This window comes from Pantoea sp. Ap-967 (genome assembly GCF_011752565.1).
GTDB lineage: Bacteria > Pseudomonadota > Gammaproteobacteria > Pseudomonadales > Pseudomonadaceae > Aquipseudomonas.
Genome location: NZ_VWXK01000020.1, coordinates 1 through 113,660, shown reverse-complemented (window position 1 = coordinate 113,660; position 113,660 = coordinate 1). Strand labels below are relative to the sequence as shown.

The 113,660-nt window shown below is 63.6% G+C and carries 99 protein-coding genes, 1 other RNA gene and 3 pseudogenes; 24 read left to right on the top strand and 79 right to left on the bottom strand.

The genetic code is table 11. From position 1 onward, the window contains the following. Positions 1-139: 139 nt before the first annotated feature. Genes F3J45_RS20325 through F3J45_RS20315 form a run of 3 tightly spaced genes read right to left on the bottom strand, consistent with a single transcriptional unit; the run spans position 140 to position 2,768 of the window. Positions 140-1,111 (bottom strand): thymidylate synthase, encoded by a 972-nt coding sequence (locus tag F3J45_RS20325; protein WP_167066896.1) that lies wholly within the window; start codon positions 1,109-1,111, stop codon positions 140-142. Positions 1,112-1,162: 51 nt separating this feature from the next. Next, a complete protein-coding gene (lgt, locus tag F3J45_RS20320) occupies positions 1,163-1,969 on the bottom strand; it encodes a prolipoprotein diacylglyceryl transferase (protein WP_167066893.1) in 807 nt (268 codons plus the stop codon). A 16-nt stretch (positions 1,970-1,985) separates the two neighbouring features. Next, entirely contained in the window at positions 1,986-2,768 is a 783-nt protein-coding gene (locus tag F3J45_RS20315; RefSeq protein ID WP_167066890.1) for a sulfite exporter TauE/SafE family protein, read from the bottom strand. Between the two features lie 129 nt (positions 2,769-2,897). On the opposite strand from F3J45_RS20315, the gene F3J45_RS20310 reads away from it, so the two are divergent. Then, a complete protein-coding gene (locus F3J45_RS20310; RefSeq protein WP_167066886.1) occupies positions 2,898-3,644 on the top strand; it encodes an NRDE family protein in 747 nt (248 codons plus the stop codon). 79 nt (positions 3,645-3,723) lie between these two features. Here the strand turns inward: F3J45_RS20310 and ptsP are convergent, their stop codons facing one another. Both ptsP and F3J45_RS20300 read right to left on the bottom strand, forming a co-directional pair. Beyond that, complete coding sequence (gene ptsP, locus F3J45_RS20305; protein ID WP_167066883.1) at positions 3,724-6,003, bottom strand: phosphoenolpyruvate--protein phosphotransferase; 2,280 nt, start codon at positions 6,001-6,003, stop codon at positions 3,724-3,726. Positions 6,004-6,025: 22 nt separating this feature from the next. Continuing rightward, complete coding sequence (locus F3J45_RS20300; RefSeq protein ID WP_003249017.1) at positions 6,026-6,505, bottom strand: RNA pyrophosphohydrolase; 480 nt, start codon at positions 6,503-6,505, stop codon at positions 6,026-6,028. 140 nt (positions 6,506-6,645) lie between these two features. On the opposite strand from F3J45_RS20300, the gene F3J45_RS20295 reads away from it, so the two are divergent. After that, positions 6,646-7,302: an HAD family phosphatase gene (locus tag F3J45_RS20295; RefSeq protein ID WP_167066880.1), complete on the top strand. Its 657-nt coding sequence runs from the start codon at positions 6,646-6,648 to the stop codon at positions 7,300-7,302. Between the two features lie 52 nt (positions 7,303-7,354). On the opposite strand, the gene F3J45_RS20290 is transcribed toward F3J45_RS20295, so the two are convergent. Together F3J45_RS20290 and ilvA are read right to left on the bottom strand one after the other, a co-directional pair. Next, positions 7,355-7,780 (bottom strand): DUF2269 domain-containing protein, encoded by a 426-nt coding sequence (locus F3J45_RS20290; protein ID WP_167066877.1) that lies wholly within the window; start codon positions 7,778-7,780, stop codon positions 7,355-7,357. A gap of 106 nt (positions 7,781-7,886) precedes the next feature. Next, positions 7,887-9,401, bottom strand: a complete 1,515-nt coding sequence (ilvA, locus tag F3J45_RS20285) for a threonine ammonia-lyase, biosynthetic (RefSeq protein ID WP_167066874.1) — start codon at positions 9,399-9,401, stop codon at positions 7,887-7,889. 133 nt (positions 9,402-9,534) lie between these two features. On the opposite strand from ilvA, the gene rpiA reads away from it, so the two are divergent. After that, positions 9,535-10,209 (top strand): ribose-5-phosphate isomerase RpiA, encoded by a 675-nt coding sequence (rpiA, locus tag F3J45_RS20280; RefSeq protein ID WP_167066871.1) that lies wholly within the window; start codon positions 9,535-9,537, stop codon positions 10,207-10,209. Between the two features lie 87 nt (positions 10,210-10,296). On the opposite strand, the gene F3J45_RS20275 is transcribed toward rpiA, so the two are convergent. From F3J45_RS20275 to F3J45_RS20260, 4 genes are all read right to left on the bottom strand, one after another. Beyond that, entirely contained in the window at positions 10,297-11,193 is an 897-nt protein-coding gene (locus F3J45_RS20275; RefSeq protein WP_167066868.1) for an SdiA-regulated domain-containing protein, read from the bottom strand. Positions 11,194-11,273: 80 nt separating this feature from the next. After that, positions 11,274-12,188 (bottom strand): SdiA-regulated domain-containing protein, encoded by a 915-nt coding sequence (locus F3J45_RS20270; protein ID WP_167066865.1) that lies wholly within the window; start codon positions 12,186-12,188, stop codon positions 11,274-11,276. Positions 12,189-12,309: 121 nt separating this feature from the next. Next, positions 12,310-12,975: a fumarylacetoacetate hydrolase family protein gene (locus tag F3J45_RS20265; RefSeq protein WP_167066862.1), complete on the bottom strand. Its 666-nt coding sequence runs from the start codon at positions 12,973-12,975 to the stop codon at positions 12,310-12,312. 25 nt (positions 12,976-13,000) lie between these two features. Continuing rightward, complete coding sequence (locus F3J45_RS20260) at positions 13,001-14,398, bottom strand: FAD-binding oxidoreductase (protein WP_167066859.1); 1,398 nt, start codon at positions 14,396-14,398, stop codon at positions 13,001-13,003. Positions 14,399-14,570: 172 nt separating this feature from the next. Here F3J45_RS20260 and serA point away from each other — a divergent pair, with 172 nt between their 5' ends. Then, complete coding sequence (gene serA / locus F3J45_RS20255) at positions 14,571-15,800, top strand: phosphoglycerate dehydrogenase (RefSeq protein ID WP_167066856.1); 1,230 nt, start codon at positions 14,571-14,573, stop codon at positions 15,798-15,800. Between the two features lie 133 nt (positions 15,801-15,933). On the opposite strand, the gene F3J45_RS20250 is transcribed toward serA, so the two are convergent. Continuing rightward, positions 15,934-16,410, bottom strand: coding sequence for a DUF4399 domain-containing protein (locus F3J45_RS20250; protein ID WP_167066853.1), 477 nt, complete (start codon positions 16,408-16,410; stop codon positions 15,934-15,936). 226 nt (positions 16,411-16,636) lie between these two features. Between F3J45_RS20250 and F3J45_RS20245 the strand changes: the two genes are divergently transcribed. Next, positions 16,637-17,125, top strand: coding sequence for a transporter substrate-binding domain-containing protein (locus F3J45_RS20245; RefSeq protein ID WP_167066850.1), 489 nt, complete (start codon positions 16,637-16,639; stop codon positions 17,123-17,125). Positions 17,126-17,239: 114 nt separating this feature from the next. On the opposite strand, the gene F3J45_RS20240 is transcribed toward F3J45_RS20245, so the two are convergent. Both F3J45_RS20240 and F3J45_RS20235 read right to left on the bottom strand, forming a co-directional pair. Continuing rightward, the gene (locus tag F3J45_RS20240; protein WP_167066847.1) at positions 17,240-17,743 is read right to left on the bottom strand and encodes a DUF523 domain-containing protein; all 504 of its coding nucleotides are present in this window, start codon (positions 17,741-17,743) and stop codon (positions 17,240-17,242) included. Continuing rightward, on the bottom strand, positions 17,730-18,371 hold the full coding sequence (locus F3J45_RS20235; protein ID WP_205300615.1) for a 2OG-Fe(II) oxygenase: 642 nt from the start codon (positions 18,369-18,371) through the stop codon (positions 17,730-17,732). The genes F3J45_RS20240 and F3J45_RS20235 overlap by 14 nt, the downstream gene beginning before the upstream one ends. A 104-nt stretch (positions 18,372-18,475) precedes the next feature. Here F3J45_RS20235 and F3J45_RS20230 point away from each other — a divergent pair, with 104 nt between their 5' ends. After that, on the top strand, positions 18,476-19,228 hold the full coding sequence (locus F3J45_RS20230) for a DUF2059 domain-containing protein (RefSeq protein WP_167066844.1): 753 nt from the start codon (positions 18,476-18,478) through the stop codon (positions 19,226-19,228). Here the strand turns inward: F3J45_RS20230 and F3J45_RS20225 are convergent, their stop codons facing one another. Continuing rightward, positions 19,229-20,155: an alpha/beta hydrolase gene (locus F3J45_RS20225; protein ID WP_167066841.1), complete on the bottom strand. Its 927-nt coding sequence runs from the start codon at positions 20,153-20,155 to the stop codon at positions 19,229-19,231. Between the two features lie 104 nt (positions 20,156-20,259). Between F3J45_RS20225 and F3J45_RS20220 the strand changes: the two genes are divergently transcribed. The 3 genes from F3J45_RS20220 to F3J45_RS20210 all read left to right on the top strand — a co-directional run bounded on the left by F3J45_RS20220 (position 20,260) and on the right by F3J45_RS20210 (position 24,226). Then, on the top strand, positions 20,260-20,838 hold the full coding sequence (locus F3J45_RS20220; protein ID WP_167066838.1) for a DUF6436 domain-containing protein: 579 nt from the start codon (positions 20,260-20,262) through the stop codon (positions 20,836-20,838). Positions 20,839-20,953: 115 nt separating this feature from the next. Next, complete coding sequence (locus F3J45_RS20215; protein ID WP_167066835.1) at positions 20,954-23,317, top strand: penicillin acylase family protein; 2,364 nt, start codon at positions 20,954-20,956, stop codon at positions 23,315-23,317. A gap of 90 nt (positions 23,318-23,407) precedes the next feature. Next, on the top strand, positions 23,408-24,226 hold the full coding sequence (locus F3J45_RS20210) for an alpha/beta fold hydrolase (protein ID WP_167066832.1): 819 nt from the start codon (positions 23,408-23,410) through the stop codon (positions 24,224-24,226). 107 nt (positions 24,227-24,333) lie between these two features. Here the strand turns inward: F3J45_RS20210 and F3J45_RS20205 are convergent, their stop codons facing one another. The 26 genes and pseudogenes from F3J45_RS20205 to F3J45_RS20085 form a co-directional block, all read right to left on the bottom strand. Next, positions 24,334-25,206, bottom strand: coding sequence for a transporter substrate-binding domain-containing protein (locus tag F3J45_RS20205; protein ID WP_167066829.1), 873 nt, complete (start codon positions 25,204-25,206; stop codon positions 24,334-24,336). Continuing rightward, positions 25,203-25,976, bottom strand: coding sequence for an amino acid ABC transporter ATP-binding protein (locus F3J45_RS20200; protein WP_167066826.1), 774 nt, complete (start codon positions 25,974-25,976; stop codon positions 25,203-25,205). The genes F3J45_RS20205 and F3J45_RS20200 overlap by 4 nt, the downstream gene beginning before the upstream one ends. After that, entirely contained in the window at positions 25,973-26,632 is a 660-nt protein-coding gene (locus F3J45_RS20195; protein ID WP_167066823.1) for an amino acid ABC transporter permease, read from the bottom strand. Before F3J45_RS20195 ends, F3J45_RS20200 begins: the two co-directional genes overlap by 4 nt. Further along, positions 26,613-27,278, bottom strand: coding sequence for an amino acid ABC transporter permease (locus F3J45_RS20190; RefSeq protein ID WP_167066820.1), 666 nt, complete (start codon positions 27,276-27,278; stop codon positions 26,613-26,615). The genes F3J45_RS20195 and F3J45_RS20190 overlap by 20 nt, the downstream gene beginning before the upstream one ends. A 227-nt stretch (positions 27,279-27,505) precedes the next feature. Then, positions 27,506-28,291, bottom strand: coding sequence for a MetQ/NlpA family ABC transporter substrate-binding protein (locus F3J45_RS20185; protein WP_167066817.1), 786 nt, complete (start codon positions 28,289-28,291; stop codon positions 27,506-27,508). A gap of 176 nt (positions 28,292-28,467) precedes the next feature. Continuing rightward, on the bottom strand, positions 28,468-29,298 hold the full coding sequence (locus F3J45_RS20180) for a sigma 54-interacting transcriptional regulator (RefSeq protein WP_167066815.1): 831 nt from the start codon (positions 29,296-29,298) through the stop codon (positions 28,468-28,470). Between the two features lie 64 nt (positions 29,299-29,362). Then, entirely contained in the window at positions 29,363-29,944 is a 582-nt protein-coding gene (locus F3J45_RS20175) for an alpha/beta hydrolase (RefSeq protein ID WP_167066812.1), read from the bottom strand. 239 nt (positions 29,945-30,183) lie between these two features. Further along, positions 30,184-30,585 carry a biopolymer transporter ExbD gene (locus F3J45_RS20170; protein WP_167066809.1) on the bottom strand — a complete coding sequence of 134 codons (402 nt, stop codon included), beginning with the start codon at positions 30,583-30,585 and terminating at the stop codon, positions 30,184-30,186. 1 nt (position 30,586) lies between these two features. Next, on the bottom strand, positions 30,587-31,306 hold the full coding sequence (locus tag F3J45_RS20165) for a MotA/TolQ/ExbB proton channel family protein (protein ID WP_167066806.1): 720 nt from the start codon (positions 31,304-31,306) through the stop codon (positions 30,587-30,589). A 30-nt stretch (positions 31,307-31,336) separates the two neighbouring features. After that, positions 31,337-32,131 carry an energy transducer TonB gene (locus F3J45_RS20160; protein WP_167066801.1) on the bottom strand — a complete coding sequence of 265 codons (795 nt, stop codon included), beginning with the start codon at positions 32,129-32,131 and terminating at the stop codon, positions 31,337-31,339. Positions 32,132-32,466: 335 nt separating this feature from the next. Beyond that, positions 32,467-32,685: a TOBE-like domain-containing protein gene (locus F3J45_RS30555; RefSeq protein WP_370526434.1), complete on the bottom strand. Its 219-nt coding sequence runs from the start codon at positions 32,683-32,685 to the stop codon at positions 32,467-32,469. 39 nt (positions 32,686-32,724) lie between these two features. Then, positions 32,725-33,456 (bottom strand): annotated as a pseudogene (locus F3J45_RS20155) (sulfate/molybdate ABC transporter ATP-binding protein); the annotation flags it as partial. Positions 33,457-33,459: 3 nt separating this feature from the next. Then, the gene (gene cysW, locus F3J45_RS20150) at positions 33,460-34,332 is read right to left on the bottom strand and encodes a sulfate ABC transporter permease subunit CysW (RefSeq protein WP_167066795.1); all 873 of its coding nucleotides are present in this window, start codon (positions 34,330-34,332) and stop codon (positions 33,460-33,462) included. A 10-nt stretch (positions 34,333-34,342) separates the two neighbouring features. Next, complete coding sequence (gene cysT / locus F3J45_RS20145) at positions 34,343-35,161, bottom strand: sulfate ABC transporter permease subunit CysT (RefSeq protein WP_167066792.1); 819 nt, start codon at positions 35,159-35,161, stop codon at positions 34,343-34,345. 199 nt (positions 35,162-35,360) lie between these two features. After that, on the bottom strand, positions 35,361-36,362 hold the full coding sequence (locus F3J45_RS20140) for a sulfate ABC transporter substrate-binding protein (RefSeq protein WP_370526433.1): 1,002 nt from the start codon (positions 36,360-36,362) through the stop codon (positions 35,361-35,363). A 56-nt stretch (positions 36,363-36,418) separates the two neighbouring features. After that, positions 36,419-36,601, bottom strand: a complete 183-nt coding sequence (gene oscA / locus F3J45_RS20135; protein ID WP_012274726.1) for a sulfur starvation response protein OscA — start codon at positions 36,599-36,601, stop codon at positions 36,419-36,421. A 259-nt stretch (positions 36,602-36,860) separates the two neighbouring features. Continuing rightward, positions 36,861-39,908 (bottom strand): efflux RND transporter permease subunit, encoded by a 3,048-nt coding sequence (locus F3J45_RS20130; protein WP_167066786.1) that lies wholly within the window; start codon positions 39,906-39,908, stop codon positions 36,861-36,863. Beyond that, a complete protein-coding gene (locus F3J45_RS20125) occupies positions 39,905-40,972 on the bottom strand; it encodes an efflux RND transporter periplasmic adaptor subunit (RefSeq protein ID WP_167066783.1) in 1,068 nt (355 codons plus the stop codon). Before F3J45_RS20125 ends, F3J45_RS20130 begins: the two co-directional genes overlap by 4 nt. Next, entirely contained in the window at positions 40,969-42,057 is a 1,089-nt protein-coding gene (locus tag F3J45_RS20120) for an efflux RND transporter periplasmic adaptor subunit (protein ID WP_167066780.1), read from the bottom strand. The genes F3J45_RS20125 and F3J45_RS20120 overlap by 4 nt, the downstream gene beginning before the upstream one ends. A 365-nt stretch (positions 42,058-42,422) precedes the next feature. After that, positions 42,423-43,167, bottom strand: a pseudogene (locus tag F3J45_RS20115) (ABC transporter permease subunit); the annotation flags it as partial. Continuing rightward, positions 43,164-44,084 (bottom strand): ABC transporter permease subunit, encoded by a 921-nt coding sequence (locus F3J45_RS20110; RefSeq protein WP_167066774.1) that lies wholly within the window; start codon positions 44,082-44,084, stop codon positions 43,164-43,166. The gene F3J45_RS20110 and the pseudogene F3J45_RS20115, both read right to left, overlap by 4 nt. Then, on the bottom strand, positions 44,081-45,223 hold the full coding sequence (gene potA / locus F3J45_RS20105; RefSeq protein ID WP_167066771.1) for a polyamine ABC transporter ATP-binding protein: 1,143 nt from the start codon (positions 45,221-45,223) through the stop codon (positions 44,081-44,083). The genes F3J45_RS20110 and potA overlap by 4 nt, the downstream gene beginning before the upstream one ends. 71 nt (positions 45,224-45,294) lie before the next feature. Then, positions 45,295-46,362 (bottom strand): polyamine ABC transporter substrate-binding protein, encoded by a 1,068-nt coding sequence (locus tag F3J45_RS20100; RefSeq protein ID WP_205300616.1) that lies wholly within the window; start codon positions 46,360-46,362, stop codon positions 45,295-45,297. Between the two features lie 200 nt (positions 46,363-46,562). Beyond that, a complete protein-coding gene (locus tag F3J45_RS20095; RefSeq protein WP_167066765.1) occupies positions 46,563-47,660 on the bottom strand; it encodes a polyamine ABC transporter substrate-binding protein in 1,098 nt (365 codons plus the stop codon). Positions 47,661-47,829: 169 nt separating this feature from the next. Beyond that, entirely contained in the window at positions 47,830-49,191 is a 1,362-nt protein-coding gene (locus F3J45_RS20090) for an aspartate aminotransferase family protein (RefSeq protein WP_167066762.1), read from the bottom strand. 46 nt (positions 49,192-49,237) lie between these two features. After that, a complete protein-coding gene (locus F3J45_RS20085) occupies positions 49,238-50,596 on the bottom strand; it encodes a glutamine synthetase family protein (RefSeq protein WP_167066759.1) in 1,359 nt (452 codons plus the stop codon). A gap of 682 nt (positions 50,597-51,278) precedes the next feature. On the opposite strand from F3J45_RS20085, the gene F3J45_RS20080 reads away from it, so the two are divergent. Continuing rightward, positions 51,279-52,547, top strand: a complete 1,269-nt coding sequence (locus F3J45_RS20080; protein WP_370526431.1) for a glutamine synthetase family protein — start codon at positions 51,279-51,281, stop codon at positions 52,545-52,547. A gap of 186 nt (positions 52,548-52,733) precedes the next feature. Here F3J45_RS20080 and argA read toward each other — a convergent pair whose 3' ends face one another. Together argA and argE are read right to left on the bottom strand one after the other, a co-directional pair. After that, positions 52,734-54,032 carry an amino-acid N-acetyltransferase gene (argA, locus tag F3J45_RS20075; protein WP_167066753.1) on the bottom strand — a complete coding sequence of 433 codons (1,299 nt, stop codon included), beginning with the start codon at positions 54,030-54,032 and terminating at the stop codon, positions 52,734-52,736. 124 nt (positions 54,033-54,156) lie between these two features. Continuing rightward, positions 54,157-55,299 carry an acetylornithine deacetylase gene (argE, locus tag F3J45_RS20070; protein WP_167066749.1) on the bottom strand — a complete coding sequence of 381 codons (1,143 nt, stop codon included), beginning with the start codon at positions 55,297-55,299 and terminating at the stop codon, positions 54,157-54,159. A gap of 113 nt (positions 55,300-55,412) precedes the next feature. Here argE and F3J45_RS20065 point away from each other — a divergent pair, with 113 nt between their 5' ends. Beyond that, the gene (locus tag F3J45_RS20065) at positions 55,413-56,780 is read left to right on the top strand and encodes a CYTH domain-containing protein (RefSeq protein ID WP_167066746.1); all 1,368 of its coding nucleotides are present in this window, start codon (positions 55,413-55,415) and stop codon (positions 56,778-56,780) included. An 83-nt stretch (positions 56,781-56,863) separates the two neighbouring features. On the opposite strand, the gene F3J45_RS20060 is transcribed toward F3J45_RS20065, so the two are convergent. Continuing rightward, positions 56,864-57,334 carry an Lrp/AsnC family transcriptional regulator gene (locus F3J45_RS20060; RefSeq protein ID WP_167066743.1) on the bottom strand — a complete coding sequence of 157 codons (471 nt, stop codon included), beginning with the start codon at positions 57,332-57,334 and terminating at the stop codon, positions 56,864-56,866. Between the two features lie 198 nt (positions 57,335-57,532). Between F3J45_RS20060 and F3J45_RS20055 the strand changes: the two genes are divergently transcribed. The 3 genes from F3J45_RS20055 (at position 57,533) to F3J45_RS20045 (ending at position 60,056) form a co-directional block, all read left to right on the top strand. Beyond that, the gene (locus F3J45_RS20055; protein WP_167066740.1) at positions 57,533-59,215 is read left to right on the top strand and encodes a GspE/PulE family protein; all 1,683 of its coding nucleotides are present in this window, start codon (positions 57,533-57,535) and stop codon (positions 59,213-59,215) included. A gap of 88 nt (positions 59,216-59,303) precedes the next feature. Continuing rightward, complete coding sequence (locus F3J45_RS20050) at positions 59,304-59,618, top strand: DUF2388 domain-containing protein (protein ID WP_167066737.1); 315 nt, start codon at positions 59,304-59,306, stop codon at positions 59,616-59,618. A gap of 123 nt (positions 59,619-59,741) precedes the next feature. Continuing rightward, complete coding sequence (locus F3J45_RS20045) at positions 59,742-60,056, top strand: DUF2388 domain-containing protein (protein ID WP_167066734.1); 315 nt, start codon at positions 59,742-59,744, stop codon at positions 60,054-60,056. Positions 60,057-60,115: 59 nt separating this feature from the next. Here the strand turns inward: F3J45_RS20045 and gcvP are convergent, their stop codons facing one another. The 10 genes from gcvP to F3J45_RS19995 all read right to left on the bottom strand — a co-directional run bounded on the left by gcvP (position 60,116) and on the right by F3J45_RS19995 (position 72,703). Continuing rightward, positions 60,116-62,989 (bottom strand): aminomethyl-transferring glycine dehydrogenase, encoded by a 2,874-nt coding sequence (gcvP, locus tag F3J45_RS20040; RefSeq protein WP_167066731.1) that lies wholly within the window; start codon positions 62,987-62,989, stop codon positions 60,116-60,118. A gap of 306 nt (positions 62,990-63,295) precedes the next feature. Further along, positions 63,296-63,679 carry a glycine cleavage system protein GcvH gene (gene gcvH / locus F3J45_RS20035; protein WP_167066728.1) on the bottom strand — a complete coding sequence of 128 codons (384 nt, stop codon included), beginning with the start codon at positions 63,677-63,679 and terminating at the stop codon, positions 63,296-63,298. A 48-nt stretch (positions 63,680-63,727) separates the two neighbouring features. Continuing rightward, positions 63,728-64,810, bottom strand: a complete 1,083-nt coding sequence (gene gcvT, locus F3J45_RS20030; RefSeq protein WP_167066725.1) for a glycine cleavage system aminomethyltransferase GcvT — start codon at positions 64,808-64,810, stop codon at positions 63,728-63,730. A 123-nt stretch (positions 64,811-64,933) separates the two neighbouring features. Further along, positions 64,934-66,556 (bottom strand): iron ABC transporter permease, encoded by a 1,623-nt coding sequence (locus F3J45_RS20025; protein WP_167066722.1) that lies wholly within the window; start codon positions 66,554-66,556, stop codon positions 64,934-64,936. Positions 66,557-66,671: 115 nt separating this feature from the next. Next, complete coding sequence (locus tag F3J45_RS20020) at positions 66,672-67,673, bottom strand: extracellular solute-binding protein (protein WP_167066719.1); 1,002 nt, start codon at positions 67,671-67,673, stop codon at positions 66,672-66,674. Positions 67,674-67,889: 216 nt separating this feature from the next. Next, positions 67,890-69,107, bottom strand: coding sequence for a 2-octaprenyl-3-methyl-6-methoxy-1,4-benzoquinol hydroxylase (locus tag F3J45_RS20015; protein WP_205300614.1), 1,218 nt, complete (start codon positions 69,105-69,107; stop codon positions 67,890-67,892). A 9-nt stretch (positions 69,108-69,116) separates the two neighbouring features. Next, positions 69,117-69,599, bottom strand: a complete 483-nt coding sequence (locus F3J45_RS20010) for a DUF4442 domain-containing protein (protein WP_167066713.1) — start codon at positions 69,597-69,599, stop codon at positions 69,117-69,119. Further along, positions 69,596-70,795, bottom strand: coding sequence for a 2-octaprenyl-6-methoxyphenyl hydroxylase (ubiH, locus tag F3J45_RS20005; RefSeq protein ID WP_167066709.1), 1,200 nt, complete (start codon positions 70,793-70,795; stop codon positions 69,596-69,598). Before ubiH ends, F3J45_RS20010 begins: the two co-directional genes overlap by 4 nt. Continuing rightward, positions 70,792-72,126 carry a Xaa-Pro aminopeptidase gene (gene pepP, locus F3J45_RS20000; protein ID WP_167066707.1) on the bottom strand — a complete coding sequence of 445 codons (1,335 nt, stop codon included), beginning with the start codon at positions 72,124-72,126 and terminating at the stop codon, positions 70,792-70,794. Before pepP ends, ubiH begins: the two co-directional genes overlap by 4 nt. Before the next feature lie 22 nt (positions 72,127-72,148). Continuing rightward, on the bottom strand, positions 72,149-72,703 hold the full coding sequence (locus F3J45_RS19995) for a YecA family protein (RefSeq protein WP_167066704.1): 555 nt from the start codon (positions 72,701-72,703) through the stop codon (positions 72,149-72,151). A 182-nt stretch (positions 72,704-72,885) separates the two neighbouring features. Between F3J45_RS19995 and F3J45_RS19990 the strand changes: the two genes are divergently transcribed. The 4 genes from F3J45_RS19990 (at position 72,886) to F3J45_RS19975 (ending at position 74,249) form a co-directional block, all read left to right on the top strand. Beyond that, positions 72,886-73,068: a TIGR02449 family protein gene (locus F3J45_RS19990; RefSeq protein WP_031322377.1), complete on the top strand. Its 183-nt coding sequence runs from the start codon at positions 72,886-72,888 to the stop codon at positions 73,066-73,068. Beyond that, the gene (locus F3J45_RS19985; protein WP_079230148.1) at positions 73,065-73,385 is read left to right on the top strand and encodes a cell division protein ZapA; all 321 of its coding nucleotides are present in this window, start codon (positions 73,065-73,067) and stop codon (positions 73,383-73,385) included. The genes F3J45_RS19990 and F3J45_RS19985 overlap by 4 nt, the downstream gene beginning before the upstream one ends. A 17-nt stretch (positions 73,386-73,402) precedes the next feature. Then, a non-coding RNA gene (gene ssrS, locus F3J45_RS19980) (6S RNA) lies at positions 73,403-73,582 on the top strand. A gap of 58 nt (positions 73,583-73,640) precedes the next feature. Next, a complete protein-coding gene (locus F3J45_RS19975) occupies positions 73,641-74,249 on the top strand; it encodes a 5-formyltetrahydrofolate cyclo-ligase (RefSeq protein WP_167066702.1) in 609 nt (202 codons plus the stop codon). 20 nt (positions 74,250-74,269) lie between these two features. Here F3J45_RS19975 and F3J45_RS19970 read toward each other — a convergent pair whose 3' ends face one another. Continuing rightward, positions 74,270-74,419 carry a hypothetical protein gene (locus F3J45_RS19970; protein WP_167066699.1) on the bottom strand — a complete coding sequence of 50 codons (150 nt, stop codon included), beginning with the start codon at positions 74,417-74,419 and terminating at the stop codon, positions 74,270-74,272. A 178-nt stretch (positions 74,420-74,597) separates the two neighbouring features. Here F3J45_RS19970 and F3J45_RS19965 point away from each other — a divergent pair, with 178 nt between their 5' ends. After that, entirely contained in the window at positions 74,598-75,050 is a 453-nt protein-coding gene (locus F3J45_RS19965; RefSeq protein WP_167066696.1) for an EVE domain-containing protein, read from the top strand. 148 nt (positions 75,051-75,198) lie between these two features. Here the strand turns inward: F3J45_RS19965 and F3J45_RS30550 are convergent, their stop codons facing one another. Together F3J45_RS30550 and F3J45_RS19955 are read right to left on the bottom strand one after the other, a co-directional pair. Then, on the bottom strand, positions 75,199-75,600 hold the full coding sequence (locus F3J45_RS30550) for a type II toxin-antitoxin system PemK/MazF family toxin (RefSeq protein WP_370526432.1): 402 nt from the start codon (positions 75,598-75,600) through the stop codon (positions 75,199-75,201). Between the two features lie 170 nt (positions 75,601-75,770). After that, the gene (locus F3J45_RS19955) at positions 75,771-76,178 is read right to left on the bottom strand and encodes a flagellar basal body-associated protein FliL (protein WP_167066693.1); all 408 of its coding nucleotides are present in this window, start codon (positions 76,176-76,178) and stop codon (positions 75,771-75,773) included. Between the two features lie 169 nt (positions 76,179-76,347). Between F3J45_RS19955 and F3J45_RS19950 the strand changes: the two genes are divergently transcribed. Next, entirely contained in the window at positions 76,348-77,325 is a 978-nt protein-coding gene (locus tag F3J45_RS19950; protein ID WP_167066690.1) for an NADPH:quinone oxidoreductase family protein, read from the top strand. Between the two features lie 163 nt (positions 77,326-77,488). Here the strand turns inward: F3J45_RS19950 and F3J45_RS19945 are convergent, their stop codons facing one another. From F3J45_RS19945 to trxA, 5 genes are all read right to left on the bottom strand, one after another. Beyond that, entirely contained in the window at positions 77,489-78,127 is a 639-nt protein-coding gene (locus tag F3J45_RS19945; protein ID WP_167066687.1) for a gamma-glutamylcyclotransferase, read from the bottom strand. Positions 78,128-78,373: 246 nt separating this feature from the next. Further along, a complete protein-coding gene (locus F3J45_RS19940; RefSeq protein ID WP_167066684.1) occupies positions 78,374-79,342 on the bottom strand; it encodes a CDP-6-deoxy-delta-3,4-glucoseen reductase in 969 nt (322 codons plus the stop codon). Beyond that, the gene (ubiD, locus tag F3J45_RS19935; protein ID WP_085676409.1) at positions 79,342-80,808 is read right to left on the bottom strand and encodes a 4-hydroxy-3-polyprenylbenzoate decarboxylase; all 1,467 of its coding nucleotides are present in this window, start codon (positions 80,806-80,808) and stop codon (positions 79,342-79,344) included. Before ubiD ends, F3J45_RS19940 begins: the two co-directional genes overlap by 1 nt. A gap of 203 nt (positions 80,809-81,011) precedes the next feature. Beyond that, positions 81,012-82,271 (bottom strand): transcription termination factor Rho, encoded by a 1,260-nt coding sequence (gene rho / locus F3J45_RS19930; protein ID WP_003253661.1) that lies wholly within the window; start codon positions 82,269-82,271, stop codon positions 81,012-81,014. 254 nt (positions 82,272-82,525) lie between these two features. After that, entirely contained in the window at positions 82,526-82,855 is a 330-nt protein-coding gene (gene trxA, locus F3J45_RS19925; protein WP_167066681.1) for a thioredoxin TrxA, read from the bottom strand. 242 nt (positions 82,856-83,097) lie between these two features. Between trxA and ppx the strand changes: the two genes are divergently transcribed. Further along, positions 83,098-84,600, top strand: coding sequence for an exopolyphosphatase (gene ppx, locus F3J45_RS19920; protein WP_167066678.1), 1,503 nt, complete (start codon positions 83,098-83,100; stop codon positions 84,598-84,600). On the opposite strand, the gene ppk1 is transcribed toward ppx, so the two are convergent. Next, entirely contained in the window at positions 84,587-86,818 is a 2,232-nt protein-coding gene (gene ppk1, locus F3J45_RS19915; RefSeq protein ID WP_167066675.1) for a polyphosphate kinase 1, read from the bottom strand. The two genes, ppx and ppk1, sit on opposite strands and share 14 nt — an antisense overlap. 213 nt (positions 86,819-87,031) lie before the next feature. On the opposite strand from ppk1, the gene F3J45_RS19910 reads away from it, so the two are divergent. Further along, positions 87,032-87,676, top strand: a complete 645-nt coding sequence (locus F3J45_RS19910) for a DedA family protein (protein ID WP_205300613.1) — start codon at positions 87,032-87,034, stop codon at positions 87,674-87,676. A 501-nt stretch (positions 87,677-88,177) separates the two neighbouring features. Here the strand turns inward: F3J45_RS19910 and F3J45_RS30125 are convergent. After that, positions 88,178-88,804: pseudogene (locus F3J45_RS30125) on the bottom strand (sterol desaturase family protein); the annotation flags it as partial. A gap of 113 nt (positions 88,805-88,917) precedes the next feature. Between F3J45_RS30125 and elbB the strand changes: the two are divergent. Continuing rightward, the gene (elbB, locus tag F3J45_RS19900; protein WP_167066669.1) at positions 88,918-89,583 is read left to right on the top strand and encodes an isoprenoid biosynthesis glyoxalase ElbB; all 666 of its coding nucleotides are present in this window, start codon (positions 88,918-88,920) and stop codon (positions 89,581-89,583) included. Here the strand turns inward: elbB and F3J45_RS19895 are convergent, their stop codons facing one another. From F3J45_RS19895 to F3J45_RS19855, 9 genes are all read right to left on the bottom strand, one after another. Next, positions 89,584-90,036, bottom strand: coding sequence for a YaiI/YqxD family protein (locus F3J45_RS19895; protein WP_103446197.1), 453 nt, complete (start codon positions 90,034-90,036; stop codon positions 89,584-89,586). Between the two features lie 120 nt (positions 90,037-90,156). Continuing rightward, positions 90,157-92,064, bottom strand: a complete 1,908-nt coding sequence (locus tag F3J45_RS19890) for an FTR1 family protein (RefSeq protein WP_205300612.1) — start codon at positions 92,062-92,064, stop codon at positions 90,157-90,159. 128 nt (positions 92,065-92,192) lie between these two features. After that, complete coding sequence (locus F3J45_RS19885; RefSeq protein WP_167066663.1) at positions 92,193-93,050, bottom strand: RHS repeat-associated core domain-containing protein; 858 nt, start codon at positions 93,048-93,050, stop codon at positions 92,193-92,195. Positions 93,051-93,158: 108 nt separating this feature from the next. Beyond that, entirely contained in the window at positions 93,159-94,577 is a 1,419-nt protein-coding gene (locus F3J45_RS19880; protein ID WP_167066660.1) for an efflux transporter outer membrane subunit, read from the bottom strand. Continuing rightward, positions 94,574-95,449, bottom strand: coding sequence for an HlyD family secretion protein (locus F3J45_RS19875; protein ID WP_167066657.1), 876 nt, complete (start codon positions 95,447-95,449; stop codon positions 94,574-94,576). The genes F3J45_RS19880 and F3J45_RS19875 overlap by 4 nt, the downstream gene beginning before the upstream one ends. Beyond that, positions 95,446-95,658 carry a DUF1656 domain-containing protein gene (locus F3J45_RS19870; RefSeq protein ID WP_016392395.1) on the bottom strand — a complete coding sequence of 71 codons (213 nt, stop codon included), beginning with the start codon at positions 95,656-95,658 and terminating at the stop codon, positions 95,446-95,448. The genes F3J45_RS19875 and F3J45_RS19870 overlap by 4 nt, the downstream gene beginning before the upstream one ends. Beyond that, entirely contained in the window at positions 95,655-97,742 is a 2,088-nt protein-coding gene (locus F3J45_RS19865; RefSeq protein WP_167066654.1) for an FUSC family protein, read from the bottom strand. The genes F3J45_RS19870 and F3J45_RS19865 overlap by 4 nt, the downstream gene beginning before the upstream one ends. Next, positions 97,739-98,191: a MarR family winged helix-turn-helix transcriptional regulator gene (locus tag F3J45_RS19860; RefSeq protein ID WP_167066651.1), complete on the bottom strand. Its 453-nt coding sequence runs from the start codon at positions 98,189-98,191 to the stop codon at positions 97,739-97,741. The genes F3J45_RS19865 and F3J45_RS19860 overlap by 4 nt, the downstream gene beginning before the upstream one ends. A gap of 167 nt (positions 98,192-98,358) precedes the next feature. Next, the gene (locus F3J45_RS19855) at positions 98,359-99,153 is read right to left on the bottom strand and encodes a tetratricopeptide repeat protein (RefSeq protein WP_167066648.1); all 795 of its coding nucleotides are present in this window, start codon (positions 99,151-99,153) and stop codon (positions 98,359-98,361) included. Between the two features lie 206 nt (positions 99,154-99,359). Here F3J45_RS19855 and F3J45_RS19850 point away from each other — a divergent pair, with 206 nt between their 5' ends. Continuing rightward, positions 99,360-99,917: a WYL domain-containing protein gene (locus tag F3J45_RS19850; RefSeq protein WP_167066645.1), complete on the top strand. Its 558-nt coding sequence runs from the start codon at positions 99,360-99,362 to the stop codon at positions 99,915-99,917. A gap of 154 nt (positions 99,918-100,071) precedes the next feature. Here F3J45_RS19850 and F3J45_RS19845 read toward each other — a convergent pair whose 3' ends face one another. The 6 genes from F3J45_RS19845 to F3J45_RS19820 form a co-directional block, all read right to left on the bottom strand. Next, a complete protein-coding gene (locus tag F3J45_RS19845) occupies positions 100,072-100,935 on the bottom strand; it encodes an ABC transporter permease (protein WP_167066642.1) in 864 nt (287 codons plus the stop codon). A gap of 14 nt (positions 100,936-100,949) precedes the next feature. Next, a complete protein-coding gene (locus F3J45_RS19840) occupies positions 100,950-101,813 on the bottom strand; it encodes an ABC transporter ATP-binding protein (protein ID WP_167066639.1) in 864 nt (287 codons plus the stop codon). A 6-nt stretch (positions 101,814-101,819) separates the two neighbouring features. Further along, complete coding sequence (locus tag F3J45_RS19835) at positions 101,820-102,839, bottom strand: ABC transporter substrate-binding protein (RefSeq protein WP_167066636.1); 1,020 nt, start codon at positions 102,837-102,839, stop codon at positions 101,820-101,822. 17 nt (positions 102,840-102,856) lie between these two features. After that, positions 102,857-103,756, bottom strand: a complete 900-nt coding sequence (locus F3J45_RS19830) for a TauD/TfdA family dioxygenase (protein ID WP_167066633.1) — start codon at positions 103,754-103,756, stop codon at positions 102,857-102,859. A gap of 187 nt (positions 103,757-103,943) precedes the next feature. Next, complete coding sequence (locus tag F3J45_RS19825) at positions 103,944-104,285, bottom strand: tryptophan synthase subunit beta (RefSeq protein WP_167066899.1); 342 nt, start codon at positions 104,283-104,285, stop codon at positions 103,944-103,946. A gap of 154 nt (positions 104,286-104,439) precedes the next feature. After that, on the bottom strand, positions 104,440-113,660 hold a 9,221-nt coding region (locus F3J45_RS19820), incomplete at its 5' end, for an immunoglobulin-like domain-containing protein (RefSeq protein WP_167066630.1).

Sequence of the window (113,660 nt, the reverse complement as noted above, 5' to 3'; positions counted from 1 at the left end):
TGGCCCTAACGGGCCAGACGCCTTTTCTTTTGCAAAATGTCAGCGCCAACGCAGATATGAAGTCGTGCACCATCATGTTTGCTGCGCGACAGCGCAGCCCCAAGAGGGCTGGGTGATCTCCTACAGGACAACATTCAACCTACACCGCCATCGGCGCGGTCATTGGCGCATGGTGCTCATACCCTTCCAGGCTGAAATCGCTCGGCTCGATCTGCTCCAGCCACTGCGGCTCATACTTGCCGGTTTTGGCGAACTCCGGCACGCGGTCGCTGATTACCAGCTTCGGTGCTTCCAGTGGCTCGCGCTTGAGCTGCTCGTTGAGCATGTCCAGGTGGTTTTCATACACATGGGCATCGCCAATGAAGTAGGTGAACCAGCGCGGGGTGTAGCCGGTCAGGCGGCCGAACAGCGACAGCAGCGCCGCGCCTTCGGTGAGGTTGAACGGCGTGCCCAGGCCCAGGTCGTTGGAGCGAATGTACAGGGTCAGGGAAATCTCCCGCGTCTCGACATTCGGGTGGAACTGGTACAGCAAGTGGCAAGGCGGCAGGGCCATTTCATCAAGCTGGGCGCAGTTCCAGCCGTGGAACAGGATGCGCCGGCTGCCCGGGTCGTTGGCGATGGTGTCCAGGCACTGGCGCACCTGGTCGATGGCCTTGTACAGCACGACGAACGCCACGCCGTCCTCTTCGTCCTGGGCAATACGGCGGAAGCCGGCCTTTTCGGCCATTTCGATGGCGGCCGGGTTGCTCAGGGGAATGCGCTTGTAGCCCGGCCACTGGCGCCATTGCACGCCATAGATTTCGCCAAGGTCGTCATGCCCCTGGCGGAACGGGTTGGCCAGCCATTGGGCGTTCTCGTTGGCGTTCTGGTCCCAGACCTTGCAGCCCAGTTCGCGGAATTCACCGGCGTTCTTCACGCCACGCAGGAAACCGACCATCTCGCCGATGGCCGACTTGAACGCCAGCTTGCGCGTGGTGATGGCCGGAAAGCCCTTCTGCAGGTCGAAACGCAGCATGGCGCCCGGCAGGCTGATGGTGCGGATGCCGGTGCGGTTTTCCTGCAGCGTGCCGTTCTCGATGACGTCGCGGACCAGGTCCAGATACTGTTTCATGGCTTACCTGTAACAAAAACGGCAGGGGGATCACCCCTGCCGTGGGAATAATCAGGCGGGTTTCGCCGTGGGTTTGCGATTATAAGCCCACCAGATCAGGCCAAGGCCAGCCAGGATCATCGGTACGCAGAGAATCTGACCCATGGTCAGCCAGCCCCAGGCAATGTAGCCCAGCTGGGCATCCGGCACGCGCACGAATTCGACGATGAAGCGGAAGATGCCGTAGAACAGGGTAAACATGCCAGACACCGCCATGGTTGGCCGTGGCTTGCGCGAGAACAGCCAGAGGATGACGAACAGCGCCACGCCCTCCAGGGCGAACTGGTACAGCTGCGACGGGTGGCGCGGCAGCTGGGCCGGGTCGCTGAAGGGCGGGAAGATCATCGCCCACGGCACGTCGGTGGGCTTGCCCCACAGTTCGGCGTTGATGAAGTTGCCGATACGCCCGGCGCCCAGGCCAATCGGCACCAGGGGCGCAACGAAGTCCATCAGCTCGAAGAAGGTCTTGTTGTTGCGCTTGCCGAACCACAGCGCCGCCAGCATCACACCAATGAAGCCGCCATGGAACGACATGCCGCCCTTCCACACCTCGAAGATCAGCGTGGGGTTGGCCAGGTAGGCGTGCAGGTCGTAGAACAGCACGTAGCCCAGGCGCCCGCCCACGATAACCCCCATCGACAACCAGAACACCAGGTCGGAGAGCTTTTCGCGCGACCAGGTGGGGTCGAAACGGTTGAGACGACGCGAGGCCAGCAGCCAGGCGCCACCGATGCCGACCAGGTACATCAGGCCGTACCAGTGGATTTTCAGTGGCCCGATGGCCACGGCCACGGGGTCTATCTGCGGGTAAGGCAGCATGGGGTTTCCTCTCGGTTCAAATCAGGAAGCTGAGGCCAACGCAGAACAGCAGCGCTGCGAACAGGCGTTTCAACAGGCGAGGCGACAGCGTGTGCGCCAGGCGCGCGCCGAAGCGGGCGAAGAACATGCTGGTCACGGCAATACCGACCAGCGCCGGCAGGTACACGAAGCCCAGGCTGTGCGGCGGCAGGTGTTCATCGTGCCAGCCCAGCAGCATGAAGCTCAGGGCGCTGGCCAGGGCGATCGGCAGGCCGCAGGCCGACGAGGTGGCCACCGCCTTCTGCATCGGCAGGCTGCGCCAGGTCAGGAACGGCACGGTCAGCGAGCCGCCACCGATGCCAAAGATGGCCGAGGCCCAGCCGATCACCCCGCCCGCGCCAATCAGCGCGGGCTTGCCGGGAATGCCACGGCTGGCCTTGGGCTTGAGGTCCAGGGCCATTTGCACGGCGATCACCAAGGCGAACACGCCGATGATCTTCTGCAACTGCGGGCCTTGGATCAAAGAGGCGGTCTTGGCGCCGATACCGGCGCCCAACAGGATGCCCAGGGTCATCCAGGCGAAGATCGGCCATTGCACGGCACCCTTGCGGTGGTGTTCGAGCACGGCGTTGATCGAGGTGAAGACGATGGTGGCCAACGAGGTGCCGACCGCCAGGTGGGTCAGCACCGAGGCGTCGAAGCCCTGCAGGGTGAAGCTGAACACCAGCACCGGCACGATGATGATGCCGCCGCCCACGCCGAACAGCCCGGCCAGCACACCGGCACAGGCGCCCAACAGCAGATAGAGCACGAATTCCATTCGGCTTCCCCGTGAAAACAATCCGGCATGGTAACGGAAGCCGGGCTCGGGGCTCTAGTGAACTTCGTGACAGGATGGATCGGCCCAGCCGCTGTGGGTACAGTGGCAAAAAACACAGGGGCCAGACCTATGTGCCTGATCGTTTTCGCCTGGCGGCCGGGGCATGCCCTGCCGCTGATCGTCGCGGCCAACCGCGACGAGTTCCATGCCCGCCCAACCCAGGCCCTGGCGGCCTGGGACGATGCACCCGGGGTACATGCCGGGCGCGACCTGGAGGCTGGCGGCACCTGGCTGGGCGTAGGCCCCCAGGGGCGGTTTGCCGCGCTGACCAATATCCGCGACCCCAAGCAAGTGCTGGGGCCGCGTTCGCGGGGTGAGTTGGTGGCGGGCTTTCTGCAAGGTGAGCTGGGGGTTGAAGCCTACCTCGACGAAGTAGCGGGCCGCAGCGGGCAGTATTCGGGGTTCAACCTGCTGGTGGGTGACGGGCGCCAACTGGGCTACCTGAATGCCCGCGACGCGGCGCCGCGCTTGTTGGAAGCGGGGGTGTATGGGCTATCCAATGCCGGGCTGGATACGCCGTGGCCGAAGCTGGTGAAGGCGCGTGCAGGGCTGCAAGCGCTGCTTGAGACACCGGACCCACAGCGCTTGCTGGCGTTGCTGGCCGATGGCGAGCAGGCGGCGGACGGTGAGCTACCCGAGACGGGGGTGGGGTTGGCGACCGAGAAGTTGCTGTCTAGCGTGTTTATTGCCAGCCAGAATTATGGGACGCGGGCGAGTACGGTGCTGATTGTGGATGATCGGGGGAGAAGGCGGCTGATCGAGCGCAGTTTCGGGCCTTTTGGCGGGCATTTGGGGGAGGTTAGCCTGGAGGTGTGAGGTTGGCTTTTCCGGCCTCTTCGCGGGGCAAGCCCGCTCCTACAGGAGCGGGCTTGCCCCGCGAAAGGGCCGGCACAGGCTATAGGGTCTTGTTGGCCCCAGGCCCGATCATCCGCGCCAGCCCAAGGTTCTTCAGGGCCAACTGCAGCGAGCTGTGGATAACCTGCGGGTTGTCATGGCTCAGTGCCTCGGCCAGCAACTCCTGGGCCTTGCTCATGTTCACCTGGCGCAGCATCCACTTCACCTTCGGCAGGTTGGTGGCGTTCATCGACAGGCTGTCGAAGCCCATGGCCATCAACAGGATCGCCGCCGCCGGATCACCGGCCATCTCACCGCAAATGCTCACCGGCTTGCCTTCGCCGTGGGCATCGCGCACCACGGTGTGCAGGGCCTGCAGCACCGCCGGGTGCAAGTAGTCGTAGAGGTCGGCGACCCGTGGGTTGTTGCGGTCCACCGCCAGCAGGTACTGGGTCAGGTCGTTGGAACCCACCGACAGGAAGTCCACCTGGCGCGCCAGTTCCTTGGTCTGGTACACCGCCGCGGGAATTTCCACCATCACCCCTACCGGCGGCATCGGCACGTCGGTGCCTTCATCGCGCACCTCGCCCCAGGCGCGGTGAATCAGGTGCAGCGCTTCTTCCAGTTCGTGGATGCTGGAAATCATCGGCAGCAGGATGCGCAGGTTGTTCAGGCCCTCGCTGGCCTTGAGCATGGCGCGGGTCTGCACCAGGAAGATTTCCGGGTGGTCGAGGGTAACGCGAATGCCGCGCCAGCCCAGGAACGGGTTTTCTTCCTTGATCGGGAAGTACGACAGGGCCTTGTCACCGCCAATGTCGAGGGTACGCATGGTCACCGGCAGCGGGTGGAACGCCGCCAACTGCTCGCGGTAGATGGCCAGCTGCTCTTTTTCGCTGGGGAAGCGCTGGTTGATCATGAAGGGCACTTCGGTGCGGTACAGGCCCACCCCTTCGGCGCCGCGCTGCTGGGCGCGGGCCACATCGGCCAGCAGGCCAGTGTTGACCCACAGCGGCATGCGATGGCCGTCAGGGGTGACGCATGGCAGTTCGCGCAAGGCGTCCAGGCCCTGGGCCAGCTGGCGCTCCTCCTCCACCACGTCGCTGTATTGCTTGCGCAACACCTCGCTGGGGTTGGTGAACACCTCGCCCTTGTAGCCGTCGACGATCATTTCGATGCCGTCGACCTTGGAGTATGGCAAGTCGACCAGGCCCATCACCGTCGGGATGCCCATGGCGCGGGCCAGGATGGCCACGTGGGAGTTGCCCGAGCCCAGTACCGACACCAGGCCAACCAGCTTGCCCTCGGGCACCTCGCCGAGCATGGCGGGGGTCAGCTCCTCGCTGACCAGGATGGTGTTGTCGGCATACACCAGCGACTGCGAACGGGCCTCCTGCAGGTAGGCCAGCAGGCGCCGGCCAAGGTCCTTCACGTCCGAGGCGCGTTCACGCAGGTAGTCGTCGTCCATCAGCTCGAAGCGGTTGACGTGCTCGCCAACCACCTGGCGCAGGGCGCCCTGGGCCCACTGGCCGGTCTTGATGACCTCGATCACCTCACCGCCCAGTGCCGCGTCTTCGAGCATCATCAGGTACACGTCGAACAGCGCACGCTCTTCCGGGCGCAGCTGGGTGGCCAGTTTGGCCGACAGCTTGCGCATGTCTTCGCGCACGCCTTCGAGGGCGTTGTTGAACAGCTTCAGCTCGGCGTCGATGTCATCGACGGCCTTGTCTGGCACCACTTCGAGGTCGGCTGGCGGCAGCATCACCACCGCACGCCCCACCGCAGCCCCCGGCGAGCCCGGCACGCCAACGAAGCGCGCCTCCTGAATGCCCTTGCCCTGACGGCCCAGGCCGCGGATGGAACCGGTGGCCTCGGCGTGGGCGATAACCCCGGCGAGCTGGGCGCTCATGGTGACCAGGAAGGCTTCCTCGCCCTCGTCGAACTGGCGCCGCTCCTTCTGCTGGATCACCAGCACCCCCACCACGCGGCGGTGGTGGATGATCGGCGCGCCGAGGAAGGAGGCAAATTTTTCTTCGCCGGTTTCGGCGAAGTAGCGGTAACGCGGGTGATCGGCGGCGTTTTCCAGGTTCAGCGGCTCTTCCCGGGTGCCCACCAGGCCAACCAGGCCCTCGTTCGGGGCCATGCTGACCTTGCCGATGGAGCGCTTGTTCAGGCCCTCGGTGGCCATCAGCACGAAGCGGTTGGTTTCCGGGTCGAGCAGGTACACCGAGCAGACCTGGCTGCCCATGGCCTCCTTGACGCGCAAGACAATGATCCCCAACGCCGTTTTGAGATCTTTGGCGGAGTTCACTTCCTGGACGATCTTGCGCAGCGTATTGAGCATGGCTCGGGGTCGAACTCCGTGGTCAGTCGCGCGTCAGCAGACGCGGTGCAAGCTCTTTCAGGGCGCGGCGGTACACTTCACGCTTGAAGGTCACCACCTGGCCCAGCGGATACCAATAGCTGACCCAGCGCCAGCCGTCGAACTCGGGCTTGCCGGTCAGGTCCATACGCACCCGCTGCTCATTGCTCACCAGGCGCAGGAGAAACCATTTTTGCTTCTGGCCGATGCACAGCGGTTGGCTGTGGGTGCGGACCAGCCGCTGGGGTAAACGATAACGCAACCAGCCGCGGGTGCAGGCAAGAATTTCCACATCGTCGCGTTCAAGGCCAACTTCTTCGTTCAGCTCGCGGTACAGGGCGTCTTCCGGCGTCTCGTCAGGGTTGATGCCACCCTGCGGAAATTGCCAGGCATCCTGGTTGATCCGTCGAGCCCATAGCACCTGCCCGGCATCATTCGTCAGAATGATGCCGACATTGGGGCGAAAACCATCCGGGTCGATCACGGCAGCAACCTCGCAAACGCATGTCACCGCATTGTTCCACAAAGCTTGCGAGCGCAGCAACGCGCCCGCCAAGCTTATGTGCAGCGAGGTGAAAACTCCGTATTCTGCGGGCCTCCCTGTGGCTGATGCGAGTGACCGCAATGCGCCTGGCTTTATTCGACCTGGACAATACCCTCCTCGGTGGCGACAGCGACCACGCCTGGGGTGACTACTTGTGCGAGCGGGGCATCCTTGACCCGGTTGCGTACAAGCGCCGCAACGATGCCTTCTACCAGGATTACCTCAATGGCACCCTGGACCTGCAGGCCTACCTGGCCTTTTCCATGGAGATCCTGGCGGCCACCGAGCCGGCCCAGCTCGACGAATGGCACCGCGACTTCATGCGCGACTGCATCGAGCCGATCATCCTGCCCAAGGCCCTGGCCCTGCTGCAGCAACACCGTGATGCCGGCGACCAGCTGGTGATCATCACCGCCACCAACCGCTTCGTCACCGCGCCCATCGCCCGGCGCCTCGGCGTGCGGGTGCTGCTGGCCACCGAATGCGAGATGCACGAAGGGCGCTATACCGGGCGCAGTACCGATATACCCTGTTTCCGTGAAGGCAAGGTGACGCGGCTGGCGCGCTGGATGCTGGAGAACGGGTTCAACCTGGAAGACAGCTATTTCTACAGCGATTCGATGAATGACTTGCCGTTGCTGGAGCGGGTGAGCCACGCAGTGGCGGTAGACCCCGATGCCACGTTGCGCGCCGAGGCCGAGCGGCGTGGCTGGCCGGTGGTTTCGTTGCGCGAGTGAGGGATTCCTGGGCCGGCCCCGCGAAAGGGCCGGCCTGGGCACAACCGAACCTTCAGACCGGCTTGGCCCCCATCAGCCCGGCAATGGACACAAAACACACCCCACTGAACAGCGCCAGCGCCAGGGTAAACCGCAACCCCACAAGTTCGGCCTTGCGCAGCCGGTTCAGCCGCACCAGCAGCCACCACACGGCAAACGCGCCAAACGTATAAATGACGCTTGAGGCCAGCACCCAGGTCTGCCCCAGCGGCCAGCCCACCAGGTGCACCAGCCACCAGCCGGTGAACGGCATGCTCACCAGGCACACCCCCATCACCAGCCAGACGAACACCAGCGGCTTGCGCAGCAGCTTGGCGTAGGCCTCGGCATCACCCCGGCGGCGGGCCCGAACCGTCCAGCTCGCCAGGCCCAGGGCGCCCAGCAGGAGCAGCGCCGTGGCCAGGATGTGCAGGGTTTTGAGGGTGGTCAGGTGTTCCATGATCCCGTCCTTCAGCAGGCCATTGGGCGTTGGCTTCTTCGCGGGGCGAGCCCGCTCCTACAGGGAGTTGCATTTCCTGCAGGGCCATCAGCCCAAGCTTAGCTTCTCAGCCCAGGAACAGCTTGTACGCCGGGTTTTCGGTTTCGTCCCAGTACGGGTAGCCGATCTTCGCCAGCGCCGCCGGCACCAGGTGGCGTTCGTCTTCGGGCACCTGCAGCCCGGCCACCACGCGCCCGTCGGCCGCGCCGTGGTTACGGTAGTGGAACATCGAGATGTTCCAGCGCCCGCCCAGCTTGTTGAGGAAGTTGAACAGCGCACCCGGCCGCTCGGGGAATTCGAAGCGCAGCACCATCTCGTCGCTGGCCCCCGCCGAGTGGCCGCCGACCATGTGGCGGATGTGCAGCTTGGCCAGTTCGTTGTCGGTCAGGTCGGTCACCGGGAAGCCCTGCTCGCTCAACTGCTGTACCAGCGCTGCCCGAGGGTCGTTTTCCGGGTGGGTCTGCACGCCAACGAAGATGTGCGCCTCGTCCGAGGTGTGCTTGCGGTAGTTGAACTCGGTGATCTGGCGCTTGCCGATGGCTTCGCAGAAGGCCTTGAAGCTGCCTGGGCGCTCGGGGATGGTCACCGCGATGATCGCCTCGCGCTTTTCGCCAAGCTCGGCGCGCTCGGCCACATGGCGCAGGCGGTCGAAGTTGACGTTGGCGCCAGAGTCGATGGCCACCAGGGTTTGCCCGGTCACGCCCTTGAGCTCGACGTACTTCTTGATGCCAGCAACACCCAAGGCACCGGCAGGTTCAGTGATCGAGCGGGTATCGTCGTAGATATCCTTGATCGCCGCACAGATTTCATCGGTGCTGACGGTAATCACTTCATCCACGTGGTGGCGGCAGATGTCGAAGGTATGCTGGCCGATCTGCGCCACCGCCACACCATCGGCGAACAGCCCCACCTGCGGCAGCACCAAGCGCTCGCCGGCGGCCATGGCTGCCTGCAGGCAGTTGGAATCATCCGGCTCGACGCCGATCACCTTGATTTCCGGGCGCAGGTACTTCACGTAGGCGGCAATCCCGGCAATCAGGCCGCCGCCGCCCACCGGAACGAAGATCGCATCCAGCTGGCCTGGGTGCTGACGGAGAATTTCCATGGCCACGGTGCCCTGGCCGGCAATGGTGTGCGGGTCGTCATAGGGGTGGATATAGACGAAGCCCTTTTCATCGACCAGTTTCAGCGAATAGGCCAGCGCCTCGGGGAACGAGTCGCCATGCAGCACCACCTTGCCGCCGCGCGAACGCACGCCCTCGATCTTGATCTCCGGGGTGGTCTTGGGCATTACGATGGTGGCCTTGATGCCCATTTCACGCGCGGCCAGGGCCAGGCCCTGGGCGTGGTTGCCGGCCGAGGCGGTGACCACGCCACGGGCCAGTTCTTCCGGGGTGAGCTGCGCCAGCTTGTTGTACGCCCCGCGGATCTTGAACGAGAACACTGGCTGCAGATCCTCGCGCTTGAGCAGAACCTGGTTGCCCAGGCGCTTGCTCAGCTGCCCGGCGCTGTGCAGCGGGGTTTCGACCGCAACGTCGTAGACGCGCGAGGTGAGGATCTTCTTGACGTACTGTTCGAGCATCGGGAAAGCATCACTGGCCGCGGGACAAGGGCTGGGAGTCTACCCCAGCGCTACGTCGGGCGACCACAGCAAAGCCGTGCGAGCCGTTATACTAGGCGACTTTGAAACCGCCCTGCCCCTTTTCGGAGCCCGCATGACCCAGGACCAACTCAAACAGGCCGTCGCCCAGGCCGCTGTCGACTTCATTCTGCCCAAGCTGGATGAAAAGAGCGTCGTCGGCGTCGGCACCGGTTCGACCGCCAACTTCTTCATTGACGCCCTGGCCCAGCACAAAACCGCCTTCGACGGCGCGGTCGCCAGCTCCGAGGCCACTGCCCAGCGTCTGAAGGGCCATGGCATCCCGGTCTACGAGCTGAACAGCGTCAGCGAGCTGGAGTTCTATGTGGACGGCGCCGACGAGAGCGACGCGCACCTGAACCTGATCAAGGGCGGCGGCGCGGCCCTGACCCGCGAAAAGATCGTCGCGGCCGTGGCCAAGACCTTCATCTGCATCGCCGACGGCAGCAAGCTGGTGCCGGTGCTGGGCGCCTTCCCGCTGCCGGTCGAAGTCATCCCCATGGCCCGCAGCCACGTGGCGCGCCAGTTGGTCAAGCTGGGCGGCGATCCGGTGTACCGCGAGGGCGTGGTCACCGACAACGGCAACGTGATCCTTGACGTGCACAACCTGCAGATCACCAACCCGGTGGAGCTGGAAGCGCAGATCAACGCCATCGTTGGCGTGGTGACCAACGGCCTGTTCGCGGCGCGGCCGGCGGACCTGCTGTTGCTGGGCACTTCCGAAGGCGTGAAAACGCTTAAAGCGCAGTAACCTGCTGCGCGGGGCAAGCCCGCTCCTACAAGGTAGACACCGGTCGCCTGTAGGAGCGGGCTTGCCCCGCGAATGGGCCTGCAGCACTCAATCCAAAGCCCGCTTGAACACATAGAACAGATTCGGCTCACTGACCAGATAAAGCGTCCCTGCTTCATCCATCGCAATCCCCTCCGCCTGCGGCACCGTTGCCTTCAACCCCTGATACCCCTTGCGCAGCGACAAGGTGCTCAGCGGCTTGCCCTCCACATCCAGCTCCACCACCAGCCGCGACTCATCCGACAACGCCAGCAAGTGCCCGGTACGCTCATCGAACTGCAGGCTCGACAGGTCGCGCACGAACAGCCGAGCATCGCGCTTGCGGTCCTGCAGCACGTGCACGGCATAGGGTTGCCCAGGGTTGTCGTGGGGGAAGCCGCGCACCTCGTAGATCAGCATCGGGTCGCGCTCCTTGGCCACGAACAGGCGTTTGCCCGCCGAATCGTAGGCCAGGCCCTCGAAGCCCTTGTTGCCATTGCGGCCGATGCCCAGGGTCAGTTGCTCGGCATCGCCGGCATCGAGAAACGCCGTGTCGTCTTCCAGGCGCACACGAATCAGCCGCTGCTCGCGCTCGTCGGTAATCACGTAACTGTTGGGGCCCACGTACTCCACCGCTTCCGGGTCGCCAAAGCCGGTCAGCGGCACCCGGCGCAGGATGCGCCCGTCCAGTGACAGCTCGATCAGCTCAGCGCGGGCGTTGGTCACGGTGAACAGGGTCTTGCGGTCGGGGTCGTAGGTCAGCGCCGACAGGTCGTCGTCCAGCCCCTGCACCGGCAGTGCCTCCACCGTCACCCGGTAGCGGTCCAGGCCGATGCCCTGCTCGGCCGGCTGCCACCAGGCCTTGAGGTTGAACCAACCGCGCTCGAACAGGCGGAACTCTTGCCCACCAAGAACACCCAGCACGATCAGGGCAGGCAATACCAGAAACAGCAGGAAACGGCGCATGGCAGCAAACTCGACACAAGGGTGGCGAAGCTAACCATGCCTGGCTGAAGCCTGGCTTAATGCCGGAAAAGCCTTCATCTTCAGGGTTTTTTCTTGAAGCGATAGAACAGGTTAGGCTCGCTGACCATGTACAGGTTGCCGTGCTCGTCCATGCTCACCCCTTCGGCCCGTGGGATGGTGTGCTTGAGGCCATTGAAACCGCCCAGCAAGGTCATGAAGCTGGCCTGCTGGCCTTGCTCGTCGAGCTCCAGCAGCATGTTGGAATCGGCCGACAGCGCCAGCAAGTGGCCGGTGCGCGGGTCCACGCTCAGGGCGGACAGGTTGCGCAGGTCCAGCTCGTCGTTTTCCAGCAATTGCTTGCTGCCGTTGAGCGGGCTACGCCCGTCGGTGCGCCAGGTATAGAGTTTTGGCGGGCGCTCCTCGCCGATTACCAGGCGCTGGCGCATTGGGTCCCAGGCTACGCCTTCGAAGCCTTTGTTGCTTTTCACCGACTCGCCCAGGTCGTAGCTCAGGAAATCGGCGTGGTTCAGCGAAGTGGTCCGGGCATCGACCTTGACCAGGGTCAGGTCGTGCAGGCGCTCGTCGGTGATCGCCAGGTAACCGTCTTCCAGCACGGCAACGCCTTCGGGGTTGCTCCAGCCCACCAGCGGAATCTTGCGCAGCACGTCACCGTCGAGGCTCAGTTCCACCAGGAACGGATGCTTGCCCATCACCGCGAACAGCGTGCGGGTGCTTGGGCTGTAGGCGATGTCGGAGGCTTCGTCCTCCTCCATGCCCGGCAGCACCTTGGCGTCGATATCGGCCTGGTAGTCCGGTAGCCATACGCTTTCGCTGCGTTCGGCGCTGCTTTCGAAGCGCTCCTTGACCCACAGCAGGCCGCGGTCATCCCAGTGCATGGCGGCGGCCACGCCATAGCCGATGATGGCGACAACGGCCAGCACGAAAGGCCTGCGCAGATAGAAGCGGCGCTTGTTGGAGACGGCGGTCGATGGCATCGAAGGGTCCTGGGGGAGCGGGGCAAAGATCCGCGCATTATCCGGATGGGGTGTGAAAAAACGGTAAACCGCGGCGCCTGCTTCGCGGGCAAGCCCGCGAAACAGGCGACGCGGTTTCTGCTCAGAGCACCCGGCTCTCGAACCTGCACACGCCCGGCAATTCCAGCACCAGCTCATCACCCACATTGAACGGCCCAACCCCGGCCGGGGTGCCGGTGAGGATCACATCACCGGCCTGCAGCGAGAACTGCGCCGCCATGTGCTGGATGATCGGCACGATCGGGTTGAGCATCATCTTGCTGTTGCCATCCTGGCGCACTTCACCATTGATGGTCAGGCGCACCGGAATGTCGGTCACGTCCTCGAAGGAAGCTGCAGACACGAACGGCGGTAGCACGCAGGCACCGTCGAAGCTCTTGCACAGCTCCCACGGCAGGCCTTTTTCCTTGAGTTTGGCCTGCACGTCACGCAGGGTCAGGTCCAGCGCCGGGGCGTAGCCGGAGATGGCATCGAGCACTTCTTCCTCGGACGCATTGGCCGACAGCGGCTTGCCCAGCAGCACGGCGATCTCGGCCTCGTAATGCACCGAACCACGGTCGGTCGGGATCTTGAAGCCACCTTCCAGCGGCACCACGCAACTGCCCGGCTTGATGAACAGCAGCGGCTCGCTGGGAATGGGGTTGTCCAGTTCCTTGGCATGCTCGGCATAGTTGCGGCCGATGCATACCACCTTGCCCAGCGGGAAGTGGATGCGGGTGCCGTCTACGTACTGGTGCTGGTAACTCATGGCCGACTCCTCTGGATACTGCTTTTTATTCAGGAGCGAAGATCTTACCCGGATTCATGATGCCGTTAGGGTCGAATACGGCCTTGATCGCCTTCATGCAGGCAATTTCATCCGGCGAGCGGCTGTAGCCCAGGTAGTCACGCTTGGTCATGCCCACGCCGTGCTCGGCGGAGATCGAGCCGTTGTAGCGCTCGACGATCTCGAACACCCATTTATTGACCTTGGCGCACGAGGCGAAGAACGCATCCTTGCTCATGTGTTCGGGCTTGAGGATGTTCAGGTGCAGGTTGCCGTCACCGATATGGCCGTACCAGACCACCTCGTAGTCAGGGTAGTGCTCGCTGACGATGGCATCGATGTCGCGCAGGAACGCCGGCACCTTGGCAACCGTGACGGAAATGTCGTTCTTGTACGGGGTCCAGTGGGAAATGGTTTCAGACAAATATTCGCGCAGCTTCCACAGGTTCTTCAGCTGGGTTTCGCTCTGGCTCATCACCCCGTCCAGCACCCAGCCCTGTTCCACGCACTGCTCGAAGGTAGCCAGGGCCTGCTCGGCCACCGCCTCGGTGCTGGCTTCGAACTCCAGCAGGGCATAGAACGGGCAAGCGGTATCGAACGGCGCCGGGACATCGCCACGGGCCATGATCTTGGCCAGGCCCTTGTCGGAAAAGAATTCGAATGCCGTGAGGTCGAGCTTGCCCTGGAAGGCGTGCAGCACCGGCATGATCGAGTCGAAGTCCGGCGTGCCCAGCACCATGGCGGTGAGGTTGCGCGGGGCGCGGTCCAGGCGCATGGTGGCCTCGACCACGAAGCCCAGGGTGCCCTCGGCGCCGATGAACAACTGGCGCAGGTCATAGCCGGTGGCGTTCTTGATCAGGCCCTTGTTCAGCTCCAGCAACTCGCCCTTGCCGGTGACCACCTTCAGGCCGGCCACCCAGTTGCGGGTCATGCCGTAGCGAATCACCTTGATGCCGCCGGCATTGGTGCCGATGTTGCCGCCAATCTGGCTGGAGCCGCTGGAGGCGAAATCCACCGGGTAATACAGGCCCTGCTCTTCGGCAAAGGCCTGCAACTGGCGGGTGATGACCCCTGGCTGGCAAACCACGGTGCGGTCGAACCCATTGAAGTCGAGAATCCGGTTCATGTGGTCGAAGGCCACCACCACCTCGCCGTTGGCTGCCACGGCGCCCGCAGAGAGCCCAGTGCGGCCACCCGACGGCACCAGCGCCACCTTGTGCCGGTTGGCCCAGTGGACGATGGCCTGCACCTGTTCGATGGTCTTGGGCAGCACGATAGCCGTGGGCGCGGGTGGATAATGCTTGGTCCAGTCCTTGCCATAGGCCTCCAGCGAAGCCGGGTCGGTCAGGACCTTGCCAGGGTCGACAAGGGTCATCAGCTCATCAATTACCGCGGGGTGGGTCATCGCTGGAACTCTCGACTTATTCATAGTCACCCTGAGCACTCTTCACCTGTCGGGATAAGCTCAGATTGTGTCGCGTATGCTAGCATAGCCCTCCCGCTGTTCATGCTAAGGCTGCCCTGGCGCCTGGCATCACTCCTCGCCATTTTTTTCTCCGGGATACAGGTTTACGCAGATGAGCAAGACTTCTCTCGACAAGAGCAAGATCCGGTTCCTTCTTCTTGAAGGTGTGCACCAGAACGCAGTCGATACCCTCAAGGCTGCCGGCTACACCAACATCGAATACCTCACGGGTTCCTTGCCTGAAGCCGAGCTGAAGGAAAAGATCGCCGATGCCCACTTCATCGGTATTCGCTCGCGCACCCAACTGACCGAAGAAATCTTCGACTGCGCCAAGAAACTGGTCGCCGTCGGCTGCTTCTGCATCGGCACCAACCAGGTCGACCTGGCTGCGGCCCGCGAGCGTGGCATCGCCGTATTCAACGCCCCGTACTCCAACACCCGTTCGGTGGCCGAGCTGGTGCTGGCCGAGGCCATCCTGCTGCTGCGCGGCATCCCTGAGAAAAACGCCTCCTGCCACCGTGGTGGTTGGATCAAGAGCGCGGCCAACTCGTTCGAGATCCGTGGCAAGAAGCTGGGCATCGTCGGCTACGGCTCGATCGGTACCCAACTGTCGGTCCTGGCGGAAAACCTGGGCATGCAGGTGTACTTCTTCGACCCACTGACCAAGCTGCCACTGGGCAACGCCGTGCAGGTCACCAGCCTGAACGAACTGCTGGGCCTGGCCGACATCGTTTCGCTGCACGTGCCTGAGCTGCCGTCCACCCAGTGGATGATCGGCGAGAAGGAAATCCGTGCCATGAAGAAGGGCTCGATCCTGATCAACGCCGCCCGTGGCACCGTGGTCGAGCTGGACCACCTGGCCGCCGCGATCAAGGACAAGCACCTGATCGGCGCCGCCATCGACGTGTTCCCGGTAGAGCCGCGCTCCAACGACGAAGAGTTCGAAAGCCCGCTGCGTGGCCTGGACAACGTGATCCTGACCCCGCACATCGGTGGTTCCACCGCCGAAGCCCAGGCCAACATCGGCCTGGAAGTGGCCGAGAAACTGGTCAAGTACAGCGACAACGGTACTTCCGTATCGTCGGTCAACTTCCCGGAAGTGGCCCTGCCGGCTCACCCGGGCAAGCACCGCCTGCTGCACATCCACGAAAACATCCCGGGCGTGCTCAGCGAGATCAACAAGGTCTTCGCCGAAAACGGCATCAACATCTCCGGTCAGTTCCTGCAGACCAACGAGAAAGTCGGTTACGTGGTGATCGACGTCGACGCCGAGTACTCGGACCTGGCGCAAGAGAAGCTGCAACAGGTCAAGGGCACCATCCGCTCGCGCGTACTGTTCTGAGCGTGATGGCTGCATGAGAAAGGGAGGCCCAGGTGGCCTCCCTTTTTTTTGCCGGGTAGATTGCGCGCCGCTTGCGGCGCATCGCGAGCTTTGCTCGCTCCTACCGGGGTGTGGCGTAGGGGCTCGGGTTGCGTTACTTGACGGTAACGGTGATCTTCTTCGACTCGACGGACGGCTTGAACGGCACGTGGTACTGGTCACCCAGCACCAACTGCAGGGTGTGCTTGCCCGGGGTCAGGGTGATGCTGGTTTCGGTTTGCGCCTTGCCAAAGTGCAGCACTTGCGGCCCGGCAGGCAACGCGGTGCCGGCTTCGGGCATCAGGCTGGTAGGCAGTGGCATGTCGGCCACCGGTGCTTTGTCCACATCCACCAGCAGGTGGTGGTGGCCCGTGTGCGGGGTTTGGTCACCCGCTGGCTTGAGCGCCATGCCCTCGATGCCGAACTTGACGGTGAAGGTCTTGTCGACCGTGGCGCCGTCGGCGGGGGAAACGATGAAGACCTTGGCATCCTTGGGCGGCTCCTGGCTCTTCAGCGCATCCGCAGCGCTGGCGAACACCGAGGCCCCCATCAGCAGACCGGCAACGGCAGCACGCGAAAATAGGCTGTTCATTCACTTCTCCTGTCATTCATTGAAAACGCAGCCGTGAAACGAACGGCGGCGCTGCTTCACCATAGTTGAAAACCACGCCAGAAGTAATTGTGGCCCCCCGACATAAATAATTCAGTTAGGGTTAAACCTAGCCGGGCCTTCAAGGTCATAGGCTGCGCTCGACCGCGACGAGGAAGAAAGTTGCGGCGAAAGTGACTCATCTGCTGAAGTAAAAAAAGGGGCATTCATGCGTTCGACCATAGGCGTACTGCTGACAGTACTGATCACGCCATTGGCTCAGGCCGAGCTGATAGACGAAATCGCCGACCGGGGCGAACTGCGCATCGCTGTGCAGGCCGACAATTCACCCTATGCGTTCAAGGAAAACGACCACCTGACGGGTTTCGAGATCGACTTTGGCCAGGAACTGGCGCGGGAGCTGGACCTGCGCGCCGAATTCGTCGAAACCACCGCGGCCGAGGTGCTGCCTGGCGTGGAAAGCGGCAAGTACGACATTACCCTCACCCCAGCGAACACGGCGCCCAAGGGTGACGGGCCGTTCGACGTGAGCCAGGCCTTTGGCGAGAAGAAGCTGGTGATTCCGTTCCAGAAGGATAACCCGGCGTTCGAGAGCGCCGTGAACAATGCCCTGCAGCGCTTGAAAGACAGCGGGCGAACGGCTGAGCTTGAGCAGAAGTGGTTCACCGGCGTGCAGGAAACTGCGGCTGGGCAGTAGGCATTTTGTAGCCTGTGCCGGCCTCTTCGCGGGGCAAGCCCGCTCCTACAGGGCCCGTATGGCCCTGGGGCCTTTGTAGGAGCGGGCTTGCCCCGCGAAGAGGCCGGCACAGGCCTACCCCAAAAGCCCAGCCAACGCCACCCGGGCCTCTTCAAGCTCCAGCTCGCTGAACACCAGCACCCCTTCGCGCCGCAACAAGGCCGTGGTCACGCCCTCCCCCGGCACCTTCACCCCGCTGAACGTGCCATCGTAGGTCAACCGGTTGCCACACGACGGGCTGCCGGCTTTCAACACCGCCACCCGTATACCGTGCCGGCGCACCAGCGCCAAGGCCTGCCGGGCACCGGCCAGAAAGGCCGCGCTCACGTCCTCGCCAGCCATCGTCAGCACCTGGGCTTCCCCCTGCAGCACCTGCCCCCCTTGCCCACCGGGAATCTCCGCCGGCGGCCGCGGCGTTGGCAAGCCACCTGCCACCTCGGGGCACAAGGGCACCACGCGCCCCTCGGCCTGCCACTGCTGCAGCAGGTCAGGATGCCCGCTGGCCCGGCCGTCATAGCGCACCGGCTGGCCCAGCAGGCAGGCGCTCACCAGCACCTTGGGCAAATCAGAACGGGTCATTGCCACGGCGCCGGAACCAGCCAGTCAACGACAGGCGTTCACGCATGGCTGGCAAGACCTCGTGCGGCACCTCGCCAGAGAGGAACACCGCCAGGCAACCGGCCACCGGCTGCACGTCGTGCGCCACGTCATCGGCCAGGAACATGCGCAACTGGCCGCCGTCCTGCGGCTGCCAGCCTTCATTGAGGTAGAACACCGCCGACACCATGCGCCGGTCGTCATCGCGGAAGCGGTCCAGGTGACGGCGGTAGAATGCCCCCGGCGGGTACAGGGCGAAATGGCATTCGAAGTCTTCAAGGCCCAGGAACAGGCCCTGGTTGATGGCCTGGCGCAGTTGGTCCATGGCCGCCAGGTACTGGTCGCAGGCCTCGGCCTGGCCAGGGTCGATCCACTGGATCTGGTCGCCGCGAATGGTTTCGCGCACCTCCTGGGAATCCCCCCGCCCTACGCCGGCCGGGTTGAGTTCGCCTTCGGCATGCCGGCGCCGGCATTCGGCAGCCAACGCGCGCACCAGGTCGGCAGGCAGAAAGAGTGCCTGCTGTGACCAGCCATGGGTGGCCAAATCGTCAACGACGGCCGCAAGCATCGGGTTTTCAGGGGAGATGTGCATGGCGCGCATCATATCCATTAGCCATGCCCTCGCACAGCGCCACTTGGCTGAGAAGCCCGCGGATTGCTCGACAAAATGGCGCCAAGCCAAGGACAATAGCCACCTGCCGACAGGAGTCCTGAATGCGCCGTCTGTTTTCCCTGCTTCTGCTGATGATCTGCACCATGCCTGTCTGGGCAGACACCCTCGATCAGCTGTACAAGGCCGCCGGCTGGCCCGACCAGCGCGCCCATTTCAACGATGCCGTGAGCGCCGCCCAACAGCGCTACCGTAACAGCCTGCCGCCTGCGGTTTACCAGGCGCTGGTCAACAACAGCAACCAGCGCTTCCAGGCCCAGGCCATGGACAACCGCGCCGTCGCCAAGCTGCGCAGCGCGTTGCCCAACCCGGCACCAGCGCTGGCCTTCTTCCAGTCGCCCCTGGGGCGCAAGATCGTCGCTGCCGAGCTGCTGGCCACGCGCAAGGACCAGCTGGCGAAGAACGCCAAGGGCCTGCCGAAGATCCAGGCCAGCGACAACCGCCTGCTGGTCATCGGCCATTTGGCCCAGGCCCTGCCGGCCCGTGAAGCGGGCGCCGAAGTCAGCCTGGCGATTGCCGGGGTGGCAGCCGACAGCCTGAGTTCGATGATCCCCGGCCTGTTCGGCGCAAGCCAGGCCCAGGGCCTGCTCGACGGCCAGCGCCAACGGCTGATGGGGCAAATTGGCGAAGACCTGAACAACACCCTGTTGTACGTGTACCGCGACTTGTCCGATGACGAGCTGGAAGAATTCGCCACCTTCGCCGAGTCGCCAGACGGCAAGGCCTACTACCAGGCCGCCGTGGCCGCCGTGCGCGCAGGCCTTGCGGTCGGCCAGAACAGCGCCGAACTCAAGTGATCAACCCAGGCGCTGCTCGATGAAATCGAAGTAGCGCCGGCGGATGTCCGGCAGCTCGTTGGCCAGGTGATGACGGGCCTCGGGCAGCATCAGTATCTGCGGCTCGCTGAACTTGGCCTTGAGCACTTCGAGGTTGTATGGCCAATCCACCGTGCCGTCCGCCTCCCCCTGCACGATCAACGGCCGCCGCGCACAGTGCGGCGCAGCCTCGATCCGCCTGACCCAGGCGATCAGCGCGCCGACCCAGGCAGTGGGCAGGCGCCGCGGCTGCAGCGGGTCGGCTTCCAGGAAGGGCAGGAACGTCGGGTCGTTGGTGTTCTCGCTGAAGCGCCGCTCGATGCCGTTGACGAAATGGCGCAGCACCCGATAGCTGAGCTTCGACCAGCGCCAGGACTGCGGCCGCACCAGCGGCGCCAGCAGAATGACCTCGCCGTCGATGGGGCTTTGCGCACCGTGGTGCAGCAGGTGGTCCACAGCGATGGCGCCGCCGGTACTCTGCCCGCACAGGTGCCACGGGCGCGGCAGTTCCAGCTGGCGCGCCTGCTCGAACAATGCCTGCAGCACCTGCTGGTACACCGCGAAATCACTGATGCTGGCGCGCTCGCCACTGGACAGGCCGTGGCCTGGCAGGTCGCAGCTGATAACCGCAAAACCCTGCTTCAGCGCCCAGGCGATCACGTGCCGATAGAGGCCCATGTGGTCGTAGTAGCCGTGCAGCAGAAACAGCGTCGCCACTGGCTGCTCCGGCAACCACAGCTGCCCGACCAGCTCGAACCCCGCCGCCTGGAAGCCGCCCAGCCAGCTGTTCACGGGCAGGTTCAGGCCATAGAAGCGTTGGTAGGCGTGTGCTTGCGCGGGCAACGGCTGGCACTGGGCCAATGGCGCAAGGCTGGCGCGCAGCAGATCGGGGTCAAAGGCGGCGGGCATCGGGTACATCCACAGCGAAGCGAGTATTGACCTGGGATATTCAGCTGTTCGTGCCATCGTGGCAAGCTGCCCACCACACAGATCCCTGGGTACGCGCAACAGCCATGAAGATTCGCCTCATCAAATACCTGTGCGCAGGCCTGGCCCTGGTGCTCTGCACCGCCGTGCTCTGGCAGGCCTACAGCACCTTCCAGTCCCGCTACCTGCGCCCCTTCGACAACCAGACCACGCTGTTCGACGGCAGCCAACTGCGCCTGCCCGCCGAACTCGCAGGCCCCGGCCCGATCCGCGTGGTGCACTTCTGGGACCCGGCCTGCCCCTGCAACGTTGGCAACCAGCAACACCTGGGTGACCTCATTACCCAGTTCGCAGGCCAGGGCGTCACGTTCCATGCCGTGCAAAAGCCTGGCAGCCACGGCCAGTTGCCTGCCAACCTGGGCAACCTGCAGCCCATCGCCAACCTGCCGGGTAGCGAACAGCTGCCCGCCTCCCCTGCCGTGGCCATCTGGGACCGCCAGGGCCACCTCGCCTACTTCGGCCCCTACAGCGAAGGCGCGGTGTGCAATGCCAGCAACAGTTTCATCGAGCCGATCATCAAGGCCCTGCTTGCAGGGCGTGCGGTGACCGCTTCCAACACCCTGGCGGTGGGCTGCTACTGCCCTTGGGCAGAGACGGGCCTGTGAGCTTTTTCCGTTTTTCACCGGCGAACAGGGCATTGCCGCCCCAGGGACTATGCTCTGTTCGCGAATCCGTCGATGATCGGGCCACCGTGTCCGTTCGAATGCACAAGGAGTCCCGATGAAGCGCAGCCTGACCCTGTTGGCGGTGGTGATTGCCGCAGCCGCCGGCGCCGGTTACTGGTACGTGCACGGCAAGCTGCCGCAGCGCGAGGGCGAGCTGGCCGTGGCCGGGCTCAAGGCGCCGGTCAGCGTGCGCTACGACGCCCGTGGCGTGCCGCACCTGCAGGCGCAGAACGAAGCGGACCTGTACCGCGCCCTGGGCTACGTGCACGCCCAGGACCGCCTGTTCCAGATGGAAATCATGCGCCGCCTGGCCCGTGGCGAGCTGGCCGAGGTGCTGGGCGACAAGTTGCTGCCCACCGACACCTTGTTCCGCAGCCTGCGCATTCGCGAACAGGCCGCGCTGATGGCTCAGCGCCAGGACCACCAGGCGCCCGCCTGGCAAGCCCTGCAGGCTTACCTGGAGGGCGTCAATGCCTGGCAGGCCAGCCATCCCAAGCCCATGGAGTTCGACCTGATCGGCATTACCCCACGGCCGTTCACCGCCGAAGACACCCTGAGCATCGCCGGTTACCTGGCCTACAGCTTCGCCGCCGCCTTCCGCACCGAACCTGCGCTCACCTACATCCGCGACCAACTCGGCCCGCAGTACCTGAACATCTTCGACCTCGACTGGCAGCCTGCCGGGGCACTGGCCACGCCACTGGCCGCCGCCGACTGGCAAAGCCTCGAAGCCTTGGCCCACGCCAGCCAGGCGGGGCTTGCCGAGGCCGGGATTCCCCAGTTCGAGGGCAGCAACGCCTGGGCCATTGCCGGCAGCCGTACCCGCAGCGGCAAACCGTTGCTGGCGGGCGACCCGCACATCAGCTTCTCCGTGCCGGCGGTGTGGTATGAAGCCGAGCTGTCGGCACCGGGCTTCAACCTGTATGGCTACTTCCAGGCGCTGAACCCGTTCGCGATGCTCGGGCACAACCGCGATTTCGGCTGGAGCCTGACCATGTTCCAGAACGATGACGTCGACCTGATCGCGGAACAGACCAACCCGGCCAACGCCGACCAAGTCATGGTCCATGGCCAGTGGCACGCGCTGGAAAAGACGCAAGAAACGATTGCCGTCAAAGGCCAGCAGCCGGTCACCGTCGAACTGCGCCGCTCGCCCCACGGGCCAATCGTCAACGACGTGCTGGGTGCCACGGCCGGCGCCACGCCGATTGCCATGTGGTGGGCATTCCTGGAAACCGAAAACCCGATCCTCGACGGCTTCTACCAGCTCAACCGGGCCGATACCCTGGGCAAGATGCGCGAGGCCGCAGCCAAGGTGCAGGCGCCGGGGCTGAATTTCGTCTGGGCCAACGCCCGTGGCGATATCGGCTGGTGGGCGGCGGCGAAGCTGCCGATACGCCCCGACGGGGTCAACCCGTCGTTCATCCTCGACGGCGCCAGCGGCCAGGCCGACAAACCCGGCTTCTACCCGTTCAGCGCCAACCCACAGCAGGAGAACCCGGCCAGCGGCTACATCGTCTCGGCCAACTACCAGCCACCGGCGGTGATGCCCATTCCCGGTTACTACAACCTGCCCGACCGCGGGCGCCAGCTCGACCGCCAATTGGCCGACCCGCAGGTGAAGTGGGACACCCAGAACAGCCAGGCCTTGCAGCTGGACACAGCCAGCGACCACGGCCCGCGCACCCTGGCGCCGCTGCTGGCAACCCTGCGCGGCATCGCCGAGGGTGACGAGCAGAAGGAGCTGGTCGAGCAGTTGGCCGCCTGGCGTGGCGACTACCCGTTGGATTCCACCAGTGCCACGCTGTTCAACCAGTTTCTCTATGAGCTGGCCTACGCCGCGCTGCATGACGAGCTGGGCGATACCTGGTTCCCGGTGTTGATCAGTACCCGCGCCATCGACGCCGCGATGCCGCGCCTGGCCGCCGACGCCCAGTCCCCCTGGTGGGACACCCGCGGTGGCAACCAGCGCACCGACCGCACGGCCATCGTGCGCATCGCCTGGCAGAAAACCCTCGCGCACCTGCGCGAAACCCTCGGCCAGGACCCGGCCAGCTGGCAATGGGGCAAGGCCCACACCCTGACCCACAACCACCCGCTGGGGGCGAAGAAGCCGCTGAACCTGCTGTTCAATGTCGGGCCATTCCCCGCCCCCGGCACCCATGAAGTGCCCAACAACCTGTCGGCGAAGATCGGGCCGGCGCCCTGGCCCGTCACCTATGGCCCCTCGACCCGGCGGCTGATCGACTTCGCCGATGCCGGCCAGGCGCTGAGCAGCAACCCGGTCGGGCAAAGCGGTGTGCTGTTCGACCGGCATTATGCGGACCAGGCCGAAGGCTACGTGCAAGGCAAGTATCAGCGGGCGCAGATGGGGGTGATTCCGGCGCAGAGCACCCTCAGGCTGGTGCCATCACCTTAATGGGTAGGCGCTGGCTTGCCTGCGATGGACCGCACAGCGGTCCCCTGCACTTTCGAATACCCTACAGCACCTCCTGCCGAGACCTACTCCATGCAAAAACACTTCATCGAAATCGACGGCGCACGCATGAGCTATGTCGACCAGGGCCAGGGCTTCCCGGTGCTGCTCGGCCACAGCTACCTGTGGTCGGCGGAAATGTGGGCGCCGCAGATCGAGGCGCTGTCCCGGCATTTCCGTGTCATCGTTCCCGAACTGTGGGGCCACGGCGGCTCCGACGCGCCGCCTGCCAGCACCACCGACATGAGTGCCCTGGCCCGCCAGCACCTGGCGCTGCTGGACGCCCTGGACATTGCCCAATGCCACCTGGTGGGCCTGTCGGTCGGCGGCATGTGGGGTGCGCAACTGGCCATCGAACACCCCGGGCGGGTCGACCGCCTGGTACTGATGGACACCTACCTCGGTGCCGAGCCTGAGGTGACCCGGCTGAAATACTTCGGCTTGCTGGATGCTGCAAGCGCAGCCGGGGTGTTCCCGGAGCCGTTGCTGGATATCGTGGTGCCGATCTTCTTCCATGCCGGTGGGCAGACCGTGCCTGAGGTGCGGGAAGGTTTCCGAGCCTCGCTCAAGGCCAGCAGCGCCGAGCTGATCCGCCAGAGCCTGGACCCGATGGGCCGGGTGATTTTCGGGCGGCCCGACCTGCTGGGGCGGCTGGGTGAATTGAAGGGTGAAAAGACCATTGTCATCTGTGGCGACCAGGACATTCCGCGGCCGCCTGAAGAATCCAACGAGATGGCACGGATCATTGGCTGCCTGGCGGCGCAAATTCCATTCGCTGGGCATATTTCCAGCCTGGAGAACCCGCATGTGGTGAATGCGTTTTTGCTGAACTGGTTGCCGCGTAACGCTTGAGTGGGTCTTGGGCTGCATCGCGAGCTTTGCTCGCTCCTACAGGGGGCTCACACCCGTGGTAGGAGCGAGCGCAGCTCGCGATATGCCGCCTATGCGGCGCCCGGTTATCAGCCCTGCCACTTGCCCCCTTCGACGATCACGCTCTCCGGCTTGGTGTCGTCGCTCAGCTCCTTGCGCACATACTGGTCATACAGCTTGAGCAGGAATTTCTCCTCGCCCAGCTTGGCCAGCTCCGCATTCACCCAGTCACGCAGCTCGGTATTGCCCTTCTTCACCGCCGGCGCAATCGGTGCCTCGTCGCCCAGCAACTGCGGCAGCACGCGGTAGCCCGGGTTCTGCTTGGCCCAGCTGAACAGAATCAGGTTGTCCTGGGCATAGGCATCGCCCCGCCCGTTGGCCAGGGCCTGCAGCGATTCGCTGTTCTTCTCGAACTTGAGCAGTTTCCAGTCTGGGTGGTGCTTGGTCAGCCAGATGTCCGCCGTGGTACCCGTGGTCACGATGGTGGTCTTGCCCGCCAGGTCGTCGAGTGTTTTTACCGGGCTGCCATCGGCGACAATCGCCTGCACCGCCACACGCAGGTTGGGGTTGGTGAAGTCCACCGCTTCCTTGCGCTCAGGCGTCACGGTCATGTTGGCAAGAATCAGGTCAACCTTGTCGCTCTGCAGGAACGGGATGCGGCTGGCCGGCTCCACGGCAACGAACTCCACCTTGTTTTCATCCCCCAGCAGGTCCTTGGCCAGGCGCCGGGCAATGTCGGTGTCGAAGCCCACATAGCGGCCACTGGCATCGACGAAGCCGAACGGCGGTTTGTCGGTGAACACGCCGACAATCAGCTTGTCGCGGGCCTTGATGGTTTCCAGGTAGCTGGTGGCCGGCGAGGCAGCCGCAGGCTTGGGCGGCTCCTCGGCCTTGTTGCAGCCGGCCAGCAGGGCCAGGCCGAACAGCGGCGCCAGCAATTTGGTAAGCGGGGCAGTTTTCATGACAGTTCCTTTTGTTGGGTCTTCGGCAGGCTTTCGACAAAGGAGAATTTGTCCAGGAACTGCTGCGCGCGTGCGGTCCGCGGTTGGCTGAAGAAGCTCTCGGGGTCGCTCTGTTCAAGGATCCTGCCGGCTTCCATGAACACGATGCGGTCGGCCACCGCGCGAGCGAAGGCCATTTCGTGGGTAACGATGAGCAAGGTCATGCCGTCCCGGGCAAGGCCCTGGATCACCTGCAGCACTTCCTTGACCATTTCCGGGTCCAGCGCAGCGGTAACTTCGTCGAACAGCATCACCTGTGGGTTCATGCACAGTGCCCGGACGATGGCGATACGCTGCTGCTGGCCGCCGGACAGCTGGCGTGGGTAGGCATCGCGCTTGTCCAGCAAGCCAACCCGCGCCAGCAGCGCCTCGGCCTGCGCCTGGGCTTCGGCGCGTTCGCGTTTTTGCACCTTGAGTGGGCCAAGCAGCAGGTTGTCGAGCACGCTCATGTGGCCGAACAGGTGGTAGCTCTGGAACACCATGCCCACCCGCTGGCGCACCTGGCGCCAGTCGGTGCCAGCGCCCAGCAGGTCGTTGCCCTCCAGGCGCAGCTGGCCGCTGTGGGCGGCTTCCAGGCCATTCAGGCAGCGCAGCAAGGTGCTCTTGCCACAGCCACTGGGGCCAAGGATCACCACCACTTCGCCGGCCTGGACCTTGAGGTCGACATCGGCCAGCACCCGGTGGGTGCCGTAGAACTTGTTGAAACCCTGGAATTCGATCAATGCGGTCATGAGTGGGCCCAGCGCCTTTCCAGCACGCGCGAGGCGGCCGACAGCGGATAGCAGACAAGGAAGAAGAACAGGAACAATACGGCGTAGATCAACACCGACTCGTAGGTGCGCTCGATGATCTGCTGGCCTACCTTGATCACATCGACCACGCCAATCAGCACCGCCAGCGAGCTGGTCTTGATGATCCGCGTGTAGAGGTTGATGGTGGGCGGCGTCATGCGCTTGAGCGCCTGGGGCAGCAGCACATGCCCGTAGAGCTGGGTGCCGGACAAGCCGATCGACAGGCCCGCTTCGCGCTGCCCGCGTGGCAACGACTGCAATGCGCCGCGCACCACTTCACCGACTTCGCTGGCGCCCCACAGCCCCAGCACCAGCACCGCGCACCAGAAGCTGGGAATGTTCACGGCGAAGAAGATCGGCAAGCCGAAGAACACCAGGTACAGCCACACCAGCACCGGAATGGCGCGAAACAGCTCCAGGTAAACCTGCAAGGCAATATTCAACAGCCGCTTGCCCAGTGTTGCCAGCACGCCGTACAGCACCCCGCCCAAGGTGGCGAAGAGAATGCCCAGCGCCGATATCGCCAGGGTCTGGGCTGCGCCCTTGGCCAGCAGCGGCAGCGATACCCAAAGCAGCTCAGTTGCCGAACTGGCCATGTTGCAGCCTCCTTTCCAGGTAGCGCAGCAGCAGCGACAACGGCAGGAACAACAGCACGCACAGCAGGGTCAGTACGGCGAGCATTTCGTAGGTCTTGTAGTACAAGGCGATGTAGTTCTTGGTGGTGTAGAGAATTTCCGGCACCGCCACCGCCGACACCACGGTGGTTTCCTTGAGCAGGAAGATGAAGTTGGCGAACAGCGCCGGCAGGCTGAGGATGCCGGCCTGGGGCAGGATCACGTGGCGCAGCAGCTGGCCCTCGGACAGGCCAATGGCCCGCCCCGATTCGAGCTGCGCACGCGGCACTGCCTCGACCCCGGCGCGCAGCACCTCGGTGAGGTAGGCGCCGCCCATGAAGGTCAGGGTGATGATTGCCGCGGCGAAGCCGGAAATCTTCACGCCCAGGCTGGGCAAGGCGAAATAGACGAAGAACAGCTGGATCAACAGCGGTGTGTTGCGTGCCAGCTCTACGTAGCCCTTCACCAGCCGCCACAGGTAAGGCGTGCGAAACACCAGCACCGTGGCATTGACCAGCGCCACCAGCAGCGAGGTGGCAATGGCGATCAGGCCAACCTGCAGGGTGACCCCAACGGCCTTTAGGAAGGCCGGCAAGGTACTGAGCATGAAGGCGGTGTCGAAGGTCATGGAAGGCAGTTCTGATGGGCGCACGGGGCGCGATCAGTAGACTGTAAAGGTATAAAAAACTTTTTATAAATACCTTTATTGAATATACATATGCGACAGCCTGTTGCGGCCTCTTCGCGGGGCAAGCCCGCTCCTACACAGAGAGTGGAGAGGCCAGCCCGCGCCCGCTTGCACAAACAGAAACGCCGGCGCATAGGCGCCGGCGTTTTCACGACACAGTCAAACCATCAGAACGCAGGCAGCACCGCACCCTGGTATTTCTTGGCGATGAATGCCTTCACCTCCGGGCTGGTCAGCGCCTTGGCCAGCTTCTGGATGGCCTCGCTGTTCTTGTTGTCCGGGCGTGCCACCAGGAAGTTCACGTAGGGCGAGTCGGCACCCTCGATCACCAGGGCATCCTTGGCTGGGTTCAGGCCAGCTTCCAGGGCGTAGTTGGTGTTGATCATGTCCAGGTCGACCTGGTCCAGCACGCGCGGCAGCATGGCCGATTCCAGCTCGCGGAACTTGAGCTTCTTCGGGTTCTCGGCGATGTCTTTCGGCGTGGCCAGGGCGTTTTTCGGGTCTTTCAGGGTAATCAGGCCGGCTTTCTGCAGCAGGATCAGCGCACGGCCACTGTTGCTGCCTTCGTTCGGGATGGCGACGGTGGCGCCGTCCTTCAGTTCGCTCAGGCTCTTGACCTTCTTCGAGTAGCCACCGAACGGTTCGACGTGCACGCCGATCACCGTTTCCAGGTGGGTGCCCTTGCCTTCGTTGAAGCTTTGCAGGTACGGCAGGGTCTGGAAGTAGTTGGCATCCAGGCGCTTCTGGTCAACCTGCACGTTGGGCTGCACGTAGTCGGTGAACACCTTGATCTGCAGGTCCACGCCTTCTTTGGCCAAGGTCGGCTTGATCAGTTCGAGGATTTCGGCGTGTGGCACCGGGGTGGCGGCTACCACCAGTTTCTCGGCGGCGGACGCCAGGCCAGCGAACGACAGGGCAGCGGCCAGGGCAGTGGTCAGCAGGGTCTTTTTCATGGTGTTCCTTGTTCTGTTTCTGGGCCATCGCAGATGGCGAAGTCGGGTGCCCAACCGTTTCATCGGCGGGCATGGAGCGGACGATACCGGTATTTTTTATTCCGTAACAATATCTTTTAATTAGCTGCTTATTCCAAAAACAAACTGCCACCACCTACTTTGCTTATTAGGCCCCTCTAGCGCGAGGGGTTGGGCAAATCGAGGTCTTGCGGCTGCAACTCCTGGTCATCGTTCACCAACAAGGCGAAGTGGATGACGTTCTCCAGCTCCCGGGTGTTACCCGGCCAGGCATGCGCTTCCAGCGCCTGCTGCGCGGCCTCGCTCACCAGCGGCACCGGGCGCTGCAGGCGCACGCTGTAGATGCCGACGAAGTACTCGGCCAGCGGCAGGATATCGCCAGGCCGCTCGCGCAATGGCGGCAGCTCCAGCGCGCCCTCGCGCAGGTACTGGTAAAGGCGTTCGTTGAAGCGCCCAGCCTTCACCACCCGCGCCAGGTCGATGCTGGTGGCGGCGACCAGGCGCACATCCACAGGCTGCGGCTGCTGCGCGCCAACCCGGGTCACCTCGCGGTTTTCCAGGGCCGCCAGCAGCTTGCCCTGGATGGCCAGCGGCAGGTCGGCGATCTCGTCTAGGTACAAGGTGCCGCCATTGGCCGAGCCGAACCAGCCCGCCCGGCTGCTGGCCGTGCCACCCTGGCTGCCGGCGCTGTAGCCGAACAGCTCGGCATCGGCATAGGTCGGGCTGATGGCCGCACAGTTCACCGAAACGAACAGGCCAGGGCGGTCGCTGGCACGGTGGATCTGCCGCGCCAGCAACTCCTTGCCGGTGCCGGTCTCGCCACGGATCAACACCGGCAGCGGTTGCGGTGCGAGGCGCTCCAGGGCCTGGCGCAGCTGCTGCGAACGCGGGTCGATGAACACCAGCGCCTTGGCGCGGATGCTCAGGGGGCTCTTGTCCAGCTCAGGGAAGGTCAGCAGCGGCTGGCCAAATGGGTTTTGAAAAGTCATGACTCACTCCCGCCCCAGGCCATCAGGGCCGGGCGTCAGGCAAACGGTAAACGGTCGGGGCCGATCAGGCGCGGCGCAAGGCGCGCTGCTCAACCCGGCTTTGCAGGCGGTACAGGTAGGCGAAGCCTTGTTCCCAACGCTCGTGCCCGGACTTGACGTTGATGTGCCCGGCATTGCTCAGCAGCCCTGGCTCCGCCCCCCAGGCCTGGGCCAGGTACAGCGCCCGCGGCACGCTCACCGCCGGGTCATTGTCAGAGCTGACCACCTGGCTTGGGAACGGCAGGGGCTGTGCCGGGATCGGTGCGAAATTGCGCAGCGCCGGTGCGCAGGTGGGGCGTTCGACGTCGGCCGGGGCTACCAGCAAGGCGCCGCGCACGCGGCGCAACAATGCTGGGCTGGCCTGTGCTGCCCAGTGGGCGACCGTGATGCAACCCAGGCTGTGGGCAATCAAGATCACCGGTGTGCGCTCGGCGGCAATGGCCTGCTCCAGCGCCTGCACCCAGTCACGGCGCTGCGGGGTCAGCCAGTCGTGCTGCTCGACCCGGGCGCTGTTGGGCAAGGTGCGCTGCCAGTGGCTCTGCCAATGGTTGTCTGGCGATCCTTGCCAGCCCGGCACAATCAGGTAACGAATCGACTCATTGCGCATGGGAACGCCTCCGGTAGTTTGCGTGCTTGGAGACCAGTATAAGGAGAGGGTTATATTCGTAAAGGAATAAGAAGCTATTTATTAATAACCAAAAAGGTTTTACTGTATGTCCACCACTGCCGCCGCCCTGGTAGGAGCGAGCGCAGCTCGCGATGCGCCGCAGGCGCCCGGTCGCAAAAAAAAAAGGCCAACCCCTGTCAAGAGATATGGCCCTAACGCACTTGCGAGAGTCTTGCCAATCAGCGCGCGGTAATCACCGCCAGCTTGCTGATTCCGGCACGTTCGATCGCGGCCATGGCCCGCGCCACTTCGCCGTAATTCACACCGTCGTCGGCCTGCAACTGCACCCGTACCTCGGCATCCTTGTCCTTGGCCGCCTTGAGGTTGGTTTCCAGCAGGTCGGGTTGAATCTCGTCCTTGTTGATGAACAGCTTGCCCTGGCCGTCGATGCTCACCACCAGTGGGTCTTTCTGCTCCACCGGGGCCACGGCCTCGGTCTTGGGCAGGTTGATCGGGATGGCGTTGGTCAGCAGCGGCGCGGTGACGATGAACACCACCAGCAGCACCAGCATGACGTCCACCAGCGGGGTGACGTTGATTTCACTGAGGACTTCGTCGCTGTCCTGGGTCGAAAAGGCCATGTCAGGACGCCTCCTTCACCGGCTGGGTGAAACCGGCCTGGGCCTTCTGCACGGCAGGGTGCACCAGCACGCGGAAGGCACTCTTCTGCGCCAGGCTGTAGAAGTCGTGGGCGAAGTCGTCGAGGTCGGCCGCTGTCAGCTTGAGGCGGCGCAGGAAGTAGTTGTAGACCAGCACCGCCGGCACCGCGACGGCGATACCCACGCCAGTGGCCACCAGCGCCGCACCAATTGGGCCCGCCACGGTTTCCAGGCTGGCGGAACCGGCCGCGCTGATCCCCTTGAGCGCTTCCATGATGCCCCACACGGTGCCGAACAGGCCGATGAAGGGCGAGGTGCTGCCGATACTGGCGACCACCGCCAGGCCCGTTTCCAGCGAGCGGCGTTCACGCACGATCTGCTGGCGCAGGGCACGTTCCAGGCGGTCCTGATGGTTGATGGCGTGGCTCAGGTCGTTGGCCTGGGTGTCGCCCACGGCGATGGCGGCATAACCGGACTGCGCAACGCGGGCGGCCGGGCCAGGCAGTGCATGGCTGAGCTCGGCGGCCGAGTCCAGGCTCGATGCGGCCCAGAACTGCTGGTGGAAGCGTTTGTCCTGGTTCTTCAGCCGCACGAACTGGGCAACCTTGACCAGGGCCAAGCCCCAGGTGGCAACGGAAAAACCGACCAGCAGCCAGATGACTGCGCTTTCAACGGATTCGAGGGGGGATGCCAGCAGGCTCATGAGAGTGTCTTCCTGTGTTCTGCGAAAAAGTTAGCGAAGCTTGAAATCGATCGGCACGCTGACCCAGCCGGCCAGGGCCACGTCGCCCTGCTTGGCGGGGACGAAGCTCCAGCGCTTGACCGCGGCCAGCGCGGCGGCGTCGAGGGCATCACGGCCACTGCTTTTCTGGATCTGGATCTGCCCGGGCTTGCCGCTGGGCAGCACTTCCACACGCAACAGCACGGTGCCTTCCCAGCCGCGGCGCTGGGCCAGCTGCGGGTACTCCGGCGCCGGGTTCTTCAGGTACGCGGCGTTGGCCGAAGCCGGGGTTATCGGGGCTGGCGCAGGTGGCGCAGGTGGGGCCGGGGCAGCGACTGGCGCAGGCGCAGGCGGTGGCGCTTCAATGGGTTTGGGCTGCGGCTTGGGCGGCTGCTTGACCACAGGCTTTGGCACTGGCTTGGGCTTGGGTTTTGGCTTGGCCGCCAGCTCATCGACCACCGGCGGCGGTGGCTCGACCACGGGTGGTGCCGGGGCTGGCGGTGGCGGCTCGACCACCGGCGGCGCAGGCGCGGCGAACTCGATGGTCATGGGCGGAATCTGTGGCGGTACCACGGGCAGCTCGGGCGTTGGCGCCTGGCTGATCCAGTACGCAGCGGCGCCATGCAGCGCCAGCACCAGCAGGCCCAGGGCCAGCTTGTCGCGGCGCTTGAGGCCGCTGACCGGGGTGCGTTGCAGGCGCAGCTGGCCCAGTGGCAGGCGAAGCGTCCGGCCAAGCTCGACCAAGTCACCCGGGGCCGGGCGCCATGGCTGGTCGTAGGCCCTGACGGCCGACTGGACATTTCCCATTGATCAAACTCCTGGGGTTCTTGATTCAGGTGTGTGGCTGAATCATCGCGGCCAGGGGCTTATCTCTAGAAGTAATGTTTAAAATTAAAGTTAGCGTTTTTTGGAATATGCGTTTTACGGGAGATGCTCTAGGCCGCGGGATTCGCGGGGTTCAGGGAGGGGGCTTGAGTGTGATGCCTTGGCGGCATATTAAATATTCGTGCAAGGCATGGGATTGTCACGAGGGCTGCGCCCTCGATCGCGAGCTGTGCTCGCTCCTACCGGGGTATGCGCACTAGGGGATGGGGCAAAAAAAACCCGGGACCAGGCCCGGGCTTTTCATGCTTGGCGGCGAATTAGATATCCGCCACCTTCTGCCACACCTTCGGCCGGAAGAACAACGTCTCGCCCCGGGCCAACCCGGTCAGGCTGTCGTGGTCCTTGACCACCTCGGCCTCGATCAGCTCGCTCTGGCCTTCCACTTTCAAGGTCACCCGCGTGGTCGCGCCCAGGGGGCGGATATCGCGCACTTCGGCAGCATGGTGGCCTTCGGTTTCATGCCGCGACAGCGACACCTCGTGCGGGCGGAACAGCACATGGTGCCCTTCGCTCACGGCCAGGCGGTTGGAGTCGCCGAGGAAGTGGTAGACGAAATCGTTGGCCGGCTGCTCGTACACCTCACCCGGCGAGCCGATCTGCTCGATCACGCCCTTGTTCATCACCACGATGCGGTCGGCCACTTCCATGGCTTCTTCCTGGTCGTGGGTGACGAACACCGAGGTCAGGTTGATGTCCTCGTGCAGCCGCGCCAGCCAACGGCGCAGCTCCTTGCGCACCTTGGCATCCAGCGCGCCGAACGGCTCGTCGAGCAGCAGCACCTTGGGCTCCACCGCCAGGGCGCGGGCCAGGGCGATACGCTGGCGCTGGCCACCGGAAAGCTGTTCGGGGTAGCGGTCGGACAACCAGTCGAGCTGCACCATGTTCAGCAGCTCATGCACCTTCTCGGCGATCTTGCTCTCGCTTGGGCGCTCGCCCTTGGGCTTCATGCGCAGGCCGAAGGCGACGTTGTCGAACACGCTCATGTGGCGGAACAGGGCATAGTGCTGGAACACGAAGCCGACGTTGCGATCACGCACGTCATGGCCCGACACATCCTCGCCGTGGAACACGATATTGCCTTGGTCCGGGGTTTCCAGGCCGGCGATGATGCGCAGCAGGGTAGTCTTGCCACAGCCGGACGGGCCGAGCAGGGCCACCAGCTCGCCGCTGTTGATGTCCAGGTTGATGGTGTTCAAGGCCTGGAAGCTGTTGAAGCGCTTGCTGACGTTACGAACTTCGATCGACATGAATCATTCCTCCGCGGCGCTGTGGCGCAGGCGGTTAATACGGTTCTCGCTCCACTGCTTGAGCAGCAGGATGAAGAGCGCCAGGATCAGCAACAGGCTGGCCACGCTGAAGGCCGCGACGTGGTTGTACTCGTTGTAGAGGATCTCCACGTGCAGCGGCAAGGTGTTGGTGACGCCGCGAATATGGCCAGACACCACCGACACCGCGCCGAATTCGCCCATGGCCCGCGCGGTACACAGCACCACGCCGTAGATCAGGCCCCACTTGATGTTCGGCAAGGTCACGTGCCAGAACATCTGCCAGCCATTGGCGCCGAGCAGGCGTGCGGCCTCCTCTTCCTGCGTGCCCTGCTCCTGCATCAGCGGGATCAGCTCACGGGCAACGAATGGCACGGTGACGAAGATGGTCGCCAGGACGATGCCCGGCAGTGCGAACACGATCTGGATGTCGTGGTCCTGCAGCCACGGGCCGAAAAAGCCTTGCGCGCCGAACATCAGCACGTAGACCAGGCCGGCGATGACCGGCGACACCGAGAACGGCAGGTCGATCAGGGTCACCAGGATGCTCTTGCCGCGGAAGCTGTACTTGCTCACGCACCAGGCGGCGCTGACGCCGAACACCAGGTTCAGTGGCACCGAAATGACCACGGCGAGCAGGGTCAGCTTCAATGCCGACAGGGCGTCGGGTTCGAAAATCGCCTCGAAGAAGGTGCCAAAGCCGTTCTTCAGTGCCTGGGACACCACGATCACCAGCGGCAGCAGCAGGAACAGCGCGAACACCAGCCAACCAAGGCCGATCAGGATGCGCCGCGAAGTGGCGCTGCCACGCCTGGCGGCGTTGGCGGTGGCGCTTGCACTCAGGTTAGAACTGGACATGCGGCCTCCTTCAAGGGGTTTCGATGCGGCGCTGCAGCAGGTTTATCAGCAGCAGCAGGATGAAGGAAACCACCAGCATCAGCACGCCGATGGCGGTCGCGCCGGTGTAGTCGTACTGGTCGAGCTTGACCATGATCAGCAGCGGCAGGATCTCGGTTTTCATCGGCATGTTGCCGGCGATGAAGATCACCGAACCGTACTCACCCACGCCCCTGGCGAAGGCCAGGGCGAAGCCGGTGAGCCAGGCAGGCAGCAGGGCCGGCGCCAGGATGTGGCGGAACACCTGCAACGGCTTGGCCCCCAGGCAGGCGGCAGCCTCTTCCACTTCACGCGGGATGTCGGCAAGTACCGGCTGCACCGTGCGCACCACGAACGGCAGGGTGACGAAGGTCAGTGCCAGGGTGATGCCCAGCGGGGTGTAGGCGATCTTGAAACCCAGGTCGGTGGCGAACTGGCCAACCCAGCCCGAGGGCGCGTAGAGGGCAGTCAGGGCGATACCGGCAACGGCAGTGGGCAGGGCGAACGGCAGGTCGATCATCGCATCGATGATCTTGCGCCCAGGGAAGGTGTAGCGCACCAGCACCCAGGCCAGCAGGGTGCCGATTACACCGTTGATGATGGCGGCGAACAAGGCGGTGCCGAAACTCAGCTTGAGCGCGGCGATCACCCGTGGCGCACTGATGATGTTCCAGAACTGCTCGAAGGTCAGCTGCGAGGCATGGACGAACATGGCCGCCAGCGGTATCAGCACGATCAGGCTGAGGTACACCAAGGTGTAGCCCAGCGTCAGCCCGAAGCCGGGTATGACGGGGGAAATGCGACGTGACATAAATATCCCTGGTTGAATGCACCTGGCCTGGTAATGATCCGGGGGGCGGTGCAGGCTTTTGAATCCTGGGGGGCTGCTCTGCAGCCCATCGCAGGCAAGCCAGCTCCTACAGAAATCGCGCCGCCCGTGGGCCTGTGATCATCCTGTAGGAGCTGGCTTGCCTGCGATGGGCCGCGTTGCGGCCCCGCTTTCCCTGGCCTTACTGCGCCTGGTAAATCTGGTCGAACACACCGCCATCATTGAAGAACTTCGGTTGTGCAGTTTTCCAGCCACCGAAGTCCTTGTCGATGGTCACCAGGTCCAATTTCGGGAACTGCTTGCCGAATTCGGCCGCCACTTTCTCGTCACGCGGGCGGTAGAAGTTCTCGGCGGCAATCTTCTGGCCGGCCGGGCTGTACAGGTGCTTGAGGTACTCGGTGGCGATTTCGGTGTTGCCCTTCTTCTCGGCATTCTTGTCGACCACGGCCACTGGCGGCTCGGCGAGGATCGACAGCGATGGGACGACGATGTCGAACTTGTCGGCGCCGCCGTCTTCCTTCAGCGCCAGGAAGGCTTCGTTTTCCCAGGCCAGCAGCACGTCGCCCTGGCCGTTGTTGACGAAGGTGATGGTCGAGCCGCGGGCACCGGTGTCCAGCACGGGTACATGCTTGAACAGCTCCTGCACGTATTCCTTGGCCTTGGCTTCGCTGCCGCCGGTCTTCAGGCCATAGGCCCATGCCGCGAGGAAGTTCCAGCGGGCGCCACCGGAGGTTTTCGGGTTGGGGGTGATGACCGAGACGTCTTTCTTGACCAGGTCGCCCCAGTCCTTGATGCCTTTCGGGTTGCCCTTGCGCACCAGGAACACGATGGTCGAGGTGTACGGGGTGCTGGCGTCGGGCAGGCGGGTCTGCCAGTTTTCTGGCAAGGTCTTGCCGAGCTTGGCGATTTCGTCGATGTCGCCGGCCAGGGCAAGGGTCACCACGTCGGCGCGCAGGCCGTCGATCACCGCACGGCCCTGCTTGCCCGAGCCACCGTGGGATTGCTGGATCTTCACCTTGTCGCCCGGGTGGGCCTGTTGCCAGTGCTTGATGAATTCGGCGTTGTACTGCTGGTACAGCTCACGGGTCGGGTCGTAGGACACGTTCAGCAGTTCGTAGTCCTTGGCGATGGCGGAACCGGCAAAAACAGCACTGGCCAGGGCGGCGAGCGCATAACGGCGGATGGACATGGTGAAGCTCCCGATTGGCATTTTTCTAGTTTTGAAGGGTGAGGCGCGAATCAGCTGGGCTTGTTGCCGGGCTGCTGCAGGCGGAACTTCTCCTTGCGCTCGATCTGTACGACCTGGGCGTTGTGCACGGTGATTTCCACCGCACCGAAACGCAGGTCGCGCAGGGCGCTCTGGATTTCACGCAAAATGGTGGCTTCGTCCTGACCGTCGATGCTACGCAGCGATGCACTCATGCTCGTTCTCCTTGGAGTGAGGGTGCCGGGCTGAGGTTTGAAGGGGGTTTGCGCCTGGCTTGAGGGCAATAGTAGTGAGGCGGAGATATTCTTAAAAATACTGTTTAAGAATGTTTATATAACCATTTTTCAGAAATGACCCACGGCCTTTGTAGGAGCGGGCTTGCCCCGCGAACACCGGCAAAGCCGGTGCCAAGTTCTGCATTGCCTGGCACCGGCTGTGCCGGTGTTCGCGGGGCAAGCCCGCTCCTACAAGGGTTCAGTGTTGGGGCTCGCGAATCTTGTACCAGGCCACATACAGCGCCGGCAGGAACAGCAATGTCAGCAGGGTCGCCACGATGATCCCGCCGATCATCGCGTAGGCCATGGGCCCCCAGAACACCTCGCGGGCAATCGGGATCATGCCCAGGCTCGCCGCCGCCGCGGTCAACAGAATCGGCCGGCGCCGGTGGTTGGTGGCCTCCACCACCGCGTCCCATGGCGACAGGCCCTGGGCCTCGAATTCGTCGATCTGGGTCACCAGGATCACCGAGTTGCGAATGATGATGCCCGCCAGCGCCAGAATGCCCAGAATCGCCACAAAGCCCATCGGCGTGCCCGTGGGCACCAGCGCCAGCACCACGCCAATCAGCCCCAGCGGCGCCACGCTGACCACCAGGAACAGCTTCTGCACGCTGTGCAGCTGGATCATCAGGAAGGTCGCCATCAGGAACAGCATCAGCGGAATCACCGCAGCAATCGGGCCCTGGGCCTTGCCGCTCTCCTCCACCGTGCCCCCGGTGGCCACTTCATAGCCCAGCGGCAGCTTGCTGGCGAATTCGTCGATTTTCGGTTTCAGCTGCGCCACCAGGTCGGTGGGCTGTATTTCGCCATTGACCGAGGCCTTGATGGTGATGGTCGGTTTGCGGTCACGGCGCCACACCAGCGGCTGCTCCAGCTCGTAGCGCACGGTGGCGAACGACAGCAGCGGAATCGAGGTGCCGTTGGGCGTGAGAATCTGCAAGTTTTGCAGGGTATCGGGCGAGCCACGCTCGCTGTCCTCGGCGCGGGCCACCACGTCGACCAGGTAGATGCTGTCGTTGACCTGGGTGATCGGCACGCCGGTGACGATGCTGTTCATCACGTTGGCCACGTCCTCGGACGACAGGCCCAGCTGGCGCGCCTTGTCCTGGGCGATCTCGATGCGCAGCACCTTTCCTGGCTCGTTCCAGTCGTAGATCATCTCGCCGATGTGCCGGTTCTGGTCGAGCAAGGTGGCCAGTTCGATGGCGTGCTTGCGCACCTGGTCGATGTCCTTGCCACTGACCCGGTACTGGATCGGCCGGCCCACTGGCGGGCCCATTTCCAGTGACTGAACGTTGCTGCCGATGCCGACGAAGTCCTCATGCAGGCGCTTCTGCAGCCGCGCGATCAAGCCGCCACGCTCCTCCAGGCCTTTGCTGACGATGACGAACTGAGCGTAATAGGGGTTCTGCAGTTGCTGGTCCAGGGGCAGGTAGAAGCGGATCGCGCCCTGGCCGATGTAGGTACTCCAGCTGACGATGTCAGGGTCGCCCTTGAAGGTGGCCTCGAAGCGGTCCACCACCTTGCGCGTTTCTTCGATGGAAGCGTTCTGCGGCAGGTTCAGGTCCACCAGGATTTCCGGGCGGTCCGATGACGGGAAGAACTGGTTCTGCACAAAGCGCATGCAGAACACCGACAAGGCGAACAGCACCACGGTGCCCACCACCGTCAGCCAGCGGTGGCGCATGCACCACAGCAGGCCATGCTCGAAGCCACGGCCAATGCGCCCAGGCTCGGCGTCATGGGCCTTCATCTTCTTGCTGTCGAGGATATGCACGCCCAGCACCGGGGCGAAGAACACCGCCACCACCCACGACACCATCAACGCCACGGCAATCACCGCGAACAGGGTAAAGGTGTATTCGCCCGCCGAGCTGGCATTGAGGCCGATCGGCACGAAGCCCGCCACCGTGACCAGGGTGCCGGTGAGCATCGGGAAGGCCGTGGAGGTGTAGGCAAAGGTAGCCGCCTGCTCCTTGCTCTCGCCCATTTCCAGGCGTGTGACCATCACCTCCACGGTGATCATTGCATCATCCACCAACAGGCCAAGGGCGATGATCAGCGCGCCCAGGGAAATCCGCTGCATGGTGATGCCGCTGTATTCCATGAACACGAAGACCATGGCCAGCACCAGCGGGATCGAACACGCCACCACCAGCCCGGCGCGCACGCCGAGGCTGACGAAACTCACCGCCAGCACGATCACCACGGCCTCGAACAAGGCGCTGGTGAAGCCGCCCACGGCCTTCTCCACCACCACCGCCTGGTCAGACACGGTGTGCACGCCCACGCCCACGGGCAAGTCGTTGGTCACGCGCTTCATCTTTTCCTTGAGCGCTTCGCCGAACACCTGGATGTTGCCCCCGGCCTTCATGCCGATCGCAAGGCCGATGGCGGCCTGGCCGTTGTAGCGGAACATCGGCGAGGGTGGGTCGGTGTAGCCGCGTTCGATCGCGGCGATATCGGCCAGGCGGAAGAAGCGGTCGTTGATGCGCAGGTTGACGCCCTGCAGGTCCTTTTCCGAGGCGAACTGGCCGGTGGTGCGCACCGAGATGCGCTCGGGGCCGGCCTCGATTACCCCTGCCGGGGTCACCGCATTCTGCGACTGCAGCGCCTGCATGACCTGGCGCTGGTCGATGCCTAGGGCCGCCAGCTTGCGGGTGGAGAAGTTCAGGTAAAGCACCTCGTCCTGGGTGCCGATCATCTCGATCTTGCCGATATTGGGCACTTCCCGCACTTCGGCGCGGGCTTGCTCCACATAGTCGCGCAACTGCCGCAGGGTGAGGCCGTCGGCGGTGAAGGCATAGATCGAGCCGTAGACATCGCCGAACTCGTCGTTGAAGCCCGGGCCCTGGATGCCGTCGGGGAACTGGCCGCGGATGTCCTGGATCTTCTTGCGCACCTGGTACCAGATTTGCGGGATGTCCTTGGCCTTGGTGGTGTCGCGCAGGTACACGTAGACCGTGGACTCGCCGGGGCGGGTGTAGCTTTTCACGTAGTCGAGCGAGTCCAGCTCCTCCAGCTTTTTCTCGATGCGGTCGGTGACCTGGTACAGGGTTTCGTCCTGGGTCGCGCCGGGCCAGCGGGTCTGGATCACCATGGTCTTGATGGTGAACGACGGGTCTTCCTCACGGCCCAGGTTGAAGTACGAGAAAATCCCCATCAGCAGGCCAACGAACATCAGGTACCAGACGAAGGACTGGTGCTTTAGCGCCCATTCGGAGAGGTTGAAGCTTCCTTTCATTGCGCATCCTCGTCGAAGGCGACCTTCTGGCCAGGCTTGAGGCTGTTGACCCCCGCCGTCACTACCCGCTCGCCGGGCTGCACGCCCGAGGCCAGGACGATGCTGTGGTCGGTGCGGCTGATCAGGGCCACGTCACGGGTGGCCACGGTTTTCTGTTGCGGGTCGATCACCCACACCTGGGTTTTGCCGTCACGTTCGAGCAGGGCACTCAGCGGCAGTTCGCTGCGCGGGGTCACAGCCGAGCTCAGGGTCACGCTGATGGCCGTGCCCAGGTGGAAGCCCACAGGGGTGCTGGCCAGGGTCAGGCGGGCACGGCGGGTGCGCGTGGTGGCGTCGGCTTGCGGCTCCAGCTCGCGCAGGCTGGCCGTGGTGTTGATGGCCGGGTCGAGCTGGGAAGCGACGGTGAAGGTGAGGTTCTGGTTCAACTGCTCGGCCAGGTTGATCGGCAAGTCGATTACCGCCTCTTTTACGTCTGGCCGGGCCAGGGTCACCACCGCTTGGCCGGCAGTCACGGTTTGCCCGGCCTCGGCTTGCCAGGCCGTGATCACGGCGGCGTGGTCGGCGCGCAGGGTGCTGTAGTCGAGTTGGTCACGGGCCTGGCTGAGCGATGAACGCGCCTGCTCCAGCGACGCACCGGTGGTTTTCAGGTTGGTCTGGGCGATATCCAGGCTGGCCTTGGCGCCCACCCCACGGTCATACAGCTGCTGCTGGCGCCGGGCATCGGCCTGGGCGTTGATCCACTGCGCCTGCACCCGCGCCAGGTCGCCTTCGGCGGCGCGCAGTTGGTTCTGTTGGTCGGTGGGGTCCAGCGTGGCCAAGGTGTCGCCCGGCTTGACCATGGCGCCAACGTCCAGCCAGCGCCGCGCAATGCGCCCACCCACGCGAAAGCCCAGGGTGCTCTCGTAGCGGGCCTGGATGCTGCCAGCGAAGCGGCCCAGCTGCGCCTGCACCAGGGGCTCAACCTTCACCCACAGCACGGGGCGCACCGCCTCTTCGGCCTGCTCATGATTGCCGCAGGCGGCCAGCAGCAGGCTTATCGGGAGCATCAGCAGCATGCGTTTCATGGCTCGGCTCCCTGCGCCTTGACCTCGACCTTTTCCACCTGCATGCCGGGGTGAAGCAACTGCCCCCCGGTGACCACCACGGTTTCGTCGCCCTTGAGCCCTTGGGCGATCACCACTTTGCCGGTGAGGTAGCGGCCCACCTCGACCTTGCGCAGCTCCACCTTGTCGCCCTCGCCCACCACCCACACGGCGGGCTCCTTCAAAGCCTTGGTCAACGCCGACCAAGGCAACTCGACGCTCGGCCGGCCCTGGGTATTGCCGGTCGCGGTCACCGGCGCGCCCAGGCGCATGGCGGCTGGCACGTTCTTCAAGGCAACCTTGACCTGCACCGTACCGCTCTGGGCCGACACGGTAGGGGTAACTTCGCGCACCACGCCCTGGGCCTTGACCTTGGGGTCATCGAGCAGGCTCACGGTGAGGCCTGCGTCGCTGGGCGGGGCCACCAGCAAGGCCTCGTAGACGTTGAACACCGCGTCACGCTCGCCGTCGCGGGCCAGGGTGAAGATCGGCATGGTCGCCTGCACCACCTGGCCCACTTCGGCCTGGCGCTGGGTAATCACCCCGTCGGCCTCGGACACCAGCGCGGTGTAGCTCAGTTGTTCGTTGGCGTTGGCCAACTGCGCCTGGGCGGCCTTGAGCGCGCTCTGGTTGCTGCGCAGGGCGGCTTCGGCGGAATCGTACTCGCTTTGGCTGGTGTAGCCCTTGGGCAATAGCTTCTGCTGGCGGACGAAGGCGGCGCTGGCCTGGGTGACGCGCGCCTGGGCGGCGAACACTTCGGCCTTGGCCGAGTCGACGTTGTTCTGCAGGTCCTTGGGGTCGAGCCGGGCCAGTACCTGGTTGGCCTTGACGTGGTCGCCCACGTCGACACTGCGCGAGATGATCTTGCCGCCCACGCGAAACGACAGGTCGGTTTGCACCCGCGCCTGCACGTCGCCGGTGAGGGTGACCCTGGCGGCGAAGTCCGTGGATTCGACCCGCGCCACCCCAACCCGCGGCAGCAACTGGGGCGCTTCTTCCTTGCTACAGCCCGCGAGCGTGACAGCCAGCCCCAGACCAACGAACAACAGCGGACGCGAGAGCGACATGCAGGCTCCTGGCTTGCGCGCAAATGATTCGTGGAATGCGACTGTTAGCGTAGATCAGGGTTCGATAAACATCACTGACGGGGGGCAGGAGGGGAGGTTTCAGTCATTGAGGATCGAGCGCCGCCTGGCGGCGCATCGCGAGCTTTGCTCGCTCCTACCAGGCCTGCACAAAACCTGTAGGAGCGAGCGGAGCTCGCGATGCGCCGCGCTGGCGAATCAGGCGGACGCTGGCACTTGGGCCGGGCGCTTGACCTGGGGTTGCGAGGCGTTGGCGGCCGCGCCTTCCTCGATTGCCTGCTGGATCGCCTTACGGCGGCGTTCTTCGGCCTGGCGGCTGAAGTACCACACGCAGAAGGTGACCAACGACACCGACAGCAGGATCAGGCTGGCCACGGCGTTGATTTCGGGCTTCACGCCCAGGCGCACCGCCGAGAACACTTCCATCGGCAAGGTGGTCGAACCCGGGCCCGACACGAAGCTGGCCAGTACCAGGTCATCCAGCGACAGGGCGAACGACATCATGCCACCCGCCGCCAGCGATGGCGCGATCATCGGGATGGTGATCAGGAAGAACACCTTCCACGGCTTGGCACCCAGGTCCATCGCCGCTTCCTCGATCGACAGGTCCAGCTCGCGCAGGCGCGCCGACACCACCACCGCCACATACGCCGCACAGAACGTGGTGTGGGCGATCCAGATGGTGACGATGCCGCGCTCCTGCGGCCAGCCGATCATCTGCGCCATGGCCACGAACAGCAGCAGCAGCGACAGGCCGGTAATCACCTCAGGCATCACCAGTGGCGCGGTGACCAGGCCGCCGAACAGCGTACGGCCCTTGAAACGGGTGACCCGAGTCAGCACGAAGGCCGCCAGGGTGCCCAGCGCCACCGCCGCCACCGCCGTGTAGCAAGCGATTTCCAGCGAGCGCATCACCGAACCCATCAGCTGGGTGTTGTCCAGCAGGCCGACGTACCACTTCACCGACCAACCACCCCACACCGTCACCAGCTTCGAGGCGTTGAACGAGTAGATCACCAGGATCAGCATCGGCAGGTAGATGAACAGCAGGCCAAGCACCAGCATCAGCCTGGAAAAACCAAAGCGCTTCATGCCCTGCCCTCCATTTCTTTGGCCTGGCTGCGGTTGAACAGCAGGATCGGCACGATCAGGATCGCCAGCATCACCACCGCCAGCGCCGATGCCACCGGCCAGTCACGGTTGTTGAAGAACTCCTGCCACAGCACTTTACCGATCATCAGGGTTTCCGGGCCGCCGAGCAGTTCAGGAATCACGAACTCGCCCACTACCGGGATGAACACCAGCATGCAGCCGGCGATGATGCCGTTCTTCGACAGCGGCACAGTGATCTTCCAGAAGCTGTTGAAGGTGCTCGAACCCAGGTCCGATGCGGCCTCAAGCAGGCTTGGGTCGTGCTTCACCAGGTTGGCGAACAGCGGCAGGATCATGAACGGCAGGTACGAATAGACCACGCCGATGTACACCGCCAGGTTGGTGTTGAGGATCTGCAGCGGCTGGTCGATCAGCCCGGTCCACATCAGGAAGCCGTTGAGCAGCCCGTTGTTGCTGAGGATGCCCATCCAGGCATAGACGCGGATCAGGATCGCGGTCCAGGTCGGCATCATGATCAGCAACAGCAGAACCGTCTGCGTTTCCTTCTTGGCGTTGGCGATGGCGTAGGCCATCGGGTAGCCGATCAGCAGGCACAGCAGGGTGCTGAAGAAGGCCATCTTCAGCGAGCCCAGGTAGGCCGAGATGTACAGTTCATCTTCGGTCAGCAAGCCGTAGTTGGCCAGGTTGAGCACCAACTGGATCTTGTCTTCGACGTAGGTGTAGATCTCGGTATACGGCGGGATCGCCACGTCGGCTTCGGCGAAGCTGATCTTCAGCACGATGAAGAACGGCAGCATGAAGAACAGGAACAGCCAGATGAACGGAATCCCGATCACCACATGCCGCCCCTCCGGAATCAAACGCTGGATGGCTCGCTTGAGCTTGCGAGGTTTCATGACCGCAGTACCACGCCGCTGTCATCTTCCCACCACACGTACACTTCGTCGCCCCAGGTCGGGCGTGCGCCCTGGCGTTCGGCGTTGGCGACGAACGACTGGACGATCTTGCCGCTCGGCAGCTCCACGTAGAACACCGAGTGGCCGCCCAGGTAGGCGATGTCGTGCACCTTGCCGCGCGACCAGTTGTGCTCGAAGTCCGGCTGGCTGGTGGTGACCAGCAGCTTTTCCGGGCGCAGGGCGTAGGTGATGTGCTTGTCTTCCACCGAGGTGGTGATGCCGTGGCCGACGTAGATCTTGCGCTCCAGCTCCGGGCTGGCAATGATCGCGTGGCCTTCGGCGTCGTCGACCACGTCACCTTCGAACAGGTTGACGTTACCGATGAATTCGCACACCAGGCGGCTGGTGGGGGTCTCGTAGATGTCCACCGGCGAGCCGATCTGGGCGATCCAGCCCAGGTGCATGATGGCGATACGCTGGGCCATGGTCATGGCCTCTTCCTGGTCGTGGGTCACCATCACGCAGGTCACGCCAACGCGCTCGATGATTTCCACCAGCTCCAGTTGCATCTGCGAGCGCAGTTTCTTGTCCAGTGCCCCCATCGGCTCGTCGAGCAGCAGCAGCTTGGGGCGCTTGGCCAGGGAACGGGCCAGGGCCACCCGCTGGCGCTGGCCACCGGACAACTGGTGCGGCTTGCGCTTGGCGTACTGGGTCATGTGCACCAGCTTGAGCATCTCGGCCACGCGGGCGTCGATCTCGGCCTTGGGCATCTTGTCCTGCTGCAGGCCGAAAGCGATGTTCTGCGCCACGGTCATGTGCGGGAACAGCGCATAGGACTGGAACATCATGTTGATCGGCCGCTCGTAGGGCGGCATGTCGGTGATGTCGACGCCATCGAGGAAAATCCGCCCCTCGGTGGGGCGCTCGAAACCGGCGAGCATCCGCAGCAAGGTCGATTTGCCGGAACCGGAGCCACCCAGCAGGGCGAAGATCTCACCCTTGCGGATTTCCAGGGACACATCGTCCACGGCTACCGTTTCGTCGAATTTTTTCGTGACCCGGTCGATCTTGACCAGCACCTGCTTGGGTTGCTGGCCACCCTCGAGGGCTTTTTTATAGGCACCGGAGGCAACTGCCATGAGTGAAACTCCCAACAAGATTTTTGTGCCCGCCCGGCCTGTTCTGCAGGTGCCGCGGCGGGTCTGGATAATTACTTGCCCGACTTGACCTTGGTCCAGCTACGGGTCATCAGCCGCTGCACCTTGGGGGGCAGCTCTGAGTTCACGAACATCTTGTCCAGCACTTCCTGCGGTGGGTAAACCGCGGCGTCAGTCCTCACGGCCTGGTCCATCAGGTCGCCAGCCTTGGGGTTCGGGTTGGCATAACCGACGTAATCACTGACCTGGGCGATAACCTCAGGTTTCAGCAAATAGTTGATGAAGGCATGGGCCTCCTTGACGTTCTTGGCGTCCTTGGGAATCGCCAGCACGTCGAACCAGAGGTTGCCGCCTTCCTTGGGAATGGCGTAGGCCAGGTTCACGCCTTTCTTCGCCTCTTCGGCGCGGGCCTTGGCCTGGAACACATCACCCGAGAAACCGGCCGCGACGCAGATGTCGCCATTGGCCAGGTCGGTGATGTACTTGGAAGAGTGGAAGTAGGTCACGTAGGGGCGCACTGCCAGCAGCTTCTGCTCGGCCTTGGCGTAGTCCTTGGGGTCGGTACTGTTGGGGTTCAGGCCCATGTAGTTGAGCACCGCCGGGAGCATTTCGTCCGCCGAGTCGAGGAAGGCCACGCCACACTTGGCGAGCTTCTTCATGTTCTCGGGTTCGAACAGCACTGCCCAGGAATCGATCTTGTCCACGCCCAGGGTCGCCTTGACCTTGTCGACGTTGTAGCCGATGCCATTGGTGCCCCACAGGTAGGGCACGGCGTACTGGTTGCCCGGGTCGTTCTTTTCCAGGCGCTTCATCAGTGCCGGGTCAAGGTTGGAATAATTGGGCAGCAGGTTCTTGTCGAGCTTCTGGAACGCGCCCGCCTTGATCTGCTTGCCGAGGAAATGGTTGGACGGCACCACCACGTCATAGCCGGTGTTGCCGGCCAGCAGTTTGCCTTCCAGGGTTTCGTTGGAGTCGAACACGTCCTGCACGGGCTTGATGCCCGTTTCCTTCTCGAACTCCGCGAGCGTGTTCGGGCCGATATAGTCCGACCAGTTATAGAAATGCACCGTAGGCGCCGCTTGGACGCTGCATGCCAGCGTCAGGCCCGCTCCAGCCAACATGGCCTTGCGTAGTACAGAAATAGACAAGTGGGTGGTCCTCACAATCAGTGCCTCGGTGACGGCATGCTTTGGGGGTACAGTGCTGCCGCGCACACAAAACCGGCGCGCAACTTACCTGCGCAGCTTCGATGCCGCAATCATCAATTGCCTTTCACTGGCCCTGGGCCGGAAAACCCCGGCCCAGAGGTCACGCATCGGGCTTACTTGCCCGACTTGATCTTGGTCCAGCTGCGGGTGATTACACGCTGAGCGGCCGCGTCTGGGGCAGCGATCGCGTACAGGTGTTTTTTCACGTCAGCCGGTGGGTAGATGCTCGGGTCGCTGGTGATGGCCTTGTCGACCAACGGGGTAGCGGCCTCGTTGCCGTTCGGGAAGCGCACGGCATTGGTGATTTCAGCCATGATTTCCGGCTGCAGCAGGAAGTTCATGAACTGGTAGGCGGCGTCCTTGTGCTCGGCATCCTTGGGGATGGCGACCATGTCGTAGAAGGTGCCGGCACCTTCTTTCGGAATGATGTAGTCCACCTTGACCTTGTCGCCAGCTTCGTGGGCGCGGGCCTTGGACTGCTCCAGGTCACCCGAGTAACCGACGGCTACGCAGATGTTGCCGTTGGCCATGTCGCCGATGTACTTGGACGAGTGGAAGTAGGTGATCGAAGGACGGATCTTGAGGAACAGGTCCTCGGCGGCCTTCAGGTCTTCCTTGGTGGTGCTGTTGGTCGGCTTGCCCAGGTAGTGCAGCGCGGCCGGGAGCATTTCGGTCGGAGCATCCAGGAAGCTCACGCCGCAGCTCTTGAGCTTGGCGATGTTCTCAGGCTTGAACACCACGTCCCACGAGTCGATCTTGTCCACGCCCAGCGCGGCCTTGACTTTCTCCGGGTTGTAGCCGATGCCGATCGAGCCCCACATGTACGGGAAGGCGTGCTGGTTGTCCTTGTCGCTGGCATCGCCAACGGCCTTGAGCAGGTCCTTGTCGAGGTTCTTCCAGTTCGGCAGCTTGGAGCGGTCCAGCTCCTCGTAGACGCCGGCCTTGATCTGCTTGGCCAGGAAGTTGTTCGACGGCACGACGATGTCGTAGCCCGACTTGCCGGCCAGCAGCTTGGCCTCCAGGGTTTCGTTGCTGTCGAAGACGTCGTACTTGACCTTGATGCCGGTCTGTTTTTCAAACTTGGCGATGGTGTCCGGAGCGATGTAGTCCGACCAGTTGTAGACGTTCAGTACCTTGTCTTCAGCCTGTACAGCGGTGGCCATGGCACCCATCAGGGCGGCGGCCAGCAACGTCTTGCCCATTTTATTCATGCGTCATGCTCCAGAATTTTTATTTAGCCATCTGTTCAGCAGCCAGGACCCACGGCGCAGGGCGCGCGGCGACTGAAACAGCCGCTAGTCTGGCAAGTTACAAGGCTCTGTTTCAAGGAAAGCAGGGCCTTGTAACGACTTAATGTCACATCGCTAGCCTAGCAAACTGTCAACGGATCGCTTCGAGCGTCAAATCGAGGCATTTGCGCGCTTTTTCCACCAGTTCATCCACCTCGGCATGGCTGATGACCAACGGCGGGGCGATGATCATGGTGTCGCCTACCGCGCGCATGATCAGGCCGTTGTCGAAGCAGAAGTTGCGGCACACCATGCCCACGCCCTTGCCTTCGTAACGGCTGCGGGTTGCCTTGTCCTTGACCAGCTCGATCGCGCCGAGCAGGCCCAGGCCGCGTACCTCGCCCACCAGTGGGTGGTCCTGCAGCTCACGCAGACGTTTTTGCAAGTACGGTGCCACTTCCGTGCGCGCCTTCTCGACGATGTGCTCGTCACGCAGGATGCGCAGGTTTTCCAGGCCCACCGCGGCCGCCACCGGGTGGCCGGAATAGGTGAAACCGTGGTTGAAGTCGCCGCCTTCGCTGAGTACCTGGGCCACGCTGTCACGCACGATCACACCACCCATGGGGATGTAACCGGAGGTCAGGCCCTTGGCGATGGTCATCAGGTCGGGCTTGAGGCCGTAGTAGTCGGAGCCGAACCACTCGCCGGTACGGCCGAAGCCGCAGATCACTTCGTCGGCAACGAACAGAATGTCGTACTTGGCGAGGATTTCCTTGACCTTCGGCCAGTAGGTTTGCGGTGGAATGATCACGCCGCCGGCGCCCTGGATGGGCTCGGCGATGAAGGCGGCGACGTTGTCTTCGCCGACTTCGAGAATTTTCTGCTCCAGCTGCTCGGCCGCCCACACGCCGAAGGCATCCGGGGTCATGTCGCCGCCTTCACCGAACCAGTACGGCTGCGGGATATGCACGATGCCCGGGATCGGTAGGCCGCCCTGTTCGTGCATGCCGCTCATGCCACCCAGGCTTGCACCGGCAACGGTGGAGCCGTGGTAGCCGTTGATGCGGCCGATGATGGTCTGCTTGTGCGGCTTGCCCTTCAGTGCCCAGTAGTGGCGAACCATGCGCAGCACGGTGTCGTTGCCTTCGGAGCCGGAGCCGGTGAAGAACACATGGGTCATGCCTTCGGGCGCCACCTCGGTGATCGCCTTGGCCAGTTCCAGCGCCGGCGGGTGGGCGGTCTGGAAGAACAGGTTGTAGTACGGCAGCTCGCGCATCTGCTTCTCGGCCGCCTGCACCAGTTCTTCCCGGCCATAGCCGACCGCCACGCACCACAGGCCAGCCATGCCGTCGAGGATCTTGTGCCCCTCGCTGTCCCACAAATGCACACCCTGCGCCTTGGTGATGATGCGCGGCCCCTTCTCCTTCAACTGCTTGTAGTCAGAGAAGGGTGCAAGGTGGTGCTCGCCGCTCAGGTTTTGCCATTCACGGGTTTGCGGGTTGTTGACGCTCATGTGCCTCTCCATTTTCCGGCGGCCGCACAGGCGGCCTCAGGGTTGATCAGACAGCGAACAGCAGGAACTCACGTTCCCAGGAGCTGATGACGCGCTTGAAGTTCTCATGCTCGGCGCGTTTGGTGGCGACGTAGCCGGTGATGAACTTCTTGCCCAGGTACTGCACCAGCGCGCGGCTGTTTTCCATGCGTTCCAGGGCATCTTCGATGGTCAGCGGCAGGCGCAGGTTACGCCGCTCGTAGCCACGGCCCTGAACCGGCGCGCTGGCCTCGATGCCTTCGACCATGCCGATGTAGCCGCACAGCAGGCTGGCGGCGATGGCCAGGTAGGGGTTGGCGTCGGCGCCCGGCAGGCGGTTTTCGACGCGGCGGTTCTGTGGGCCGGCATCCGGCACGCGCAGGCCGACGGTGCGGTTCTCCTCGCCCCACTCGACGTTGACCGGCGCCGAGGTGTCGGGCAGGAAGCGGCGGAACGAGTTGACGTTGGGGGCGAACAGCGGCAGCGCTTCGGGGATGAACTTCTGCAGGCCACCGATGTGGTGCAGGAACAGCTGGCTCATGCTGCCGTCTGGGTTGCTGAAGATGTTCTTGCCGGTGGCCACGTCGACCACGCTCTGGTGCAGGTGCATGGCGCTGCCCGGCTCGCCGGTCATCGGCTTGGCCATGAAGGTGGCCGCCACGTTGTGCTTGAGCGCGGCCTCGCGCATGGTGCGCTTGAACACCAGGATCTGGTCGGCCAGGTGCAGCGCGTCGCCGTGACGGAAGTTGATTTCCATCTGCGCCGTGCCGTCTTCGTGAATCAGCGTGTCGAGGTCCAGGCGCTGCAGTTCGCACCAGTCATAGACGTCCTCGAACAGCGGGTCGAATTCGTTGGCGGCCTCGATGGAGAACGACTGGCGGCCGGTTTCCGGGCGGCCGGAGCGGCCGACCGGCGGTTGCAGCGGGAAGTCCGGGTCTTCGCTGCGCTTGGTCAGGTAGAACTCCATCTCTGGCGCGACAATCGGCTGCCAGCCCTTGTCGGCGTAGAGCTTGAGCACTTTCTTGAGGACGTTGCGCGGCGACAGTTCGACCGGGTTGCCCTTCTTGTCGTAGGTGTCGTGGATCACCTGGGCCGTTGGTTCGATGGCCCAGGGCACGAGGAACACGGCGTCCTGGTCGGGGCGGCAGATCATGTCGATGTCGGCCGGGTCGAGCAGGTCGTAATAGATGTCGTCGTCAACGTAGTCGCCGGTGACGGTCTGCAGCAGCACGCTCTCGGGCAGGCGCATGCCTTTTTCGGCAATGAACTTGTTGGTTGGCGAGATCTTGCCGCGGGTGATGCCGGTCAGGTCGCTGATCAGGCATTCGACTTCGGTGATCTTGTGCTCTTTCAACCAATCGGTGAGCTGGTCGAGGTTGTTACTCATAAATACCTCAGGAGGTAAGGTGGTCCGCGCCCTGATTCTGTATGGAGTAGATTGCTAAAGCAAAAACCCACGCGCAGGCGCGCTGTGGATACACTGGAAATGAGCGTGTCCGCAGCGATTTCAAAGGGCAGGTAGACAAGAAGAGTAACGATAAAGTGTGACGAGGTGAGGTCCGGGCGCACCAAGCGTCAATTATTGCGGCCATGCAGGCCAGCAGCTGACGGATGCGTGCAGGAACGGCAGGGATACCCGACGGCACTGCGCAGGCAGTGCGTTCAGGTCGCGACAAGCGGACCATGTGACCCTCGTATTATTGTGTTCTGGGTTGAGTCCGAGCTTAGCCTTGTTCATTTTTTTACACAACCTCTCCGTAAAAAATAAAACACGGCACCTCGGAGATAGCCCTTGGCGAAGGAAATAGCGGATAATGGCTCGCCCCGATATGCAGCAAATCTGCCGTCGATGTGCCATTTCAGGGCATCATGGGGTTGGCTTGACATCAGTTTGTCTTTTCGATTGACTGGTCCTGCAAGCCCCCCTTGATTGATATTTTTAACAACAAAGGTGTTGCATCATGTCGGTACCCCCGCGTGCCGTTCAGCTTAACGAAGCGAACGCGTTCCTTAAGGAACATCCTGAGGTTCTCTACGTTGACCTTCTGATTGCAGATATGAATGGTGTGGTGCGTGGTAAACGCATAGAGCGCACCAGCCTCCACAAGGTTTACGAGAAAGGCATCAACCTGCCGGCCTCCCTCTTCGCCCTGGACATCAACGGTTCCACCGTGGAAAGCACAGGGTTGGGCCTGGACATCGGCGATGCTGACCGCATCTGCTACCCGATCCCCGGCACCCTCTCCAACGAACCCTGGCAGAAGCGCCCCACCGCGCAACTGCTGATGACCATGCACGAGATCGAAGGCGAGCCGTTCTTCGCCGACCCGCGCGAAGTGCTGCGCCAAGTGGTGAGCAAGTTCACCGACATGGGCCTGACCATCTGCGCCGCGTTCGAGCTGGAGTTCTACCTGATCGACCAGGAAAACGTGAACGGCCGCCCGCAGCCGCCACGCTCGCCGATCTCGGGCAAGCGCCCGCAGTCGACCCAGGTATACCTGATCGACGACCTCGACGAATACGCCGACTGCCTCCAGGACATCCTCGAAGGTGCCAAGGAGCAAGGCATTCCGGCCGATGCCATCGTCAAGGAAAGCGCCCCGGCGCAGTTCGAAGTCAACCTGCACCACGTTGCCGACCCGCTCAAGGCCTGCGACTACGCGGTGCTGCTCAAGCGGTTGATCAAGAACATCGCCTACGACCATGAAATGGACACCACGTTCATGGCCAAGCCCTACCCGGGCCAGGCAGGCAACGGCCTGCACGTTCACATCTCCGTGCTGGACAAAGATGGCAACAACATCTTCACCAGCGAGGATCCCGAGCAGAACGCCGCGCTACGTCACGCTGTCGGCGGTGTGCTCGAGACCCTGCCCGCGTCCATGGCCTTCCTCTGCCCGAACGTCAACTCGTACCGCCGCTTCGGCGCGCAGTTCTACGTGCCGAACGCGCCGAGCTGGGGCCTGGACAACCGTACCGTGGCCCTGCGCGTGCCAACCGGCTCGCCGGACGCGGTGCGCATCGAACACCGCGTGGCCGGTGCCGATGCCAACCCGTACCTGATGATGGCTGCCGTGCTGGCCGGCGTGCACCATGGCCTGACCAACAAGGTCGAGCCGGGTGAGCCGATCGAAGGCAACTCGTACGAGCAGCTGGAGCAGAGCCTGCCGAACAACCTGCGCGATGCCCTGCGCGAGCTGGACGACAGCGAGATCCTGAACAAGTACATCGATCCGAAGTACATCGACATTTTCGTCGCGTGCAAGGAAAGCGAGCTGGAGGAGTTCGAGCACTCGATCTCCGACCTTGAGTACAACTGGTATCTGCACACCGTGTAAGCCAAAACGCCACCCCCAACAGGGAGTCGCGTTTTCACCCATTGACGGTGGGCCTGGTAGGAGCGAGCGCAGCTCGCGATGGGCTGCGCAGCAGCCCTGGCACCGTGTGCCGCGAAGCTAACGGCCTGGGGCCGCTGCGCGCCCCATCGCGAGCTACGCTCGCTCCTACCAGGCTGCGCTACAGGCCTACAGGGATTTTTCGAAAATCTTCGAATTGCGCTGGTAGTTGTACAGCGAAGCCCGCGCTGCCGGCAGCCGTTCCACGCCGCTAGGCGCAAACCCGCGTTCACGGAACCAGTGCGCCGTGCGCGTGGTAAGCACGAACAAGGTATTCAACCCCAATTCCCGTGCCCGCCCCTCGATGCGCTCCAGCAGCTCGTCCCCGCGCCCGCCATGGCGGTACTCCGGGTTCACCGCCAAACACGCCAGTTCGCCGGCCTGGGAGTCGGCGATCGGGTACAGCGCCGCGCAGGCGATGATCATGCCCTCACGCTCGACCACGCTGAACTGCTCGATCTCACGCTCCAGCACCTCACGGGAACGGCGCACCAGGATGCCCTGCTCTTCCAGTGGGCTGATCAGCTCCAGCAAGCCGCCGACATCGTCGATGGTCGCCTCGCGCACCACCTCGAACTGCTCCTGGGACACCAGGGTGCCGCCACCCTCGCGGGTGAACAGCTCGGTCAGCAATGCGCCATCTTCGGCGTAGCTGACGATATGGCTGCGTGCCACGCCGCCCTTGCAGGCCTCGGCGGCAGCGTCCAGCAATTCCCCCTGGTAGTCGCTGCCCAGCCGCGCCAGGTGCGGGCCGATCTGTTGCGGGCGCAACTCACGCACCAGCTTGCCGTGCTCATCCAGCAAGCCAGGCTCGGCGCCGAACAGCAGCAGCTTGTCGGCCCCCAGCTCAATGGCGGCACGGGTGGCCACGTCTTCGCAGGCCAGGTTGAAGATTTCACCGGTCGGCGAATAGCCCAGCGGCGACAACAGCACGATGGAGCGCTCGTCGAGCAGGCGGCTGATGCCCTTGCGATCGATACGGCGCACTTCACCGGTGTGGTGGTAGTCCACCCCTTCGAGCACGCCGATTGGCCGGGCGGTGACCAGGTTGCCGCAAGCCACGCGCAGGCGCGAGCCCTGCATGGGCGATGCGGCGATGTCCATCGACAGGCGCGCCTCGATGGCCAGGCGCAGGGCGCCAACGGCGTCGATCACGCAGTCCAGGGTGGCGGCGTCGGTGATGCGCAGGCCGCGGTGGTAGTGCGGGGTCAGGCCACGCGCCGACAGGCGGCTTTCGATCTGCGGGCGCGAGCCGTGCACCAGCACCAGGCGCACGCCCAGGCTGTGCAGCAGCACCAGGTCGTGGACGATGTTGCCGAAATTGGGGTGGTCAACCCCATCGCCGGGCAGCATGACCACGAAGGTGCAGTCGCGGTGGGCATTGATGTACGGGGAGGCATGGCGTAGCCAGTTGACGTATTCGGGCATGACGGGGCCTGTGGATAAAGTGGACGGAGAACGGTGAATCACACGGCGTTCAGGATCATCGTCGGAACAGGCTTGCGGTCACGCGCGTCTCCTCTAGGCAAGAACGAATCAGCTCGATTGACGTTTAATTGAGGCAATAGTGCCGGATCAGGTCACGCAATAGACGCACGGTAGGCTCGATTCGTGACATTTCAAGGTATTCGCCGGGCTGGTGGGCGCAGGCGATGTCGCCAGGGCCGAGCACGATGGTCTGGCAACCCAGCTGCTGAAGATAAGGCGCTTCGGTGCCGAACGCCACCGCCTCGGCCCGATGCCCCGTCAGGCGTTCGGCCACCTGCACCAGCTCGGCGTCGGCGGCCTGTTCGAAGGGCGGCACCTCGGGGAACAGCGGGGCGTAGTCGATACGCACCTCGTGGCGCTCGGCCACAGGCTGCAGCTTGGCGCGAATGGCGGCGCGCAGTTGCTCCACATCCATGCCCGGCAGCGGGCGCAGGTCGAATTCCAGGGCACATTGGCCGCAGATGCGGTTGGGGTTGTCGCCGCCGTGGATGCAGCCGAAGTTCATGGTCGGCGTGGGCACGGTGAATTGCGGATTACGGAAGGTTTCCTGCCACTGCCGGCGCAGGCCCATCAACTCGCCCATCACCTCGTGCATGGCCTCCATGGCGCTGTGGCCCAGGCTTGGGTCGGAGGAATGCCCGCTACGCCCGAGGATGTCGATGCGGTCCATGAGGATGCCCTTGTGCATGCGGATCGGCCGCAGGCCCGTGGGCTCGCCGATCACCGCAGCGCGGCCCAGCGGCTGGCCGGCTTCGGCCAGGGCGCGGGCGCCGGACATCGAGCTTTCTTCGTCGCAGGTGGCGAGGATCAGCAGCGGCTGCTTGAAATCGTGCTCCAGCAGCGGAATCACCGCCTCGATGATCAACGCGAAAAAGCCTTTCATGTCACAGCTGCCAAGGCCCACCCAGCGGCCATCGGCTTCGGTCAGCTTGAGCGGGTCGCTCGCCCACAGCTGTTCGTCATAGGGCACGGTGTCGCTGTGGCCAGCCAGCACCAGGCCGCCGGGGCCGGTGCCACGGCTGGCCAGCAGGTTGAACTTGCCAGGGCTGACCTGGCGGATGTCGCAGTCGAAACCCAGGTCGCCCAACCAGCCCGCCAACAGGTCGATGACCTGGCGGTTGGATTGGTCCAGCGCAGGCTGGGTGCAACTGACCGAGGGCGCGGCAATCAAGGCGGCAAACTGGTCTTTCAGCGTTGGCAACGGCATGCGCATACTCCTCGGAAGCGTTGCCCATCATAGGACCATCCGCCGCCTGGAATAAACCGTTGCCGGCCGACTCCTGTAAACTCCCCGGCAAACGCCCCTCCTTCGAGCCTGCGATGCACAAAGAAACCGAACTGAAGCTCCGCGCCAGCCGCGAAACACTGGCCGCCCTGCGCGAGCACCCCCTGCTGAAAAAGCGCAACAAGTCCGGCTGGCAGACTCGCGAGCTGCTCAACCAGTATTTCGACACCCCCGAGCGCGAGCTGGCCGCCGCCCGCGTTGCCCTGCGCCTGCGCCGTGATGGCGACGCCATCATCCAGACCCTCAAGTGCCGTGGCCAGAGCGTCGCGGGCCTGTCCGAGCGCAACGAATACGAGTGGAACCTGGACAAGGTCAAGCTTGACCTGAAGAAGCTCGACGCCACCTGCTGGCCCGAGCAACTGGCCGGCCTGGACAAGAAAACCATCAAACCGCTGTTCACCACCGACTTCACCCGCGAGTTCGCCGAAATCGCCTGGGGCCGCGGCAAGAGCAAGGTGGTGATCGAGGCCGCGCTGGACCAAGGCTTCGTGATCGCGGGCAAGCAGAAAGAAGCAATCTGCGAGCTGGAGCTGGAGCTGCGCGAAGGTGCGCCTGAAGCGCTGCTGGAACTGGCCGCCGAGCTGGCCGCCAGCCTGCCATTGATGCCCTGCGATATCAGCAAGGCCGAGCGCGGCTACCGCCTGCTGGAGCCGGACAGCTACGAGCTGGGCCTGCCAGGTGCGGAACTGGACGCCGAAATGGCCGTGGACGATGCCTTCGCCGCCCTCGCCTGGCAGCTGCTGGGCAGCAGCCAGCGCCTGGCCGAGCAGTATCGCCACAATGGCCACTGGCGCTTGTTGCAAGACTGGGTGCAGTGCCTGACCGAGCTGCGCGCCCTGGTGGCCAGCCTGGGCCAGGCTGCGCCGCGCCCCACCACCCGCGAACTGCGCGCCAGCCTCGACGCGCTGCTGGAAGACTGGCGCCCGCTGGTGCAAGCCGGCAATGACGACGAAGACATCCGCCGCGCCGCACCTGAGCAGTTCATCGAAGAACTCGAAGACGTGCGCTGGGGCCAGTTCTCCCTGGAGACCTCGCGTTGGTTGCTGGGCCGGGCCTGGACCGTGGAACGCAAGGGCCGTGGTGAGCGCCAGGGCAAGGCGCAACTGGCCAGCTGGCTGGCGCACCTGCTGGGTGAAGAAGGCCGCTCGCTGAAGCTGGCACTGTACGCCCAGCGCCCAGAAGACCTGGCTGAGCAACTGCCGCGTATCGAGCAGTTGCTGGCCTGGCTGCACCATGCCCGCCAGGTGCTCGAAGCGCCGCAGATGGACCGCCTATATGGCGACCTGAAGAAACTGCACGAGCTGGCGGAACTGCCGATCAGCGATGAAGTGCTGGAAGCGCGTATCGAGCAGGCCCGGGCCATCGACCAGAGCCGCGGCTGGAAGTACCTGCTCAAGGTGTAACGCCAGCGCTTCGCGCATCGCGAGCTGCGCTCGCTCCTACCAGGCCCCAGCGGCCCCGTAGGCGCGAGCAATGCTCGTGATGGTCACCTAGCCAGTGGCAGGCTGGTCGTGGACTTGATCTCAGACAGCGCCACAATCGAATTCACTTCCTGAATTCCCGGCACGTTCGACAGCTTTTCAAAGAAGAACCGCTCATACGCCTCGATATCCGAGGTGACGATGCGCAGCAGAAAATCCACCGCACCCATCAGCACGTAGCACTCCAGCACCTCTGGAAAGCCGCGGATCGCCTCGGTGAACTCGGTAAAGTTCGAGCGCCCGTGGGCGTTGAGCTTCACCTCGGCGAAGATCTGCGTGTTCAGCCCGATTTTCTTGCGATCGAGCAGCGTCACCTGCCCGCGGATCACACCTTCCTCTTTCAGCCGCTGAATCCGGCGCCAGCACGGCGATTGCGAAAGGCCGACCCGCTCGGCGATCTGCGCACTGGACAGCGATGCGTCCTCCTGCAGCAGTTCGAGAATGCGCCGGTCGTAAGTGTCCAGTTCACCTTGCATGAATGATTCCCAAATAAGCATCTAAACGCATAAATAATATCGCACCCCTTCCACCGTGCAATCGTTGTAGGAGCGGGCTTGCCCCGCGAAAGGGCCCGCAAAAGCACCGCAAAACCTCGAAACCATTCCCGTCCGATACCCCCCACCCAACCCAACTAGCCTTCCCCAGGTATCCCAACCCGGCACGGAAGCCCCCCCATGTACACCCCCGAAGACAACGCCCTCAACCTCACCCACCTACTCGACGCCCTGCAAGCCGACCAACACCTGGCCGCCAGCGATGCCCTCCAGGTACGCGAACAGGCCGCCCGCTACGCCAGCCATCACCCCTTGGAAGCCATCGCCGCCCTGGGCCTGGAAGACCGCCGTCATCCCGGCCAGCAACTGCACCTGGACAGCCTTTGCCAATGGCTGGCACAGAAGGTCGGCCAGCCCTACCTGCGCATCGACCCGCTGCAACTCGACCTGGCCCAGGTCAACGGCCTGGTGTCACCCGCCTTCGCCCAGCGCCATGGCATTCTGGTCATTGCCAACGACGCCAACGCCATCACCGTGGCAAGCGCCCAGCCTTACCAGCAGCACTGGCAAGCGGACCTGGCTCGCAGCCTGGGCAAACCCGTGCGGCGGGTGCTGGCCAGCCCGGTGCAAATCCGCCAACTGGGCAAGTCACTGTCGCACCTGGCCCATTCGGTACAAGGCGCGCAGCACCAGCAATCTACCCGCCTGGGCGAGCTGGAGCAGTTGCTGGAGCTAGGCCAGCGCCACCCCGAAGCCAACGCCGACGATGCCCATATCGTGCATATCGTCGACTGGTTGCTGCAGTACGCCATCGAGCAGCGCGCCAGCGATATCCACCTGGAGCCGCGCAGTAGCCAGGGCCGCCTGCGCTACCGCATCGATGGGCTGCTGCACAGCGTCTACGCCTTTCCGCTGGGCGTGGCCCTGGCCGTTGTCAGCCGCCTGAAGCACTTGGGCCGCATGGATGTTGCCGAGAAGCGCAGGCCGCAAGACGGGCGGGTGAAAAGCCGGCTGCCCAGCGGCAGTGAAGTGGAGCTGCGCCTGTCGACGCTACCGACGCCCTTCGGCGAAAAGCTGGTGCTGAGGCTGTTCGACCCGCAGCAACTGCAGGAAGGCTTCCAGCAACTGGGCCTTGAAGGTGAGCAACTGGCGCAATGGCTGGCCCTGCTGCAGCGCCGCCAGGGCATCCTGCTGGTCACCGGGCCGACCGGTTCGGGCAAGACCAGCACGCTGTACGCCAGCCTCAAGCAGCTGGCCACTGCCGAGGTCAACCTGTGCACCATCGAAGACCCCATCGAGCGGCTGGAGCCTTCGTTCAACCAGTTGCAGGTGCAACCGGCGCTGGAACTGGGCTTTGCCAATGGCGTGCGCGCCCTGCTGCGCCAAGACCCGGACATCATCATGATCGGCGAAATACGCGACCGCGAAACCGCCCTGGTGGCAGTTCAGGCCGCGCTCACCGGCCACCTGGTACTGTCGACCCTGCACACCAACGACAGCGTGGGCGCCATCACCCGCCTGCAGGAACTGGGGGTCGCCGACTACCTGATCCGGGCCACCCTGGCTGGCGTCATGGCCCAACGCCTGGTACGCCTGTCGTGCCAAGCATGCCAGGCCGGTGGCCTGCTCGGCGGCCAACCATGCCAGGCCTGCCGCGGCACCGGCTTTCATGGCCGCACCGGCCTGTTCGAGCTGCTGGTGCCCAGTGATGCCCTGCGCGCGCGCATCGGCAAGGGGGCCGACCTCGCCAGCCTGCAACGCCAGGCGCTGGCTGAGGGGTTGCAGAGTTTGCGCGCCTGCGGCGAGGCCAAAGTGGCCCGTGCACTGACCTGCAACGAAGAAGTGCTGAGGGTCTGTTCCTGACGGAATGCCCTTGCATTCAAGGAACTTAGCGCCCTTTTTGACGATCAAAGCGGGCACTTTCAACACTCACCCTTCGAGGTGTTTCACCATGCGTCTCAAAACCGCCATCGCAACCGCAGCCCTGCTTTCGCTGCCCCTTGGTTCCGCCATGGCCGATACCTTCTGGCGTAATGTCATGACCTCTGGCGCAACCACCGCGTCCAGCTACATCACTTCGCGCGACCACAAACTGGTGCTCGCGGCGCAGGACGACGCGGGCAGCTTCGTGGCCAGCGACGGCACGATTCGCGGGCCATTCCTGGAAGCGGCGCTGCACCAGGTGCGAGCAGAAAACCCGGGGCTGCAGGCTTCGGACATGGAACTGGCCAATGCCATTCTGGCCAAGAATGCCGTCGCGCAGTGATGCACGCAGCTGCGGGCTCTGAAAGGGACGTTTCCTACCAGCAACTAGGATCTGTGTAAGTCTGCGACCCGAGGAGGGCTCGCTACCATCGGGGCTTCGCCCATTCCACAACGGAACCCCGATATGCGTGCCCTTCCCATCGCCCTGCTCCTGATCCTTTGCCAACCACAACTGGCCCTGGCCAAAAGCCCGGGTACATCCCATTCGCTGGTATCCACCGGCACCCTGTTCTCCTCCAGCTACCTCACCTCCGCAGACCGCAAGCTGGTGCTGGCCGCCCAGGATGACGCTGGCAGCTTCGTGGCCAGTGACGGCGCTTTGCGCGGGTCGTTCCTGGAAGCGGCGCTGCTGCAGATCCGGGCGGAAAACCCCGCAATGGCAGCTTCGGACATGGAACTGGCGCAGGCCATTCTGGCCACGGTTGCGCTGGAGGAGTAACCGCGTCGCCTGCTTCGCGGCGGTTCGACGCCGCGAAGCATCCCGTACAGACTCAAGCCCTACCGGTAATCCGCCACCGGTACACAGGCACAGAACAGGTTCCGGTCCCCATACACATTGTCGACCCGGTTCACCGCCGGCCAATACTTGTGCTGGCGCACGTGGGCACTGGGCGCCACCGCCTGTTCCAGACTGTACGGCCGGTTCCACGGCCCCAGCACATCCGCCAGGGTGTGCGGTGCATGCTTGAGCGGGTTGTCCTCAGCCGGCCAGTTGCCCTGCTGCACCTCGCCGATCTCGGCACGGATCGCCAGCATCGCTTCGACGAAGCGGTCCAGTTCAGCCTTCGACTCGCTTTCGGTCGGCTCGACCATCAGGGTGCCAGGCACCGGGAACGACATGGTCGGGGCATGGAAGCCGTAGTCCATCAGGCGCTTGGCAACGTCTTCCTCGGTGATACCGGTCTGCGCCTTGAGCGGGCGCAGGTCAAGAATGCACTCATGCGCCACGCGCCCGTTGCGCCCGCGGTACAACACCGGGAAGGCGCCACCCAGCCGATTGGCCAGGTAATTGGCCGAAAGGATCGCCACCTCACTGGCATCGGCCAATTGCGGGCCCATCATGGCAATGTACATCCAGCTGATCGGCAGAATGCTCGCACTGCCCCAGGGCGCGGCGCTGACGGCGCTGTTGGTCGGCTCCAGCCCTGGCACCGGCACCACCGGGTGGCTGGCGACGAAGGGCTTGAGGTGCGCGCCAATGCCGATCGGCCCCATGCCCGGCCCACCACCGCCATGGGGAATGCAGAAGGTCTTGTGCAGGTTCATGTGCGACACATCGGCGCCCATGTCTGCCGGCCGTGCCAGGCCGACCTGGGCGTTGAGGTTGGCGCCGTCCATGTACACCTGGCCCCCCTGCTGGTGCACCACCTCGCAGATTTCGCGAATGCCCTCTTCGTAGACACCATGGGTCGAGGGGTAGGTGACCATCAGGCAGGACAACTTGTCCCCGGCAGCCAGGGCCTTGGCCTTGAGGTCCGCCAGGTCGACGTTGCCGTGATCGTCGCATTCCACGATCACCACCTCCATGCCGGCCATCTGCGCCGAGGCCGGGTTGGTGCCATGGGCCGATGACGGAATCAGGCACAGGGTGCGCTGGGGCTGGTTACGGCTGCGGTGGTAGCGGGTAATGGCCATCAGCCCGGCATACTCACCCTGGGCGCCGGAGTTGGGTTGCATGCAGATCGCGTCGAAGCCGGTGATGGCGCACAACCAACGTTCCAGTTCGTCGATCATCGCCTTGTAGCCGGCGGCCTGCGCTGCCGGGACGAAGGGGTGCAACTGGGCGAAGCCGGGCCAGGTAATGGGGATCATCTCGCTGGTGGCATTGAGCTTCATGGTGCAGGAGCCAAGCGGGATCATCGACTGGTTCAGTGCCAGGTCCTTGTTTTCCAGCTGCTTGAGGTAGCGCAGCATCTCGGTTTCGCTGTGGTGCAGGTTGAACACCGGGTGTTCGAGGAACGGCGTGCGCCGCACCAGCGCGGCGGGGATGCCCTCAGGCATGGCTTGCTGGTCGAGGGCGGCGATGTCCAGGCCGTGATCCACGCCCAGGAAGATATCGAACAAACGCAGCACGGTGGCTTCGTTGCAGGTTTCGTCCAGGCTCACGCCCAGGTGCCCACGCCCGAGGATGCGCAGGTTGATGCGCGCGTCTTCAGCGCTTTCGATGATCGCCGCCTGGGCCCCGCCCACGTCCAGGGTCAGGGTGTCGAAGAAATGCGCATTGAGGCGCTTGATGCCCTTGGCCTCAAGGCCAGCCGCCAGCACGAAGGTCAACCGATGCACACGCTGGGCGATGCGCCGCAGGCCGTCGGGGCCGTGGTACACCGCATAGAAACCGGCCATGTTGGCCAGCAGCACCTGGGCCGTGCAGATGTTCGAGTTGGCCTTTTCGCGGCGAATGTGTTGCTCACGGGTTTGCAGGGCCATGCGCAGGGCGGTGTTGCCGCGGGCATCGCGGGACACGCCGATGATGCGCCCGGGCATGGCGCGCTTGTAGTCGTCGCGGCAGGCGAAGTAGGCCGCATGCGGGCCGCCGTAGCCCATGGGCACGCCGAAGCGCTGGGTCGAACCCAGGGTCACGTCCGCGCCCAGCTCACCTGGCGGCGCCAGCAGCGCCAGGCTGAGCAGGTCGGCAGCCACGCAGGCCAGGGCTTGTTGGCTGTGCAACTGGTCGATCAGCGGCCGCAGGTCGCGTACTTCGCCGTGGGTGTCCGGGTATTGCAGCAACGCACCGAAAACCGAGTGCTTGGCCAGGTTATCCACAGCGTCGACGATCAGCTCGAAGCCAAAGCCTTCGGCGCGGGTCTTGAGCACCGACAAGGTTTGCGGGTGGCAGTGTTGGTCGGCGAAGAAGGCGTTGCTCTTGTTGCGTGCCACCCGCTTGGCCAGGGCCATGGCCTCGGCGGCGGCGGTGGCTTCGTCGAGCAAGGAGGCATTGGCCAGGGGCAGCGCGGTGAGGTCGATGACCATCTGCTGGAAGTTCAGCAGCGCCTCCAGCCGGCCTTGGGCGATCTCGGGTTGGTAAGGCGTGTAGGCGGTGTACCAGCCGGGGTTTTCCAGCACGTTGCGCAGGATCACCGTGGGCGTGACGGTGCCGTGGTAGCCCATGCCGATCAGGCTGGTCCAAACCTGGTTCTGCCCGGCATACCCGGCAAGCTTGGCCAGTGCGGCCTGCTCATCCAGGGCCGGGGGCAGGTCGAGGGCGCGGTTGAAGCGGATGGCCGGCGGCACGGTTTGCTCGATCAGCTCGCTGCGCTGCTTCAGGCCCAAGGCATCGAGCATGGCCTGCTGCTCCGCGGCATCAGGGCCCAGATGGCGGTGCAGAAACGGGTTGAGATCTTGCAGGTGATGCAGGGATGGCGATTGGGACATGACGACGCTCTCTTCCTGGACCTAGTCTCATGGAGACTTATAAGTCTAGGAAGGATTGCCGATTGTGCGGGGTTTGTTGCGTATGCAGGCCTGGCCCTTTTCGCACAGCTTGGGCCCACAAGGTTGGCGCCAGCCTGGTAGGAGCGAGCATAGCTCGCGATGGGGCGCGCAGCGGCCCCGAGTTTTCAGCTTCGCGGCACAGGATGCCGGGGCTGCGTTGCAGCCCATCGCGAGCTGCGCTCGCTCCTACCAGGCTTACTGCCAGCGCGTGGAAAGCCGCCCGGCAGCAAACCAGGCGACGCGGATTTACTCGCCGATCAGGGCCTGGTAGCCAGCGGCATCGAGCAGCTTGTTCAGCTCGGCCTTGTCGCTTGGCTTGAGCTTGAAGATCCACGACTCATAAGGTTCTTCGTTGAGCAACTCAGGGCTGTCAGCCAGCTCTTCGTTGACCGCGATCACTTCACCGCCGACCGGGGCATAGATATCGGAAGCGGCCTTGACCGACTCGACCACGCCAGCAGCGTCGCCAGCAGCGAATACCTTGCCGACTTCGGCCAGTTCAACGAACACCACGTCACCCAGGGCTTGCTGGGCGTGGTCGCTGATACCCACGGTCACGGTGCCGTCGGCTTCCAGGCGCGCCCATTCATGGCTCTCGGCAAAACGCAGATCGGCGGGGATTTGGCTCATGTGTAGTATTCCTCGTTTGGGTCAGCGGTTCGGCCCGCCGTTTAATGTTCAGATCAGAATCTTGCCGTGGCGCACGAAGGTCGGCTTGACCACCCGCACCGGGTACCACTTGCCACGAATCTCGACCTCGGCGCGGTCGCCGGTGGCCATGGGCAGGCGCGCCAAGGCAATGGACTTGCTCAGCGTAGGCGAGAAACTACCACTGGTGATCTCCCCTTCGCCAATCCCAGCGACACGAACGACCTGATGGGCGCGCAGAACACCGCGTTCCTCAAGTACCAGGCCGACCAGCTTGCCCTGCACGCCTTGCTCGATTTCGGCCAGCAGCGCGGTGCGGCCGATGAAGTTGCGCGCGGCCGGTTCCCAGGCGATGCACCAGCCCAGGTTGGAGGTCAGCGGGGTGTGAAGTTCGTCGATGTCCTGGCCGTAGAGGTTCATGCCGGCCTCAAGGCGCAGGGTGTCGCGTGCGCCCAGGCCGCTGGGTGCGATACCCGCGCCGACCAGGTCGTTGAAGAAAGCCACGGCCTGATCGCCCGGCAAGATGATTTCCAGCCCGTCCTCACCGGTGTAGCCGGTGCGGGCGATGAACCAGTCGCCCTCGGCCACGCCCTCGAACGGGCGTAATTCGCGAATCAACGCCGCACGCGCGGCGCTGAGCAGGGCAGCGACCTTTTCCCGGGCGTGGGGGCCCTGGATGGCAAGGATGGCCAGGTCTGGGCGGGCCTGGATGGCCACCTCGAAACCATTGCTTTGCAGGCGCAGCCAGTCGAGCACCTTGGCCCGGGTGGCGGCATTGGTGACCAGGCGGTAACCGCTGTCGGTACGGTAGGCGATCAGGTCGTCGATGACCCCGCCGTTATCGTTGAGCAGCGGGCTGTACAGGGCCTTGCCGGTGGCATCGAGGCGGGCCACGTCATTGGCCAGCAGGCGTTGCAGCCAGGGCGTGGCGCCGCTGCCGGCGATGTCGATGACCGTCATGTGGGAAACATCGAACACCCCGCAGTCGCTACGCACCTGGTGGTGCTCCTCGACCTGCGAGCCATAGTGCAGTGGCATGTCCCAGCCACCGAAATCGACCGTCTTGGCGCCAAGCGCCAGGTGCAAGTCGTATAAAAGCGTGCGCTGTCCCATGGGTTTCTCCTTCCGGGCGTGGCGAAGCGGCGGCGGTCGATGACGTTTGATCGTCAGCTCTTCTTGTAGGACCCGTCGCGCGAATGCCGCGCATTGTAGCCGCAAGGGCGCACGCTGGCATCCTCAGTGACTGTGACCCGGGCGGCGCGCCGAACGGCGGATCAGGCCGATGACCGGCAACAAGCCGACCAGTACCAGGGTCAGCGCTGGCAGCGAGGCCCGTGCCCACTCGCCTTCGCTGGTCATCTCGAACACCCGTACTGCAAGGGTGTCCCAGCCGAACGGGCGCATCAGCAAGGTCGCCGGCATTTCCTTGAGCACGTCGACGAACACCAGCAGCGCCGCGCTGAGCGCACCGGGAACGAGCAGCGGCAGATACACCCTGAAAAACAAACCTGTGCCGCCCACGCCCAAACTGCGCGAGGCCTCCGGCAACGACGGGCGGATGCGCGCCAGGCTACTTTCCAGCGGGCCATAGGCGACAGCGATGAAGCGCACCAGGTAGGCCAGCAACAAGGCTGCGACGCTGCCGAGCAGCAAAGGCTTGCCGGCACCGCCAAGCCAGGTGGACAGCGGAATCACCAGCTGGTTGTCCAGGTAGCTGAACGCCAGCATGATCGACACCGCCAGCACCGAGCCCGGCAGGGCGTACCCCAGGTTGGCCAGGCCAACCCCAGCGCGGATGCCGGCGGTCGGCGCCTGGCGCCGGGCGAACGCCAGCAACATTGCCACACACACGGTTAGCAGCGCGGCCATGCCGCCCAGGTACAGGGTGTGCAGCACCAGCCCCACGTAGCGCTCGTCCAGGTCGTGCCGGCCGCGCTGCCAGCACCACACCAGCAGTTGCAGCAGCGGGATGACAAAGGCGCAGGCAAACACCAGCAGGCACCAGCCGCTGGCCAGCAGCGCCTTGAAGCCGCGCAGGTGGTACAGCGCCTGCCCACGCGGGCGTTCGTTGCCACTGCGGGTGGCGCCGCGGGCCCGGCGCTCGCCGTAGAGCACCAGCATCACCGCCAGCAACAGCAAGCTGGCCAGCTGGGCAGCGCTGGACAGGCTGAAGAAGCCATACCAGGTCTTGTAGATCGCCGTGGTGAAGGTGTCGAAGTTGAACACCGCCACGGCGCCGAAATCAGCCAGGGTTTCCATCAGCGCCAGGGCGATGCCGGCACCGATGGCCGGGCGCGCCATGGGCAGGGCGACCCGCCAGAAAGCCTGCAGCGGTGACAGGCCGAGTACCCGTGCAGCTTCCATCAGCCCCTTGCCCTGGGCCAGGAACGCGCTACGCGCCAACAGGTAGACGTAGGGGTAGAACACCAGCACCAGGACGACGATCACCCCGCCGGTGGAACGTACCCGTGGCAGGCGCATGGGGCCGAACACCTCGCGCAGGGCGCTTTGCACGGGGCCTGCGAAATCCAGCAGGCCAACGAAGACGAAGGCCAGCACGTAGGCGGGAATGGCGAAGGGCAGCATCAGTGCCCAGTCGAGCCAACGGCGGCCGGGGAATTCGCAGAGGCTGGTGAGCCAGGCCAGGCTGACGCCGAGTACGGTCACGCCCAGGCCCACGCCGGCGACCAGGGTGGCGGTATTGCCCAGCAGGCGGGTCATTTGCGTGTCGAGCAGGTGCGACCAGATTTGCAGGTCGACCGACTGCCAGGCCAGCAGCAGCACGCTCAGCGGCAGGAGCACCAGGGCGGCGGTCAGGCTGACCGGGAGGTACCAGCGGCGTTGGGGGGTGTGGGGCAAGGTTCGGATCTCGGTTGCGATGGCGACCGCTGCGCGGTCGTTCGCGGGGCAAGCCCGCGCCTACAGGGGCGTGTAGGAACGGGCTTGCCCCGCGAAAGGGCCGCAGCAGGTTAACTCAGTTCCAGCCAGCCCGGTCCATCAGGCGAATGGCCTCGGCCTGGCGCTTGCCGGCCACTTCCACCGGAATGCTGTCGGCCTTGAAGTTACCCCAGGCCGCCACTTCCTCGGACGGCTTGACCTTCGGGTTGGCCGGGAACTCCTGGTTGATGTCGGCGAACAGCTTCTGCGCTTGCTCGCCGGTCATCCATTCCACCAGCTTCGTCGCCGCCTCCGGGTGCGGCGCATGCTTGGTCAGGCCGATACCCGAGAGGTTCACGTGCACGCCACGGTCCCCCTGGTTGGGCCAGAACAGTTTCACCGGCAGCTTCGGGTTCTGCGCATGCAGGCGGCCGTAGTAGTAGGTGTTGACCACGCCAACATCGCACTGCCCGGCCTCGATGGCCTGGATCACCGCGTTGTCGTCGGAGAACACATCGGTGGACAGGTTGTTGACCCAGCCTTTGACGATTTGCTCGGCCTTGGCCTCGCCGTGGTTCTCGATCAATGTGGCGGTCAGCGACTGGTTGTAGACCTTTTTCGCCGTGCGCAGGCACAGGCGGCCTTCCCAGTGCTTGTCGGCCAGGGCTTCGTAGGTGGTCAGCTCCGCTGGCTTGACCCGCTCGGTGGAGTAGACGATGGTGCGCGCGCGCAGGCTCAGGCCGGTCCAGTCATGGGACGAGGCGCGGTACTGCGGCGGGATGTTCTGGTCGATGACGGCCGACTTGATCGGCTGCAGGATGCCCATTTGTTCGGCCTGCCAGAGGTTGCCGGCATCGACGGTGAGCAGCAGGTCGGCCACGCCGTTCTCGCCCTCGGCCTTGATGCGCTGCATCAGCGGGGCTTCCTTGTCGGTGATGAACTTGATCTTGACCCCGGTCTTGGCGGTGTAGGCGTCGAACACCGGCTTGATCAGCTCGTCGATGCGCGAGGAGTACACCACCACCTCGTCAGCCGCCTGGGCGGTGCCGCCGAACAAGGTCAGGGCCAGGGCGGCCAGTAGGGGCTTGCGTGGCAACATGGAAAGCGCTCCTCGGATCGTGTGAGAGGCGCAAATGGTAGTGAATCCCATTTTCCGGCTCATCTACCGCGCAGTTACCGGATGTTGCAAAGGCAGCAACAACAACGCCCCTGTAGGAGCGGGCTTGCCCCGCGAAGCAGACGGCGCGGTGCATGGCACCGGCTGTGCCGGTGTTCGCGGGGCAAGCCCGCTCCTACAAGGCGCCATTCAGCACTATCAGGGTTTGGCCAGCTCCGGCAGGTCGCCGGTAAGGCCCAGCGCCTGGCGCACGAACAGCGCCTTGGCCTCCGGCATCTGCTCCACCAGCTTCAACCCGCTGTTGCGCAACCAGCGCAGCGGCAACGGGTTGGCCTGGAACAGCCGCTCGAAGCCTTCCATCGCCGCCATCAGCGCCAGGTTGTGCGGCATGCGCCGGCGTTCATAACGGCTCAGCACCTTCACGTCGGCCAGCCGCTCACCGCGCTCGCAGGCGCCTTGCAGCACCTCGGCCAGCACGGCGGCATCGAGAAAGCCCAGGTTCACGCCCTGGCCGGCCAGCGGGTGGATGGTGTGCGCGGCATCGCCGATCAGCACCAGGCCTTCGTCCACGTAACGCTTGGCATGGCGCTGGCGCAGCGGCACGCAAACACGCGGGTCAGCTTCCAGCACCTCACCCAAACGGCCCTCGAAGGCGCGCTCCAGGGCCTTGAGGAAGGCGTCGTCGTCCAGCGTCATGACCTGCTCGGCCTGCTCCGGGGTGGTCGACCAGACGATCGAGCACCAGTCCTGCCGGCCATCGCGCGACAACGGCAGGAACGCCAGCGGCCCCTCGTCGGTGAAGCGCTGCCAGGCGGTGGCCTGGTGCGCGGCGCTGCAGCGCACACTGGTGACGATGGCGTGGTGCAGGTAGTCCCATTCGCGGGTCGGGCAGCCGGCCAGGCGGCGCACGGCCGAATTGGCGCCGTCGGCGGCCACCACCAGCGGTGTGCGCAGGCGACGGCCGTCGGCCAACGTCAGCAGCCATTCGTCGCCGGAGCGGCGCAGCTGCTCCAGGCGGGCATTGGGCAGCAGGCCGACGTCGCTGTCGTGCAGGCGCTCAAGCAAGCCATCCTGCACCACCCGGTTCTCGACGATATGGCCGAGCACCTGGGCATGCACGCTGGCCGCCGAGAAGTGGATCTGCCCGGTGCCGCTGCCATCCCAGACGTGCATGTGGGAATACGGCGACACTCGGCGCCCGGCAATGCCATCCCAGGCGCCCAGGCGCTCGAGAATGCGCTGGCTGGCCGCCGACAGGGCACTGACCCGCGGCTCGAATGCCGCCTGGGCATCGAACGGTTTGACCGACAGCGGGCCGCCATCGAGCAGGAGCATGTTCAGGCCACTGTGGCGCAAGGCCAGGGCCAGGGCGCTGCCGACCATACCGGCACCGACAATCAAAACATCCGCGCGCATTTCCATGCCTTACGCCTGCCTCGCTTGCGGCTTGAGCCGCACGTATAGGGTTTTATCGACCCGCGCCACCAGCTCGCCAGCTTCGTCGCGGATATCGACCTGCACACGCGGCAGGTACTTCTTGCCGGTGGCGGTTTGCTGGCGGATTTCCTCAAGCAAAGCGTCATCGACGTGGAATTCGGCATACACCGGGCCTTTGCCCGGGGCGATGAAGTCGATGCTGGCGGCCTTGTCCCAGACGATGTACTCGCGGCCCAACTGCTCGATCAGTAACAGCATGTAGAACGGGTCGACCATCGAGTACAGGCTGCCACCAAACTGGGTGCCGACGTAATTGCGGTTCCAGCGGGTCAGCTTCATGCACACCTTGACGCTGCGCATGTCCGGGCTGATGTGCTGGATGCGGATGCCAGCGCCCAGGTACGGTGGGTAGAGGTTCAGCAGCCAGCGCAACATCCGCGCCCGGCGCGCCAGCCTGCGCGGGTTGCTCATGCCTGGCCCCGCTGGTCGGGGCGCGTGCCCAGGCCCATGGCCTGGCGGGCGAACCAGCTTTTCGCCGGTGGCAGCAGATCGAGGCCAAGCAGCCCCAGGTTGCGCCCGGCCGCCAGCAGCGGCTGGCGGCTGCCGAACAGGCGGGTCACCTGGTCGGAAAAACCGATGGTCAGGGCCTGGTCGAGGCGCTGGCGCTGGTGGTAGGCCTGCAGCGTGGCCAGCTCGCCCGGGTGCTGGGCACCGGCGAGCAAGGCATCGGCCAGCGCCTGCACGTCCCGCAGCGACAAGTTGAAGCCCTGCCCGGCAATCGGGTGCAAGCTGTGGGCGGCGTTGCCCAGCACCACCAGGTGCGGGCGCACCTGCTCCTGGGCCTCGACCAGCGCCAGCGGGTACAGGTGCCGGACACCGACCTGGCGCAGGGCCCCCAGGCGATAGCCGAAGGCCTGCTGCAGCTCGCGCAGGAAACTGCGCTCGTCGATCTCGGCCAGGCGCTTGGCATCCATGCCCTGGCGGGTCCAGACCAACGCACAGCGGTTCTCCGGCAGCGGCAGCAAGGCCATCGGGCCTTGCTCGGTGAAACGCTCGAAGGCCTGCCCGCCGTGGGCTTCGCCCGGGGTGATGTTGGCGATCAGTGCGCTTTGCTCGTAAGGCGTGCGGCGCACATGGATGCCCAGCTGTTCGCGCAAGCCCGAACGGCCGCCATCGGCCAGCACCGCCAGGTCGCACTCCAGGCTGGTGTCGTCGTCCAGCATCAGGCGATAACCGCCCTCGACGGCCTGCATGGCCTTCACTTCGGCCGGGCAACGCCAGCTCACCACCTCAGGGTCCAGGCCTTGCCACAGGCACTGGCCAAGCCAGGCGTTCTCCACCACGTAGCCCAGCGCCGGCACCCCCTCTTCCCGTGCATCCAGGCGGGTACTGCCGAAGCGGCCACGGTCGGACACGTGAATCTGGCGGATCGGCTCGGCGCGCGTGCCGATCGCCTGCCACAGGCCCAGGTGCTGGTAGATTTGCTGGGTGCCGAACGACAGCGCCGAAGAGCGCGCATCGTAGCTGGGCTGGAAGCTGTCGCCCGGGGCGAACGGCTCGATCAGCAGGATCTTCCAGCCACGTGCCTTGGCACCGGCCTGCAGGGCCAGGGCCAGGCTTGCGCCCACCAGCCCACCGCCGATGATCGCCAGGTTGACCCGGTTCATGCCGCGTCCTTACGGGCGGCCTGCATCAGCGCCTCGATCTCGGCCACTGTCCTCGGCACCCCTGAAGTCAGGATTTCACACCCTTGTTTGGTGACCACCACGTCGTCCTCGATCCTGATGCCGATGCCGCGCCATTTCTTCGCCACATCCTGGTTGTCGGCCGCGATGTAGATGCCCGGCTCGACGGTCAGCGCCATGCCCGGTTCCAGCACCCGCCACTCGCCACCGACTTTGTATTCGCCCACATCGTGCACATCCATGCCCAGCCAGTGCCCGGCACGGTGCATGTAGAACGCGCGGTAGGCCTCGCTGTCGATCAGCGCCTGCACCTCGCCCTTGAGCAGCCCCAGTGCCACCAACCCTTCGGTAATGACCTGCACCGTCGCCTCGTGGGCGTGGTTCCAGTGCTTGCCTGGGGCAATCTCGGCAAAGGCTGCGGCCTGGGCCGCGAGCACCAGCTCGTAGATGGCCTTCTGCTCCGGCGAGAACCGCCCGCTGACCGGGAAGGTGCGGGTGATGTCGCTGGCGTAGCAGTCGATTTCGCAGCCGGCGTCGATCAGTACCAGGTCACCGTCCTTGAGCGGGGCGTCGTTCTGCTGGTAGTGCAGGATGCAACCGTTGCGCCCGGCGGCGACGATCGAGCCGTAGGCCGGCATCTTCGCTCCGCCCTTGCGGAACTCGTAGTCCAGCTCGGCTTCCAGGCTGTATTCGTGCAGCCCGGCGCGGCAGGCCTGCATGGCCCGCACATGGGCGCGCGCGGAAATATCCGCGGCGGTGCGCATCACTTTCACTTCCGCGGCTGATTTATACAGGCGCATGTCGTGCAGCAGGTGATCCAGCGCAACGAATTCGTTCGGCGGCTGGGCGCCGAGGCGTGCCTTGGAGCGGATCACATTGATCCAGTCCATCAGCCGGCGGTCGAATTCGGGGTTGCTGCCCATGGCGCTGTACACCCGCTCTCGGCCTTCGATCAGGCCCGGCAGGATTTCGTCGATGTCGGTGATGGGAAACGCATCGTCGGCGCCAAACTCGCGCACCGCGCCTTCCTGGCCGGCACGCAGGCCGTCCCACTGCTCGCGTTCGGGGTTGCGCTCACGGCAGAACAGCACGTACTCGCCGTGCTCGCGCCCGGGAATCAGCGCAATCACCGCCTCAGGCTCGGGGAAGCCGCTGAGGTACTGGAAGTCGCTGTCCTGGCGGTACACGTGCTCGACGTCGCGGTTGCGGATGGCAACCGCGGCAGCGGGCAGGATGGCGATGCTGTTGGGGACCATCTGCGCCATCAGCGCCTTGCGCCGACGGGCATACTCGGCCTTGGGTATGTGGCTCATGGGCAGAACTACCCCCGGTTGATCAGTGCAGCGAAGGTTTTGGCGCGGGTGCGGCAGGCGCGGCCAGCTCCGTGTACAGCAGCAGCGGTGCGACGCGCAGGTACTCCATGACCTCCATGTAGTCGCTTTCGCCGTCTTCGGATTCTTCGAGGGCTTCCTGAACCTGGGAAATGGCGACCAGGTCCTGCAGCACCTCCTTGGCATCGGTGGACAGGTCCTTGCCACCGGCGTTCAGCCCGAAGCCGGTGATGAAGCCCTGGCACCACTGGCCCAACGCGGTGGCGCGTTCGGTGAGTGCGGTTTCGTCGCCCGGCAGCAGCAGGACGATGGCGATGTCTTCGCCGGTGAGCTCGGCCTTGACCATCTCTTGCAGGCCCAGCAGTGCGGCGCGCACGGTGTCTTGCGGTTCGTTCTCCAGCACGCCGGCGGCATCGGCCAACCAGCCGTCGGCATCGAAGCCGGCACCGGCGCAGCTACGGCCAATCAGCAGGCCGTGCAGTTCGGCAGGGGAAACAGGGTGGCCATTGCTCGACAGCAAGGCGGCGAAAGCGGTGTAGGGCGATTGGGTATTAGGCATGGTCGGCTAGGCGCCAAGAGGCGCATTTGACTAGAATGAAGACCTTGTATCCTAGCATCGGCAGGCGCGCCAAGACCATCGGCACTGGCCGCCACCGCGCAGGGCGAGGCATCATCGCCGGGTGTATCAACGACGGAGCGAACTGAGTGCAACCCACGCAAGAGAACGATCTGCAAGCGCTGATGAGCCGGTTCGAGTTGCTGATTGAGCGCATCGAGCAACTAAAACGGCAAAATGCACTCCTAGTAGCTCAGGAAAAATCCTGGCGCGAGGAGCGCGCCCACCTCATCGAAAAGAACGAAATCGCCAAGCGCAAGGTCGAGTCGATGATTTTACGCCTGAAGGCCCTGGAGCAAGACTCATGAGTTCAAGCAATAGCGTCACCGTGCAGATCCTCGACAAGGAATACTCGATCATCTGCCCGCCTGAGGAGCGCAACAACCTGGTCAGCGCGGCGCGTTACCTGGACGGCAAGATGCGCGAGATCCGCAGCAGCGGCAAGGTGATCGGTGCCGACCGGATTGCCGTGATGGCAGCCTTGAACATCACCCACGAGATGCTCCATCGCCAGGAAGACCGCAGCGACGCGCCGGTGAGTGGCACCAGCCGTGAACAGGTGCGCGACCTGCTGGAGCGGGTCGATCAGGCTTTGTCCGACGATGCGGGTACCAAAAACGGCTGAGATTGGTATACTGGCGCCACTCCCTGGGGGATGCGCCAGTCGGTTATGTCCCTGAGCCGATACGCACAACCACGGGGGTTGCACGCTGGGGCCGGTGTGCATGTCCGCCCGACGGAAAGCCTTAACGCCCCCTGCAATCTCCACCTTGAACTTTCGGGTTCAAGGGCTACACCGATAGCGGTCTTATCGGGGAGCCTGATTCTTCTTGCCCGCCAGCCTTGGCGGGTAATCCGACCCGCTGGGAACGCTCGTGCCATGACCGAAAGTGCGCCGCTTACCCGTCCCCAGCTGCGTCGCCTGTTGCGCAACGCTCGCCGCGCGCTGACACCGGCCCAGCAACGCCAGGCCGCACTCGGCCTGTACCGTCAGCTGGCGCAGAACCCGCTGTTCCGCCGCGCCCGGCACATCGCCCTGTACCTGCCCAACGACGGTGAAATAGACCCGCGTCTTTTGCTGCGCGAGGCCCAGCGCCGGGGCAAGCGCACCTACCTGCCGGTGCTGCATGCCTGGCCGCGCACGCGCATGGTGTTCCAGCAGTTCGAGCAGGGTGAAAAACTCAAGCGCAACCGCTTCCGTATTCCAGAGCCGGTTACCGACCGCAAGCGCCAGCGCCCGATCTGGGCACTTGACCTGATCCTGCTGCCATTGGTGGGGTTCGATGAAGCAGGCGGGCGGCTGGGCATGGGCGGTGGCTTCTACGACCGCAGCCTGGCCTACCAGGCACGCCGCAAGACGTGGAAAAAGCCGCTGTTGCTGGGGCTGGCGCATGAATGCCAGAAGGTCGAGCGACTGGCGCAGGCCAGTTGGGATGTACCGCTACAGGGCACGGTCAGCGACCGGGGCTGGTACCTGGCGCCGAACTGAATGGGTTGGCGAAGGGGGAATCAGCGTTTCGGCTGGCTGGCATCGACCTGGGACTGATAGGCGTCGTCGAGCTTGCGCTCCCAGAAACCCTGGGCATAACCGGTGGTCACCACACCAAGACCAAAGATGAAGACCAGGATCCACAGCAGATCCGGTTTGCGTTGATTCATCGAAGAATGCCCCCCTAGGCATACGTTCAGGCTCGGCGACCTTCTGGGTGCCGCCGGAGCGTCTAGCTTTAAAATCGGCGCATTTTCCGACAACCTGAGCCTTCACGCAAACGTTGACGCCAACCGGCTGTCGGTTTCGTGCAACAGGTTATTTCAAACCTTTTCAGGAGCAGTATCCATGGCCTATTGGCTGATGAAATCCGAGCCCGACGAGCTCTCGATCGAAGCCCTGGGCCGCCTGGGCGAGGCGCGCTGGGACGGCGTACGCAACTACCAGGCGCGCAATTTCCTGCGGGCCATGAGCGTAGGCGATGAGTTCTTCTTCTACCACTCCAGCTGCCCGCAGCCAGGCATTGCCGGAATCGCCCGCATCACCGCAGCGGCTTACCCGGACCCAACCGCACTGGACCCGCACAGCCATTACTTCGACGCCAAGGCCAATGCCGAGAAGAACCCCTGGAGCGCCGTGGATGTGGCCCATGTGAAAACCTTCCGGCAGGTGTTGGGGCTGGGTTTGCTCAAGCAGCAGAGTGCACTGGCCGAGTTGCCGCTGGTGCAGAAAGGCACGCGGCTGTCGGTGATGCCGGTGACCGAGGAACAGTGGGCGGCGATCATCGCGCTAGCGCGCTGATACGTGGTACCCACAATGACAAAGGGCGCCTTGCGGCGCCCTACTCACAGGCAGGTATGGCTTGTTATCGCCTTTTACCTGCCCGGCTCTGTAATTGCTGGATTGACCAGGATCCGCAGAGTCTCACAAGCCCCTTTCGGGAACGCACTCAGTATGGTGCATCCTGAACGCCCCTGACAACTGGCGGTACTGTTGCCGAATGTGTGATCCCTAGCGCCAGGCCGACTGCCGCACGCACCGCAGCGAAGTGGTCAGGCTGCATCGTCAGGACAACATACTCCCGGCCACTCCCACGGCGGGTCTTGATACGACATCTGTCCAATCGGCAGAGGGAGACGGTGTACACCATGTCGCACTTGGCCCAACAAGCCGAAGCCGCTCCGGGCAGGTAGCTGGGCAGTACAACATGGTGCCTTGCCAAGCGTTCAGGCTCCGTCGTACTCAGCGGTACTATCGTGACCAGTTGCTGATTGTGGCTATGTTTGCGCAGAACAACGACTGGCCGCACCTTGACCATCTCAGGCACCTGAAAGCCTGAGAAATCGCACATCAGCACAGTCGCTTCCTTCGGCTGGAACCTCAATGGCATTGCCAACTTCTCTCGAATATCCACAGACCATCCGCAATCTAGCGTGGCTGAGACATCACAAGTCGAAAATAGGCAGACCTACAGGAAAGATAGATTTCTCCTACGCCATAGACGCCGAATGAACTGCCAAATCACTGCACAATCAGGTTATTGAACAGCAGATCCTCGACAATCGGCTTGCCCTCTTCCGACTCCATCACCTGCTGCACCTGTTTCAGCGCTTCCTGGCGCAGTTTTTCCTTGGCATCGACATTGCTCATGTCGTCCACACCCTGCTGGGCGAACAGTGCCACCAGCTGGTTGCGGATCAGCGGTTCCTGGTGCTTGACCGCGGCAGCAGCGGCGTCGCCGGTCACGCGCAGGGCTACGTCGGCCTTGTAGACGCGCAGTTTCGGGCCGCCGTCGAGGGCATAGTTGCCGACGAAGGGTGGGCTGAGGCTGATATAGGCGACCTTGTTGGCCTCCCCTTCCTTGGCTTCTTCGGCCATGGCCGCCGCCGGCAGCATCAGGGCCATTACCATCAAGATCCACGCTTTCACGAATTCGCTCCTCAGTACAAGTGGCGCCAGCTTACCCAGCCTGCGGCGCAAACCCAAGCCCGGGCTTGTGCCAGCACTTATGCCCGCCCATCAGGGTGAGCCATGCTCGTTGACCCGCCAGGCTGCCTTCCTACACTTATCGGCCACCACACGCAAAGGAATAGCCCCAATGAAAGCTGTGTTGTGCAAAACCCTCGGCCCGGCCCGCGACCTGGTACTTGAAGACGTGGCCAGCCCGGTGCCGAAAAAGAACGAGGTGCTGCTCGATGTGCAGGCGGCGGGGGTCAATTTTCCCGATACGCTGATCATCGAAGGCAAATACCAATTCCAGCCGCCGCTACCGTTCTCGCCGGGCGGCGAGGCTGCCGGGGTAATCGCCGCCGTTGGCGAGCACGCCGGTGCCTTCAAGGTGGGCGACCGGGTCATGGCCCTGACTGGCTGGGGGGCGTTCGCCGAGCAGGTAGCGGTGCCGCATTACAACCTGATGCCGATTCCCCAGAGCATGGATTTCGCCACCGCTGCGGCCTTCGGCATGACCTACGGCACCTCGATGCATGCACTCAAGCAGCGCGGCCAGTTGCAGCCAGGGGAAACCCTGCTGGTGCTGGGGGCTTCCGGCGGCGTCGGCCTGGCGGCGGTGGAAATCGGCAAGGCCATGGGTGCAAAAGTGATTGCCGCGGCCAGCAGCGCGGAAAAGCTCGCCGTGGCCAAGGCTGCCGGCGCCGATGAGTTGATCGACTACAGCCAGGCCAGCCTCAAGGAGGAAATCAAGCGCCTGACCGGTGGCCAGGGCGTGGATGTGATCTACGACCCGGTGGGTGGCCAGCTGTTTGACCAGGCCGTGCGCGGGCTGGCGTGGCAAGGGCGGCTGCTGGTGGTGGGGTTTGCCAGCGGCAGCATCCCGCAGATGGCGGCCAACCTGGTGCTGCTCAAGGGCGCTGCGGTGCTAGGGGTGTTCTGGGGCGCCTTTGCCCAGCGCCAGCCGCAGGACAATGCGGCGAACTTCCAGCAGCTGTTTGCCTGGCATGCCGAAGGCAAGTTGAAGCCGCTGGTGTCCCAGACTTATCCACTGGCCGAGGCGGGGGCTGCGATTGAACAGCTGGCCCAGCGCAAGGCTGTGGGTAAGTTGGTGGTTCTGGCCACGTAGGCCAGGCCCAGCCGCGGCAACCCCTGGTAGGAGCGAGCGTAGCTCGCGATGGGGCGCGAAGCGGCCCAGGGTTTTCAGCTTCACAGCCGATATCGCCGGGGCTGCACTGCAGCCCATCGCGAGCTGCGCTCGCTCCTACGGGGGACCGTGTGAGGCAACGGGGTTAGCCGCGGCAGCGCTTGAAGCGTGCCTCCAGGTTGCGATCGGGCATCTGGTGGGTGCGCAGCGCGTTCAGGGTCTGCTCGACGTAATCCTGCGTGGTGCCATAACGCCCCTTGGCACTGGCCAGAATCTGGCTCAGCAAGGTATCCGGCAAATTCCCCGCATAGCACGGCAGATGCCGCTCCAGCACGAAACCGAGCGCCTGCACCTTGCTGCCATCCCCCAACCGGCAACTGAGCCAATGCGGCCGGTACGCCGGATAGGGCATCTCCCGTTGCCACAGCGCCATCAGCGAATCATCGAGGTTGCTCTCCTCCAGCCGATAGGCAAAGCCGCTGCAGGAACCGCCGCGGTCCAGCCCGAACACCAGGCCGGGGATTTCCGGCGTGCCGCGGTGCTCGTGCGACCACAGGTACAAACCCCGGTGATAACCATGTACCCGCGCACGCTGGCGCTCCACCGAGTTGCACTCCGGGCGCCAGATCAATGAACCATAGGCAAACAGCCACACCGGCCCGCCCTGATGACGCGCCATGGTCGACTGCATGGAGGTAAACAATTGCTCACGGGTCAGTTGTTGACCGAAGTCGAGCGTCGGAGGGTAGGAAACTTTCCAGGACAAACTTTCAAGTGCCGACATAAGCTGCCGCCATTATTCCCTGTGTACTACGCATAAAGCAGGAGCCACCAGCGACGCGGCCTGCGCCGCCGCGTCATGGGCGCTTGCAGTAACCATAGGATAGAAAGGTGGCAATGCTCAAGTCCCATGAACAGAGTTTCATGCTAAGTTCCGACGACTGGAAAGTACTGTTTCGAGGGCAGAGAAAGTTAATGGCCAAGGCGGTAACAATCACCGCCTTATACCCACTACTTCAAACTTCGGTTATTAACCACGTGGGGCGTAGGCGAACACATCGGCGCGCATGCGGTGCGCGTCCATACCGGCCTCGACCAAGGCGTCGAGGGTGGCGTACACCATGTTCGGCGAGCCGCTGGCATACACGTGCACGGCATTGAGGTTCTGAACGTCCTCGCACACCGCCTCGTGCAGCATCCCGCAGCGCCCTTCCCAATCACACAGGTCACTGACCACCTTGTGCAGGAACAGGTTGGGCAAACGCTGCCACTCGTCCCAGTGCTCGATGGCGTAGAAGTCTTCCGGGCGGCGCACGCCCCAGTACAGGTGCACCGGGTGCTTGAAGCCCTGGGCGCGGCAATGCTCGACCAAGCTGTGCATCTGGCCCATGCCGGTGCCCGCGGCAATCAGCACCAGCGGCCCGTCAGGCAGCTCTGCCAGGTGGGTATCGCCAAACGGCAGCTCGATGCGCGCGACACGCTCGCGCTGCAACTGCGTCAGCAGCTGCAATGCGCTGGCTTCGCGGCCCAGCACGTGCAGCTCCAGGTCACGCCCGCTGTGCGGAGCCGAGGCCAGCGAGAAGGCGGCTGGCTTGCCACCTTCACGCTCGATCATCAGGTACTGCCCGGCGTGGTAGCGCGGCGGCTTGCCGGCAGGTGCGCGCAGGCGCACGCGCCAGACGTCGCCACCGACCTCGACGCACTCACTGACCGTGCACGCCAGCTTGCGCACTGGCAGCTCGCCCAGGGCGAGCACACCATCCCAGAGCAACACGCAGTCCTCCAGCGGTTCGGCAATGCAGGTGAACAACTCGCCATGGTCACGGACTTCGCCGTTCTGGCGCACCTTTCCTTCGACCAGCAACGCGGCGCAAACATGGCAATTGCCATTGCGGCAGCTGTTCGGGCAGTCATAGCCCAGCCGCCGCGCTCCATCCAGGATCCGTTCCCCGGGTTCGAGCGCCAGCACCGCCCCGGACGGCTGCAACGTTACCTGCATCAATCTATTCCCAACTGATCCCACAGCTCATCGATACGGCGGGTGACGGCCTCGTCCTTGACGATGACCCGGCCCCATTCGCGTGTAGTCTCGCCCGGCCACTTGTGGGTGGCATCCAGGCCCATCTTCGACCCCAGCCCCGATACCGGCGACGCGAAGTCCAGGTAGTCGATCGGCGTGTTGTCGATCATCACCGTATCACGCTTGGGGTCCATGCGCGTGGTGATGGCCCAGATAACATCGTTCCAGTCGCGGGCGTTGATGTCGTCGTCGGTCACGATAACGAACTTGGTGTACATGAACTGTCGCAGGAACGACCACACACCCAGCATCACGCGCTTGGCGTGGCCTGGGTACTGCTTCTTCATGGTCACCACCGCCATGCGGTAGGAGCAGCCTTCGGGCGGCAAGTAGAAATCGACGATTTCCGGGAACTGCTTCTGCAGGATGGGCACGAACACTTCGTTCAGCGCCACACCGAGGATCGCCGGCTCATCCGGCGGCCGGCCGGTGTAGGTGCTGTGGTAGATCGGCTTGTGCCGATGGGTGATGCGTTCGACGGTGAACACCGGGAAGCTGTCCACTTCATTGTAGTAGCCGGTGTGGTCGCCATAGGGGCCTTCCGGCGCCATTTCGCCTGGGTGGATGACCCCTTCGAGAATGATCTCGGCAGTGGCCGGCACCTGCAGGTTGCTGCCACGGCACTTCACCAGCTCGGTGCGGTTGCCTCGCAGCAGGCCGGCAAAGGCGTACTCGGAGAGGGTGTCGGGCACCGGGGTCACGGCGCCGAGGATGGTGGCCGGGTCGGCGCCCAGGGCCACGGCAACCGGGAACGGCTGGCCTGGGTTCTTCTCACACCATTCGCGGTAATCCAGCGCGCCGCCACGGTGGCTCAGCCAGCGCATGATTACCTTGTTGCGGCCGATGACCTGCTGGCGGTAGATACCCAGGTTCTGGCGGTCCTTGTTCGGGCCACGGGTAACGGTGAGGCCCCAGGTGATCAGCGGCGCCACATCGCCCGGCCAGCAATGCTGGATCGGCAACTGGCCGAGGTCGACATCGTCGCCCTCGATCACCACTTCCTGGCACACCGCGTCCTTGACCACCTTTGGCGCCATCGACACGACCTTCTTGAAGATCGGCAGCTTGGACCAAGCGTCCTTCAGGCCCTTCGGCGGCTCGGGCTCCTTGAGGAACGCCAGCAGCTTGCCGATTTCGCGCAACTCGTCGACCGACTCGGCGCCCATGCCCATGGCCACGCGCTCTGGCGTACCGAACAGGTTGCCCAGCACCGGGATATCGAAGCCAGTGGGCTTTTCGAACAGCAACGCCGGGCCCTTGGCGCGCAGGGTGCGGTCGCAGACCTCGGTCATTTCCAGGACGGGGGAAATCGGAACCTGGATGCGCTTGAGTTCACCGCGCTGTTCCAGGCCACGGATGAAGTCGCGCAAATCGCGATACTGCATGCATGAGCCTCGTGTTGGCCGTATCGGTCGGGGTGCAGAGTGTAGCGCCGTTCGGGCGTTGGTTGGGGCAAAAATGAGTTGGGGCCGCTTCGCGACCCATCGCGAGCTGTGCTCGCTCCTACGAGGGCGGTGAAACCCTGTAGGAGCGAGCAACGCTCGCGATGGGCTGCAAAGCAGCCCCAATCAATTCCAGCCTGAAACGCTTACTTGCGCTTCATCGACAGGAAGAACTCGTCGTTGGTCTTGGTCTGCTTGAGCTTGTCGACCAGGAACTCGATGGCGGCGATCTCATCCATCGGGTGCAGCAGCTTGCGCAGAATCCACATGCGCTGCAGTTCGTCGTCGGCGGTCAGCAGCTCTTCGCGGCGGGTGCCGGAACGGTTGATGTTGATGGCCGGGAACACACGCTTCTCGGCGATGCGGCGGTCCAGGGGCAGTTCCATGTTGCCGGTACCCTTGAACTCTTCGTAGATCACTTCGTCCATCTTCGAGCCGGTTTCTACCAGCGCGGTGGCGATGATGGTCAGCGAACCGCCTTCCTCGATGTTACGCGCAGCGCCGAAGAAGCGCTTTGGCTTCTCCAGGGCATGGGCGTCGACACCACCGGTGAGCACCTTGCCGGAGCTTGGGATCACGGTGTTGTAGGCACGGGCCAGGCGGGTGATGGAGTCCAGCAGGATGACCACGTCTTTCTTGTGCTCAACCAGGCGCTTGGCCTTCTCGATGACCATTTCGGCAACCTGCACGTGGCGGGTTGGCGGCTCGTCGAAGGTCGAGGCAACCACTTCGCCGCGCACGGTGCGCTGCATTTCGGTCACTTCTTCCGGGCGCTCGTCGATCAGCAGGACAATCAGGTGGCACTCGGGGTTGTTACGGGTGATGTTCGCCGCGATGTTCTGCAGCATGATGGTCTTACCGGCTTTCGGCGGCGCGACGATCAGGCCACGCTGGCCTTTGCCGATGGGGGCGCACAGGTCGATGACACGGCCAGTGAGGTCTTCGGTGGAGCCGTTACCGGCTTCCATCTTCAGGCGCTTGTTCGGGAACAGCGGCGTCAGGTTTTCGAACAGGATCTTGTTCTTCGCGTTTTCCGGGCGGTCGAAGTTGATGGTGTCGACCTTCAGCAGGGCGAAGTAACGCTCCCCTTCCTTCGGCGGGCGGATCTTGCCGACGATGGTGTCGCCGGTGCGCAGGTTGAAACGGCGGATCTGGCTAGGCGAGACGTAGATGTCGTCGGGGCCGGCCAGGTAGGACGCATCAGCCGAACGCAGGAAACCGAAACCATCCTGGAGAATCTCCAGCACGCCGTCACCCGAGATCTCTTCGCCGCTTTTCGCGTGCTTCTTCAGCAGGGCGAAAATCACGTCCTGTTTGCGCGAACGGGCCATGTTTTCGATGCCCATCTGTTCGGCCATTTCCAAAAGATCGGTAATCGGCTTTTGCTTGAGTTCAGTCAGGTTCATAAGGGGAGTGACGTAATCATGTAAGAAGGGAGAATTAAGCATTGGCTTAATGAGGCCGCGCCGCTAGATGGCGACAGGATCGCGTACTGATTCGAATTGGGGATGCTTCGGCGACGGCATGTAGAGGGCACTAGAATGTCAGTGCGAGGCCGAATGTAACACTTGCTTTTTTCAACGTCTAGTGGTTTTGACCGGGTAAATGGTGCCCCATGGGCAAAAAAAACCCCGCTTTCGCGGGGTTTTTTCTCATCGCATCACAGGCTGGCGTCGAGGAACGCCTTGAGCTGCGACTTCGACAGGGCGCCGACCTTGGTGGCTTCGACGTTGCCGTTCTTGAACAGCATCAGGGTCGGAATGCCACGCACACCGTTCTTGGCCGGGGTTTCCTGGTTCTCGTCGATGTTCAGCTTGGCGATGGTCACCTTGCCTTCGTATTCAGCGGCGATGTCGTCCAGAACCGGAGCGATCATCTTGCATGGACCGCACCATTCAGCCCAGTAGTCCACCAGTACTGCGCCTTCGGCCTTCAGGACTTCGGCTTCGAAGGTAGCGTCGGTGACGTGTTTGATCAGATCGCTGCTCATGGATATCTCCAGGGTCGTAAGCAAAAAAACGTGGCCCATGATAGCCGCACCCAGGCCCTACAGGAAGTCACGGACGATTGAGTGTAACTATAGTTGTGCAAGACGCCACGAATCGAAACTGTCACACAAGTGTCATAGCATCGAATGGCACATTGCCTTGCATCAAGGCCCGGTGTGGTGCGCGTTGGCGTCAGCCAAGGATCGTGGCACGATTGCCGGGTTACCGACCGAGAACACACAGAATGCCGCATACCTCCGCGAAGAACCTGTCCCTGATCGCCGCCATCGACCTGGGCTCCAACAGTTTCCACATGGTCGTGGCCAAGGCTCACCATACCGAGATCCGTATTCTCGAGCGCCTGGGCGAAAAGGTTCAACTGGCCGCCGGCATCGACGAAGAGCGCAAGCTCAGCGAAGAAGCCATGGAGCGGGGCCTGGAGTGCCTCAAGCGCTTTGCCCAGCTGATCAACGGCATGCCGGCAGGCTCGGTGCGCATCGTGGGCACCAACGCCCTGCGCGAAGCCCGCAACCGCAACGAATTCATCCAGCGCGCCGAGGCCATCCTCGGCCACCCGGTGGAGGTCATTTCCGGCCGTGAAGAAGCGCGCCTGATCTACCTCGGGGTGTCGCACACCCTGGCCGACACCCCCGGCAAGCGCCTGGTCGCCGACATCGGCGGCGGCAGCACCGAATTCATCATTGGCCAACGTTTCGAGCCGCTGCTGCGCGAAAGCCTGCAGATGGGCTGCGTGAGCTTCACCCAGCGCTACTTCCGCGACGGCAAGATCACCCCGGCGCGCTACGCCCAGGCCTACACCGCCGCGCGCCTGGAGCTGATGAGCATCGAGAACGGCCTGCACCGCCTGACCTGGGACGAGGCCATCGGCTCGTCCGGCACCATCCGCGCCATCGGCGCCGCGATCAAGGCCGGCGGCCTTGGCAACGGTGAGGTGAACGCCGAGGGCCTGGCCTGGGTCAAGCGCAAGATCTTCAAGCTTGGCGAGGTCGACAAGATCGACTTTGACGGCGTCAAACCCGACCGGCGCACCATCTTCCCCGCGGGCCTGGCGATTCTCGAGGCGATCTTCGACGCCCTGGAACTGCAGCGCATGGACCACTGCGACGGCGCCCTGCGTGAAGGCGTGCTGTTCGACCTGCTTGGCCGTCACCACCATGAAGACGTGCGCGAACGCACCCTCAATTCGTTGATGGAGCGCTACCACGCCGACCAGGGCCAGGCCGCGCGCGTTGAGCGCAAGGCGCTGCATGCCTTCGACCAAGTGGCCGAGGCATGGGGGCTACAAAACGGAAATTGGCGCGATTTGCTGGGCTGGGCTGCGAAAATCCACGAAATTGGCTTGGATATCGCCCATTACCACTACCACAAGCATGGCGCTTACCTGATCGAGCACTCCGACCTTGCCGGGTTCTCGCGGGAAGAGCAGCAGATGATGGCCCTGCTGGTGCGTGGCCACCGTCGCAACATCCCCAAGGACAAGTTCGCCGAGTTCGGTGACGAAGCCGTGCAGCTGATTCGCCTGTGCGTGCTGCTGCGCTTTGCCATCCTGTTCCACCACATCCGTGGCACCCAGCAGATGCCGAAGGTGGAACTCAAGGCCGGTGAAGACAGCCTTGACGTGGTGTTCCCTGATGGCTGGCTGGAAAACAACCAGCTGACCCAGGCCGACTTCGCCAACGAGGCGGAGTGGCTGGCCCGGGTCGGCTTCGTCCTCAGCGTACGTTGAGGACCGGGTTGCTCAGGCGCTCCAGCAGGGTCGCCTGGGCACTGCGCGGGTTCTGGTTGCCGGTCGGGCTGCTACGCACGTAGCGGCCGTCTGGCTGCAGAGTCCAAGCGTGGGTGTTGTCGGTCAGGTAGCCCTCAAGCTCCTTCTTCACCCGCAGCAGCAATTTCTTGCCTTCCACCGGGAAGCAGGTTTCCACGCGCTTGTCGAGGTTGCGCTCCATCCAGTCGGCGCTGGACAGGTAGATCTGCTCTTCGCCGCCGTTGAGGAAGTAGAACACCCGCGTGTGCTCCAGGAAGCGGCCGATGATCGAGCGCACCTGGATGTTGTGCGACACCCCCGGGATGCCCGGGCGCAGGCAGCACATGCCACGCACCACCAGGTCGATCTTCACGCCTGACTGGCTGGCCTTGTACAGCGCCTTGATGACCTTGGCATCGGTCAGCGAGTTGAACTTGGCGATGATGTGCGCAGGCTTGCCGTCCAGGGCGAACTGGGTTTCCCGGGCAATCATGTCGAGCATGCCCTTCTTCAGGGTGAACGGCGCGTGCAGCAGCTTCTTCATGCGCAGGGTCTTGCCCATGCCGATCAGCTGGCTGAACAGCTTGCCGACGTCCTCGGTGAGGGCGTCGTCGGAGGTCAGCAGGCTGTAGTCGGTGTACAAGCGGGCGTTGCCGGCGTGGTAGTTGCCGGTACCCAGGTGCGCATAGCGAACGATCTCGCCCTGCTCGCGGCGCAGAATCAGCATCATCTTGGCGTGGGTCTTGAAGCCCACCACCCCGTAGATCACCACCGCGCCGGCCGCCTGCAGGCGGCTGGCCATCTGCAGGTTGGACTCTTCGTCGAAGCGTGCCCGCAGCTCGATCACCGCAGTGACTTCCTTGCCGTTACGCGCCGCGTCCACCAGGGCGTCGACGATTTCCGAGTTGGCCCCGGAGCGGTACAGGGTCTGGCGCACGGCGAGCACGTGCGGGTCCTTGGCGGCCTGGCGCAGCAGGTCGATCACCGGGGTGAAGGACTCGAACGGGTGCATCAGCAGGATGTCCTGCTTGCCGATCACGCTGAAGATGTTGTCGGCGTTCTGCAGCAGCTTGGGGATAGCCGGGGTGAACGGCGTGTACTGCAGCTCCGGGTGGCTGTCCAGGCCGGTGATGCTGAACAGGCGGGTCAGGTTGACCGGGCCGTTGACCTGGTACAGCTCGCTCTCGCTCAGGCTGAACTGCTTGAGCAGGTAGTCCGACAGGTGTTTCGGGCAGGTGTCGGCCACTTCCAGGCGCACGGCGTCACCATAGCGGCGCGAGAACAGCTCGCCGCGCAGGGCGCGGGCGAGGTCGTCGACCTCTTCGGAGTCCAGCGCCAGGTCGGCATTTCGGGTCAGGCGGAACTGGTAGCAGCCCTTGACCTTCATGCCCTGGAACAGGTCATCGGCATGGGCATGGATCATCGACGACAGGAACACGTAGTTGTCGCCTGCGCCGCCCACCTCTTCCGGCACACGAATCACCCGCGGCAGCAGTCGCGGTGCCGGGATGATCGCCAGGCCCGAGTCGCGGCCAAAGGCGTCCACACCTTCGAGCTCGACGATGAAGTTCAGGCTCTTGTTCACCAGCAACGGGAACGGGTGGGTTGGGTCGAGGCCGATCGGGGTGATGATCGGCGCGATCTCGTCGCGGAAGTAACGGCGCACCCAGGCCTTGAGCTTGGGCGTCCAGTAACGGCGGCGAATGAAGCGAATGGCGTGCTTTTCAAGCTCAGGCAGCAGCACGTCGTTGAGGATCGCGTACTGGCGCTCCACCTCGATGTGCACCAGCTCGCTGATCCGCGCCAGTGCCTGGCTGGGCTGCAGGCCGTCGGCACCGGCCAGTTCGCGGGCGAAGTTGATCTGCTTCTTCAGGCCGGCAACGCGGATCTCGAAGAACTCGTCGAGGTTGCTGGAGAAAATCAGCAGGAACTTGAGGCGTTCGAGCAGCGGGTAGGACTCGTCCAGCGCCTGTTCCAGCACGCGGATGTTGAACTGCAGCTGCGACAGTTCGCGATGAATGTACAGGCTGCTGTCGTCCAGGCTCGGCGCTGCGACGGCGGGCGTTGGCGCAGGGGCCGGGGCTGGAGCCTCGACCACCGGCTCCGGAACCTCGGGCAGGTCCGGCGGGGTTTGCACCAGCTCTTCGGGGATGGCCTGGGCATCCTTGATCGCGACAGGGGTTAGCACTTCATTATTCATCTGACGTTCCTGAGGACGTTAACGCCCTATGATCAATTGAGCGGCAAGATAAGCGTCCATTATGACGGGCGTGTTACAGCTTCGCGCAAGCCGCGACTTGAGGCTGTCGGTATTGTCCGTGTAGGAATTGTTCACGTCGAGACACATTTGGACACTTTCACGAATCCGCGCGAAGGGGTAGGCTGCGCGTTCATTTCGCCAGCACCTCAGAAAATGCTCCAACAATTCCTGCAGGATTTCGGCTACTTTGCCCTTTTTCTAGGCACCTTCTTCGAAGGCGAGACCATCCTGGTACTTGCAGGGTTTCTCGCGTTTCGCGAATACATGGACATCAAGCTGGTGGTCCTGGTGGCCTTTTGCGGCAGCTATGCCGGTGACCAGCTGTGGTACTTCATGGGCCGCCGTCACGGGCGCAAGATCCTCGCCCGCAAGCCGCGCTGGCAGGCCATGGGCGACCGCGCGCTGGAACACATTCGCCGCCACCCGGACATCTGGGTACTGAGCTTCCGCTTCGTCTATGGCCTGCGCACCGTGATGCCGGTGGCCATCGGCCTTTCCGGCTACCCGCCACGGCGCTACCTGCTGCTCAACGGCATCGGCGCTGCGGTATGGGCCCTGGCGTTGGGCCTGGCGGCCTACCACTTCGGCGCCATCCTCGAAGGCATGCTGGGCAGCATCAAGAAATACGAGCTATGGGTGCTCGGCGGCCTGCTGCTGCTCGGCGTGCTGCTGTGGCTGCGCCGGCGTTTTCGTACCATCCGCGCCGAGCGCCGCGCGGCAGCAGACGAACAGCCCGGCAAAGCTGAGCAGCCAGTAGCCCCCGAGAAACAGCCAGAACACGGGCACGACCACCGCTAAGCCCAGGGTTCCGGCCAGGTACAGCGCCGGCGCCAACAGCAGCAGGCGCGCCACTTCCAGGCGCGCTGCCCAGCGCCGATTCTCCAAGGCCGCTCCGAGCACGAACAAGCCAAACGCCATCAGCGCCCAACCCAGCACCAGCGCTTCGGCCGGCGCGCGCCCCGCCACATCCATCAGGTAACTGCCCAGCGCAATGTAGACGCTGAACTGCAGCACCACATACACCTGCCACGCCCGGCCCAAGGCCACCTCGAACTTGCGAAACCGCGCCAGGTTCTGCTTCGCCTGTGGATAACCTGCCGCGACATCGGCCGGGCGCCAGCCGGTGGGCATGAACCAGAGGCGCAGCTTGTCCTGCCAGCGGCGGGTGCGGCGGGCGTCGTCCCACAGCTGGGCGTAGAACTGCACATTGGCCCACAGCGGGTTCCAGCTGGCCAGGGGCGTGGTCACCCCAAACACCACTGGCTCGGCCGGGTCTTCTTCCTTGAACGTGCCAAACAGGCGGTCCCAGAAGATGAACACACCGCCGTAGTTACGATCCAAATAGGCAGGGTTCTGCGCATGGTGAACGCGATGGTTGGACGGCGTGATCAACAGCCACTCAAGCCAGCCCAGCTTGGGGATGTGCCGGGTGTGCACCCAGAACTGGTACAGCAGGTTCAGCGACGCCACGGTGATGAACACCAGCGGCGGCACGCCCAGCAGCGCCAGCGGCAGGTAGAACACCCACGAGAAGATGAAACCACTGCTGGTCTGGCGCAGGGCGGTGGTGAGGTTGTACTCCTCGCTCTGGTGGTGTACCGAATGCGCCGCCCACAGCACGTTGCGCTCATGGCCCAGGCGGTGCAGCCAGTAGTAGCACAGGTCGTACAGCACGAATGCCAGCAGCCACACCCACAGCGCATGCGGGGGCAGGCGCAGCAGCGCCAGGTGCTCCCAGGCGACGCTATAGGTCAGCAGCCCTACCCCTTTGGTCAGCAGGCCCGTGCTGGTAGACAGCGCCCCGGTGCTGAGGCTGTTGATCGAATCGGCCAGGGTGAAGTTGCGCTGGCCGCGAACGCGGTCAGCGATCAGCTCCAGCGCGATCAGCACGAAGAAGAACGGCACCGCCAGCAGAATCAGGTCCATGGGCAACGCTCGCGAGGGTTATCCACAGAGATTAGGATGCGCCCGCCGCAACCCCTATGGCCACATCTGCCAAACTAGAGGACATTTAGCGCCTCGATAATGGAGTGATGAGCATGACCAAGAAAGTAGCGGTGATTCTTTCCGGTTGCGGTGTGTACGACGGGGCCGAAATCCACGAAAGCGTGATCACCCTGCTGCGCCTGGACCAGCGCGGCGCGCAGGTGCAGTGCTTTGCGCCGAACATCGCGCAACTGCAGGTGATCGACCACCTGACCGGCCAGGAAATGCCCGAGTCGCGCAATGTGCTGACCGAATCGGCGCGCATTGCCCGGGGTGAGGTGAAGGATATTCGTGAAGCCCGGGCCGAGGATTTCGATGCGTTGATCGTACCGGGCGGTTTCGGCGCGGCGAAAAACCTGTCCAACTTTGCCGTGGAAGGCAGCGAGTGCAGCGTGAACCCGGATGTGCTGGCGCTGGCCGAAGCCTTTGCCGAAGCCTGCAAGCCGGTGGGGCTGATCTGCATTTCGCCGGCGCTGGCCGCGAAAATCTACGGCCCAGGCGTGCTCTGCACCATCGGCAACGATGCCGGCACGGCGGCAGCGGTGGAAAAGATGGGCGGCAAGCACCAGGAGTGCGATGTGCATGACATCGTCGAGGACAGCCAGCGCAAGCTGGTGACCACGCCAGCCTACATGGTGGCCAAGTCGATCAGCGAAGCGGCCAGTGGCATCTACAAGTTGGTAGACCGGGTGCTGGAACTGACCCACGAAGGGGAATGATCAGCCCTTGCTCAGGCGGGTGAGGATACGGTCCAGGGCATTGGCGAACGCCTGCTTTTCGCGCTCGCCATAGGGCGCCTGCCCGCCTCCGACCTGGCCCTGCTCGCGTAGTTCGGTGAACAGGTTGCGCACGGCCAGGCGCTCGCCCATGTTGCGTTCATCGAATTCGCGGCCGCGCGGGTCGAGGGCGGCCACGCCTTTCTTGATCAGCCTGTCAGCCAGCGGCACGTCGCTGCAGATCACCAGTTCGCCGGGTACGGCGTGTTCGACCAGGTAGTCGTCGGCGGCGTCCATGCCGCTGGGCACCACGATCAGACGAACGATGGCGAAGGCCGGTTTGGCCACGGCCTGGCCGGCCACCATCACCACTTCAAGCTGGCGCTTGAGGGCGAATTTGACGATCAGGTCCTTGGCTGCCTTGGGGCAGGCGTCGGCGTCGATCCAGATGCGCATTCAGCTCAATCTCTTTTTTCTGCACCGGCCCTTTCGCGGGGCAAGCCCGCTCCTACATTGATACGGCGAAATGCCTGTAGGAGCGGGCTTGCCCCGCGAAGAGGCCAGCAGCATCAATACCTAAACGGCAGCCCGGCGCTTCTCGGCCAGGCGACTACGCCCATACAACACCACAATGGCCAACAACGCCACCGCCTGCGCGCTCAGCGAATACAGGTCGGGGTGAATCCCCAGCCAGTCGAACTCGAAGAACGCCACCGGCCGGGTGCCCAGCACGCCGGCCTCCTGCAGCGCTTTCACGCCATGCCCGGCGAATACCACCGACAGGGCACACAGCAGCCCGGCGTTGATGCTGAAGAACAGCGACAGCGGCAACTTCGCCGACCCACGCAGAATCACCCAGGCCAGGCCCACCAGCAGCACCAGCGCCGTCGCGCCACCGGCAAGCACGGCTTGATGGCCTGCAGGGCCCGCCTGCAGCCACAGGGTTTCGTAGAACAGAATCACTTCGAACAGTTCACGGTACACCGAGAAGAACGCCAGCATGGCAAAGCCGAAGCGCCCGCCGCCGCTCACCAGGCTGCTCTTGATGTAATCCTGCCAGGCGGCGGCATGCCGGCGGTCGTGCATCCACACGCCCAGCCACAGCACCATCACCGCAGCAAACAGTGCCGTACAACCTTCAAGCAGCTCGCGCTGGGCACCGCCCACGTCGATCACGTAGGCCGCCAAGGCCCAGGTGGCGAAGCCGGCAACCAACGCGAGGCCCCAACCGATGTTGACGCTGCGCACCGCCGACTGCTGGCCGGTGTTGCGCAGGAAGGCCAGGATCGCTGCCAGCACCAGAATGGCTTCAAGGCCTTCACGCAGCAGAATCAGCAGGCCGGAAATGTAACTCAGCGACCAGCTCAGGCCGTCGCTGCCCAGCAGTTTGGCGGCCTGGTCGAGCTTGGTTTTCGCTTCGCTCAGGCGTTGTTCAACCTGGACGAGCGGCAGGCCGTCTTGCAGCGACTGGCGGTAGGCCATCAAGGACTTTTCAGTGCTTTTGCGCGCTTCGGCATCGATGTTGTCCAGCGAGCTTTCGACCAGCTCGAAGCCTTCCAGGTAGGCAGCCACCGACAGGTCGTAGGCCTGGTCGTGGTCGCCTGCACGGTAGGCCGCCAGGCTTTTGTCGAGGGTGCTGGCGGTGTAGTCGAGCAACTGCGCCGGGCCACGCTTGACCTGCGGCGGCTGGGCGCGCTGGGCACGGAACGCCTCGACCACGCCGGCGCCTTCATTGGCGGCGACTTCGGCCGGGGTCTGGCGGGCCAGGTCGGCGATGTTCCAGGTCTTGTCGCCCTTGGCCGCTTCAGGCTTGGCGCTGAAGCTGGCGATGTAGGCGGCCACGTCCCAACGCTGGCGCTCGTCCAACTGGTCGGCGAACGACGGCATCTCGGTGCCATCGATGCCCAGGGCCAGGGTGTTGTAGAGGTCGAACAGGCTCAACTGGTCGAGGCGTTTGACCTCGCGCAGGTTGCTGGGCGCGGGTTCCAAGCCTACGCCCGCCGGGCCGTCACCGGCGCCGGTATCGCCATGGCAGATGGCGCAGTTCTGCGCGTAAAGCGAGGCGCCGCGGGCCGGGTCTGGGGTAATCACCGGAGCCTGGCTGACCTCGTAGGCCACGGCCAGGCGCGCGCCCAGCTGACGCGCCTGCCTGGCCACCGCAGTGCCATCCTGGCGCTGCTCGATGGCCTGGCGCAGTGCCTGCACGCCTTGGGCCAGCCCGGCTTGTTCAGCATTGGCCGGCAGGCCTTTGACCAAGTCGGCCAGCGCCGCGCCGAGCGCTTGCTGTTCGCGGTACTGGCCATCGTCGGTCACCTTGCCGCCCTGCACGGTATCGGGGTAGTCGACGCCAATGTAGTCGAGCAAGTGCAGGGCCTTGGCGGCCTCGACAGGCGCCTCGGCCTGCGCCAGGGCACTGCACAGCGCCAGCACCGGGCCCAGCAGGATTGCCGGCAGCCAGGCGAGCAGAGGGAAACGGGTTTTCATGGCCACTCTCGGAAGGAATGCGAAAGAGAACATTGTTCACTTCCACTTTGCTTCGCTCAAGAGGCAAGCGTGGATTTCATGAAAACCTCAACTTAAACGGGCGACCTTAAGGAGCTTGCCCCGCCATATTAGCGTCTGACGTCCTTCTTTTTTTGGGGTAAGCGGTTTACAGGAGGGGTAGGTTCGAATATCTGCGGAGAATAAGCGAAATGCGGATATTCGGGATGATGCTTTTTATAAGGATTTTTAGTAGCGATAGAGTAATCCGATATATCCACTACATCTGAGCCCTGACTGGGCCTCTTGAACCTGCCATCCGTCGGGGAAACTCTTCCCCGAAACCCAATAGTGGGGAGCTTGGAAGCCTCTGCGAACTGCCGCGCCAAAGGGTTATCGCCATCAGCAGAGTGACACGAGATAATCCTGAATGAATCCAGATCCGAAAGCTCAACGCTCTTCTGTGTCAACGCAATTTTCAACGCTTTTCCATCCAGGACACGACCATCAAAAAGAGCAAGCTCGTTATCGCCATGCAGGTCAAGGTTGCCGAACTTCTTGCCCGCCTCTAACGTTTCAAAATATAAGGTGTTTTTACCCAACAGGCGGCCTTTCCCAGTGAACGGAACAGCTTTTACATGGCCTGAGGGGTCTGTAGCATTTACGGGATTGCCAGCAAGATAGCCGTAGCAATTGATTCCACCATCACCAAACGGGCTCCAGCTGTCTGGGCTGTTGAACCGCATCAATACCGGATTGAACGCCCGGTGGTATCCCGTCCCAAGCAGATAATGGCCGGTTACCGGATCCTGGTACTCGGCATTGAAGCTGCACAGGCTAAGCAAGCCACTTGCGGGGTACCGGTGCCCATAGGGCGAATACGCCAAGGGATTAGGCTGCGAAGCAACCAGTACACTGAGAACCGATCCATGCTTTTCAACCGCCAGCAAACGGCTTCCATCGACGTTGCCTTTAAGTGAAATATCCATGTCAGCGACTGCGTAGGGGTTTGTCCACAGACTGCATGAGCTGAACGATTGTTGCTACTGGCAAAAATGATGGTCCGCAGCCCAGTTGCTTCGGCAGAACCGGCAAACTCACCGCTTGCTTGCGTCCTTCCAGCCTCCACCCAACGCCAGGAACACGCCAATCTGCCCCATCGCCACCTGGCTATTGGCCGCCGCCAACTGCGCCCGCACATCGGTATAGGTCCGCGTTGCCTGCAAATCCGCCAGGAACGATGCGCGCCCGGCCTGGTAATACCGGTGCGTCTGATCCGCCGCTTCCTTGGCCGATTGCTCCGCCTCGGCCAGGGCATCACGCCGGTCCAGCAAGGCACTGTATTGGGCCAGGCGGGTCTGGGTTTCGCGGATGGCGTTCAGCACTACCCCATCGAAATGCGCCAAGGCCGCCTGGGTCGAGGCCTCGGCCATGCGAATGCGCGCACGGGTGCCATTGGTCGGGATGCTCCAGCTGATCTGTGGGCCAAAGCCCCAGCGGTTGGTCGACGGGTCGCCAAGGTCCTTGAGGAAACCGATGGTGCCGACCTGGGCACCGAAGCTGATGTCTGGGTACAGCGCGCCGGTGGCCACGCCGATCTCGGCGGTGGCCGCTGCCAACTGGCGTTCGGCCTGGCGCACGTCGGGGCGGCGCTTGAGCAAGGCCGCGCCGTCACCGACCGGCACCAACTGGTTCAGGTGTGGCAGCTCGGCGCAATCGGCGGTGCCCGCAGGCAGGTTATCCACAGGCTTGGCCAGCAGCGCTGCCAAGGTGTAAAGGCCGGTTTCGCGTTCAGCCTTGAAGCGCGGCAGCTCGGCGCGCAGCGACTTGAACTGGGTTTGCGAACGGGTCACCTGGGTTTCATCGCCGCGCCCAGCGTCACGCAGGCGCTGGTTGAGCTTCACGCTCTGCTCCTGCAAATCGAGCGATTCACGGGCAATGTGGAATTCTTCGTTGGCCGAGCACACCTGGGTGTAGGCCTTGACCACATCGGCCACCAGGGTGATGCGCGCCGTGTCGGCGGCGGCCTGCACGGCATCGGCATTGGCCTTGGCAGCCTCGGTGCCGCGCTTGAACGTGCCCCACAGGTCGAACTGGTAGGAGGCGCTGATGATGGCATCCCCCACGTTGGCCACCGGCACCTTCTCCGCCAGCAGGAAGGCCTGCCCCGACTCTTGCAAGCGCTGGGCGCCGGCCTTGATGCCACCGTTGAAGCCGCCCTGGGACTCGGCCACCTCGACCTGGGCACGGGCCTTGGCGATGTTGGCCGCGGCCACGCGCAGCTCGGTGTTGGCGCTCAGCGCCTGGCGCACCAGCTCGTTGAGGCGTTGATCCTGATACAGCTGCCACCAGTCCTCGGGCACCGGCGCCGATACCACGCTGTCGGCATCCTGGCGCAGCGGGCCGTTCAGGTCGCTGCGCTGCACCGCCGCGTCCTTCGGCACTTCGTAGTCGGGGCCGACCATCATGCAGGCCCCCAAGGACAGGCAGAACCCCGCCAGGATCAGCTGTTTCATGGGCGCTGGCCCTCAAGGATCGACACCGTGGCCGTACGCCCGGCGATCATGCGGAAATCTTCCGGCACCTCGTCGAAGGCGATGCGCACCGGAATACGCTGGGCCAGGCGCACCCAGCTGAACGCCGGGTTGACGTTGGGCAGCAGGTTGGCGCCGCTGCTGCGGTCGCGGTCTTCGATGCCGGCGGCAAAGCTCTGCACGTGGCCGCGCAGGCGGGTGTTGTCGCCCATCACGCGGATGTCCACGGCATCGCCGATGTGAATGCCGCCGAGCTTGGTTTCCTCGAAATAACCATCGACGTGGTACGAGGCGCTGTCGACCACCGACAGCACCGGGCGGCCGGCGGTGACGAATTCGTGGTCACGGGGGGCGCGGTCGTTGAGGTAACCGTCCACTGGGCTACGCACCACCGAGCGGTCGAGGTTCAGCTGGGCCGCATCGACCTGCACCTGGGCCTCGCTCACCGCCGAACGGGCACGGGCCTCGCGGGACTGGCTTTCTTCCAACTGCTCGGCCGCCACCAGGTTGCCCAGCTTGCGGTTACGCTGCGCCTCGCGGGAGGCCTGGGCCAGGGTTTCCTGGCGCTCGCCGAGGGTGGCCTTGGCCTGGCGCAGGGCCAGGGTGAAGCGGTCCTGGTCGATGGTGAACAGCACATCGCCGCGCTTGACGGTCTGGTTGTCGCGCACCTCGACCTTCTGGATCAGCCCGGATACATCCGGGGCGATCTGGATCACGTCGGCGCGAATATGGCCGTCGCGGGTCCAGGGGGCGAACATGTAGTACACCACCATCTGCCACACGAGCACGGCGGCGAAGGTCACTACCAGCAAGGTCAGGACCACACGGCCCAGGGTCAGCAAAGGTTTTTTCATGGCAGCATCAGGCTTCGGCAAAAGTGGTCGACCGCGCCCAGCAGCACGGCATACAGGGCAACGTTGAACAACGCCCGGTGCCAGACCAGGCGGTAGAAATGCAGGCGCACCAGCACCGCGTGCACCCCCAGGAACAGCAGGTAGGTGCCAAACATCATCACCAGCAGCGTGGGCAGGAACACCCCGCTGATATCCAGTTCACCGATCACAGGGGCGCTCCGTCGAGGCCAGGGGGCAGTTGCGGTTGTTCGGCAGGCTCAAGCATCACCTCCACCCCCGGCAACAGCGCCAGGCGCAGGCCGCTCAGGGCATGCAGCAGGTGGGTGCGGGCGTCGCCGCGTTCGTACAATTCATCCAGGTTCAGCGCCAGGCGTGCGCGCTCCATGTTGCGCAGCAGCGCCGGCGGGGCGTGCAGGCGCTCGCCGGCGCGCAGGCAGGCGGCGTAGTGGGCGCCCACTTCCTCGATCACCGTGCCCAGGCGTTCGCGGGCCTGCTGGCCGGCGCGCGGCAGGTAGGCCAGCAGGTCCAGCAGGTTCAGCCCCACGCGCAGGTCGCGCAGCGCCACGCCGCTGTCCTGGCCGGTTTGCGACAGCCGCGGCAGGTGTTGCATCAGCCGGTCGAGCATCTGCACGCCCACCTGGCGGTGCTCGGCCAGGGTCGCCGGCTCGGTCATCTCGACGATGTCGCGCCAGGCGAAGCGGGTCATGCGCTTGGCCGCAAGCTCTACGCCGAACGGGCGCATCACCAAGGTCCAGATGAAGGCGAACAGCAGGCCCACGGGGCCGGCCAGGTTGGAGTTGAGGAAGGCGAAGAAGTCGGCGTCGTAGGCGCCCTGGATGCTGATGAAGGTCGAGGTATTGACGATGGTCAGCAAGGTGCCCAGGTAAAAGCGCGGCTGCACGGTCAGGGTGCCGACGCAGATGAACGGCACCGCAAAGGCCAGCACCAGCATGGGGAAGTCATGCAGGTTGGGCAGTACCAGGAACAGGTACAGGCTGGAGAAGATCACCGACATCAAGGTCCAGAAGAAGAACCGGTAGATCTGCGGCGCCGGGTCGTCCATTGCCGCGAAGAAGCTGCACGACACGGCGGCGAGAATCACTGCACTGGCGCCGTCGTTCCAGCCCAGGCCAATCCACAGGCCGCAGGCAACGACGATCGCCAGTACGGTGGATACCACCGAGTAGAGCATCAGGCCGCGGTCGAAGAACGCGGTCAGGCGGCCCAGGCGCCAGTGGCGGTACACCGCACGCCAGGGCGTGGCGTCGTCAGTGCGCAGGGCATGCTGCAGGGCGCAGCAGTCCTGCCACAGGTCGGCCCATTCGGTCAGCCGGTAGAGCGCGTTGGACAACAGCAGCTCGGCGCGTTGGTCGAGGGCCGCGGCGCCGGGCTGCAAGCGGTCGATCTGCTCGTGCAGGGCCGCCCAGCGGGCCACCGAGGCGCTGTCGGCGGTGCCCTTGAGCCATTCACGGGCGGCCTCCAGCACCGGTTGCAGTTGGGCGAACTGGGCCGGGGCCCGGCCTTGCAAGGCGATCAGGGCGTCGTCCAGGGCATCGATCACCGGCAACAGGTGAATCATGCGGCCACGCAGTTCGCGGGCGTTCTTCAGGGTATGCGGGCCTGCACCTTCATGGCCGAGCTGGCCGATCATCAGTTCCAGTGAGTTGAAGGTGGCGACCATCGCCCCGCGCATGCCGCCGACCTTGTCGGTGCTGGCGTCGCGGGCCAGGTAGGTGTCGCTGTAGCGGATCGCCTCGGTGAACCAGCTACCCGTGGCCCCCACCACCACCGGGGCCAACCGGCGCGGCCAGAAAATCGCCCCGACCACCGCCGCGCAGACGATGCCCAGGCAGATTTCCTGGGCTCGGGACGAGGCCACGTCGAACACCGCCGTGGGGTTGTCGACCACGGCCAGGGCGATCATCGGCAGGGTGTAGCCGGCCAGCATCAGCACGTAGTTGTTGGCGGTGCGCAGGTTCAGCGAAAGGAACAGCAAGGTGCCGGTCCACAGCGCGATGGCGATGCTCAGCAGCAGCGGCGATTGCACCAGCGGCGGCACCAGGAAGATGGCCCCGGCAGCGCCCAGCAGGGTGCCCAGCGCGCGGTACAGCGCCTTGGAGCTGGTGGGGGCGACGAACGGGCTGGAAACGATGTACACCGTGGCCATGGCCCAGTAGGGGCGCGGCAGTTGCAGCAACAGGGCGATGTACAGGGCGATCATCGACGCGCCGAAGGTGCGCACGCCGTAGAACCAGTCACGGGCCGGGGGCACGGAGCTGAAGAAGCCGTTCATGCCGCCCCGCCTGCACTGCCAAGGCCGGCGGCTTCGAAGGCCCGAAGCACGCGCACGGCGGCTTCCAGGTCGGCCTCGGCGATGCCTTGCAGCACCTCGTGGCGCACCCGTACCAGCTCGATTTCGATGGCTTCGGCCAGGCGACGGCCTTCGACGGTCAGGCTCAGGGCCTTGGCGCGGCGGTCCAGTGGGTCTTCGCTGCGGCACACCAGGCCAGCCTTGCACAACTGATCGAGCAGGCGCACCAGTGACGGGCTTTCCAGGCCGGCGGCCTGGGCCACGGCCACCTGGTGCACGCCATCGCCCAGGCGCACGATCATCAGCAGCGGTGCGGCGCAGGCTTCGGATATACCGTAGCCGGTCAGGGCGTTGTGGCAGATGCGCCGCCAATGGCGGGCGGCAACCACCATGCCGCTGCTGACTTGCAGGCGCAGGGAGTCAATGGACATGAGGGGAACCAAGGATATTCATAGTTTGCTAACTATCAATATACGCCTGTGCCTACCCCCTGCGTCAACTGCAGGTGGCCGAGTGGTTTGATGAAATTTTGTTTGCTTGTGCTGGCCGCTTCGCGGGGCGAGCCCGCTCCTACAGGGGCGCGTAACAGGCTTGAGTGTCAGGGCTGGACTTGATCTTCCAGCTTCATGGCCAAGGCCAGGGCGCTGCCCATCTCCACCGCCCGGTCCCGCCAGTCGTGGTAGCGTGCCCTGTCGCGCTGGCTGAAATGCACCGTCAGCTCTTCGGCCGCCTGCATCACGCCGGTTGCGGCAGCCAGTTCCAGCCAGTACAGGCCCGCCTTGGTGTCGGCCTCCACATTCAGGCCGTGCAACAGCCGGTAGCCCACCTCGAACCGGCAACGGGCCTCGCCACGTTCGGCGCCCCGCGCAAACCAGTCGTAGGCCTTGGCCAGGTCCACCTGCCATTGAAGCTCGGCATCACACACCTCTTCCTCGTACAGGTCGCCCAGCGCCGCCGCCGCATGCAGCATGCCGCGCTCGAACGCCTGGCGATAGCACTCCGCCGCCTGCACGTAGGAAGTGTCCACGCCCTTGCCAAAATAATGCTGCTGCCCCAGGTTGAACCAGGCCGGCGCACTGCCCTGCAGCGCGGCCATGCGCAACAGGTGCCCGGCCAGCACGGTGTCGGCCCGCCAATACTTGCCATTGAGCCACACCCAGCCCAGGTCGTTGAGCGCCGCCACGCTGCCTGCCAGGGCCTGCTGGCGCAGGTCGGCATACACCGCCTGCAGGTCGGAGGCTTCGTCCAGGCGGTTGACCAGCAGCGTGCGCTGGCTGGGCAGGCCAACCCCGGCGAACAGCCGCTGCCGCCTGCCGGCAGGTGCCGGTGGGCAAATGACCTGCTCGGGCAGAAGGCGGGCGAGCAGCGAATGGATATTGCTGGCAGCAGACATGTTCATCCTCATTGAACGACCCACAGGCCCGACCGCGGCTGTGATGAGGCGTGATTCTGCGCGACGTCACGTCAAAACCTGTCGCGAACGATTCAACCCATGGCAACCAAATGCGGATTACTTGATCTGAACGGCCTATGGCTAATTGCCATGACCCGATCCAGCCGCCATGCTGATGCGGCAAGCCTAGACAAGGACGTTACCTTTTGCCGTTCGCCACGACCCGTGCCACCCTCAGCCGTCAGTGGGCGCTGTTGCGCCAGCTTCCCAGCCGCTCCCCGGGCGTTACCAGTGCCGAGCTGGTGTGGCGCCTGCGTGATGTCGGCTTCAATGTCAGCAAGCGCACGGTCGAGCGCGACCTCAACGAGCTGTCGCTGATCTTTGCCCTGGAGCGCAACGACAAGAGCATTCCGTTTGGCTGGCACTGGTCGGCCAATGCCCTGGGCGAGTTGCGCGGGAATTTCGACCTGCAGGGCTATTTGCGCGGCGAATCGCTGCAGCCGGTGCCGGGTGAGGGAATGGGAATGCAGGCGTGGGTCAGTGATTCACTGGCGCGGCAGTTGCGCCAGACACCGTTGAGCGCCGATATGCAGCTCACGGCCCTGGAACAGGGGCACCGGTTGCGGGCAACGGTGGAGGATGGCTGGGCCTTGCGCTGGTGGGTGCTCAGCCAGGGGGATGGGGTGGTGGTCGAGCAGCCCCTTGGCTTGCGCGATGAGATTGCCCGGACATTGAGCAATGCGGCGGCGCAATATCAAGTATAGGGGGCTTGCGCTGGCCTGGTAGGAGCGAGCACAGCTCGCGATGGGGCGCGCAGCGGCCCCAAGGTTTTCAGCCTCGCGGCACAGGATGTTGGGGCCGCTTCGCAGCCCATCGCGAGCTGTGCTCGCTCCTACCAGGCCCACCGTCAGCGGCGGCTTAGCGCTGCATGCCCCAGCGCCGTACGGTCAGCCGCTCCAGGGTATTGAACACCAGCCCCTCGACCAGCAGACCAATCAAGATCACCACGGCCAGCCCGGCAAACACCTTGTCGGTGTACAGCTCGTTGCGGTTCTGGAAGATGTACCAGCCCAGCCCGCCCTTGCCGCTGCTGGCGCCAAACACCAGCTCGGCTGCGATCAGCGTGCGCCAGGCGAACGCCCAGCCGATCTTCAGCCCCGACAGAATCGATGGCAGTGCCGCCGGCACCAGGATATGCAGCACCAGCCGCAACCCTTTCAGGCCATAGTTGCGCCCGGCCATGCGCAGGGTTTCCGAAACTCCGAGAAACCCTGCATAGGTATTCAGCGCCAATGCCCACAGCACCGAATGCACCAACACGAAGATCAGGCTGTTGTCGCCCAGGCCAAACCACAGCAGGGCCAGCGGCAGCAGGGCAATGGCCGGCAACGGGTTGAACATCGAGGTCAGCGTGCCCAGCAGGTCGCGCCCCAGTTGGGTCGACACCGCCAGGCTGGTCAGGCCGAAGGCCAGCACAATACCCAGCAGGTAGCCTTTGAGCAGGATCACCAGCGATACGCCAACCTTGGCCGGCAACTCACCGCTGATCAACCCGTCCCACAGCGCCGCCGCCGTCTGCAGGAAGGTTGGCAACAGCAGGTCGTTGCCCTGGTAACGGGCGATGGCTTCCCAGAGCACGGCGATCACCACCAGGATCACCGCCTTGCGCAGCCAGCCGTGCTGCCACAGGCGCTGGGCCAGGGGCAGGTTGCGTTCAAGAGGCACACTGAGCAGGGGCTCCAGCTGCACCTCGTATTCCTGGCGTACAGGTGTAGGGGTCATGGCTGTAGCTCCTGTCAGTAGGCGATGCGGATGTCGTTGAAACCCAGGTCGGCGCTTGGCTCGGCGGGCTCGGCCTCGTCGAACAGCAGCCGGTGGATACGCCGGGCGCTGGCCTGGAAGTCCGCGGCGCCGAGGCTGCCGAGGTGGTACTGGTGGCTGTGCACCTCTGCCCTCACCCGCCCTGGGTGCGGCGACAGCAACAGGATGCGGTTGCCCACCACCAGCGCCTCCTCGATGGAGTGGGTGACGAACAGCAAGGTGAAGCGCACCTCTTCCCACAGCAGCAACAGCTCTTCCTGCATCTTGCGCCGGGTCAGCGCATCGAGCGCCGCGAACGGCTCGTCCATCAACAGGATCTTCGGTTGCGTGGCCAGGGCCCGGGCAATCGCCACACGCGCCTTCATGCCACCGGAAAGGGTGTGCGGATAGGCGTCGGCAAAGGCCGCCAGGCCAACCTTTTCAAGGTAATGCAAGGCCCGCTCCTGGGCCTCGGCACGCTTGAGCTGGCCAGACACCAGCAGCGGGAACATCACGTTCTCTTTCACCGTTTTCCACGGCGGCAGCTGGTCAAATTCCTGGAACACCACGATACGGTCCGGGCCTGGGCCCTTTACCGGTTCGCCCTGCAGCAGAATCTGCCCTTCCTGCGGGGTGATGAACCCGGCCACGGCCTTGAGCAAGGTGGACTTGCCACAGCCCGAGGGGCCCAGCAGCACGAAACGGTCAGCGCGGTCGACTTCGAAGCTGACCTGGTGGGTGGCCCGCACCACGCGCTGCGCGGTGCGGTATTCAAGGCTCAGGTCGTTCACCTGGAGCAAGGGCGGTGTCGCGACACGGCTCAAGTTGCTGGCCGTGTGGCCTGGCAATGGGGCGGTCATGGTCGGTCAGCTCCCCTGCAGTGGGCGTTCATCCTGGAAGAAGTAGTCCTTCCACGATTCCGGCTTGTGCTTGATGGCGCCTACCCGGTACAGGAAGTCGGCCAGTTTGTAGGTGTTCTTCGGCGTGACGGTGAACTCGTACTGCGGGTTGTCGATCAGCTTGATCAGCGCCTCGCGGTCGATCTTGGCCTTGGTCACGCGGATGTAGGTATCTGCCGCTGCGGCTTTGTCCTTCTGGGCAAAGTCCGCCGCTTCCGCCAGGGCATCGATGAAGGCCTTGTAGGTTTTGGGGTTGTCCTTGCGGAATTTCTCGGTGGCGAACAGCAGGGTCGGCGAGTTGGGGCCGAGCAGGTCGTAGCTGTTGAGCACCACGTGCACGTCCTTGTTGGCCAGCGCCTGGTCCTGGAACGGCGGGTTGGAGAAGTGCCCGTTCAGTTCGGTGCCACCGGCCAGCAAGGCCGCGGTGGCGTCCGGGTGCGGCACGGCCAGGGTGTACTTGTCGAGGCGGTTGTACGCCTTGTCGCCCCACTGCTGCGCGGCGGCGTATTGCAGGAAGCGCGACTGCACAGAAACGCCCACGGCCGGCACCGCGATGCGGTCCTTGTCGGAAATGTCGGCGATGGTCTTCACGTTGGGGTTGCTGCTGACCAGGTAGTACGGGAAGTTGCCCAGCGAAGCCACGGCCTTGACGTTCTGCCGGCCGTAGGTTCTGTCCCACACGGTGAGCAGCGGGCCGACGCCGGCACCGGCGATGTCCACCGAGCCGGACAGCAGCGCATCGTTGATTGCCGCACCGCCCGACAGCTGGGCCCAGTCGACTTCGATGTCGATGCCTTCTGCCTTGCCATGTTTTTCAATCAGCTGCTGGTCACGCACCACGTTGAGCAGCAGGTAGACGATGCCGAACTGCTCGGCAATGCGAATCTTGCCTTCGGCTTGCGCCACGGCGGGGGCCGCCAGGCTGCCGACAACCAGGCTGGCGCCCAGGCCGATACTTGCCGCCAGGCGGCTGATGGATTTGCGCATGATGGATTCCTCAGTCGTCAGAACGGGGCATCGCCCTGGATGGTGGTACGGAACAGTTTTCGGCGCAGGTGCGCGGGGCAGCCAGCGGCCAGGTGAATCAACGAACGGTTGTCCCAGAACACCATGTCGTGAGGTTGCCACTGGTGGCGGTAGATGTTCTGCTCCAGCACGCTCAGGGCGTACAGCTGTTGCAGCACGTCTCGGCTTTCGTCCTCGGGCAGGCCGACGATGCGGGTGGTGAAGCCTTCGCTGACGAACAGTGCCTTGCGGCCGTTTTCCGGGTGGGTACGCACCACCGGGTGGATAACTTCCTTCACCTGGGCCAGTTGCTCGGCGGTGAGGGTTGGGCGCCAGTTGCCCTCGAACTTTGTCTCGGCGTAACGGGCCGTGTAGGAGTGGGCGGCGCTGCGGCCTTCGACCACCCGGCGCAGGGCCTCGGGCACGGCGTCCCAGGCTTTGTGCATGTCGGCGAACAGGGTATCGCCACCTTCGCTGGGCAGCTCCTGGGCATGCAGCATGGAGCCCAGGCTTGGCAGTTCCTTGTACGACAGGTCCGAATGCCAGAACTTGCCGGCATCGCCCAGGCCAACGTTCTGGCCGTTCTCGACAATGTTGGAAACGATCAGGATCTCGGGGTGGCCGGCGAGCAGGAACTGCTTGAGCACGTGGATCTGCAGTTCGCCGAAACGGCGGCTGAAGTCAATCTGCTGCTGGGGGCTGATGCGCTGGTCACGGAACACCAGCACGTGGTGGTCGAGGTGGGCGCGATGGATACGGGTGAAATCCTCGGTGTTGACTGGTTTGGCGAGGTCCAGGCCAATGATCTCGGCGCCCACGGCACCAGAGAACGGGCGGATTTCAAAAGTTTGCGGCTGGGCGCTGTCGATGGACGACAAGGCGTTCGAGGCGGCTGGCATTGTTCACTCCCACGCAGTGCGCGACTTCAATGGCGCGCAACGATCAGAAACGCACGGGGATTTCCCGTGTGGGTTCAAGTCGTGCGGCGCATCGATTGGTCGACGGGTACGCAGTGGGTGTGACTATAAATGCATAAAAGGAATAATTTAAATACCTTTAAAGCATATCGATATGAGCGGCGAATGCCTACAGCAGCCGGTGTTCCACATCGTCCTCAATCAGGTTGCTCAGGCCGCCCAGCGCCTTGCGCGCCGAGGAACGATTGAGCAGCTTGGCCTGGGCACCGGCGGGCAGGTCGGTGATGCTGAGCACGCCTTTGGTGGTGAGCACGTCGATCAAGTCTTCCAGCACGCGGATCATGTCCAGATCGCTTTGCTTGAGCTGGCGCAGGCTGTTTTCCACCACATCGTCGGCGAACCATTGCTGGACCTCGGCGTGGTCGGCAGTCAGCACTTCCGTGTGCCCGGCGAACGGTGCGGGCTCGACACGCAGCAGGCGGCCCTCGGGGTCACGTTGTACGTAGATCAGGGCGTTCTGCAGGGACACGGTAGGCTCCTTTCTCAAGTCATTGTGCAGGGAGTAGGCCAGGCGAGTATGCGCCCCCCGCAGGTTGCAGGGAAGCGTTGGCAGATGCAGCGAAAGGCCCTACAGCGGCAGTTGCCTGCCGCTGTAGGGTGCCCGATCAGCTGTTGTGGTTGTCGATCTTGATCAGCGGGTCGGCGCCACTGATCAGCGAGCTGATCGAGGTACTGGACCAGTCCACACCCTTCATGGTGATGGTGGTGTCGATATGGTTGGCACCATCGGTCACGTTCAGCTCACCTTTGCTGCTCACCTGCAGAACGCTCTCGCCATTGACGGTAGAGATCTTCAGGTAATCGGTGATGTTGCTGCCCTTCTCGCCCTGCAACAGGTCGCTGAGGTCGAGGCGGTCACCTTCGGACGCCTTGAAGTCGGTGATCGTATCGTTACCGGTGTGCCCCGCTTTCCAGATGAACAGGTCGGCGCCGCTGCCACCGGTGAGGGTGTCATTGCCTTTGCCGCCGATCAGCGTGTCGTTGCCGGCACCGCCGAAGATGATGTCGTCGCCATCGGTACCCAGCAGGGTATCGTTGCCGCTGGTCCAGGCCGGGGTGGTCGACGCCGTGGCACCCGGGCCGGACGCTGTCAAGGTCACATACAGGTGCGCGGTATCAGTATCCCCATCCGGCTGGGTCAGCTTGTACTCAAACGAATCCACATGGCCGGCACCGTCTTTGTTAGCCGTCGGTTGGTAACTATACGAGCCATCCTTGTTGATGGTGAGCTCGCCATATACGCCGGTGACTTTCATGCCTGCAGTCACATCCACCCAACTGCCGTTGACCTTGATCGACAGGGTAGAAGTTTCGCCGTTAGCACCCCATGTGTCGTTGGTTGCCACAGAGCCAGTGACCGGGTCTGCGCTCCATACGGTTGTAGAGGTAGCAGGCACACTGACTTTGAAATCGTCGAAAGTAACCGACGCATTGGTGTAGTTGTAGTAGCTGTCGTCATGAACGGTCAGCAGGATACGATACTGGGTCGCCGCGTCCAAAGGATCAGTAGTGATCGTCGACGATCCTGCAGTGATCGAACCACTCTGAACCGCAGTCCAGTTCTTGCCATCAAGGCTTTTGTATAGCGTCCAATTCGCAGTGTCATTCGCGGTTTCATACCAAGTGCTGTAAGACGACAACGAAGCATTCGCCGTAAACGACAATTTCTCGCCGGCGGCAACTCCCGTTGTGTAAACAGGAGTCATCGCTTGAGCGTCACCGTTACTCGAACCGTTGTTGTCGGTCAGTACCAGGTTATTACCACTAGTGTTGCGTTTGGCGTCTTGCCCAGTGCTATTGCTCAGGGTTGTGGACTGCCAGCTAGTGAGGTTGATCTTCAAGATATCGTTGCTGCCCAGGTTCGACGTACCCTGGTTCACCGAGCTGAACTTCCAGGCGGAGCTTTCATTACTAGTGAAGGTTGCCAGGGTTGAGACGGAGGCGCTGGTAGTGACTGTTTTCGAAACCAGGTTAGCCGTAATGTCATCATTGGCCGCGATCGCATCGCTGCGGTCCTTCACGGTCAGGGTCAGGGTCGACGACGCGGTGGCGCCGTTGGCGTCACGGATGGTGAATTTCAGCTCGGCCGACAGGTCGTTGGCAACGTCCTGGTTGTCCTTGCCCGAGAAGGTGTAGCTACCGTCACCCTTGATGATCACCTTGCCGACGTTGCCCAGGTCGATGGTCTTGCTGTCGGTGGCACTGGTGAACGTGTAGGTCACGCCGCCGTACTGCACCGAAGTCAGTTTCCAACCGTTGGCTGCCCAGCCAGCGGTGCCGCCGGTGGCGTTGGCGGTGATATCGCCAGACACCGCGCTGCCGCCGATGCTGCTGACCAGCGCCTGGGTGAGGCTGCTGAGGGTGGTGTCGACCACCATCACGTGGTCGTCAGCAGCACCCGTGGTGATGCTGCCAGCGGTTTCGCCCGGCTTCCAGCCCACCGGCTCCAGGGCATCCTTGTTGGCGTTGCTGAGGCCGCCGAAGCCCACGGCGAAGGAGTCGGCGAAGCCTTTCTGGTTCAGGAAGCTGATCCAGTTGTTCTCCACGACGCTGCCCTGGTTAGGCGCACCGTCGGACATGAACACCGACACCAACTTGCTGCCACCTGCTGGCGGCGCGGTGTAGTTGTTCATCACCGTGTTCAGCGCGTTGGCGTAGTTGGTGGTGCCGGTGGCCTGCAATTTGTTGATCGCTGCCAGCGCGTCATCGAGGTTGGTGAACCAGCCACCATCCTTGCCCGAGCTGACGAACGAAGCGCTGCCCGAGAAGTTGACGATGAACACCGAGTGCACGGTGCCGGACTCGAACAGGTTCTTCACCGCATCCTTGAGCATTTCCAGGCGCGACTTGTACGGGCCGCTGCCATCCGGGTCACTGCCCTGCTGGCCGTTGCCCGCCGGGCCCATACTGCCCGAGGTGTCGAGGATCAGCACCACGTCGGCGCCGCCGGAAGTGCCGCTTTCCACAATCGAGTTCGACGAGTTGCCGACAATCTGCGGCCCCTTGTCGTTGTCGAAGATGGTGCCGGTGGCCGAGTTCTGGCTGCCTACGGCCAGGTTCTCGTAGAAGTTGTTGTTGTCGACCACCTGCTTGATGGTGGCCGTCAGGGTTTCGTCGCTCTCGATCTTGGTGTCGTCGTAGGTCTTGACGTTGAACGAGGTGCTGCTGTTGCCACCGCTGATGGTCACGCTGGTCGGCAGTGTGCCTTCCACATCGGTGCTGTCGGCAGTACCGCTCCACTGCAGATTGACCGTTACCGACTTGCCAGTTGGCACAGTGATGGCATGGCCGTTGGCATCTACCAGCTCGACCTTGTAGGTGAACGTGCCACCTTCGGTGACCGAGCTGTTGAGGATGCTGATCTTGGCGTAGACGGTGTCGATGGTGTCAGCGATGGTCGCGGTCGCGGTGGCACCGGTGAGGTTGACGTTCTCGTAGTTGCCGCCGGTAACGTTGGTCACGGTCGCAACGAGGGTGCTCGCGTCCTTGAACACGTCTTCGGTGTTCGGGTTAGGCACCGACAGGGTGCCCTGGCCCGCGGCATTCACGGTGACCTGGTACAGCACGCCGGCCACGCTCACGGTGAGGATGGTCGCACCAGCGCCTTGCGGCGGGTTGCTCAACGCGAAGTGGAAGTTGACGGTGCTGTCGGCCTCGGTGGCTGGGTCGGCAGTGACCGTGACGAAGGTGTCGTCAATGGTATCGACGACGATCGCCGTGGCTTTCGCGCCGGTGACATCACCTTTCTCGAAGTTGCCGCCATTGATGGAAGTCACCGTGGCGGTCACGGTGCTGACATCCTTGTAGACGTCTTCGGTGTTGGTGTTCACCACGCTCAGCGTGCCATAGCCGTCGGCGTTCAGCGTGACCGTGTAGGCCTTGCCATCGACATCGACGCTGAGGCTGGCCGGGTAGCCGGCCTGCGGTTTGGCGCTGAGCTGGAACTCGAAGTTGACGTTGGCGTCGCCTTCCTGCGCGTTGTGCGCGGTGATGGCAACGGTAACCGGGGTTTCGGTGTCTGCGATCTGCGCAGTGGCCGTGGCGCCGGTAGCGATCTTCTCGAAGTTACCGCCGGTGCCGCCGGTGACGGTGGCCGTCAGGGTGCTGGCGTCTTTGTAGACGTCTTCACCGTTCGGGTTAGGTACGGCCAGGGTGCCCTTGCCGTCGGCGTCGATGCTGACGGTATAGCTGGCGGTGCCAACCTGCACAGTCAGGCTGGTTGGGTAGCCAGCTTGTGGCTTGTTGCTCAGCTGGAAGTCGAAGTTGACGTTGGCGTCGGCCTCGGTCGCGTTGTGAGCGGTCACGGTTACGGTGACCGGGGTCTCGGTGTCCGCGATCTGGGCAGTGGCGGTGGCGCCGGTGGCGATCTTCTCGAAGTTACCGCCGGTGCCGCCAGTGACGGTGGCCGTCAGGGTGCTGGCGTCTTTGTAGACGTCTTCACCGTTCGGGTTTGGAACAGCCAAGGTGCCTTTGCCGTCAGCATCAATGCTGACGGTGTAGCTGGCGGTGCCAACCTGCACAGTCAGGCTGGTTGGGTAGCCAGCTTGTGGCTTGTTGCTCAGCTGGAAGTCGAAGTTGACGTTGGCGTCGCCCTCGGTCGCGTTGTGAGCGGTCACGGTTACGGTGACTGGAGTCTCGGTATCTGCGATCTGAGCGGTGGCCGTGGCGCCAGTGGCGATCTTCTCGAAGTTACCGCCGGTGCCGCCAGTGACGGTGGCCGTCAGGGTGCTGGCGTCTTTGTAGACGTCTTCACCATTCGGGTTTGGTACAGCCAAGGTGCCTTTGCCGTCTGCGTCGATGCTGACGGTATAGCTGGCGGTGCCCACCTGCACAGTCAGGCTGGTTGGGTAGCCAGCTTGTGGCTTGTTGCTCAACTGGAAGTCGAAGTTGACGTTGGCGTCTCCTTCGGTCGCGTTGTGAGCGGTCACGGTGACGGTGACTGGAGTCTCGGTATCTGCGATCTGAGCAGTGGCCGTGGCGCCAGTAGCAATCTTCTCGAAGTTACCGCCGGTGCCGCCGGTGACAGTGGCCGTCAGGGTGCTGGCGTCTTTGTAGACGTCTTCGCCGTTCGGGTTTGGAACAGCCAAGGTGCCTTTGCCGTCAGCATCAATGCTGACGGTGTAGCTGGCGGTGCCGACCTGAACAGTCAGGCTGGTTGGGTAGCCGTCTTGTGGCTTGTTGCTCAGCTGGAAGTCGAAGTTGACGTTGGCGTCGCCTTCGGTTGCGTTGTGAGCGGTCACGGTTACGGTGACTGGCGTCTCGGTATCCGCGATCTGGGCAGTGGCCGTGGCACCGGTAGCGATCTTCTCGAAGTTGCCGCCGGTGCCGCCGGTGACGGTGGCCGTCAGGGTGCTGGCGTCCTTGTAGACGTCTTCACCATTCGGGTTTGGAACAGCCAAGGTGCCTTTGCCGTCGGCATCAATGCTGACGGTGTAGCTGGCGGTGCCGACCTGGACAGTCAGGCTGGTTGGGTAGCCGTCTTGTGGCTTGTTGCTCAACTGGAAGTCGAAGTTGACGTTAGCGTCGCCTTCGGTTGCGTTGTGAGCAGTTACGGTCACGGTGACCGGGGTTTCGGTGTCCGCGATGTTCGCCGTAGCAGTAGCGCCAGTGGCGATCTTCTCGAAGTTACCACCAGTGCCGCCAGTGACGGTGGCCGTCAGGGTGCTGGCGTCTTTGTAGACGTCTTCACCGTTCGGGTTTGGAACAGCCAGGGTGCCTTTACCGTCGGCGTCGATGCTGACGGTATAGCTGGCGGTGCCGACCTGAACAGTCAGGCTAGTTGGGTAGCCGTCTTGTGGCTTGCTGCTCAACTGGAAGTCGAAGTTGACGTTAGCGTCGCCTTCGGTTGCGTTGTGAGCGGTCACGGTGACGGTGACTGGAGTCTCGGTATCTGCGATCTGAGCAGTGGCGGTGGCGCCAGTAGCAATCTTCTCGAAGTTACCGCCGGTGCCGCCGGTGACAGTGGCCGTCAGGGTGCTGGCGTCTTTGTAGACGTCTTCGCCGTTCGGGTTTGGAACCGCCAAGGTGCCTTTGCCGTCGGCGTCGATGCTGACGGTGTAGCTGGCGGTGCCGACCTGAACAGTCAGGCTGGTTGGGTAGCCGTCTTGTGGCTTGTTGCTCAGCTGGAAGTCGAAGTTGACGTTGGCGTCGCCTTCGGTCGCGTTGTGAGCGGTCACGGTTACGGTGACTGGCGTCTCGGTATCCGCGATCTGGGCAGTGGCCGTGGCACCGGTAGCGATCTTCTCGAAGTTGCCGCCAGTGCCGCCGGTGACAGTGGCCGTCAGGGTGCTGGCGTCTTTGTAGACGTCTTCACCGTTCGGGTTTGGAACAGCCAGGGTGCCTTTGCCGTCAGCATCAATGCTGACGGTGTAGCTGGCGGTGCCGACCTGGACAGTCAGGCTGGTTGGGTAGCCGTCTTGTGGCTTGTTGCTCAGCTGGAAGTCGAAGTTAACGTTAGCGTCGCCTTCGGTCGCGTTGTGAGCAGTCACAGTCACGGTGACTGGAGTCTCGGTATCTGCGATCTGAGCAGTGGCCGTGGCGCCAGTAGCGATCTTCTCGAAGTTACCGCCGGTGCCGCCAGTGACGGTGGCCGTCAGAGAGCTGGCGTCCCTGTAGACGTCTTCACCATTCGGGTTTGGTACGGCCAGGGTGCCTTTGCCGTCGGCGTCGATGCTGACGGTATAGCTGGCGGTGCCGACCTGGACAGTCAGGCTGGTTGGGTAGCCGTCTTGTGGCTTGTTGCTCAGCTGGAAGTCGAAGTTGACGTTAGCGTCGCCTTCGGTCGCGTTGTGAGCAGTTACGGTCACGGTGACCGGGGTTTCGGTATCCGCGATCTGCGCAGTGCCAGTGGCGCCAGTCTCGATCTTCTCGAAGTTGCCGCCAGTAGCGTAAACAACTTCAGCCGTCAGACTGCTGGCATCTTTGTAGACATCTTCGCCGTTCGGGTTGTCGACCTGGAGCGACCCTTTGCCGTCCGAGTCGATATCAACGGTGTAATCGTGGCCGTCGACACGCACCACCAGTTGCACCTGGATACTGCCCGCTTCCGGCTTATGGCTCAGTTCGAAGTTGAAGGTAACTTTGGCGTCGCCTTCGTTGCCGTTTACACCGGTTACCTTCACGGTCACTGGGGTCTCGGTGTCAGCAACGATCGCAGTTGTCGTAGCGCCGGTCAGGTCGACACCTTCGTAGTTGCCGCCGTTAACAGCGGTGACGGTAGCAGTCACGGTCGAAGCATCTTTGTAGACGTCTTCAACGTTGGTGTTCGGAACCTGGAGGGTGCCTTTACCGTCTGCATCGACGTTTACGGTGTAGATGGTGCCGCCGACATCCACGGTCAGGGTGGTTGCACCCTGCGGCTTGTTGCTTAGCTGGAAGTTGAAGGTGACGTTTTCGTCGCCTTCTTTCGCTGGCAGCGAGCTGACGGCCACGGTGGTGTTGTCGATGGTGTCTTCGACAGTCGCGGTGTTGGTCGCGCCAGTCAGATCAACACCTTCGTAGTTACCACCATTCACGGCAGTCACAGTCGCGGTGACGGTCGAAGCGTCTTTATAGACATCTTCAACGTTGGTATTCGGAACCTGCAGGGTACCTTTGCCATCCGCATCCACTGTAACGGTGTAGATGGTGCCGCCAACGTCGACGGTCAGGGTGGTGGCGCCCTGTGGCTTGTTGCTCAGCTGGAAGTTGAAAGTGACGTTTTCGTCGCCTTCTTTTGCTGGCAACGAGCTGACGGCCACGGTGGTGTTGTCGATGGTGTCTTCGACAGTCGCGGTGTTGGTCGCGCCAGTCAGGTCCACGCCTTCGTAGTTACCACCGTTAACGGCGGTGACGGTGGCAGTAACGGTCGAAGCATCTTTGTAGACGTCTTCAACGTTGGTGTTCGGGACCTGGAGGGTGCCTTTACCGTCCGCATCCACAGTGACGGTGTAGATGGTGCCGCCAACGTCGACGGTCAGGGTAGTCGCGCCCTGTGGTTTGTTGCTCAGCTGGAAGTTGAAGGTGACGTTCTCGTCGCCCTCTTTCGCTGGCAGCGAGCTTACGGCCACGGTGGTGTTGTCGATGGTGTCTTCGACAGTCGCGGTGTTGGTCGCGCCAGTCAGATCAACACCTTCGTAGTTACCACCATTCACGGCAGTCACGGTCGCAGTGACAGTCGAAGCATCTTTGTAGACGTCTTCGACGTTGGTGTTCGGGACCTGGAGGGTGCCTTTACCGTCCGCATCGACGTTTACGGTGTAGATGGTGCCGCCGACATCCACGGTCAGGGTAGTCGCGCCCTGCGGCTTGTTGCTCAGCTGGAAGTTGAAGGTGACGTTTTCGTCGCCTTCTTTCGCTGGCAGCGAGCTTACCGCCACGGTGGTGTTATCGATGGTGTCTTCGACAGTCGCGGTATTGGTCGCGCCAGTCAGGTCCACGCCTTCGTAGTTACCGCCGTTAACAGCGGTGACGGTGGCAGTCACGGTCGAAGCATCTTTGTAGACGTCTTCAACGTTAGTGTTCGGGACCTGGAGGGTACCTTTACCGTCTGCATCCACGGTAACGGTGTAGATGGTGCCACCGACATCCACAGTCAGGGTGGTCGCACCCTGCGGCTTGTTGCTCAGCTGGAAGTTGAAGGTGACATTTTCGTCGCCTTCTTTTGCCGGCAGCGAGCTGACGGCCACAGTGGTGTTGTCGATAGTGTCTTCGACAGTCGCGGTATTGGTCGCGCCAGTCAGGTCCACGCCTTCGTAGTTACCGCCGTTAACAGCGGTGACGGTGGCAGTCACGGTCGAAGCATCTTTGTAGACGTCTTCAACGTTAGTGTTCGGGACCTGGAGGGTACCTTTACCGTCTGCATCCACGGTAACGGTGTAGATGGTGCCACCGACATCCACAGTCAGGGTGGTCGCACCCTGCGGCTTGTTGCTCAGCTGGAAGTTGAAGGTGACGTTCTCGTCGCCTTCTTTTGCCGGCAGCGAGCTGACGGCCACAGTGGTGTTGTCGATAGTGTCTTCGACAGTCGCGGTATTGGTCGCGCCAGTGAGATCAACACCTTCGTAGTTGCCACCATTAACGGCAGTCACAGTGGCGGTAACGGTAGAAGCATCTTTGTAGACGTCTTCGACGTTGGTGTTCGGAACCTGCAGGGTGCCCTTACCGTCCGCATCCACTGTAACGGTGTAGATGGTGCCGCCAACATCCACGGTCAGGGTAGTCGCACCCTGCGGTTTGTTGCTCAGCTGGAAGTTGAAGGTGACGTTTTCATCACCTTCTTTCGCCGGCTCAGACGAAACAGCAACAGTGGTGTTGTCGATGGTGTCTTCGACGGTGGCGGTATTGGTCGCGCCAGTCAGATCAACACCTTCGTAGTTACCACCATTCACGGCAGTCACAGTGGCGGTAACGGTCGAAGCGTCTTTGTAGACATCTTCAACGTTGGTGTTCGGAACCTGCAGGGTGCCCTTACCGTCCGCATCCACTGTAACGGTGTAGATGGTGCCGCCAACATCCACGGTCAAGGTGGTGGCGCCCTGCGGCTTGTTGCTCAGCTGGAAGTTGAAGGTGACGTTTTCGTCGCCTTCTTTTGCTGGCAGCGAGCTGACAGCCACGGTGGTGTTGTCGATGGTGTCTTCGACGGTGGCGGTATTGGTCGCACCGGTCAGGTCCACGCCTTCGTAGTTGCCGCCATTCACAGCGGTGACGGTGGCAGTGACAGTCGAAGCGTCTTTATAGACATCTTCAACGTTGGTATTCGGAACCTGCAGGGTACCTTTGCCATCCGCATCCACTGTAACGGTGTAGATGGTGCCGCCAACGTCGACGGTCAGGGTGGTGGCGCCCT

What these genes read in the sequence shown, in the direction of transcription:
- F3J45_RS20325 (WP_167066896.1), bottom strand. Translation starts at nt 1,111, where the DNA reads ATGAAACAGTATCTGGACCTGGTCCGCGACGTCATCGAGAACGGCACG.
- lgt (WP_167066893.1), bottom strand. Translation starts at nt 1,969, where the DNA reads ATGCTGCCTTACCCGCAGATAGACCCCGTGGCCGTGGCCATCGGGCCA.
- F3J45_RS20315 (WP_167066890.1), bottom strand. Translation starts at nt 2,768, where the DNA reads ATGGAATTCGTGCTCTATCTGCTGTTGGGCGCCTGTGCCGGTGTGCTG.
- F3J45_RS20310 (WP_167066886.1), top strand. Translation starts at nt 2,898, where the DNA reads ATGTGCCTGATCGTTTTCGCCTGGCGGCCGGGGCATGCCCTGCCGCTG.
- ptsP (WP_167066883.1), bottom strand. Translation starts at nt 6,003, where the DNA reads ATGCTCAATACGCTGCGCAAGATCGTCCAGGAAGTGAACTCCGCCAAA.
- F3J45_RS20295 (WP_167066880.1), top strand. Translation starts at nt 6,646, where the DNA reads ATGCGCCTGGCTTTATTCGACCTGGACAATACCCTCCTCGGTGGCGAC.
- F3J45_RS20290 (WP_167066877.1), bottom strand. Translation starts at nt 7,780, where the DNA reads ATGGAACACCTGACCACCCTCAAAACCCTGCACATCCTGGCCACGGCG.
- ilvA (WP_167066874.1), bottom strand. Translation starts at nt 9,401, where the DNA reads ATGCTCGAACAGTACGTCAAGAAGATCCTCACCTCGCGCGTCTACGAC.
- rpiA (WP_167066871.1), top strand. Translation starts at nt 9,535, where the DNA reads ATGACCCAGGACCAACTCAAACAGGCCGTCGCCCAGGCCGCTGTCGAC.
- F3J45_RS20275 (WP_167066868.1), bottom strand. Translation starts at nt 11,193, where the DNA reads ATGCGCCGTTTCCTGCTGTTTCTGGTATTGCCTGCCCTGATCGTGCTG.
- F3J45_RS20270 (WP_167066865.1), bottom strand. Translation starts at nt 12,188, where the DNA reads ATGCCATCGACCGCCGTCTCCAACAAGCGCCGCTTCTATCTGCGCAGG.
- F3J45_RS20265 (WP_167066862.1), bottom strand. Translation starts at nt 12,975, where the DNA reads ATGAGTTACCAGCACCAGTACGTAGACGGCACCCGCATCCACTTCCCG.
- F3J45_RS20260 (WP_167066859.1), bottom strand. Translation starts at nt 14,398, where the DNA reads ATGACCCACCCCGCGGTAATTGATGAGCTGATGACCCTTGTCGACCCT.
- serA (WP_167066856.1), top strand. Translation starts at nt 14,571, where the DNA reads ATGAGCAAGACTTCTCTCGACAAGAGCAAGATCCGGTTCCTTCTTCTT.
- F3J45_RS20250 (WP_167066853.1), bottom strand. Translation starts at nt 16,410, where the DNA reads ATGAACAGCCTATTTTCGCGTGCTGCCGTTGCCGGTCTGCTGATGGGG.
- F3J45_RS20245 (WP_167066850.1), top strand. Translation starts at nt 16,637, where the DNA reads ATGCGTTCGACCATAGGCGTACTGCTGACAGTACTGATCACGCCATTG.
- F3J45_RS20240 (WP_167066847.1), bottom strand. Translation starts at nt 17,743, where the DNA reads ATGACCCGTTCTGATTTGCCCAAGGTGCTGGTGAGCGCCTGCCTGCTG.
- F3J45_RS20235 (WP_205300615.1), bottom strand. Translation starts at nt 18,371, where the DNA reads ATGGATATGATGCGCGCCATGCACATCTCCCCTGAAAACCCGATGCTT.
- F3J45_RS20230 (WP_167066844.1), top strand. Translation starts at nt 18,476, where the DNA reads ATGCGCCGTCTGTTTTCCCTGCTTCTGCTGATGATCTGCACCATGCCT.
- F3J45_RS20225 (WP_167066841.1), bottom strand. Translation starts at nt 20,155, where the DNA reads ATGCCCGCCGCCTTTGACCCCGATCTGCTGCGCGCCAGCCTTGCGCCA.
- F3J45_RS20220 (WP_167066838.1), top strand. Translation starts at nt 20,260, where the DNA reads ATGAAGATTCGCCTCATCAAATACCTGTGCGCAGGCCTGGCCCTGGTG.
- F3J45_RS20215 (WP_167066835.1), top strand. Translation starts at nt 20,954, where the DNA reads ATGAAGCGCAGCCTGACCCTGTTGGCGGTGGTGATTGCCGCAGCCGCC.
- F3J45_RS20210 (WP_167066832.1), top strand. Translation starts at nt 23,408, where the DNA reads ATGCAAAAACACTTCATCGAAATCGACGGCGCACGCATGAGCTATGTC.
- F3J45_RS20205 (WP_167066829.1), bottom strand. Translation starts at nt 25,206, where the DNA reads ATGAAAACTGCCCCGCTTACCAAATTGCTGGCGCCGCTGTTCGGCCTG.
- F3J45_RS20200 (WP_167066826.1), bottom strand. Translation starts at nt 25,976, where the DNA reads ATGACCGCATTGATCGAATTCCAGGGTTTCAACAAGTTCTACGGCACC.
- F3J45_RS20195 (WP_167066823.1), bottom strand. Translation starts at nt 26,632, where the DNA reads ATGGCCAGTTCGGCAACTGAGCTGCTTTGGGTATCGCTGCCGCTGCTG.
- F3J45_RS20190 (WP_167066820.1), bottom strand. Translation starts at nt 27,278, where the DNA reads ATGACCTTCGACACCGCCTTCATGCTCAGTACCTTGCCGGCCTTCCTA.
- F3J45_RS20185 (WP_167066817.1), bottom strand. Translation starts at nt 28,291, where the DNA reads ATGAAAAAGACCCTGCTGACCACTGCCCTGGCCGCTGCCCTGTCGTTC.
- F3J45_RS20180 (WP_167066815.1), bottom strand. Translation starts at nt 29,298, where the DNA reads ATGACTTTTCAAAACCCATTTGGCCAGCCGCTGCTGACCTTCCCTGAG.
- F3J45_RS20175 (WP_167066812.1), bottom strand. Translation starts at nt 29,944, where the DNA reads ATGCGCAATGAGTCGATTCGTTACCTGATTGTGCCGGGCTGGCAAGGA.
- F3J45_RS20170 (WP_167066809.1), bottom strand. Translation starts at nt 30,585, where the DNA reads ATGGCCTTTTCGACCCAGGACAGCGACGAAGTCCTCAGTGAAATCAAC.
- F3J45_RS20165 (WP_167066806.1), bottom strand. Translation starts at nt 31,306, where the DNA reads ATGAGCCTGCTGGCATCCCCCCTCGAATCCGTTGAAAGCGCAGTCATC.
- F3J45_RS20160 (WP_167066801.1), bottom strand. Translation starts at nt 32,131, where the DNA reads ATGGGAAATGTCCAGTCGGCCGTCAGGGCCTACGACCAGCCATGGCGC.
- cysW (WP_167066795.1), bottom strand. Translation starts at nt 34,332, where the DNA reads ATGTCCAGTTCTAACCTGAGTGCAAGCGCCACCGCCAACGCCGCCAGG.
- cysT (WP_167066792.1), bottom strand. Translation starts at nt 35,161, where the DNA reads ATGTCACGTCGCATTTCCCCCGTCATACCCGGCTTCGGGCTGACGCTG.
- oscA (WP_012274726.1), bottom strand. Translation starts at nt 36,601, where the DNA reads ATGAGTGCATCGCTGCGTAGCATCGACGGTCAGGACGAAGCCACCATT.
- F3J45_RS20130 (WP_167066786.1), bottom strand. Translation starts at nt 39,908, where the DNA reads ATGAAAGGAAGCTTCAACCTCTCCGAATGGGCGCTAAAGCACCAGTCC.
- F3J45_RS20125 (WP_167066783.1), bottom strand. Translation starts at nt 40,972, where the DNA reads ATGAAACGCATGCTGCTGATGCTCCCGATAAGCCTGCTGCTGGCCGCC.
- F3J45_RS20120 (WP_167066780.1), bottom strand. Translation starts at nt 42,057, where the DNA reads ATGTCGCTCTCGCGTCCGCTGTTGTTCGTTGGTCTGGGGCTGGCTGTC.
- F3J45_RS20110 (WP_167066774.1), bottom strand. Translation starts at nt 44,084, where the DNA reads ATGAAACCTCGCAAGCTCAAGCGAGCCATCCAGCGTTTGATTCCGGAG.
- potA (WP_167066771.1), bottom strand. Translation starts at nt 45,223, where the DNA reads ATGGCAGTTGCCTCCGGTGCCTATAAAAAAGCCCTCGAGGGTGGCCAG.
- F3J45_RS20100 (WP_205300616.1), bottom strand. Translation starts at nt 46,362, where the DNA reads ATGTTGGCTGGAGCGGGCCTGACGCTGGCATGCAGCGTCCAAGCGGCG.
- F3J45_RS20095 (WP_167066765.1), bottom strand. Translation starts at nt 47,660, where the DNA reads ATGAATAAAATGGGCAAGACGTTGCTGGCCGCCGCCCTGATGGGTGCC.
- F3J45_RS20090 (WP_167066762.1), bottom strand. Translation starts at nt 49,191, where the DNA reads ATGAGCGTCAACAACCCGCAAACCCGTGAATGGCAAAACCTGAGCGGC.
- F3J45_RS20085 (WP_167066759.1), bottom strand. Translation starts at nt 50,596, where the DNA reads ATGAGTAACAACCTCGACCAGCTCACCGATTGGTTGAAAGAGCACAAG.
- argA (WP_167066753.1), bottom strand. Translation starts at nt 54,032, where the DNA reads ATGCCCGAATACGTCAACTGGCTACGCCATGCCTCCCCGTACATCAAT.
- argE (WP_167066749.1), bottom strand. Translation starts at nt 55,299, where the DNA reads ATGCCGTTGCCAACGCTGAAAGACCAGTTTGCCGCCTTGATTGCCGCG.
- F3J45_RS20065 (WP_167066746.1), top strand. Translation starts at nt 55,413, where the DNA reads ATGCACAAAGAAACCGAACTGAAGCTCCGCGCCAGCCGCGAAACACTG.
- F3J45_RS20060 (WP_167066743.1), bottom strand. Translation starts at nt 57,334, where the DNA reads ATGCAAGGTGAACTGGACACTTACGACCGGCGCATTCTCGAACTGCTG.
- F3J45_RS20055 (WP_167066740.1), top strand. Translation starts at nt 57,533, where the DNA reads ATGTACACCCCCGAAGACAACGCCCTCAACCTCACCCACCTACTCGAC.
- F3J45_RS20050 (WP_167066737.1), top strand. Translation starts at nt 59,304, where the DNA reads ATGCGTCTCAAAACCGCCATCGCAACCGCAGCCCTGCTTTCGCTGCCC.
- F3J45_RS20045 (WP_167066734.1), top strand. Translation starts at nt 59,742, where the DNA reads ATGCGTGCCCTTCCCATCGCCCTGCTCCTGATCCTTTGCCAACCACAA.
- gcvP (WP_167066731.1), bottom strand. Translation starts at nt 62,989, where the DNA reads ATGTCCCAATCGCCATCCCTGCATCACCTGCAAGATCTCAACCCGTTT.
- gcvH (WP_167066728.1), bottom strand. Translation starts at nt 63,679, where the DNA reads ATGAGCCAAATCCCCGCCGATCTGCGTTTTGCCGAGAGCCATGAATGG.
- gcvT (WP_167066725.1), bottom strand. Translation starts at nt 64,810, where the DNA reads ATGGGACAGCGCACGCTTTTATACGACTTGCACCTGGCGCTTGGCGCC.
- F3J45_RS20020 (WP_167066719.1), bottom strand. Translation starts at nt 67,673, where the DNA reads ATGTTGCCACGCAAGCCCCTACTGGCCGCCCTGGCCCTGACCTTGTTC.
- F3J45_RS20015 (WP_205300614.1), bottom strand. Translation starts at nt 69,107, where the DNA reads ATGCGCGCGGATGTTTTGATTGTCGGTGCCGGTATGGTCGGCAGCGCC.
- F3J45_RS20010 (WP_167066713.1), bottom strand. Translation starts at nt 69,599, where the DNA reads ATGAGCAACCCGCGCAGGCTGGCGCGCCGGGCGCGGATGTTGCGCTGG.
- ubiH (WP_167066709.1), bottom strand. Translation starts at nt 70,795, where the DNA reads ATGAACCGGGTCAACCTGGCGATCATCGGCGGTGGGCTGGTGGGCGCA.
- pepP (WP_167066707.1), bottom strand. Translation starts at nt 72,126, where the DNA reads ATGAGCCACATACCCAAGGCCGAGTATGCCCGTCGGCGCAAGGCGCTG.
- F3J45_RS19995 (WP_167066704.1), bottom strand. Translation starts at nt 72,703, where the DNA reads ATGCCTAATACCCAATCGCCCTACACCGCTTTCGCCGCCTTGCTGTCG.
- F3J45_RS19990 (WP_031322377.1), top strand. Translation starts at nt 72,886, where the DNA reads ATGAGCCGGTTCGAGTTGCTGATTGAGCGCATCGAGCAACTAAAACGG.
- F3J45_RS19985 (WP_079230148.1), top strand. Translation starts at nt 73,065, where the DNA reads ATGAGTTCAAGCAATAGCGTCACCGTGCAGATCCTCGACAAGGAATAC.
- F3J45_RS19975 (WP_167066702.1), top strand. Translation starts at nt 73,641, where the DNA reads ATGACCGAAAGTGCGCCGCTTACCCGTCCCCAGCTGCGTCGCCTGTTG.
- F3J45_RS19970 (WP_167066699.1), bottom strand. Translation starts at nt 74,419, where the DNA reads ATGAATCAACGCAAACCGGATCTGCTGTGGATCCTGGTCTTCATCTTT.
- F3J45_RS19965 (WP_167066696.1), top strand. Translation starts at nt 74,598, where the DNA reads ATGGCCTATTGGCTGATGAAATCCGAGCCCGACGAGCTCTCGATCGAA.
- F3J45_RS30550 (WP_370526432.1), bottom strand. Translation starts at nt 75,600, where the DNA reads ATGTGCGATTTCTCAGGCTTTCAGGTGCCTGAGATGGTCAAGGTGCGG.
- F3J45_RS19950 (WP_167066690.1), top strand. Translation starts at nt 76,348, where the DNA reads ATGAAAGCTGTGTTGTGCAAAACCCTCGGCCCGGCCCGCGACCTGGTA.
- F3J45_RS19945 (WP_167066687.1), bottom strand. Translation starts at nt 78,127, where the DNA reads ATGTCGGCACTTGAAAGTTTGTCCTGGAAAGTTTCCTACCCTCCGACG.
- F3J45_RS19940 (WP_167066684.1), bottom strand. Translation starts at nt 79,342, where the DNA reads ATGCAGGTAACGTTGCAGCCGTCCGGGGCGGTGCTGGCGCTCGAACCC.
- ubiD (WP_085676409.1), bottom strand. Translation starts at nt 80,808, where the DNA reads ATGCAGTATCGCGATTTGCGCGACTTCATCCGTGGCCTGGAACAGCGC.
- rho (WP_003253661.1), bottom strand. Translation starts at nt 82,271, where the DNA reads ATGAACCTGACTGAACTCAAGCAAAAGCCGATTACCGATCTTTTGGAA.
- trxA (WP_167066681.1), bottom strand. Translation starts at nt 82,855, where the DNA reads ATGAGCAGCGATCTGATCAAACACGTCACCGACGCTACCTTCGAAGCC.
- ppx (WP_167066678.1), top strand. Translation starts at nt 83,098, where the DNA reads ATGCCGCATACCTCCGCGAAGAACCTGTCCCTGATCGCCGCCATCGAC.
- ppk1 (WP_167066675.1), bottom strand. Translation starts at nt 86,818, where the DNA reads ATGAATAATGAAGTGCTAACCCCTGTCGCGATCAAGGATGCCCAGGCC.
- F3J45_RS19910 (WP_205300613.1), top strand. Translation starts at nt 87,032, where the DNA reads ATGCTCCAACAATTCCTGCAGGATTTCGGCTACTTTGCCCTTTTTCTA.
- elbB (WP_167066669.1), top strand. Translation starts at nt 88,918, where the DNA reads ATGACCAAGAAAGTAGCGGTGATTCTTTCCGGTTGCGGTGTGTACGAC.
- F3J45_RS19895 (WP_103446197.1), bottom strand. Translation starts at nt 90,036, where the DNA reads ATGCGCATCTGGATCGACGCCGACGCCTGCCCCAAGGCAGCCAAGGAC.
- F3J45_RS19890 (WP_205300612.1), bottom strand. Translation starts at nt 92,064, where the DNA reads ATGAAAACCCGTTTCCCTCTGCTCGCCTGGCTGCCGGCAATCCTGCTG.
- F3J45_RS19885 (WP_167066663.1), bottom strand. Translation starts at nt 93,050, where the DNA reads ATGGATATTTCACTTAAAGGCAACGTCGATGGAAGCCGTTTGCTGGCG.
- F3J45_RS19880 (WP_167066660.1), bottom strand. Translation starts at nt 94,577, where the DNA reads ATGAAACAGCTGATCCTGGCGGGGTTCTGCCTGTCCTTGGGGGCCTGC.
- F3J45_RS19875 (WP_167066657.1), bottom strand. Translation starts at nt 95,449, where the DNA reads ATGAAAAAACCTTTGCTGACCCTGGGCCGTGTGGTCCTGACCTTGCTG.
- F3J45_RS19865 (WP_167066654.1), bottom strand. Translation starts at nt 97,742, where the DNA reads ATGAACGGCTTCTTCAGCTCCGTGCCCCCGGCCCGTGACTGGTTCTAC.
- F3J45_RS19860 (WP_167066651.1), bottom strand. Translation starts at nt 98,191, where the DNA reads ATGTCCATTGACTCCCTGCGCCTGCAAGTCAGCAGCGGCATGGTGGTT.
- F3J45_RS19855 (WP_167066648.1), bottom strand. Translation starts at nt 99,153, where the DNA reads ATGTCTGCTGCCAGCAATATCCATTCGCTGCTCGCCCGCCTTCTGCCC.
- F3J45_RS19845 (WP_167066642.1), bottom strand. Translation starts at nt 100,935, where the DNA reads ATGACCCCTACACCTGTACGCCAGGAATACGAGGTGCAGCTGGAGCCC.
- F3J45_RS19840 (WP_167066639.1), bottom strand. Translation starts at nt 101,813, where the DNA reads ATGACCGCCCCATTGCCAGGCCACACGGCCAGCAACTTGAGCCGTGTC.
- F3J45_RS19835 (WP_167066636.1), bottom strand. Translation starts at nt 102,839, where the DNA reads ATGCGCAAATCCATCAGCCGCCTGGCGGCAAGTATCGGCCTGGGCGCC.
- F3J45_RS19830 (WP_167066633.1), bottom strand. Translation starts at nt 103,756, where the DNA reads ATGCCAGCCGCCTCGAACGCCTTGTCGTCCATCGACAGCGCCCAGCCG.